Here is a 115343-nt window from a genome sequence, read left to right as displayed (position 1 = left end):
TGGACGGAAGACGTCAAGAAGTTCCTGCACTACAACGCCAACAAGGCGCTGATGAACCTGGGCTTCGAGGCGCTGTTCCCCAGCTCCATGACCAATGTGAACCCGGCCATCCTCGCCGCGCTGTCGCCCAGCGCCGACGAGAACCACGACTTCTTCTCGGGTTCGGGCTCGTCCTATGTGATCGGCAAGGCCGTCAACACCGAAGACGAAGACTGGGCCTTCTGACAGGCCCCGGGGCCCTGCGGGCCTCGGAGCCCCGAGGCGATCTCAGACGCCCGGCGCGGCTGCCGCCTGCCGGGGCTGCGGATCCCAGCCCCCGCCCAGAGCCCGGACCAGCGCCACCGTGGCCTGGTACTGCGCGGACCGGACCTGCAGGGCCTGCCGCCGGTTGCGCAGTTCGCTGCGCTGGGCATCCAGCAAATCCAGCTGACTCACATAACCGTTGCGGTAGCGCAGGTCGCTGAGCTGCGTGGCCCGCCGGGCCGAGGCCACGGCGCGCGACTGGGTCCGGGCCTGCGCCTCGAGCAGGTGCAGCGACGACAGCTGATCCTCGACTTCCGCGATCGCCCCCAGCACCTGCCCGCGATAGCCGGCCAGGGCCTCGTCGAGCTGAGCGGCAGCCTGCCGCACGCCGGCCTCCCGGCGGCCGCCATCGAAGATCGGCAAGGACAGCAGCGCACCGATCCCCCAGGAACGCATCGACCACTGCAGCAGATCGCCGATGTCGGGCGACGCATAACCGCCGCTGGCCGTGAGCATGATGCGCGGGAACCAGGCGGCCTGGGCCACCCCCACGCGGGCCTGTGCCGCCAGCACGGCGGCCTGCGCGGCCGAAACGTCGGCACGCCGCGCCAGCACGCTGGCCGGCAATCCGGGCGGCACCACCGGCAGCCGGGTGTCCCAGTCCTGCTCGGCCAGCGCAAAACCCGAAGCCGCTTCGCCGACCAGCACGGCCAGGGCATGTTCGTACTGGGCCCGCTGGCGGTCGAGCGCCAGCGCATCGGATTCGGTGGCGGCCAGCTCGGTCTGGGCCCGGGCCACATCCAGCTCGGCCAGGTCGCCCGCTTGCTGGCGGCGCTCGGTCAGGCGCAGGGTGTCGCGGTAGATCTCGACCGACTCCCGCACCAGCTGCCGCTCGGCATCGAGTGCGCGCAAGGCCAGATAGGTCTGTGCCGTGTTGGCCTGCGCCAGCAGCCGGACGCTCTCGAGCAGGGCGGCACGGTTCTGCGCGTCCAGCGACGCGGCATCCCGCGCACGGGCCAGCCGCCCGAACAGATCGACTTCATACGACAGCTCGGCGCCCGCCTTCAGCACGGTCGCCGGCTGGCTGCTGCCGGTGCTCTCCAGGCCGGCCTCGCGTCCGGCACCGGTATTGATGCCGACTTGGGGCAGGCGATCGGCCTGTGCGCTGCGCAGCAGTGCACGAGCCTGCGCCAGCCGGGCCGCGGCCTGCTGGACACTGCTGTTGGCGGTGCCGGCGCGTTCGACCAGCGCGTCGAGCCGGGTGTCGCCGAACGCACGCCACCATTCGCCGCGGGGCTGCGCCTCGGCAGGCGCGGTGGCGACCCAGCGGCCGGCATCCTCGGGCGCCAGGGATTGCCGGGCCTGTTCCTTGAACTGCGCCGGCAGGGTGTCGAGTGCGGCAGGAACGTCGGACGGCGCCGTGGCGCATCCGGCCAGGACCAGGGCCGCCATCAAGGGCATCAGCGGCCACGCCAGCTTGCGCCAGGCGGACCGGCTGGACTCGGGAGCAAAACGATAGGCAGGCATGGTGTCTTTTCCGGATTCAAACATGTGGGTTCAAGGGAGCGGCCGGCACAGGCAGAGCGACGGCGCCGGGGCCGTGCGCGGCGGGTGCCTGCGGAGCGGCATCGTCTTCGTCGAACGGCGCCGGGCCGTGCTGGCGCAGCGGCCGGTTGCCCGCCAGCCGGCGCAGCAGCACGTAGAAGACCGGCGTGAGGAACAGGCCGAAGGCCGTCACGCCCAGCATGCCCGCGAACACGGCGACGCCCATGGCGCTGCGCATTTCCGCGCCGGCCCCGGTGGCCAGCACCAGGGGCAGCACCCCCATCACGAAGGCCAGCGACGTCATCAGGATGGGGCGCAGGCGCAGCCGGCAGGCCTCGATCGCGGCCTGCAGCGGCGTGCGGCCGGCAAATTCGAGCTCCCGCGCGAACTCGACGATCAGGATCGCGTTCTTGGCCGACAGGCCGACCAGCACCACCAGTCCGATCTGCGTGAACACATTGCTGTCGCCCCCATCCAGCCAGACCCCGGCCATGGCCGCCATGACGCCCATGGGCACGATCAGGATGATGGCCAGCGGCAGCGTCAGGCTTTCGTACAGCGCCGCCAGCACCAGGAACACCAGCAGGATGGCCAGCGGGAACACGATGAGCGCCGAATTGCCGGCCAGGATTTCCTGGTAGGTGAGCTCGGTCCATTCGAAGGACACCCCGGCCGGCAGCGTTTCGGCGGCGACGCGTTCGATGGCTTCGCGGGCCTGGCCGCTGGAATAGCCCGCAGCCGGACCGCCGTTGATGTCGGCCGACAGGAAGCCGTTGTAGCGCATCGCCCGCTCGGGCCCGAAACTGGGCTCGACCCTCATCAGCGCCGACAGCGGGATCATCTCGCCCGATGCCGAGCGGACCTTGAGCTGGCCGATGTCCTCGGCCCGCGCGCGGTACGGTGCATCGGCCTGGACCCTGACGCTGTAGGTGCGGCCAAAACGGTTGAAGTCATTGGCGTAGAGGCTGCCGAGATAGATCTGCAGCGTGTCGAAGATGTCGGCCACGGGCACGCCCAACTGCCGCGCCTTGGTGCGGTCGATGTCGGCATAGAGCTGCGGCACGTTGACCTGCCAGCTCGTGAACAGGCCGGTGAGCTCGGGGGCCTGGCGGGCCTTCGCCATGAAGGCCGCCACCGCGGCGTCCATCTGTTCGTAGCCCACCGAGGCGCGGTCCTCGAGCTGCAGCTTGAAGCCGCCCGTGGTGCCCAGGCCCTCGACCGGCGGCGGCGGGAACATCACCACGAAGGCATCCTGGATGCCTGCGAACGCCGCGTTGAGCTGTCCGGCCACGGCCTGTCCGCTCTGGTCGGCCTCGCGACGCTGGTCGAAGGGCTTGAGCATGGCGAACACGATGCCGGAGTTCGAGCTGTTGGTGAACCCGTTGATCGACAGTCCCGGGAAAGCCAGCGTGCCTTCGACGTTGGGGTTCTGCTTCATGATGTCGCCCATGCGCTGGATCACGCGGTCGGTGCGGTCGAGCGTGGCGCCGTCGGGCAGCTGTGCAAAACCGATCAGGTACTGCTTGTCTTGTGCGGGCACAAAGCCGCTGGGCACCGACTTGAACAGTCCCACCGTCAGCACGATCAGCCCCGCATACATCGCCAGCATGAGCACCTTGCGCGAAATGGCGCGGCCCACACCCCTGCCGTACGCGTCCCCGGCACGCGAAAAACCGCGGTTGAAACGCGAGAAGAACCAGCCGAAGGCGCGGTCCATGCCCCGGGTCAGCGCATCCTTGGGGGCATCGTGCCCGCGCAGCAGCAGCGCCGCCAGTGCTGGCGACAGGGTCAGGGAGTTGATGGCCGAGATCACGGTCGAGATCGCGATGGTCACCGCGAACTGGCGATAGAACTGGCCCGTCAGCCCGCTGATGAAGGCCAGCGGCACGAACACGGCCACCAGCACCAGCGCGATGGCAATGATGGGACCGGACACTTCACGCATGGCCCGGTAGGTGGCCGCACGCGGCGTCAGGCCGGCTTCGATGTTGCGTTCGACGTTCTCCACCACCACGATCGCATCGTCGACCACGATGCCGATGGCCAGCACCAGGCCGAAAAGGCTCAGGGCATTGATCGAGAAACCCAGCATGTGCAGCACGGCGAAGGTGCCGACGACAGAGACCGGCACGGCCAGCAGCGGGATGATGGAGGCCCGCCAGGTCTGCAGGAACAGGATGACCACCAGCACCACCAGCGCCACGGCCTCGAGCAGCGTGTGCACCACCGAATCGATGGATGCGCGCACGAACTGGGTCGGGTCGTAGGCGATGCGGTACTCCAGGCCCTCGGGCATGTTGTGCGCCAGCTCGGCCATGGTCTGGCGAACCTGGTCGCTGATCTCGAGCGAGTTGGAGCCCGGCGACTGGAACACGCCGATGCCCACCGCCTGCTGGTTGTCCAGCAGCGAACGCAGCGAATAGTCCGCCGCGCCCAGTTCGAGACGCGCCACGTCGCGCAGGCGCACGACCTGCGTCGAGCCGCCTTCGGCCCCCTTGACGATGATGTCGCCGAAATCCTCTTCGTTCTGCAGGCGCCCCTGTGCGTTCACCGACAGTTGCAGATCCACGCCCGGCAGGCCGGGCGAGGCGCCGACCACACCGGCCGCGGCCTGGATGTTCTGGCTGCGGATGGCCGCCACCACGTCCGAGGCCGAGAGGCCGCGCTGAGCGACCTTCTGCGGGTCGAGCCACACCCGCATGGCGTATTCGCCGCCACCCCAGATCTGTACCTGCCCGACGCCGCCGATGCGGGCCAGCCTGTCCTTCACATTGAGCACGCCGTAGTTGCGCAGGTAGTCCATGTCGTAGCGCCCGTTGGGCGACACGAGGTGAACCACCATGGTGATGTTGGGCGAACTCTTGACCGTGGTCAGGCCCAGCCGGCGCACCTCTTCGGGCAGGCGCGGCTCGGCCTGCGCCACCCGGTTCTGCACGAGCTGCTGCGCCTTGTCGGGGTCGGTTCCCAGGCGGAACGTGACGGTGAGCGTCATCACCCCGTCGGTGGTGGCCTGGCTGCCCATGTAGAGCATGCCCTCGACCCCGTTGATCTGTTCTTCCAGGGGCGTGGCCACCGTCTCGGCGATCACCTTGGGATTGGCGCCGGGATACTGCGCACGCACCACCACCGACGGCGGAGCCACCTCCGGGTACTCGGAAATCGGCAACACCCGCAGAGCCAGCAGCCCCGAGATCAGGATCAGCAGCGACAGCACGCCCGCAAAAATGGGCCTGTCGATGAAAAATCGGGAAATGTTCATGACCGGGCTCCAGCGACCTGGGCCTTCTTCAATGCTTCTGGAACGGGGGCCACACGGACACCCGGACGGATATGCTGCAGGCCGTTGACCACGACGCGCTCACCGGCTGCGAGCCCCTGCGTCACGACCCGCATGCCGTCCACGGGCGCACCCAGCGTGACTTCGCGGTAGACGGCCTTGTCGTCGGCATCGACGACCATGACGTAACGGCGGCTCTGATCCGTACCCACCGCCTTCTCGTCGATCAGCACGGCCTGCGTGGCCGTGGGCTGTCCCATGCGCAGACGCACGAACTGCCCGGGCATCAACGATCCGTCGGCATTGCCGAACACCGCCCGCAGCCTGACGGTGCCGCTGCTGGCGTTGACCTGGTTGTCGATCAGTTGCAGACGGCCGGCCAGCGGCGTGCCGTCCATCGCCGCCGTTCCCATGCGCACCGGGATCAGATCCAGCCGCCCGGCCGCACCGCGTTCGTCGGGCAAGGCCGCCAGGGCCTGCGCCACGGCACCCTCCTCGGCATCGAAACTGGCGTAGATCGGGTCGACCGAGACCAGCGTGGTCAGCACAGGCGCGCCCGGGCCTGCGGCGACCAGGTTGCCCACGGTGACTTCGACCCGTCCGACACGGCCGGCGACCGGTGCACGAACCTGGGTGTAATCGAGGCTGAGACGCGCCGAGCGGCTGGCCGCCTGAGCCGCGCGCAAGGTCGCCTCGGCCTCGAGCTGGGCGTTCTGGCGCTCGTCGAACTCCCGCTGCGCGATCGCATGGTCGTCGAGCAGACGGCGGGCCCGGCTGGCTTCGCTGCGGCTGTAGGCGACCCGCGCCTGCGCGGCCACCACCTGGGCCTCGGCACGGTCGAGCTCGGCCGCGTAGGGCGCGGGGTCGATGGTGATGAGCAGGTCGCCCTTCTTCACCAGGGCCCCTTCCCGGAAATGCAGCGACTGCACGGCGCCCGCGACACGCGAGCGCACGTCCACACGCTCCACGGCCTCGACCCGGCCGGAATAGTCCTGCCACGGCGTGATCTGCCGCGATTCGACTTCGGCCACCGTGACCGGCACGGCCGCCGGTTCGGCCGCCACGCTGGCCTGGGCGGCGGAGACGGGCGCGCCTTCGCCGCCCAGCAGACCCCAGGCCAGCGCGGTCACGGCCACCAGCGTGGCTGTCACGGTGGCTGCAGGCCAGAGCCGCCTGCGGCGGTTTTCTCGGTTCGATGTTTGGGACATGGTTCTTCCTTCCTCTTGCCTAGGGCACATGGATCTAAAAAAATGGGCAATGCAGCGGCCGGACCGGCCCCTCGGGGCCAGAACGACGTTGTCTTCAAACGAGGGTTAAATCAGGACCGGACTGGCGTCTTGTCGGTGGGCGCCTCATGCGGCGTATCGGCCGTTCCCAGGAAGTTGCGGAAATGCAGTTGCATCACTTCGCAACCGGCCTGTTCGGGGCTGGCCGGTTCATAGAGCGCCGCAGGCCAACACTCCGCCGGACACAGCTCGGCGGACTGCACGCAGATCCCGGCCTGCGCCAGCCGGCAGGCATAGGCCAGCCCTTCGTCGTGCATCGGATCGCCCCGGCTGACCAGCACCAGTGTCGGCGGCAAGCCGGCAAGCCGCAGCGACGCGCCCGGCACGGCATACGGATGGGTGGTGTCGCCGGGCGAGCGCAGATAGGTGCTCCAGCCCTCCGCCCAGCGGCAGGTGGTGGCATCGCGCACGACCTGCCTCAGCGACGAGGTGCCCGAGCACGGATCGAGCATGGGCGACAGCAGGATCTGGCCGGCGAGGGGCGGATGGGAGCGGTCGCGTGCCATCAGGGCCACGCCGGCAGCCACGTTGCCGCCCGCCTCTTCTCCGGCCAGGTACAGGCGGGCGGCCTTGCCGGCCAGCTTGACGCGATGCCGCCAGGCCCATTCCAGCGCCACATAGCCGGCGTCCACGGCGTCCGGGAAGGGGTGGGCATCGCCCACGGGATAGGCCAGGGACAGCACGACGGCATTGCTGCGGGCCAGCTCGCGGGCCACGAGCGCTCCGTTCTCGAGGCCGCCGCCGGTGAAGTTTCCGCCATGGAAATGCAGCACCAGCGGCCCGCCGGCAGCAACCCTGCGGCCATAGAGGCGCGCGGCCAGCGGCGCATGGCCGGGCCATTCGAGGGTCAGATCGCTTTCGCGATCGTCGGCGGGGGAACGTTGAGCGGTAGTCATGGCATGGAGGTCATCGAGCGTCGGCAGACAGTAAAAGAGAAAAAGACAAAAGCAGACGATGCAAATACTATCCCCTGTGGCGTTTCGGAAAAATGGCCCTGCCGCTCATACACCGTTTCCAACAGACCAACAATCGGCCCGGCCGCCCGTGTGAGAATCCGCCGCGAAAGGAAATCTCTCCCTATGGATGCACTCCAGGCCATGCGCGTGTTCGTTCGTGTCGTCGAAGCGGGCAGCTTCACGCGCGCGGCCGATTCGCTCGGCCTGCCCAAAGGCACTGTCACCAAGCTGATCCAGGCCCTGGAGGCCCGGCTGCGCACCCGGCTGCTCAATCGCACCACGCGGCGCGTGACCGTCACACCCGACGGTGCGGCCTACTACGAGCGCAGCGCCCGCCTCATCAACGAATTCGACGAGATGGAGGCCAGCATCACCAATGCGCAGGCCTCGCCCCGCGGACGTCTGCGGGTGGATGTCGGATCGTCCATCGCCCGCCTGCTCATCATTCCCGCGCTGGACGATTTCTACGCGCGTTATCCGGACATCCAGCTCGAGCTCGGCGTCAGCGACCAGATGGTCGACCTGGTCGCCGACAACGTCGATTGCGTGATCCGCGGCGGCGAACTGACCGACCAGTCCCTGGTCGCGCGCCGCATCGGCAACCTGCCTTTCGTGACCGTTGCCGCGCCCGCCTACCTCGAGCGCCACGGCACACCGGCCACGCCCGCCGACATCGAGACGGACGGCCATCGCCTGATCCAGTATTTCTCGAGCCGCACGCGCCACCTGTACCCCATCGAGTTCCGCCGCGACGGCCAGGTGGAGGACATCAGCGGCAACGCGCGCACGCTGGCCGTCAACGAAAGCAATGCGCTGCATGCCGCATTGCGCGCGGGCCTCGGCATTGCCCAGTGCGCGGCCTTCCTGGTCGACGGGCAGCTCAAGAGCGGCGAACTCGTCCGCATCCTGCCCGAGTGGCACTGCGAGCCGCTGCCCATGCATGTGGTGTATCCGCCCAACCGCCATCTCAGCGCCAAGGTGCGCGTGTTCGTCGACTGGGCGGTCGAGCTGTTCGCGGCCCATCCCCAATTGCAGTTGCCCGCGCAACGATGAACACAGGCCGGCACGCCCGGCGTGTAGGCCATCGGCGATCCACTGTTCTATTTTTGGAAACGATCTGTTGAGCGCAGCGGCCTTTATCGGCCGGATGATGAGGTCTACAGTTGAGCCCATCGATGAGATGAACTGAAAAAACAAGCACTCATCGAACCCCGGGCCACTTGGATCCGGGGCGTGCAAGCATCGTCATCAACCAAAGGAACACATCATGAACCGCACTCTCGCCGCTTTCGTTTTCGCTGCCGCCAGCCTGGGCGCCACCGCCAGCTTTGCAGAGAACCTGAACAACCCCGCTTTCCCCGCCGACACCGCACAAGGCACCCAAGTCAGCCGCGCCGAAGTGCAGGCCGATCTGGCCCAGGCTCGTGCAGACGGCTCGCTGCTGTCTGCCGGCGACAACACCGCCTACCCCGTGATTCAAGCCCGTTCGACCCTGAGCCGCGAACAAGTCCAGGCCGAAGCCCGCAGCACCAGCCGCGCCAGCTACGCCAGCCTGAGCACCCATCGCGAAATGCCCCTGTAAGGCAGACACGGCCGGGCATCCGGCTGCATGAAGAAAAAGAGAACACCCAAAGGAACAGCCCCCGGGGACCGCAAGGTCTCCGGGGGCTTTTTTTCGATGTGCCGCCGCGCTTCAGCGTGAAACCGCGTCCTGCGGCTGGGCGGCGGCGGGCAACGCCGCTTGAGCGGCCTCGCGTGCCATGGCACGGCGGGCATAGCGTTGAGCCAAGACCGAACACACCATCAGCTGCATCTGGTGGAACAGCATGATGGGCAGCAGGATCGCGCCCACCGCACTGGCTGCAAACAGCACATTGGCCATGGGCACACCGCTGGCCAGGCTTTTCTTGGAACCGCAGAACATCATGGTGATGCGGTCTTCCTCGCTGAACCCCAGACGCCGTGCCGACCAGGCGGTCAAGCCCAGCGCAAGCGCCAGCAGCACCGCGCAGATCACCAGCAGACCGCCCAGTTCGGTCCACGACACGTGGTGCCACAGGCCTTCGATCACGGCCGCGCTGAAGGCCGTGTAGACCACCAGCAGGATGGAGCCCTGGTCCACGACCTTGAGCAGTTTGGCGCGCTGCTTGACCCAGCCGCCGATCCACGGGCGCAGCAGATGGCCGCTCACGAACGGCACGAACAACTGCAGCAGGATGCGGCCGATGGCTTCGAGTCCGCCCGCAGCGACGGCAGAGCCCTGCGTGGCCACCAGCAGGCCCACCAGCATGGGGGTGATGAAGATGCCCAGCAGGGTCGAGGCCGAGGCGCTGCAGACGGCTGCGGGAATATTGCCGCGGGCGATCGACACCATGGCGATGGAGGACTGCACGGTCGACGGCAGCACGCACAGGTACAGCACCCCCACATACAGCGCGGGACCGACGAGCGGGCCGAGCAGCGGGCGCAACGCCAATCCCAGCAGCGGAAACAGCACAAAGGTGCTGGCCAGCACCATCAGGTGCAGCCGCCAGTGCAGCGCACCGGCCACAATGGATTCACGCGACAGGCGCGCGCCGTGCAGGAAGAACAGCGCGGCCACCGCCAGCGTGGTGATGCCCTTGAAGAGCGTGGCGCCCTGGCCGTAGGCGGGCACCAGGCTGGCCAGAATGACGGTGCACACCAGCATCAGCGTGAAGTTGTCGGGCAGGAAACGAGGTCGGGACATGATGAAAAGGCCTTCTTGGGCCGGTTATTCCGGGAAAGGTGCCGATTACACTGCAGAGCGATTCAAAAGAGAAATGTATTTATCTGATGAATTCATCAGGATCGATCATGAGTTCAACCGCCAACATCACCTTGCGTCAGCTGCGTGTCTTCCTGGCCGTGGCGGAACTGCGCAATTTCAGCCGGGCCGGCGACCGCATGGGCCTGACCCAGCCGGCCGTCAGCCGCATCATCCACGAGCTCGAGAGCCAGGTCGGGCTGGCCCTGGTCAACCGCACCACGCGGCTGGTCGAACTCACGCAGGCCGGACGCAGCCTGGCGGCCAAGCTCGAACGCCCGATCGACGACCTGGAACTGGCCCTCGGCGATATCCAGGACCTGACCGGCCAGCGGCGCGGCACGGTCCGCGTGGGCAGCAGTCCGACGCTGTCGGCCCAGCTCATGCCGGCCTGCATCGCCGAAAGCGCGCGCCGCTGGCCCGACCTGCGCCTGCAGTTGCTCGACCGCGTGCAACAGGACGTACTGGCCAGCGTGCGGGCCGGCGAGGTCGACTTCGCTGCCGTCATCGAACCGCAGGACACCCAGGATCTGGACACCGAAGTCATCCAGCACGATCCTTTCGTGCTGGTCTGCCGCGCCGACCATCCGCTGGCGCGCCACCGGTCGCTGAACTGGCAGCGGCTCGACGGACAGCCGCTGGTGCTGCTCGACCACGCGTCCGGCAGCCGGCGCCTGATCGACCAGTCGCTGGCCCAGCAGGGCATCGCCGCCGAGGTGGTGCAGGAACTCGGCCACGTGACGACGGCCTTCCGCATGGTCGAGGCCGGCCTGGGGGTGAGCGTGTTGCCCGGCCTGGTCGCCCCCGACCTCGGCTCGTCCCAGACTCTCGTGGTGCGCCCGTTGCTGCCGCGCGTGGAACGCCGGATCATGCTCGTGCGGCGGCGTCACCGGGCGCTCAGCCCCATGGCGGCCGACATCTGGCAACTCGTCGCCGGCCTGGCCGCACGCTCCCAGGCTCCGTCGCAGCGCCAGCCGTCGCCGCCCTGACCGTCCGCGCGCCCCTGCGGCGGTCCTGCGCGCACCGCAGCCCTGAGGCGCAGGGTCAGATCTCGACCTTGCCGCCGAGCTCCACCACGGCATTGCTCGGCAGGTGCAGATAGTCGGCCGCGCCGCCCGCGTTGTGGTGCAGTTGCGCAAACAGCTTCTCGCGCCAGGGAGCCATGCCGCTGCCCAGCGTCGGGATGACGATGTCGCGCGACAGGAAATAACTGGTCGTCATCGGATCGATCTGGCAGCCGCGCAGCTTGGCGTTGGCCAGCGCACGCGGCAGGTCGACGTCGTTCTTGAACCCGTAGTTCACGATCACCTGCCAGCAATGGCGGCCCAGCGGTTCGATCTGGATCCGGCCTTCGAGCGGAATCCAGGGCACTTCGTGCTGGCGCAGGGTGACGAACAGGTTCTCCTCGTGCAGCACCTTGTTGTGCTTGAGGTTGTGCAGCAGGGCATTGGGCACGATGCCGGGCGTGGCCGTCAGAAACACGGCCGTGCCCTCGACCCGGGCAGGCGGACTGATGAAGACCGCATCGAGGAAGCTGCGCAGGTCGATGGCGTCGGCGCGCTGCGCCTCGGTCACCAGCCGGCGGCCCTCTTTCCAGGTCTGCATGAGGATGAAGACGGCGCCGCCGATGAACAGGGGGAACCAGCCGCCGTCGCCCAGCTTGAGCAGGTTGGAGGCAAAGAACAGCACATCGACCACCAGGAAAAAGCCGGTGGCGGCCAGGCACAGCACCAGCGGGTACTTCCAGGCGTAGCGAATGACGAAAAAGGTCAGGATGGTGGTGATGAGCATGTCCAGCGTGACCGCGATGCCGTAGGCCGCGGCCAGGCTGCTGGAGTTCCTGAACAGCAGCACCGCCAGCACGATGGCCACGAACAGCCCCCAGTTGACGAAGGGAATGTAGATCTGCCCGGCCGCCCGCACGCTGGTGTGCTGCACGGTGATGCGCGGCAGGTAGCCCAGTTGGATGACCTGCCGCGTGACGCTGAAGGCCCCCGTGATGAGGGCCTGCGAGGCGATGACGGTGGCAGCCGTGGCCAGCAGCACCAGCGGAATCACGGCCCATTCGGGCGCCATCATGTAGAAGGGGTTCTTCACCGCCTCGGGCGTCTCGAGCAGCAGCGCGCCCTGCCCGAAGTAGTTGAGCGTGAGCGCGGGCATGGCCACCAGGTACCAGGCCAGGCGGATCGGCCGGCGCCCGAAGTGCCCGAGGTCGGCGTACAGGGCCTCGGCACCGGTCACGCACAGCACCATGGCGCCCAGCAGCACAAAGGCGGTCACCGGATTGTCGATTGCAAAACCCGCCGCATAGGTCGGGCTGATGGCCTTGAGGATTTCGGGGTGCCCGACGATCTGCCACACGCCCAGCGCGGCGATCGCCACGAACCAGGTCAGCGTGATGGGGCCGAAAAACTTGCCGATGCCTGCGGTCCCGCGCTTCTGCACGGCAAACAGCAGGAACAGCACCACCAGCGTGACCGGCAGCACGAAGGGATGCAGCGCCGGCGAGATCACTTCCAGCCCCTCGACGGCCGAGAGCACCGAGACCGCCGGCGTGATGACGCCGTCGCCATAGAACAGCGAGGTGCCGAAGATGCCCACCACCAGCAGCACGCTGCGCAGCCGGGGCTTGTCGGCCACCGCCTGCGACGCCAGCGCCAGCATGGCCACCAGCCCGCCCTCGCCCGCGTTGTCGGCGCGCAGCACCAGCAGCACGTACTTGAACGAAACGATGATGGTCAGCGTCCAGAAGAACATCGACAGGATGCCGTAGACGTTGTCGATGGTGAAGGGCACGTGTCCGTGCCCGAAGACCTCCTTGACGGCATACAGCACGCTGGTGCCGATGTCGCCATAGACAACGCCGATGGCGCCGAGCACGAGTGCGGGGAGTGGGGTTTTGCTGTCTGACACGCGGGCGGCCGGAAACCGCCTCGGCGAGTTCCGGTGTTTTGACCTGGGAGCGCCATTTTGCGCCCCGCCGTCTGCCGGGCGCGTGTCGCTCTCTCGCCCCCTGTTGCAAGGCCGCGACGCCCGCGACGCGCATAATGGGACGTTTGCGCGTCCCGGCGCTGGCGGATTCCCGCCGCAGTTCCCCGGGCCGCCCACCAGGTCCCCGCCATGAAGAAGACGTTCCTGCTCCACGCCGAAGGCAAAAATCCCGACCGCGTGTTCGAAGCCGTCAAGCACGACATCCGCAAATACATCCAGCGCGAACGCAACAAGGCCCTGCCCAAGGGTGCGGACTATTGGGACTTCGACTGCCGCTTCGGCGCCGACGAAGCCCATGCCGAAGCCATCCATCTCTCGGCCATCACCGAATGCGTGAACGCGGCCCGGGCCGAGGGCCGCCAGCAGTTCTACCTCGAGATCCTGGCCCGTCCGGCCAACCGGCAGCCCCGCGCCGAAACCGGCCCTGCCGATGCGGACGAGGCCGACAGCGCACCGGATTGATTCATGCGGCCGGCACGGCGCCGGCCTTTGCTACACTCGCAGCCACTATGTTCGTTCATCGCATTGCTCAAAAAGGTCGCGCCGACCGGGGAGCCTGGCCCTGGCGCCAGCCATGCAATGCGCATTTCTGATTGACGCGGCGTCCGCCCGCGTCCACCGCCGGTAACCCGCCGCGGCCGCCCTCCGGCGCGGCAACGGCAGGACCCCCAACTTCCCGACCGATAGAAATGACCCGAGCGCCCCTGCCCGGCGCTCCCGAGCACAGGAGGCTCGCTGCGTGATGACCGAACTCGAATTCAAAAGCCTGGCCCAGCAAGGCTACAACCGCATTCCCCTCATGGTCGAGGCCTTCGCGGATCTGGAAACCCCCTTGTCGCTCTACCTGAAGCTGGCGCACGCCAAGGACAGCGGCGCCTACAGCTTCCTGCTGGAGTCGGTGGTCGGCGGCGAGCGCTTTGGCCGCTACAGCTTCATCGGCCTGCCGGCCCGCACGCATCTGCGCGCCAGCGGCTTCGGCGATCAGGCCCGCACCGAGGTCGTGACCGACGGCCAGGTCACCGAGACCGACCACGGCAACCCGCTGGACTTCATCGCGGCGTACCAGAAACGCTTCAAGGTCGCGCTGCGCCCGGGTCTGCCGCGCTTCTGCGGCGGGCTGGCCGGCTACTTCGGTTACGACACCGTGCGCTACATCGAGCGCAAGCTCGAGAAATCGTGCCCGCCCGACACGCTGGGCTGCCCGGACATCATGCTGCTGCAATGCGAGGAACTGGCGGTCATCGACAACCTCTCGGGCAAGCTCTACCTGATCGTCTATGCCGATCCGGCCCAGCCCGAAGCCTACGCCACGGCCAAGCGCCGCCTGCGCGAGCTGCGCGAGCAGCTCAAGTACTCGGTCTCGGCGCCGATCATCCGGCCCACGGCCCCGCATGCCGTCGAGCGCGAGTTCGCCAAGGCCGACTACATCGCGGCCGTGGAGCGGGCCAAGGAACTCATCGCCGCGGGCGACTTCATGCAGGTGCAGGTGGGCCAGCGGCTCAGGAAACGCTACACGGAGTCGCCGCTGTCGCTGTACCGCGCGCTGCGTTCGCTGAACCCCAGTCCCTACATGTATTACTACAACCTGGGCGATTTCCATGTGGTGGGGGCCTCGCCCGAAATCCTGGTGCGCCAGGAATCCACCATCTTCAACGGCGAAGAAGCCCAGAAGATCACCATCCGCCCGCTGGCCGGCACGCGCCCGCGCGGCAACACCCCCGAGGCCGACAAGGCCGCCGAACGCGAACTCGTGGCCGACCCGAAGGAACGGGCCGAACACGTCATGCTGATCGACCTGGCACGCAACGACATCGGGCGCATCGCGCAGACCGGCAGCGTCGAGGTCACCGAGGCCTTCGCGGTCGAGCGCTACAGCCATGTGATGCACATCGTCAGCAATGTCGAGGGCAAGCTCAACGAGGGCATGTCGGCCATCGACGTGCTGAAGGCGACCTTCCCGGCCGGCACACTGACCGGCGCGCCCAAGGTCCATGCGATGGAGCTCATCGACCAGCTCGAGCCCAGCAAACGGGGCCTGTATGGCGGCGCCTGCGGCTACATCAGCTATGCCGGCGACATGGACGTGGCCATCGCCATCCGGACCGGCATCATCAAGGACGACACGCTGTACGTGCAGGCCGCGGCCGGCGTGGTGGCCGACTCCGTGCCCGAACTCGAATGGAAAGAAACCGAAGCCAAGGCACGCGCCATGCTGCGCGCGGCCGAACTGGTCGAGGAAGGTCTGCAATAAGACCCGGAGCGGATCGCCGCAAGCGGCCGGCCGGGCGGGCCGCTGTTACCTGCCGTCACATGCCGGGGTCGTGCAAAGCCCCTAAACTGCGGGGCATGTCATGCCCTGCCGGACTGGCCTGCAGCGAGCCCTTCTTTCCACGTCTTTTCACTTTTCGCTCGAGCCATCCATGAAAAAAACCGCCGTATACGCCCTCAGCGCCGTTGCCCTGGCCGCCGTGGCCTATGGCAGCGCCACCTGGTGGGCCGGCAAACGGACCGAGACCCTCTACGCCGAACAGATCGCCCTGCTGCAGCAGCGCTACCCGGGCATCACGGTGCTCGACCATCAGTACGAGCGGGGCTTCTGGCACTCCACCAGCACGGTCACCCTGCAGTACGGACGCCCGGACAGCACGGTCGACGAGAACCAGTCGCCTGAGACGACCGAGGAACAGACCGCCGCGCCGGACAGCAACGGCAGCGACAACCCGCAGGCCGACCAGGAAGGCGAGGAAGAAGAACAGACGGCCGACGAACAGAGCGACGAGGACGACGATGCCGACTCCGCCGAGGCTGCGGCGCCGCTGTTCCTGACCTTCGTGCTCAGCGACCGCATCACCCACGGCCCCCTCACCAGCCTGCGCTCGGTCGGTGCGGCCAGCGTCGACTCCACGCTCACGCTCGATGCGCGGTCCACCCCCGAGATCGCCGCGACACTGGCCGGCCAGACCCTGGCCACGGCCACCACCGACGTCGATTTCTCGGGCGACTTCAGCAGCCGCTTCGAAGGGCCCTCCCTGCAGTGGGCGACACCGGGCGGCGACACCATGAACTGGCAGGGCTTCCAGGGCTCGCTGACGAGTGCCGGGCAGGCGCAGACCCTCAACTACGAGCTGACCGCACCGGGCCTGCAGCTCGACAACCCGGACGACGGCATGCACCTGGGCTTCAGCGGCCTGAGCCTGCGCGGCATCGACAAGTCCATGAACGCCCTGTGGGCGCTGTCCGGTCGCGACGAAGGCCAGATCGGCCAGCTCAGCGTACGCGCCGACGAGACCGCCGACGACGGACAGCCTTTTGCGCTGGCGCTGCAGAACGTGCAGTTCCAGCAGACCAACAAGATGTCGGGCGACCTGCTCGACGGCATGCTGCAGGTGACTGGCTCGGGCCAGGCCGGCGAGCTGCCCATCAACCGTTTCGAGGTCCGGACCTCGCTGACGCGGCTGCACGCACCGACCTATCTGCGCATGGCCGAAAAGATCGCCGGCCTGAGCAGCGACGACACGGAAGGGGCTGCCGCCATCATGCGCAACAACCTCTCGGCCCTGCTGGCCTACAACCCCGAGTACGCGCTCGACACGCTGACGGTCGAGATCGACGGCCAGCAAGGCGAACTGTCGTACAAGCTCGGCATGCCCGGCATCACGCCCCAGGAGCAGGACGTGCCCCTGTCGCTGCTCGCCATGAGCCGGCTGCGGCTCGACGCCACCGCCAGCGTGCCGACGAGCTGGGTCGAGTGGATGGCACGCGAATCGGCGCTGGACGACGGCGGCACGCTCACGCCGGCCGGCGCCCGGGCCCTGATCGAGGAACTGGTGCGGCAAGGCCTGGCCGTGCGCGACGGCGAACGCCTGCGCAGCACGGTGCTCTTCGACAAGGGCCGGCTCGAGGTCAATGGCAAGCCGCTCAAGGGCGGACTGGGCGCGCTTGGCAATCTCTGACGCCGAAGCGGGTCTCCCGGCCCGCCGGTTAAGCCGGGCCTAAGGGGATTGGCGCCACAATGGCGCCGAGGGTTCACTGGCATGCACCGTGCTTCATGGTGCCTGGGCCGCAAGGTGCAGCACCGTGCAGCGGCACGCCGGCGCCCTCCCCCATGACTGAACCGGGATGATCGAATGGATTGGAATACCGAACTGGGCCGCAGCGCGCTCTGGCTGCTGCAGGCCTATGTGATTGTCTGCGTGGGCGCTGCGGCGCTGGGCGCCCTGGCCGTGCGTTACACCCGCTGGGGCCGGCAGTTCTGGCGGCTCGGCGGCGCCTACCTCGACCCGCGCCGCAACGGCTGGAAGCCCCTGGGCGCGGTGGCGCTGCTGTTGTTCTTTGCGCTGTTCGCGGTTCGGCTGTCGGTGCTTTTTTCGTTCTGGTACAACGGTTTCTACAGCGCACTGCAGGCGCTCGACCAGCCGGCCTTCTGGTCCTACATCGCCCTCTTCGGCGTCTTGGCCACCATTCACGTCGGCAGCGTGCTGCTCAATGCCTACATCGGCCAATCGTTCGACATCCGCTGGCGCGTGTGGCTCAACCAGCGCCTGACGCAGGATTGGCTCGACGGCGAGGCCTACTACCGCGAGCAGTTCCTGGGCGAGCCCATCGACAACCCCGACCAGCGCATCGAACGCGACATCGCGGCCTATGTGACGGCTTCGCGCGCCCTGTCGATCGGGGCCGTCAGCGCGGTGGTGTCCCTGGTGGCCTTCACGGGCATCCTCTGGGCGCTGTCGGGGCCGATGACGGTGGCCGGCGTCGAGGTGCCGCGCGCCATGGTCTTCCTGGTGTATGTCTACGTGATCGTCGCCACCTTCTTTGCGTTCCGCATCGGCCGCCCGCTGATCCGGCTGAACTTCCTGGCCGAGAAACTCAGCGCCAACTTCCGTTATGCGCTGGTGCGGCTGCGCGAGTACGCCGAGAACATCGCGTTCTACCGGGGCGGCACGGTCGAGCGGCAGGCGCTGTCCGGCCGCTTCGGCGCGGTCATCTCCAACGCCTGGGCGCTGCTGTTCCGGGGCCTGAAGTTCGATGGCTACAACCTGGGCGTGAGCCAGGTGGCGGTGGTGTTCCCGTTCATCCTGCAGGCGCCGCGATTCTTCAGCGGGGCCATCAAGCTCGGCGACGTGATGCAGACGTCGCAGGCCTTTGGCCAGGTGCAGGATGCCCTGTCGTTCTTCCGCACCTCGTACGACGCATTTGCCCAGTACCGCGCGGTGCTCGACCGCCTGACGGGTTTCATGGAGGCCAACCGCGATGCCCGCGCGCTGCCGGCGATCGAGGCCGCGCCCGCCGACAGCGGCCTGCACATTCGGGCACTCGACGCCCGCAAGCCCGACGGCCAGCCGCTGGTCAGCGGGCTGGCGCTCGACGTGGAACCCGGCCAGGCGCTGCTGATCAAGGGCCCGTCGGGCAGCGGCAAGACGACGCTGCTGCGCGCGCTTGCCGGCCTGTGGCCGCATGTCCAGGGCCAGGTCGAACGGCCGGCCGGGGCGGACACGCTGTTCCTGTCCCAGCGCCCCTACCTGCCGTTGGGCGATCTGCGGACGGCGCTGGCCTATCCGTCGGAAACCGGCGCGGCCGACGACGACCGCATCCAGGCCGTGCTGCAGCAGGTGCAGCTGGGCCATCTGGCCGGCCAACTGGACGTGAGCACCGATTGGTCTCGCATCCTGTCCATCGGCGAACAGCAGCGCCTGGCGTTTGCACGCGTGCTGTTCAACCGCCCCCGGCTGGTCTTCCTCGACGAGGCCACCTCGGCCACCGACGAGGGGCTGGAGCACATGCTCTACACGCTGCTGCGCACCGAGCTGCCGCAGGCCACCATCGTCAGCATCGGCCATCGCAGTACGCTGGACGCCTTCCACACCCACCAGCTGTGGCTGGCGGGCGGCGGCGCCTGGCGCACCGGCCCGATGGCCGCCCTGCCGGACGCTTCGCGCTAGTGCCGGGGCCTCAGTAGGTTCCGGGGTAGGCGCCGCCGTCGAGCAGGATGTTCTGGCCGGTCATGTAGGCCGCCTGGCGGCTGCACAGGAAAGCGCAGACCTGGCCGAATTCGGCGGGGTCTCCCAGCCGGCCCACGGGAATGGTCTTGCCGACGATCTTGCGGGCCTCGTCGGTGCTGACGTTGTGCTGCTGGGCGGTCTTGCTCAGCGTGGTGGCCAGCCGGTCGGTGTCGAAGCGGCCCGGCAGCAGGTTGTTGATGGTCACGCCCTTGGCGGCGATCTCGGGGTTGCGCGCCACGCCGGCGACAAAACCCGTGAGGCCGCTGCGTGCGCCGTTGGACAGGCCCAGGATGTCGATCGGCGCCTTGACCGAGCTCGACGTGATGTTGACGATGCGGCCGAACCCGCGCGCCAGCATGCCGTCGATGGTGGCCTGGATCAACGCCACCGGCGTGAGCATGTTGGCGTCGAGCGCCTTGATCCAGGCTTCGCGATCCCAGTCGCGGAAATTGCCGGGAGGCGGTCCGCCTGCGTTGGTGACCACGATGTCGAAATCACGGCCCGGACCTTCGGCGTGCGAGAAGACCGCTTCGCGGCCGGCCTCGGTGGTGATGTCGGCAGCCACGGCCAAGGCCTTGACGCCGTACTGGCTGCTCAGCCGGGCCGCGGCCTCCTCGAGTGCCTGCGCGCCGCGCGCCACCATCACCACATGGACCCCTTCGGCAGCCAGCGCCGTGGCGCAGCCCAGGCCCAGCCCCTTGCTGGCACCGCCGACCAATGCCCATTTGCCTTTCAAACCCAAATCCATCGCGATCTCCTTTTCTGATTGATTGACTGACTGTTGACTGATTGATCGAGTGACTGCCGCCGCGCGGCCCACTCACGACTTGCGCCGCGTGACGATGTAGACACCGCCCATGACCAGCGCGGTGCCGGCCACGATCCATGCATTGAAGGGCTCGCCGAGCAGCCAGATGCCCATGAGGATGGTGGACATCGGACCGATCATGCCGACCTGCGCGGCCAGCCCCGGCCCGATGCGTTCGATGGCCATCATGACCAGCAGCACCGGAATGACGGTGCAGGCCGTGGCATTGAGCACGGACAGCCCGATCACCTCGGGGGCCACCACGGCCGCCGACAGCGGCTGCGTCACCACGAACTGCAGGATACAGAATACACAGGCTGCACTGCTGGCCAGCCCCGCCAGGCGCAGCGAGCCCAGCCGCTTGACCAGCTCGCCGCTGTAGACCAGGTAGACCGCATAGCTCACCGCGCTGCCCAGAACCAGCCCTGCGCCGATGGCGGTGCCCCAGCCGTCGAAGCGCATCTCGTGGCCGAAGACCAGCAGCACGCCCGCGTAGCTCACGCCCATGGCCACCCACTGCGCCGGCTGCGGCCGCTTCCTGTACATCAGCATGCCGAGCAGCAGCACCAGCGTGGGGTTGAGATAGAGGATGAGCCGCTCCAGGCTGGCACTGATGTAGTGCAGCCCCGCGAAGTCGAGATAACTCGCCAGGTAATAGCCCGTGAAACCCAGCCAGGCCACGCCCAGCCAGTCGCGCAGCCCCAGGCCGGGTTTGCCACGGCCCGCCCACCAGCCCATCAACAGGAAAACCGGCAGTGCAAACAGCATGCGGTACATCAGCAGGGTGACCGGATCCACGCCGTAGCGATACGCCAGCTTGACGATGATGGCCTTGCCGCTGAAAGCAATGGAGCCCAGCAGGGCCATGGCGATGCCTGCGGCCATCGAGCCGGACGGCACGGCGGACGAAGACGCAGAGGAGGGGGAGGAGGAAGAGGAAGAGGAAGAGGTGCTCATATCGATCGGCACGGCCATCGGGTGCGCGAAGGCCGGAGTGTGGCACGGTTGGCCGGCGTTCGCCTGCAGCATGCGACAAGCCTGAGCACGTGGCTGGCGATGCCGGCCCCGGCCGGGCCGCGACACGATATGCCGTCCTGCACCCTTACCGTCACGCAAGCCTGCCACAATGGACGAGCCGCACCGGCAACATGTCGCGCCGCAGAACCCGGCACGCATGCAACCCAACTACGCAAGATACATGAGCTCCATCCATTTCATCGGCGGCGAAAAAGGCGGCGTCGGCAAATCCCTGTTCGCGCGCGTCCTGGCCCAGTACCTCATCGACCATGAGTTGCCGCTGGCAGCCTTCGACAGCGACCAGTCGCACGGCTCGCTGCTGCGCTACTACGCGGACTACACCCAACCCATCGTGCCCGCCAAGACCGACGGCCTGGACCGCGCCGTCGAGGCCGCTGCCGAGGACGGCCAGCTCAGCGTGCTGATCGACCTCGCCGCCCAGACCCACGGCTCGCTGCAGGCCTGGCTGCAGAGCGCGGACGTGCCCGGCCTGGCCGCCGAGCTGCAGATCGGTCTGACCTACTGGCACGTGATGGATGCCGGCCACGACTCGGTGAGCCTGCTGTCCCGGCTGATCGACGAGCTGGATCCGCGCGTGCGCCTGGTTCTGGTGCTCAACGAGATCCGCGGCGACCAGTTCGAGCAACTGCAGAGCAGCGGCGTGAAGGCCCGCGCCGAGGAACGCGGCGCGCTGGCACTGGCCATGCCCCGGCTGCCGGACAACACCGTGCAGCGCATCGACAGCCATGGCGCCAGCTTCTGGGCCGCCATCAATCCGCAAGACCCGAACGGTTCCGCACTGGGGCTGATCGAACGCCAGCGCGTGAAGGTCTGGCTGCAGCGCCTCTACGCGGAAATCGCCCGCGTGGGCGTGGTGGGCTGAGCCCGCTCCTCAGCTCACGCTGATCTCGGCCCGTCCCACGCCGGGAAAATCGGCCACCACACGGGCGCCCGGCTGCACGAACTCCGAGCCGGTGCACGAACCCGTGGTGACCCACTGGCCGGCCTTGAGGCCGCCCAGGCTGCGCGCGCCCACGTTGGCCAGCCACACCAGCAGACGGAAGGGATGGCCGGCCGAGTTGCCGCCGGCCTCGTGCGCCACGGCCACGCGACCGTTGACGCTGATGCTCACGGGCTGCTCGAGCGGTGCGACCTGGCGGAAATCCTGCCGGCCCGAGCCGATGATCAGCGCGCCATGGTTGGCCTGATCGGCCAGGCGGCTGAGCGCATCCTGCTGGCCCCATTGGGCGTAGCGGGTGTCGCAGACCTCGATGGCGACCCGCACCGATCCGACCGCGTCCAGCACTTCCGCTTCGCTGTAGGGCTGCTCGCGCGGCGGCAGATCGGCCACGATCTCGTAAGCCAGTTCGGCCTCCACGCCGATGACATGGAAAGCCGCCGCATTGAGGGCCACGAACTCGCCGACATGCACCGAATCGGCGGTCAGGGCGCTGCGCGCGGGCTCGGCTTCGGGCGACGCTGCGCCCACTTTCCAGCCGGCGACCACACCGCGCGACTGCACCACGATGTCCTGGACGGCATAGGCCTGGGCTTCATCGGACGGACGCAGGAACTCGGGCAGATCGAGTGGCCGCTGCGCCGGCGCAAGCCGTGCCGAGGTCAGCACGGCCGCAGCGCTTTCGGCGTCGTAAGGAGAAAAAGACATGGCATCCTCAATGGGGGGCTGGAAGGCATCGCATGGCGCACGCGAGGCATGCACCGAACCGGGCACATTATGGCGACATGCCACGCACGCGGTCATTCACGTGGGCGATTTCACAGCGCAACGCTGATATATGCATATGGCATGTGGTTATGAATTTTTCGGGACAATGGGATCGCTTGGGGGCTGGCGCACAAATTGCCTGCTCCGATTGCATCTTCTCGCTCTCCCGGGTTCTCCACCATGCTACGCACCGCCTTGCGCTCCTTCTCCATCGCCGCTGCCGCCTGCACGGCGCTCGCCGCGCCCCTGCACGCCCAGGACACCGACTACCCGCACCAGCCCATCATGCTGATCATGGGCTTTCCTGCAGGCTCCGGCGTGGATGTGGTGGCACGTGCCATCCAGGAACCGCTGGCGCAGAAGCTGGGCCAGCCGATCATCATCGACTACAAGTCGGGCGCGGCCGGCAACATCGCCAGCGAGTACGTGGCACGGGCCAGGCCGGACGGCTATACCCTGGTCTTCGGCACGGCCGCCACGCACGGCAGCAATGCCGCGCTCTATAAAAAGCTGCCGTTCGACGTCGAGACCGACTTCGTGCCCGTCGCCCCGGTGCTCGATGTCTCCAACGTGCTCACCATCAATCCCGACGTGATCGACGTGCGCACGCTCAAGGAATTCGTCGACACGGTGCGGGCCAATCCGGGCAAGTACAACTTCGCGTCCACCGGCAACGGGGCCGGCACCCACATGGCGTTTGCCGAGTTCAATTCGCGCCTGGGCCTGGACATGATCCATGTGCCCTACAAGGGCGGCCCCGAGGCCATCCTGTCGGTGACGCGCGGCGAGACCTGCTGCATCATGAACCAGGTCCAGACCGTGCTGCCGCACTACAAGGCGGGCAAGGTGCGCCTGCTGGGCGTGACCACGGCCAAGCCGGTGGCCGCCATCTCCGAGGTGCCGACCATCGCCTCCAGCGGCATCAAGGGCACGGAGAAGTTCGACAGCTCGATCTGGTTCGGCATCTTTGCGCCCAAGGGCACGCCGGCGCCCGTCGTCGCCAAGCTCAACACGGCCGTTCGCCAGGTGCTGGAACAGCCCGATGTGCGCGAACGTTTCGAAAGCCAGGGCAACACGATTCGCATCGAGAGCCCCGCGGCGTTCCGCCAGACGGTACACAATGACCGCCTGAAATGGGCCAAGGTGGCCAAGGACGCCAACATCAGCATCGACTGACGGCGCCGCCCGGCGCGCCTTTGTCCCGACGGCCCTGCATGCGGGGCCGTTTGCTTTTGGCGGCAGGCCCGGCCTGCTCCGATGTCCCCCGACGAGACCGATCTGTCCATGAACTCCCCTTCCCCCATCGGCCTGGCCGCGCACGACGTGCGGGTGGCCGACGACCTGCTCAGCCTGGGCTGGCCGGCCAAGCCCTGGATGCCCGCGACGACACACGACGGCCAGACCGTGCACGACGTGATCGTCGTCGGGGCCGGCCAGGCCGGACTGGCCTTGGCTTTCGGGCTGGCGCAGCAAGGCATCGCGGCCTTGCTGCTCGACCGCGCGCCCGCGGGTTTCGAGGGTCCCTGGGCCACCACCGCCCGCATGGAGACGCTGCGCTCGCCCAAGGAACTGACGGGGCCGGCGATGGGGGTGCCTGCCTTGACTTTCCGCGCTTGGTTCATCGCGCAGCACGGCCAGGCCGCGTGGGACGACCTGGGCAAGATCCCGCGCCTGCAGTGGATGGACTATCTGCGCTGGCTGCGCCGCGTCACGCACGCCCAGGTGCGCAACGGCTGCGAGGTGACGGACGTGCAGCCGCAGGGCGAGGCCCGCGTGGCCCTGCAGGTGTCGCAACGGCAGCCCGACGGCAGCCAGGTGCAGGCGCAATTTCTGGCACGGCGCGTGGTGCTGGCCACCGGGCGCGACGGCCTGGGCGGCCCCAGCGTGCCCGCGTTCGTGCGGGATGTGCCCCGCACGCGCTGGGCGCACTCATCGGACGCCATGGACTACGCCTCGCTGCGCGGCCGGCGCGTGGCCGTCGTCGGCGCAGGCAGTTCGGCCATGGACTGTGCCGCCACGGCGCTCGAGCACGGTGCGACCAGCGTCGACCTGCTCATCCGCCGGGCGGACATTCCGCGCATCAACAAATCCAAGGCCTCGGGCGTGCCCGGACTGACACAGGGCCACTACGACCTGCCCGACGCATGGAAATGGCGCATCCGGCATTACATCAATGCGCAGCAGGTGCCGCCGCCGCAGGGCAGCACGCTGCGTGTGGCACGCCACCCCAACGCCTATTTCAACCAGAACTGCGCCGTGACATCGGTGCAAGAGTCCGCCGGTGCCGAGGGTGGCGCCTCGCAGCTCGAGATCCACACCACGCAGGGGGTGTTCGAGGCGGATTTTCTGGTGGTCTCGACCGGCTTCCAGATGGACTGGGCGCAGAAACCGGAGTACGCCACGATCGCACCGCACGTACGCCTGTGGCGCGCACGCCGGCCGGCCGATGCGGACGAGGCCGATGCGGAGCTCGACGGTTCGCCCGACCTGGGACCGGCCTTCGAGTTCCAGCAGAACACGCCCGGCACCTGCCCGGGCCTGGGCCGCATCCACTGTTTCTGTTATCCGGCCACGCTGTCGTTCGGCTCGATTGCCGGCGACATCCCGTCGATCAGCGACGGCGCCCGCCGGCTGGCCGGCGCGCTCGCCAGCCTGTTCTACCGCGAAGACATCGAGGTGCACTGGGCACGGCTGCAGGCGTATGCCGATCCCGAACTCACGGGCCAGGAGTGGACGCCCGCCGACAGCAGCCTGCGCGTGCGGCGCTGAACGGCGCCGAGTGCATCGAGGCGCGGCACCGCCACCGATCGCGGCTGCCGTACCCGCCCTGGCTGCAGCGGCGATCCGCCTGCGGTAAGCTACCGGACCGCATTCGCCTGGCGAACCGCACCGCATTTTTCCGTGTATTGCCCATGACTTCCCTGCCCTTGTCTCGCGCCGAAGCCGGTGCCGATGTGATCAACGAACTGGCCGCGCTGACGGCCGGCAGCCACGGCTGGACCGTGCGCCAGCGGCGCGAGAAGGTGGCGACCGCGACACAGGCCTGCCACGCCCTGATCTTTGCCGAATCGGCCGAGGCCGGACCCGAGGGCCTGAGCCTGGCCGAACGCCTGTGGGCCGCGCAGCAGACGGCCGAGGCCTCGGGCCTGCCGGCCACGGCGGCCTACTACGCCGCAGCCCTGCAAGCACAGGCCGGCGCCGCACCGGCGTCCACGCCGCGGCTGCAGGCCATCGCCCGTTTTGCATCGACCATCGCCCGCGACCCGCTGGCAGCCGACCGGCAGGCCCTGCTGGCGCTGCAGGACGACGGCCTGACGCCGGCCGACATCGTGCTGCTGGCGCAGTTGATCGGCTACGTGGCCTATCAGTTGCGTGTGGCAGCCGGGGTCGCCGCGCTGGACGCGCTGGGCCCAGCGCCCGCCGCCGCAGAGCCGGCCGACGGCGCGGCGGATGCGGCGCCCTTCGTTCATCCCGCCAACCTGCCGCCGCCCGGCCAGGCCTTGCGCATCAACGGCTACACCAGCGAAACGCTGGGCTGGCGCGCCTGGCTGCCGGTGGTCGATCCGGCCACGGCCACGCCGCTCCAGCAAGCCGTGCTGGATGCCAGCCACCCCAAGGCCCGGACCTCGGACTTCTACCTGCTGCTGGTGCACCAGCCACGGGTGCTCGAGGAACGCTCGGCGGCGTTCAACGCCATCATGTACGCACCCGGCGGCCTGGCGCGTGCCGAACGCGAACTGGCCACGGCGGCCGTCTCGCGTGTCAACGGCTGCGTGTACTGCCTGTCGGTGCACGCCCAGCGTTTCGAGCAACTGGCCAAGCGCAACGACGTCATCGCGCAGTTGTTCCAGGATCCCGAGACGGCCGGCACCTCGGCGCGCGAGCGGGCCATCGTGCAGTTCGCACTGGCCCTGACGCGGCAGCCGGGCACGCTGTCGGCCGCATCGCTGCTGCCCTTGCGCCAGGCCGGCCTGTCCGACCTGGAAGTTCTGGATGTCATCCACGCCAGTGCCCTGTTCGCATGGGCCAACCGGCTGATGCTCAACCTGGGCGAAGCGGTGCTGCCGGACTGACGCAGCGGAAGCCGGACCGGTCGAAAGAACGAATCCGCCGAGCCGGACCGCGCAGGTCCGGCCGGCCAGGACCGCAAGGTCCCCAACAGACAGGTGTGATCATGGGTGCAGGAGTCTTGTGCGGTTTGCTGGCCGGTGCGTTCTGGGGACTGGTGTTCCTGACCCCCCGGCTGCTGCCGGCGTTCACGCCCTGGGAGCTGTCGATCGGGCGTTATGTCTGCTACGGCGTGATCGCCCTGATGTTTCTGGCCCCCGCGCTGCGCCGGACGCTCGCGCGCGTGGACCGGCACGATCTCGCGGCCATGGTCCGGCAGTCGCTGGCGGGCAACATCGTCTATTACATCCTGCTGGCCTACGGGGTGCAGTTGGCAGGCATCGCCCCCACGTCGCTCATCATCGGGCTGCTGCCCCTGCTGGTCACGCTGATGGGGCGCGCCGACCATGGTGCCATTCCGCTCAAGAGCCTGGCCTGGCCGCTGGCCACGGTGGCGGCGGGCATCGCCTGCATCAACATCGATCTGTTCACGCACAGCGCCTCGGGTGCGTCGGGCCGCTCGCTGATGCAGAACGTGGCGGGCGTGGTCTGTGCGGTGCTGGCGCTGCTGTCGTGGTCCTGGTACACGCTGGACAACACCCGTTACCTGCAGCGCAACGCCAAGTTCACCGGCGGTCAGTGGTCGGCGCTGTACGGACTGACCAGCGGCGCCATCGCGCTGGTCATGGGCCTGGTGGGCCTGCTGCTGTTCGCGCCCCAGATCACCGGTGCGGCCGCCCAGGCCACCGGCCGCGACTGGACACTGTTCTGGCTGGTCAATGCCGCGCTGGCCCTGGGTGCATCGATGATCGGCAATCAGCTCTGGAACATCGCCAGCCGCCGCGTGCCGGTCACGCTGTCGGGCCAGCTCATCATCTTCGAGACGCTGTTTGCCCTGCTCTACGGTTTTGTGTACGGGCAGCAATGGCCCCGTCCGCTGGAACTGGCGGCCATCGTGCTGCTGGTCGCGGGCGTGGCCTGGGCCGTGCGCAAACATGCCGAGGTGCGCCCGGCCGAACCCGCCGCCAAGGCGCTCGACGGCGCCCATGGCTGAACCGGGCCGCGCCCGATCGCTAGCCCTTGAGCCGGCCGCTGTCGACCAGCGCCTGCAGGCGCACGATGTCGAGCAGCAGCAGGGCCTTGCCGTCCTTGGCGGCCAGGCCCTGCCGCTGCAGCCATGAGAGCTCGCGCGTGACCTGTTCGCGGTTGGTGCCGATGTAGTTGGCCAGCACCTGGTGGCGCGGCGAGGGCTCCAGCCTGGCCTGGTTGGCCTGCACGCCCACGCGGTGGGCCATGCGCAGCAGGGCCGCGTGCAGCCGACCGCGCACCGTCAGCGTGCTGAGCTCGACGATGCGCTGGCTGAAACGCCGCACCGCATGGGCCATGTTCTGCAGCAGCGCCATGGCGAAAGCCGGATCCTCGCGCAGCATGGCGAGGAAGGATTCGGTCTCGAGTTGCGCCACCAGACTGGGCTGCATGGTCACGGCCTCGACCGATTCGTCGTAGTCCGGGCCCAGCAGGATGGCGACGGCGCCGAAGCAGTCTCCCGGCCCCATGACCTGGAACGCGACCTCGCGCCCGCTTTCTTCGTAGGTGGTGATGAGCACCCGCCCCGTGGCCACCACACAGAAGCCCGCGGTGTACGAGGCCGGAATGGTGTAGCCCGCCTCGTAGGCGTGCCAGGTGCAGGCCTGCGCCAGGGCCTGCAGGCGCTCGGCCGACAGGTCCTGGAACAGCGTCACGCTGCGCAGGGTCTGCAGCGACACGGGCGGACGGGCGAGCCGCCCGGGTGCTTCGCCCGCTTCGGGAGACGCACGCAGCGGCTCGAGTATCGGGCTGTCTCCAGCGGTTGTAGTGGTCATCGGGCGAACGGGGTACCTGGCAAACAGCCAAAGCCGAACATTAACCCGAAAACACGGACCGCACCGTCGCCGGCGGCCCAGGCGGCAGGCCGCCTTTGCGTCAATCGCCCCGGATGCCGCGCTCCTTGATGAGCTTGCCGAAACGAACGGTGTCTTCCCGGGCCTTGTCGCCGAAGGCCTGCGCGCTCATCGGTGCGGGCGCGCCGCCCAGGGCCTCCATGCGTTTCCGGAAGTCGGGGCTGGAGACGATGCGTGTGATCTCGTCGTGCAACCGGTCGACGATGGCGGAGGGTGTGCCCGTCGGCGCATAGACGCCGAAGTAGGTGTCGGCGTCGAAGCCCTTGAGGCCGGCTTCGTCGAGCGTGGGAACATCCTTGAATTCGGCCGAGCGCTGCTGGCTGCCGACGGCCAGCAGTCGCAATCCACCCGACCGCACATGCGGCAGGCCGACACCGGAGTCGAACAGGTAATCGATCTGGCCGCCCAGCAGATCCTGCAAGGCGGGCGCGGCGCCGCGATACGGCACGTGGGTGGACGTCACGCCCGCCGCGGTGTTGAACATCTCGCCGGCCAGGTGGGGCGAGCTGCCGTTGCCCGGCGAGCCGTACGACAGCTTGCCCGGATGGGCGCGGGCATAGGCCATGAACTCGGCCGCCGTGCGCGCCGGAAAATCGGGCTTGACCACCAGGTAGACCAGAATCCGCGAGGCCGAGGCCACCGGCACCAGATCCTTGGCGGGATCGAAGGACATGTTGGCGTAGATGGCCGGGTTGATGGAGACCATGCCGCCCGAGCTCAGCAGCAGGGTGTAGCCGTCGGGCTGAGCCCGTGCCACCGCTTCGCCGCCCACGTTGCCGCCGGCGCCCGAGCGGTTCTCCACGATCACCGGCTGGCCCAGGGCCTGCTGCAGCGGGGTGTTGAGGGCACGCGCGATCTGGTCGGCGGCCCCGCCGGGGGCGAAGTTGACCACCAGGCGGATGGGTTTGTCGGGGTAGGCCGGGCCGGCCTTCTGCGCCGAGGCCGTCTGCGGCAGGAGCGCCAGCGTCGCGGCGGTGCATGTCACGGCGGCGAGCAGCAGCCGGCGGCGCCCGTTCCGCAAGCCTGCGGCGGGAAATCTGAGTGGCATGTCGTCTTGTCTCCAGCGGTTTGTCTTTGTGATCGGCCCGAGCCACAGGCCGGGTTGCAGTATCGAGCCGCATACACTATTCACCAATAAAATCGGCTTGATAAGCACTATTGCCCCTGCGCATGTTGCCAGGACCGGCCTCGACACACACCATGCACATCAACGACATCGATCTCAACCTGCTGCGGCTGTTCGACGCCATCTATCGCGCGCGCAGCGTGAGCCGGGCGGCCGATCTGCTGGGTCTGTCTCAGCCGGCGGCCAGTCAGGGCCTGGCGCGGCTGCGCCTGCTGCTGGGCGACGCGCTGTTCGTGCGCAGCGCCGGACGCATGGCCCCCACGCCCCGCGCCGACCGGCTGGCGCACGCGGTGCAATCGGCGATTGCCACGCTGGAGTCGGCGCTCAACGAAAACACCCGCTTCGATCCGGCCACGGTGCGCATGGACCTGCGGCTGCATCTCAGCGACATCGGGGAGGCGCGGTTCCTGCCCCAGCTCATGCGTGCGCTGCGCCAGGAGACACCGGGCGTGCGCGTGCACAGCCGTGCGCTGCCGCACGAAGAAATCGCCCTGGCCCTGGACAGCGGCACGCTGGATTTCGCCATCGGTTTCCTGCCCTCGGTGCACGACACCCAGCGCCATGCGCTGCTCGACGACCGCTACATCGTGCTGGTGCGCCGCGACCACCCTCTGGTGGTGCCGCTGGCCGGGCCGCGCGACCGGCCCGTGGCAGGCACCGCGGCGTTCCAGGCCGATCTGGACGCTCTGGAATACGTGGCCGTGCGCACCCACTCCGACACCATCCGCATCCTGCAGCTGCTGCGCCTGGAAGACCGCGTCCGCCTGACGGCCTCGCATTTCATGGCCCTGCCACCCATCGTGCGCACCACCGACCTGGCGGTGATCATGCCGCTGGACATCGCGCAGGGCTTCGCCGCCTCGGGCGACTATGCGCTGGTGCAGCCGCAGATGCCGCTGCAGGATTTCACCGTCTCGCTGCACTGGAGCCGCCGCTTCGAACGCGATCCGGCCCTGCACTGGATGCGCCAGCGGGTGGTGCGGCTGTTCGACCGCCGGCAGACCGGGGACGGGCCGCCGCAGGCGGATTGAAACGCGGCGGAGGGGGTATTTCCAGAACCATTCCCCACTCCCTAATACGTTTTAGCAGGCACCTACAATGAGCGCCCTGCCTCACCCGCGAGGCCAGAACTCCATTACCCGCTCCTCATGCAGACATCTCAACGACAACTTTCTGCGCTCGCCCGAATCTGGCTGGTCCTCCTGGGACTGTTGATTCTGGCCGGTGGCGCTTTCTTTGCCATCAACGGCTACACCCTCGCCACGCTCGGCGGCAGTGCCTACTTTGTGGTCTGCGGCCTGGTGCTCGCGGCCGCGGGCATCCAGATCATCCGCCAGCGCCCGAGCGGCGCCGTGCTCTATGCCCTGGCCGTTGCCGGTACCGTCATCTGGTCCCTTGCCGAGGTCGGCCTGGACTTCTGGCCGCTGGTCTCCCGCGCCCTGCTGCTGGTGGGCGTGGCGGTGCTGGTCGCGCTCTCGTTCCCGCTGCTGCGCCGCGCGCAGAAGCAGCCGGTCTCCCGGACCCGGGCCAACGCGGTCGCCGGCGTGCTCGCGCTGGCCTGCCTGGCCACGGTGGGCGGCATGTTCGTGCCGCACGCCCCGGTGCCTGCCGTGGGCGACAGCGTGGCCCTGAAACCGGTCGCGCCGGATCAGGAACAGCGCAACTGGGCGCACTACGGCAACACGTCGGGCGGCACCCGTTTTGCCGCGCTCGACCAGATCACGCGCAACAACGTCAAGGATCTGGCCGTGGCCTGGACCTACCGCACCGGCGACACACCGGTCAGCCCCGGCGGCGGCGGTGCTGAAGACCAGCTCACGCCTTTGCAGATCGGCGAGCGGGTGTTCGTGTGCACACCGCACAACAACGTGATCGCACTCGACGCATCCACCGGCAAGGAGCTCTGGAAGACCGAGATCAATGCCAAGCAGAAAAAATGGATGCGTTGCCGTGGCCTGGCGTATTTCGACGCCACCCAGCCCCTGGAGCAGCCCACCGTGGCCGGCGCCTCGCCCATCCCGGCAGTCGCCGTCGCCCCGGGCGCGGCCTGCCAGCGCCGTATCCTTATGAACAGCGTCGCCCCCGAACTGGTGGCGCTGGATGCAGACACCGGCGAGTTCTGTGCCGACTTCGGGGTCAATGGCCGCGTCGACCTGCGCGCGGGCCTGGGCAAGGGCGCCGACAAGGGCGAGGTCTATCCGACCTCGGCCCCGACGCTGGCCGGCACCACCGTCGTCATCGGCGGCCGCGTGGCCGACAACGTCAGCACCGACATGCCCGGCGGCGTGGTGCGCGGTTTCGACGTGATCACCGGCCAACTGCGCTGGGCCTTCGATCCGGGCAACCCTGACGACACGCAAGCCCCTGCGGCAGGCCAGACCTATGTGCGTTCGACGCCCAATGTCTGGGCCCCGATGTCCTACGACCCGCAATCCAACACCGTGTTCATGCCCGTGGGCAGCGCTGCGGTCGACCTGTGGGGCGTCAAGCACACCGCGCTGGACCGCAAGTACGGCGCATCCATGCTGGCGGTCGATGCCACCACCGGCCGCGAGAAATGGGTCTACCAGACCGTTCACGACGACCTGTGGGATTTCGACGTGCCGATGCAGCCGACCTTCGTCGACTTCCCCGTCGCCGAAGGCAAGACCGTGCCCGCGCTGGTGTTCGGCACCAAGGCCGGCCAGATCTTTGTGCTCGACCGCCAGACCGGCCAGCCTCTGACCCCGGTCGAGGAACGCCCGGTGCCGGCCGGCAACATCGAAGGCGAGACGTATTCGCCCACCCAGCCGTTCTCGGTCGGCATGCCGGCCATCGGCGCCGACGACCTCAAGGAATCGGACATGTGGGGCGCGACGCCGTTCGACCAACTGCTGTGCCGCATCCACTTCAAGTCCAAGCGCTACACCGGCCTGTTCACGCCCCCGGGCACCGATGCATCGCTCAACCTGCCCGGCTCGCTGGGCGGCATGAACTGGGGCGGCCTGTCGCTGGATCCGGTCAACCAGTTGCTGTTCATCAACGACATGCGGGTCGGACTGGAAGTCCAGCTGATCAAGGCCGACCCGGCCGATGCCGGCGCCAAGAGCGACGGCAACGAGGCTGCCGCGATCACGCGCCCGGTGCCGCTGGACGGCACGCCGTACGCGATCAACGCCAAGGTGCGCTTCATGTCGCCGCTGGAGATTCCGTGCCAGAAGCCGCCGTTCGGCACGCTGACCGCCGTCGACCTGAAGACCCGGAAGATCGCCTGGCAGGTGCCGGTCGGCACCGTCCAGGACACCGGCCCGTTCGGCGTCAAGATGGGCCTGCCGATCCCGGTGGGCATGCCCACCATCGGCGGCACGATGGCCACCCAGGGCGGCCTGGTGTTCATCGCGGCCAGCCAGGATTACTACCTGCGTGCCTACGATGCCGGCACCGGCCGTGAAGTCTGGAAGGGCCGCCTGCCCGTCGGCAGCCAGGGCACGCCGATCAGCTACAAGTCCACGCAGACCGGCAAGCAGTATGTCCTGGTCTCGGCCGGCGGCGCCCGCAATTCGCCGGACCGCGGCGACTACGTCGTCGCCTACGCGCTGCCCTGATCGTCAGCCAGCCCAGGCCCCCGCCGGGCCTGCGACCTCGAAGCCCGATGCAGCCGCATCGGGCTTTTTTTACGCCGGGTGGGGGGGGGTGTGCGGGGACCGGAAACGACGACGGCCGCACAGGGGCGGCCGTCTCGATGCGTCATCGCCGTCGGGGCCGTCCGGCCCCGGGCAGGGTCAGACGTTGATCACACGTTTAAACGTTGATCGGTCGGCAAAGGCCCGTGAATGCTAGGTTTCGCGGAGAAATCGGGCCACGGCCTTTGCGGGAATCGCTGGAAGTACCCCCAGTTGTATCCCCATAGGGGTATCGGGATGATAGATCAGTCTGGAAGCTGGTGCCAGGACTATGCGTGCAGAATAAAACGACTATGGCGCAGACAGGATTGTTGGCTGACTGCCGAGAGTACGCGGTGAGACACAGGGGAACGGGCCAATGTGGCCCAGACCTTGGAGAACTCTCATGGCAGACCATCACACCCGCCACAACCCGCTGGGGCAAAACGCCCTGTTAATCACACCGACCTCAAGCATGCTCGATGCTCGACTCACGCCGCTGGAGCGCAATGGATGGCAGGTGCTGCTCATGCTGCGCCCTGCCGAGGGCATCAGCCCGCTGGCGAATCTGGGGCAGTTGCGCCGCAATCTCACCACCACTACACCGTTGGAGCAGGGGGCCGGGTGCGAGACGGCCCGGCGTGTCGTCGTCGTGCTTCGGCTGACTGGATGGATGGGTCGGCTTGATATGGCCGCAGTATTGCGGCCCTCCAAGGAACCTTTGCACGGTTCCCCTTGAAATGTGCTTTCCTTGATCAGCATCGGCGTGTCAATTGCATCACAGTAAGCAAGCTGGCCTAATTCAGCCCATTCGAACAAGCGCACGCGCAAGCGGTAGTTCCTAGAGTGGACGGATCTAGGTAATGCCGTGGAGCGACCAATTTGCACTGTTGGTGCACTACCAGCCCGAAGGCGGTCGGTACGGCCAGCATCCCTTTGCACCCGAGACCATACTGTGTATCTATTTTCTCCAACAGTGGTTCCGCTTGTCGGACTCGCCAATAGAAGAACCACTGCACGACGTGCCGCTGTTTCGCGATTTCGAGGGCTTGAGCAGTTGCGAAGACGCGGTACCCAGCAAGACGAGTATCCTACGCTTTCACCACCGGCTTAAAACGAACAAGCTCCCCCGGCCAAATTCTGGCCGTGGTCAATGACCTGCTCAGCAGCATAGGCGCTGCTACTGAAAGCCGGCACCGTGTAGACGCCACGCTCATTGCTGCGCCAAGCTCGGCGAGGAATAAACGATGGAACACGTGACCCAGAGATGACCAGAGCAAGAAGGGTCAGCGGTATGAGAGCGGTATGAAGGCCCCTATCGGTGTTGACGCCGACTCGTGCGTGGTACATCCGGTGCCGGAGAACGTCGGGTAACCTCGCTGACGTGGTGGAGGCCAACAGCCTGCTGCACGGCCAGCAGACAGATGCCTTTGGCGATGCGGGCTATCAGAGAGTCCACAGGCACCCTGATGCCAAAGACAGCGTACAGTGGCACGTGGCCATGAAGCCGTCGACACGGAGGAACTGGGAAAGGAGCACCGCCGTATAGGCGGCGGGCGGTGCATCAGTTGGAGAAGGCTCAGGCAAGCATTAGGGCCACGGTGGAACACCTATTTCCGGCGATCAAAAGCCCGTTCCACCACACCAAAGTGCGCTACCGGGGGCTGCAGAAAAATACCGAGCAATTCAAAGACGTTGTTTACGCTGAACGATTTGTCGATGGTGCGCCACCGGCTGCTGCCGGCGGCATAGATGCGTCTGCGACGCGCCTAATGACTGGGCACGATGTCGCTGGACGCCTCTGGGTAGGGCAATTGTGCGTGCATGACTTCAAGTGAGTGCCTTTGCGATGATGGTGCCCTGCACGCATACGTCAAACCGATTCGTGCAGACCCTCCCTAACCGCACTCATTTCTGCCTAATCTTCAGCTTGACCCGTAGCCGAGCCTGCCTCACTTCGATGAACCTCCATAGTTGAACACAAATGTCGCGCTCCAAACACTGGTGTATTTTTAGTGAAACGATCTGCCTCCGTCGACGGCCAATGCCGAGCCAGTAATGTAAGAGGACTCGTCACTCGTCAAGAAAAGAATGGCATTTGCTACCTCTTCGGGGTCTGCAAGCCTCTTGAGTGCGTAATTACCTACGTTGGCTCGAAATCCTTCGGCCATCGGCGTATCGACCATGCCCGGGCAGACGGTATTGGCTCGGATCTTGGGTGCGACTTCCGCTGCCAAGGCACGCGTGAAGCTGATCACCCCCCCTTTAGACGCAGCGTATGCCGTCAAGCCTGGCGTATTGGATAGTAAACCAGCGGCCGATGAAATATTGACGATCGTGCCCTTCTTTTCGCTGGCCATCCATTTGAGGCAACTCCGCGTAACGGCGTACGTTCCAAAAAGGTTGACCTCTACGACACGCCGCCACGCTGAAATGGAAAGATCATGGATCTGCCCGGTTGACATAATGCCGGCAGCATTGACGACGCCGTCAATTCCACCCATCGAAGCCGCAGCCTCATCGATGATGCGTTCGATGTTGACATCGTCTGTCACGTCGACCTCAAAGCGATAGACGTTGGGTAAAGAGGCGAGGGAGGAGGTATCCGGATGACTCCTGTCCAGCAAGGCGAGAGATGCACCAGCTTGCGCAAATAAATGGGCGGTCATCCTCCCGATACCGGACGATGCCCCGGTTACGACAATCTTGCGCCCTCGAAGTCGGTCGGCTGATTTGGAAAATTCCGATTCGATGTTCATTGTGAACCCTATTTAAGCGGTGGAACAGTACGGTAGTAATTTATCTGTCAGCGCGGTTGAGCGCCATTCATCGTGGTTTACGAGGTCACACTGATTTTGTTATCCGCAATGACCTTTTTCCACTTGGCTGCTTGGGTGACCATGAAATTTTGAAGTTCGGCACCCTTGATGAGATCGGTTTGATACGCTTGCGGATCCATGAGATTGTGAAAGGCCGAGGTGTTCACGGCGGTTTCAATCGAGTCGGCGAGCTTGCTGACGATGGCTGGGGGCGTACGCGCCGGCGCCACAAAGCCGTGCCAAAGCATCGAGTTAATGGAGGGATAACCCAGTTCCGCCATCGTTGGGACATCAGGCATGTTGACGGCACGCGTACTCGAGGTGACGGCAATGACCTTGATCTTCTTGTCCGGTCTGAGGGCAGCAGCCTCCGAGGCCGAGGCAAAGATCATGTCCGCAAACCCGCCTGCCAAAGCCTGAAGAGCTTCGGGATTGTTCTTGTATGCGACGTCGAGTCCATCGCCTTTGATGGTGTTAAGGAACATGATCGCAGTCAGATGGGCCACGGTACCCACACCTGCATTGGCGAAAACCACTCCTTTGCTGGATCGCGCCTTGGCAATCAGCTCATCGAGGGTGTTGATATTGGATTCAGCCGAGACCGTCAGCGCCAATGGATAGCCGCCAATTCCGATGATCGGTGCGAAGTCCTTCAAGCCATATCGAAGATTCTCCCTGAGAGCGGTTTGTGCAATACCCGCACTCGTCAGGCAAAGAACGTTATACCCGTCAGGGGGCGACATTGCGAGCGTGGCGCCTGCAATCGTGGTGGAACCACCGCCTTTGTTCTCTACCACGATGGGTTGGCCCAGAGTGCTGCCCACGCTTTGAGCAATGGTCCGACTCAACAAGTCATCCGTCCCGCCCGGAGGATTGCCGACGAGAAATTTGATCGGTCGGCGCGGATACGTTTCCTCCGCATGGGCCCATGGAATGAGCGAACTCGCCAGCACGGTTGCCGAGGTATTGCTGATGAATTTTCTACGTGAAATCATGTCTTGTCTCCTGTCGTCATTATTGATGTCATTCAGCTGTAGCCGCTATCTCTGCACAAATGGGTTGATGGGGGCGGACGAATCCGTGGCGATCATCACACTCTTTGTTTCAAGGTAATCGTGGATGGCTTCAATCCCACTCTCGCGCCCAAGTCCTGACTGTTTCATACCGCCGACTGGAACGAGGAAGCTGTAAGCTCGATAGGTATTGACCCAGACCATTCCCGCTTTGATTGACTTTGAAAGGCGAATCGCACGACCGATGTCACGAGTCCAGATCCCCGCAGCGAGGCCATAGACCACGTCGTTGCCCAGGCGAATGGCTTCTTCTTCCGTGTCGAAGCCCATGATCGAGAGGACGGGCCCAAATACTTCTTCCTGGGCGATGCGCATGTCCGGTGTCACGTCGGTGAAGATCGTCGGCTTCACGAACTGGCCGCATCCCAGGTCATCGCCTGTCGCGGCTTCGCCACCCAGCACGCACCGCGCGCCCTCGCTCTTGGCCAAAGCGATGTAGCGGAGCACTTTGTCGAACTGGGGCCTGGTGGCAATCGGGCCGATATTGGTTTCGGCCTGTTTCGGATCGCCGAGCTTGAGCGCTTTTGCCAGGTCGATCAGGCGCTGCGTGAAAGACTCTCTGATGGTGTTCTGCACGAGCAGTCGGGACCCGGCTGTGCACATCTGGCCCGCTGCTCCAAAGATGCCGGACACGGCGCCGATGATCGCGCTGTCGAGGTCCGCATCTTCGAACACGATGTTGGGAGACTTGCCGCCCAATTCCATCGAAACACGCTTGACCGTTTTGGCCGCTGCGGCGTACACCTTCGCTCCCGTGGTGTCCGAGCCTGTGAACGTGACTTTCGCGACATCGGAGTGCTCGACCAGGGGCGTACCCACTTCATGACCGAACCCCGTGACCACGTTGATTACGCCTGGCGGCAGGCCCGCCTCGCGGGTCAGGGCAGCGAACTCGAGAGAGCTGACAGAGGCGAACTCGGAAGGCTTGAGTACCACCGTGCATCCTGCCGCCAGTGCGGGAGCGCATTTCAGCGCAAAGAACATCAGGGGCGAGTTCCATGCCGTTAGCGCGACCACGACGCCCACGGGCTCTCGGTACGTGAGCGCGAGCATGTCGGCCTTGTCGATCGGGGGAATCGTTCCTTCGACCTTGTCGGCCAGACCGGCGAAGTAGTACCAATGCTCCGGCAGGTACTTCAGTTGGCCCTGCATTTCGGCGAGGAGCTTCCCGTTGTCGCGGGACTCCAATTCGGCAAGCCGCTGTGCAACCGCAGGCTCACTCAAAAGGTCGCCAATCCGGCGAAGAATCTTTCCCCGAGCCGTCGCGGACAAGGTGGCCCACTCCCCCGAGTGCAGTGCATTCTTTGCCGCAGCCACCGCGCGGTTGGCATCAGTGGCGCAACCTTTGGGGATCTTGGCCCAGACCTTGCCGTCGAAGGGATCGCTGGTCTCGATCCACTCTTGGCTGGCGGGTTCGGTCCATTGCCCATTGATCCAATGTGCGTAATTCTTCATTGCTGTTTCCATGTCATCTGCCTTGTCTGGTTCGTTTTACCCATGGCCTCATTCGGCTCAACTGCTGTGCGTCAATCCGCCATCGCAAGCGATCGTCTGGCCGGTGATGAACGAAGACGCACGCGTGCTGAGGAAGAGCACGAGTCCTACCAGATCGCTGGCAACTTGTGTCCTCGGGATGCATTGCTGGGTCAACTGCTGTTGACGCCTCTCAAGCGAGGGGTTGACCGCTCGGTCTACTTCCGTGGCCACACCACCGGGCCTCACGCAGTTGACCGTGATGCCCTGCGGCCCCAACTCGCGGGCGAGCGATGCCGTCATGCCGATCAGCGCGGATTTGGAGCTGACGTAGTGGAGATAGTTGGCGACGCCCAGGCGCACGGCGTCTGAGGAGATGTTGACGATGCGTCCCCATCCTTGCGTGCGCATCTGCTGCGCGACGGCGCAGACGCTGTTGTAGACGCCAGTCACGTTGACTTGCATGACCTGGTCCCACTCCGGCAGTGGAATTTGATCGAAGGGGCGTTTTTCCAGCGAGGCAAAGATGCCTGCGTTGTTAATCAGCACCTCGATCCGCCCAAAGCGCTCAACCACGGCGCCGACCATGGCGTCGACCGAGCGTCTGTCGCCGATGTCCAATGCCACCGCCATCGACTGGCCACCGGCCGCCTGGATCTCGGACGCCACCTTTTCCGCTGCCGCGAGATTGAGGTCTGCGACGATCGAGATCGCCCCCGCTGCGGAGAATTGTCGGGCTAGTTCACGCCCTATTCCTTGGCCGCCGCCGGTGACGATGACGACGCGCTCCACGACGCTGAAGTCTCGGGCCGCTTGCGGCACACCAGAATCTTCCTGGACTTTTACAAATGCTGTGTTGTTCATAGGTCTTCGATGCGTTGATTGGTGATTCGGCATTGAAAATGCCTGCCGTCGACTTTTGGTTGTAACGGGGGCGTGAATTGGGAGCGCTGCAGATCAATAAAAAATAGATTGGTTTTCCGAGATAAACAGCGTGCGACCTGGTCAATCGAACGCGCGATTGGGCCGGAGAATTATTGAGATAATCCGTTTTCCTTCAGCGGCTTTGCGTCAGGTATTGGGCGCAAACTATCGCGAACATTCCAATCCCGATCGGGATAGCTATAAATGACGGTTGATTCTAGGCAGAAAAACTGAAAGATCACACACTCCGGAGCACGGAAGCCAATTGCATATAACTTCAGGCTATATCATGTGGTAAACCCTTGGGAAATATTAAATGCAATTCCAATCAGAATGAAGCGGCAACGACGGTCGCCCGACTGATGTGCGAATGGCTATTGTTCGTTGCAAACATAACGCTTTGGAGACAACCATGAAATTCCACGCACACATTGCTCGTCACGTCGCAACTGCCTTAGTTGTCATGGCTAACGTTGCCCCGGCGGCGGCGACTCAGAACTGCCCCGGCGGTGCGGTGAAGCTGGTCATCGCCAACCCGCCGGGTGGAACCACGGATTTGCTGGCGCGCATCCTCGCTGACAAGTCCCGGGCTGTCCTGGGCCAGTCGGTCATGATCGAGAACAAGCCCGGCGCGACGACAACGCTCGGGGCAAACTACGTCGCCAAATCGCGCCCGGACGGTTGCACCGTCCTGACGCTCACCGCTGCGGGCGTGGTGGCCTCTGTCTACCGGGACAAGCTCCCGTACAACCTCAACACCGATTTCGTTCCCGTCTCGAGCGTTGGGTCATTTCCGATGGTCATCGCGGTATCGACCGGATCGAACCTGCGAAACTTCCAGGATGTTGTGGCCGCGATCAAATCGAAAGATGGCATCGTCTACGGCTCGGGCGGCCCTGGCAGCCTCGGTCACTTGTCGACCGTGCGTCTCATTGGCGATCTGGGTGGTCGCGGCAATCACATTCCATACAAGGGCAATAGCGAAGCCATGCATGCACTGATGGCCGACCATGTCCAGCTCTTCTTCCCGTCAGCCGCCGAGGCGCTGCCATTGGCCACGGATGGAAAGATCAGACTGATCGCCGTGACCGCAGCCGAGCGTCTCAGTGCGCTCCCGGATATCCCGACCACGAAGGAGCTCGGCTACCCCGAGTTCAACCCACGCCTGTGGTATGGGTTCGTGGTGCCCACCGGTACCCCCGAAGCCGACGTGACCCGGCTGCGCGAGGCATTCATGGCCGCCGCAAACGACCCGACCGTGAAAGAGCGCTTCGCTTCGTTGGGCTTTGCGTCCGAGGTGGGGGGTGGCCAGGCACTGGCGGACCACATCAAGCGAGAAGCTGCGCGGTGGTCGAAGATCATTGACGACAACAATCTGAGGGCTGCCCAATGAACCATCGCTTCTTTCGACAACAATAGACAAATCACTGGGTTACTCGCGCATGGACCCCCATAAGCTTCTACATTTGGCCGCGATTATCGAGCACGGCAGTCTTGCGAAAGCGGGCAAGGCGTTGGGCATCTCGCAGCCGTCGTTGACGAAATCGATGAATCGGCTGGAGCGGGAGCTTGGGATTACGCTTTTGGAGCGCAAGCCGACGGGTGCCGAGCCGACCTCGGCGGGTGAGCTCGTCTACACGCACGCCAGGTTGATCCGTGACGAGATGCAGACGGCAGCGGCGCGCCTGCAGGGGCGTGAAAGCCAAAGCGACGTTGTCACCCTGGGCGTGCTGCCGAGTCTTGCCAGCCACATCGTTCCTGTGGCCATTGCGCAGTGGAAGCGCCTTTATCCCGAGGTCCAACTGCGGCTGGTCGAGAAGGTTCAAATCGAATTGTTATGGGGTCTGTTGCGTGGCGAGTTCGACTTCGTCATCGGTCAGACCGAGTTCTTCGATGTCGCGCTCGACGGGCTCAAGCAGCGAGTACTTTTTCGCGACCACCTTAACATCTATGCGCGTACCGGGCATGAGCTGTTTTCCCAGCGAGAAGTGACTCTGAGTGACCTTGCTCGGTTTCCATGGGTATGTCCTCTGGTGGGGGGGCGGCAAAGGAACCTCCTGGACAAGTTGATGGCGGACGCAGGAATCCAGTCATTTCCTCGACCGATTGAAGGGGGCTCCGTGGATTTCATGAAGGCACTTCTTGCGAGCAGCGATTACGTCGCCATGCTCCCTGAACACGCAATCACATCGGGCATGAACGACATCGTGCTCAAACCATTGCCGATCGTCATCCCGGCGCTCAAGAGAGATATCGCCGTCATCCTCCACGAGCGGCGGCCGCTTGGCGTGGCCAGCCTCGATCTGGTTGCTCAGATCCAACTCACGGCGATCCAATTGATGGCAGGCACGGCTGCAAATTGAACGTAAGCCCTCAATAAACAATACCCTCGCCCGGTTCATCAGCATTCGCATCGGCATTACGTCGGCTTGGCCTGATCGATGCCGAACCGGGTGCCGAATTGAACGATGCGGCATGGCGCATGCAGATCGACGCTTGCATGCCCACCCGTGCCGACATCACGACAGAAGAACTCTGCGGCGCTCATTGCGAGCGCGATCTGATCGTACGGGAATGTGGTGGCATAAAAGGGCCGCATGATCTGCGGGCCCTTCGCAAGATGGAATTCCTTGCCGTTACTCCGCAACGTTATCGCGGTACAGGCCAGCAGCACGAGCACGTTGCATGGCCAGTTCGATGACCAGGTCCAGCGTCGGAGTCGGGACATCGACCAGCCTGGCCAATTCGAGCGGCACACGCAGCATGGCATCAATCTCCATCGGCCGTCCGGCCTCCAAGTCCTGCAGAATGCTTTGCTTGTGCCCGGACGAGGCCAGCTTGCCGATGCCTTCGTTGCCCGGTTCGCAACCCAGGGCACGAGCGATAGTCGCGGCTTCCTTCGCCATGGCATCGGCGGCCCGCGCGACCGTCGACTTGTCCAGCACGTGTTTCATCGCCGAGGCAGTGAGGATGCCCAATGAACCGCCCACCAAGTTCATCAGTAGCTTGGCCCAGATGGCATCCCGGATCCTGGCGGTCGATTCGAACTCCAGACCGCTGCCATCGAGCAACGTGGCCAGCCGCTCCAGTCGGGGATCGGGGCGGCCATCAGGACGGCCGGCCAGCAAGCGGTTGCGCGGGTTCTCGGCCTTGATCACGCCGGGCGCGACGACGCTGCAGGCGGTATAGGCCACCGCCCCAACGGCGCGCTCGGGCCGAACCTTGTCCCACAGGGCGCCTGTGGGGTCGATGCGCGGTAGACGCGTGTTCGCCAGAGCCCCATCCTGGCCATGGAAATACCACCACGGGATGCCGTTCATGGCGAACAGCGCCAGGCTGTCCGGTCCCAATAGGCCACTGACGCCGTCGGCGATGCTTGGCAGGGCCGGCGCCTTGACCGCCACGATCACGAGATCCTGCGGGCCCAGCGACTGCGGATCATCCGTCGCTACCGGATGGCTGGTTAGCACACCATCGCGCGTTTCCACGCGCAGGCCGTGGCGTTGGATGGCCGCCAAATGCTCGCCGCGGGCGACCACCGAAACTTCAGCGTCGCCATGAATGGCCAACCGAGCGGCGATGTGGCCGCCTACCGCACCGGCACCGTAAATACAGATCTTCATGCTTATCCCCGGGGTATTGTTTGTTTGCTGCTGCAAGACGATCGGTGGCGAATCAGGGAACCCTCGATTCGTCCAGCTCAATCGCTGGTGTTCGTTAGGCGAATTGTTGGCGTTTCTGGGTCGCCGCGGCGCTCAGGAAAGTGATGTCGTTGCCCGTCGAGACGAAGCGCGCGCCTAGCTCGAGGTACCGGCGGATCAAGTCCGCTCGCGCGCCCAGGCCGCCGATGCCCACCGTCTTGCCATGGGCCTTGCAGGCCGCGATAACACGCAAATACGCCTGATGCACGAGCGGGTGATCGACCTGCCCGGTCACACCGAGCATCCCGCTCAGGTCGCTGGCGCCGACCAGGATGATGTCGATGCCATCGACGGCGGCAATGGCTTCCACCGCATCGAGTCCGGCCTGCGATTCGATCATCGCCACGATCAGCGAGGATTCGTCCAGTGCTTGCACGGTCTCGACCGCAGGCAAGGACCGGTAGTGCAACTGCGGCGCGGGGCCGGCCATCGAGCGCTCTCCCCAAGGGGCGTGCTTGACTGCTCGCACGATAGCGTGTGCATCCTCGGCCGATTGCACCGCTGGCACCAGGATGCCATGCGCGCCGGCGTCGAGCACCTTGGCGATGAGGTGAGGATCCGGGCTGGGTACACGAACCAGCGGGGTCACGCCCAGCGCCGCAGCGGCGATGCTGATCTGCCCAGCTGCCTCCAGTGGAAAGCTGCTGTGCTCCAGGTCAATGTAGATCGTGTCGAAGCCGGCGGCGTAGGCGATGCTGGCGATATCAACGGTGCGAACCAAGCGCACCGTCATCGAGTAAACCGGCTCTCCCCGTGCCAGTTTCTCCTTAAGCGTATTGTTCACTGCGACAATCGGTTGGGTCATATTCGGTACTCTGAAATGAGAACGGCGGGTGTCATCCATGAATGACGGGTAAGGTCTCGGCTTCTTCTTGAAAGCCATAGACGGATTTGGTTTCCAGATACTCTTCCAGACCGAAGACGCCCATTGATCGTCCGATCCCGGACTGTTTGTATCCCCCCATGGGGGCCAACGAGTCTGTCGCCGCGCCGTTGAAGCTAATACGCCCCGCACGCAGTTCTTTAGCCACCTCATAACCTTGGGCGCGATTACTGGTAAAGACATATCCACCCAGGCCATAGATCGAGCCGTTGGCAATGGCGATGGCATGGTCTTGATTCTCATAAGGAATCACCGCCAGAACCGGACCGAAGATTTCCTCAGTGGCTATCTTCATCTTTGGATCAACCTCGGCAAACACCGTGGGCTTGACGAAGTACCCACGGGTGAGCCCTTCGGGGCGTCCAACGCCTCCGCAAATCAGTCGAGCGCCTTCGTCGATACCGCCCTGAATGTGGTGCTGAATAGTTTCAAACTGCCTGGCGCTCACCGTGGGCCCCATGGTCGTCGCCGTATCGAGTGGATTGCCGAGACGGAATTGGCTGGCTTCGTCCACGAGGAACGGCAAAATCTGCTCGACTTGACTTGCATGGACCAAGAGCCGGCTCGGCGCATGGCAGGACTGGCCGGTATTGAAGAAGCAGCGCTGGATGTTCCAGCGAGCGGCTTTCTCCAAATCAGCATCCGGCAGCACGAGGTTGGCCGACTTGCCGCCCAACTCCAGGCTTACCCGCTTGACCGTCGCGGCCGCAGTCGCACCGACTACACGGCCCGCTCCGGTGGAACCGGTAAAGGACACCATATCCACTCCGGGATGGCTGGACATTGCTTGACCCACCTCGCGTCCGGAACCATTGACGAGGTTGAATACCCCTTTGGGAACGCCGGCCTCGTCCAGCACCTCAGTCAGCAAAAGGGAACTGAGCGGGGAGTTTTCACTGGGTTTGGCGACCATCGTACAACCGGCAGCCAATCCGTAGATCAGCTTGATGACTTTGGTCTGAATGGGCCAGTTCCAAGGTGATATCAATGCGCACACGCCTATGGGTTCGCGCCGAACAATCGCGTGACCCAGACGGGAAACGAACCGGTAGCTGCGCAGCAAATCGCGCGCGACTTGCATATGCTGAATCGGGCCGTAGACCTGAGCCCGACTGGCCCTCGGAATGCCTGCCTCACGAGCGATGACTTCAGAAAATTTATCAACGCGTTTTTCATAAGACGAGATGATGCGATCGATCAGCCTGATTCGCTCTTCGATCGTGCTATTGGAGAAATCGGCAAAAGCAGCCCGCGCAGCGGCTACTGCCTTATCGACATCAGCAGCTCCACCCATTGCTACGCTGGCAATGGCTTCTTCTGTGGTCGGGTCAATGACATCAATGTAACGAGGTTCGACTGGCGCGGTCCAAGCGCCATCGATGAACAGATGGGGATACAGCTTCATTGAACTTGCGCCCTTTGCGAAACAAGTGGGGGGGGAGGCGACCTAATCGTTGCCGCGGATGACCGTTGGGTTCCTTCATCGGTTGCGCCACGAAATGTTGGAAGCAATGGCTTGAAGACCTGGCATAGGCCTGCGGATTCTTCAATATTGATGACTTCCCAAATCGAGCGGTATGAACACAATCATAAGGCAACAAAAAGGCCACAGGGTCTGGTTGTTTCTACACCCTATAACCACAGCGAATAGGATGGTAAAAACCCTGACTCGTCCATCGTGGCATATCCATGAACCTCAAATGAAAATATCAGCACATGCTTGAATTGTATTTTTGAGGCGTGTCTGGCAATCCCGCCGGCAGGGATCGGGCCGTATAGGCTGACATGCCCCAAGCGGTTGGCGCACCGATGTGCGTCAAGGCCATGAGTGCCAAATCAACTTCTAGAGAGGTCAGGATCATGCGAATAGGTAAATCATCCGATACCGAGAGTGAACTTGTCGGTAGCATGCGCGAAGGAAAGCTTGCGCAAAAACACTTGTTGTTCGGTGAAGACGGGTCGGTGAATAACTACGATCTGAACATGGGGTTGGCAGGCTCGGGGGGGTGGCGTACGCCTCGGCATCGGCATAACTTCGACCAGATTCGTTATGTGGCAAAGGGGCGCCTTCCATATACCGAAGACAAAGCACTGGAAGAAGGGTGGGTTGGATATTTTCCAGAAAGTATCCATTACGGCCCTCAAGATCGGGCTGAGGGGCTTCAGACCGTGGTATTGCAGTGTGGCGGGGCCAGCGGATTCGGCTATCTGAGCGTGGCTCAGCGCGAGGCCGTCAACCAAATCCTCAGCGATCGCGGTGAGTTCAAGAAGGGCTTGTTCACCTACACCGATGAGCACGGCGTGACGCACACCCAAGACGGCTCGCAGGCGATCTTCGAACATGCGACTGGCCGGAAGCTCGAATTCGCACAGCCTCGGTATTCCGAGGTCATCGCCATGGATCCGGCCGCTTATGAATGGGTGCCAATGGACGAGAAAGGCACATGGGTCAAATGGCTGGGCAGCTTCACTGAACGCAATCTACGGATTGGCTTCATTCGCCTAGACGGCAATGCGGTCTACCGTGCCGGCCAGCATTCCTCCATCGAAATTCTTTTTCAGACGAAAGGCAAGATTCAAATCGGGCCCGATATTCATGGCCCCGAGACTGCCTACGAGTTTCTACCCAAGGAAGGGCCCATCGAACTGCGTGCGGTGGAACCGAGTGAGTTTTTCAGCGTGGTGCTGCATACGTTCTGACGGCCTGTTGCCGACTTCATGAGCGGTCGCGTCATTAAGCTCCACCTGTCAGGGGTTTCGATGGCTTTCACCCACCGACCCAGCCTCGTCCTATCGGATTCCAATCGTGTGGACACACTGCCAGATCGTGGGCAGTGATTACTCTCAATCAGGATGTTAAAAACATGTCCAATTTCCCCGGTCGGCCCACCTTGAATAATCCGGATCTTCTTCAAAGCCGCAATTTTGTGAATGGTCAATGGATCACCGCCGCTAGCGGAAAAGTGATTGAAGTTCACAATCCCGCCACGGGCGAGTTGGTCGCCACTGTGCCCTCCCTGAGCCAGGACGAAACGCGTAGGGCCATCGACGCCGCCGGCCGCGCCTGGCCCGCTTGGCGAGCCCTGACGGCTCAGGCGCGCAGTCGAATTGTCGGTCGCATAGGCGAGTTGATGCGTGAAAACAGGGAGGACTTGGCAGCGATCATGACCGCCGAGCAAGGTAAACCGCTGGTCGAAGCACAAGCTGAAATCGATTACGCCGCAGGTTTTTTTACATGGTTTGCCGGTGAAGCCGAGCGGGCCTATGGACAGGTTCTGCAACCGAGCGTCGCGGGTCGGCGCATCCTGGTCACCAAAGAGCCCATCGGTGTGTTTGCGGCGATCACGCCTTGGAACTTTCCCGCGGCGATGATTACCCGAAAGGCGGCACCCGGTTGGGCAGCTGGATGCACGGGTGTGATCCGGCCGGCAAGCCAGACACCTTTGTCGGCACTGGCGATTGCCGTGCTGGCCAAACAAGCGGGCATGCCAGACGGCGTATGCAACGTGGTCACCGGTTCCGCTGAAGTGGTTGGCCGAGAACTTACCGACAATCCTATCGTCCGCAAGCTGTCCTTCACAGGATCCACGGAGGTGGGCCGCGTTCTTTTGGAGCGCTGCGCGAAAACGATCAAAAAGACGTCGATGGAACTGGGCGGCAATGCACCCTTCATCGTCTTTGACGACGCGGATCTGGATGCCGCAGTCAAAGGCGTCATGGCCTCAAAGTTTCGCAACACCGGGCAGACCTGTGTCTGCGCTAACCGAATCCTTGTCCAGGATAGCGTCTACGAAGCATTCTCCGAAAAGCTCAAAACCGCTGTTGAAGCCCTAGTGGTCGGCAACGGAACTCACACGGGCGTCACGCAAGGCCCGCTCATCAATCAGGCCTCCGTCAACAAGGTCGAACAGCATATCGGAGACACATTGGCCAAAGGAGGGCGCATCGTGACTGGGGGCAAACGGCACAGCTTGGGCGGGAACTTCTTCCAACCGACAATCCTGGCCGATGTTCCACGCCATGCCCAGATTTTCAGCGAAGAAACTTTTGGCCCCGTGGCGCCCTTGTTTCGGTTCAACACCGAACAGGAAGCCATCGACATGGCCAACGATACCCCTTTTGGTCTGGCGAGCTATTTCTACTCGCGCGACTTGGGTCGCGTGTTTCGTGTCGCTGAAGCCCTCGAGTACGGCATCATCGGGATCAACGAAGGGCTTATTTCCGCACCCGAGGTACCCTTCGGTGGCATGAAGGAAAGCGGGCTTGGGCGCGAGGGCGGCCCGAACGGAATAGACGAGTACCTCGAGGTCAAGTACATGGCCATAGGGGGTCTAACGTCATCGCATGGCAAGCTTCATTGAGTAGAAAATGATTCACGGTGATTATGTGTATTAACGGGGGTGCGGGAGAAATCTTGGATGAGTCTATGTAGCACGGCCACGGCTCCGCCGGTTTTTGCCCTCTGGATTTCAAACGCGGTGTCTGGATTGAATGATGATGGCGCATGCTGATCGAAGCTCGCGTGCCCACCTTTGCCGACATCACCGTAGAAGAACTGGCCGCGCTCATTGCCAAGCGCGATGCGTTGGTAGGTGCTCTGGGTGTGGCTAACGCCGAGCGCGATCTGGCCGCCGAGCGGCTGTACGCCTTCCAGCGCTAGCTGTTCGCCGCCAAGAATCACACCCGTGTGGCAACACCATCGCAAGAAGCGGGGTCCCAAGCCGCTGAACGATGCATTGCCCAGACCACGCCCGCCGCCAGGCCAGCCACGAACCGGGAAGCGGCGGTCAGCCCGTACGAGGTCGACAATGCTGTGACCGCATTGGCCATGGCAAAGCTCAGTACCAGGCCGAGGTAGAGTGGCTTGCGAGGCAACGCACGGGTCAGCGCGACCATGTGAATCGCCGCCAGCGCCGAGGCGAGTGCATAGGCCGAGACCAGTTGGCCGATGCCGGATGGCGACTGCCCCAGACTGCGCGCCATGTCCGGCAGCAGCGCTGCAGGCAGGGTCTCGGTGAGGATGGTCAGGAATGCCGTCGTCGATAGCGCCAGCAAGCCGAGTAACGGAAACGTCGTTTTCGCTGTCTGATGGGCCATGTTTACCGTTCCGATAGCGCATCGGCAGGGCCTCTGGTGCCTGGCTGGGCGCTCTTCAATTCATTCTTCGTCGAACCAATCGTCATGGCGATGATTCGCCAGCGGGATGACGCTGGAGCCAGACGGCGACGGGCACTGCGCACAGCGAGAGAATGGCGGCGATCAGGAAGATCGCCCCTAGACCAAGCAGATTGGCGATCAAGCCCAGAAGAGGCGCGAGGACTCCCAGCGCGATATCGATAAAAGCCGTGTAGACGCCCATGGCCAGTCCCCGCGACCGCGCCGGCGCCCGCGCGACCGCCTCAATGCCAAGTCCTGGATACACCAGGGCATACCCGAACCCGGCCAGTGCCGCACCGGCAAAGCCAAGCCAAGCGAAAGGCGCGATCCAGATCAGCCCCAATCCAGCGCCATGGATGACGATGAAGATCGAAGCGGTGCGCGCGCCACCAAGCCGGTCCGGCAGCGATCCAAAGCACACGCGCGCCAACATCAGTGCGGCCGCGAACGCGGTAAAGGAAAGCCAGGCCGGCTGCCAGCCACGCTGAGCGAACAGAAGCACTGCGAATGCCGTCACGATGCCGTAGCCGACACTGGAGAACGCCATCGCACCGCCGGGCACCCACACTGCACGCAAGACCCGCCTGATGTCAGCTTCGGCTCGGCGCACCGGTTTGATTGCTTGCATCGGAGCGATCAGCGGCAGGACGAGCAGCGCTCCCCCACAGGTTAGAACGCCGATGGACGCAAAGCCAAAGGAGGCAAACAGATAGCTGCCCAGTGGTGCACCTACTGCCATCGCGACAAACATGGCGGTCCCGATCCAGGCGAGCATCTTCCCGACGCTTCCAGTGCCGGAAAGCGCCAGACACCAACTCTGCGCACCGATCATGACGAAACTCTCTGCCCCACCCAGCAGCACCCGCCCCAGGATCAGGATTGCGATCGCAGCGCCGACGTCGTGCGTGAAGTACATGGAGACCACATAAAGCAGCCCAGCCAGGGATGCCATGATCAGTCCGACAGTGACGGCGAACTTTGGTCCCCTCTCGTCCGAGATTTTGCCGGACCACAGCCGGCAAAGCAGTGCGGCCGCGAACTGGGCGCCGGAGACCAGACCGACGGCAAACGTGCTCAGACCCAGACCATCATGGATGTGCAGCGGCAAGGCAGGAAGCGCGGCGCCAGTGACGAGAAAAACCGAGAAAACGCAGCACGTCAGGCTTAGCAGGCTGCGTTGCGAAGACGACCGGGGCACGCGAGTCAACGGCATGGACCACCCCCGACAACCCGTCTAACGAGCCTGGCGTTACCATCCATGAAAGCCACAGAGGTCTTCGGCGCAACGCTCATTTTCTTGGAGCTAGAAGTTCGACCTGTGGTCGCTCCGCTCGCCCAACGAACCCCTCGCCATGCGCGCGGCTTAACGCCACGTGGTACGTGACGCACCATGACTTCAAACTGCACTCGCTGGATTGACGACGCCTGTCGTGAAAACAACTGGGTCATCGCTTCCTGGGGCTAGAAGGCGCAGTCCACCGCAGCGCCTCAAGGACAAGTGAGAACGCATGCGAGGGTTGCTTGCGGCTCGGGTAATACAGGTAATAGCCGGGAAATGGCGGACACCAATCCTCCAGCACGCGCACCAGTTGTCCATTCTCCAGGTGAGGCGCGAACTCCTCCTCCGGCAGCGACGCGATACCAACCCCCGCCACTGCCGCATCCACCATGCTGGGCGAGGTGTTGAAGACGAGTTGGCCATCCACCCGCACACTCAATGCCTGACCACGACGCTCGAAGTCCCAGGTGTAGAGGCCGCCCGCTGTCTGCATGCGCATGTTGATGCAGTTGTGCTTGAGCAAGTCGCGCGGCGTCTTGGGAATCGGGTGCATCTTGAAGTACGCGGGCGATGCCGCGATCGCCATGCGCAACGGCGGCCCGATCGGAACTGCGATCATGTCCTTGTCGATGGTGTCGCCCATACGCACGCCCGCATCAAAGCGATCGGCCACGATGTCCCGGAACCCGTAATTGATGTCGAACTCCATCTTGATGTCGGGGTATTCGAGCATCAAGGGCGTGAGCTTGGACAGCACCGTGGTCCGAAGGATGTGCTCGCCGCAGGTGATGCGCACCGTGCCGGCAGGCTTGTCCCGCATCTCGGTTAGCTCATCGAGTTCGGCGTCGATCTCGTCGAATCGGTTTCCGATCGCATTGAGCAGACGCTCGCCGGCCACCGTGGGTGACACGCTACGCGTGGTGCGCGTGAGCAGTCGGATCTCCAGCCGTGTCTCCAAACCGCTGATGGCTTGGCTGAGGGCCGATTGCGTGACGCCCAGCAGCGAGGCGGCGCGCGTGAAGCTGCCTTCCCGTGCCACCGTCACGAAGTACAGAAGATCATTGAGGTTGCGCTTGACCATGGGAAGAAGTTTCCCACGGCGAATTGATTAGCGCAACTAATATGCCTTTTAAGTCTCCATTAGCTAGTCAAGTTGACCTCCAAGCATCAATATCCAATGTGTGAAAAAGTCAATACCGACACCTCCAGGCTGACCAAGCCGCCACCCCGGCGGGCCTTGTGGCCTAACCCGATCAACGCGGAGAAATGAATCATGGCAAATGTCGACTCGAAACCCGCTCAGGGAGATGCAGCCGTATCACGCGGCCGTCGGCGCACGATCCTCGGCGTGGCAGCGCTGGCCATGCTTGTGCCGGCCCTGCCGGCGTTCGCGCACCACGGGTGGCCCGGCTTCGACACCGACCGCCTCATCTATGTGGCGGGAACGGTTTCCTCGGAGGGTGTCTGGGGCAATCCGCACTCACTCTTCGACATCACCGTGGACAGCAACCTGCCTGCCCGCACGCCCACGCTGACGATTCCGAAGGAGTTGCAAGATCCCGAGGACAGTACCCGGGTCAATGCCGCCCCCTCCTACAAGGGCTCCCGCAAGGAGCTGAAGATCATCATCGCCCCGCCGGCCTGGTCGGGCCGGTGGGGCCTGGACCGCCCGCTGAAGGTCGGGGAACGCGTCCAGGCGGTCGGCTACATCAATCGGACAGACGACGGCTTGTTTAGGCCGGTTGTGTTCTGGTACGGGCCTGACGCCGTGCCCGTGAACCAGGTGCTCGGCAACACGCTCCCGGTACGGGCACCGATACCGAAATAAGGCGGCTGCGCTGGATGCGGGAGGGTGCTGCCCTCCCCGCACCAATCGCCCACGACGAAACGGAATGGCTCATGCCTGAATTGCTCAACTCGTTGCTGAAGCTGTTGCAGGACTCCGCGCTCGGCGAGGCGGTGCGCAACGCCGAATACCTCTATCCCGTGCTGGAGGCCAGTCACATCCTCGGGATCGCGCTCCTGGTCGGCCCGGCTTTCACCTTCGACCTGAGATTGCTGGGATTCGGCCACCGCGTCGTGCCCGTCACCGCCGCCGCGCGCCATCTGCTGCCCGTCTCCCACATCGGCTTTGCCATCGCCATCGTCACGGGCATTGCACTGCTCAGCTCGCAGGCGACCGTGGTCGCCGGCACCGGTGCTGCGCCGTGGAAGTTCGGTTTGCTGATTGTCGCTTGCCTCAACGTGCTGGTGTTCCACGGCGGTATCTACCGCCGCGTCAATGAATGGGCAACAGCTGCTGCAACACCGATAGCCGCGCGCGCAGGAGCGGGCGTATCACTGATCGCATGGACGGGGGTGATCTTCGCCGGCAGGCTTTTGGCCTACACCTGACCCAGATCTTTCGAGCTCAGGGTCGTCCCCAAGCGGCTATCTGCTGGATGACTATGAAGGCGACTTCACGGTCATTCATTAGCTACGCTTCTATGCCCTAGAAGTTTTGATTAGCTAGTCAAATTGACTTTCCGACGTCAATATTCAGGGCATGAAAAAGTCAATGCCGATGCTCTGGAGATAGCTGAAACGACTGAATGTCACGGTGCTGACCCATGGGGGACGGTTAGCTTGCGGCGCGCTAGCCAAGCCCCCTGGCTGATTCGCCCGTCCCCACACAGGAGGTGCACATGAATATTCGCCTAACGGTCAATGATCAAGTGGCAACTGCCACGCTATACGACAACGCTACCGCGCAAGGCTTTGCTGCGTTGCTGCCGTTGTCGTTGACGCTGGTCAATTACGCGCGCATCGAGCGCATCGCCGATCTGCCGTCCAAGCTGCCCCGGAGCGGCGACGAGAGCGCAGTTCCCGTGAAAGCCGGCGATTTGGCTTACTACGCCCCGTGGGGCAACTTGGCGATATTCGTGCAGGACGGGCCCGGCAACTACACCGGTGATTTGATGCGTCTTGGTGCAGTGAATACGGGACTGCCTGCATTGCAGCGGCCTGGACCGCTGCCAGTCAGGATCGAGCGGGATCTCGGCTGATCAACTCACAACCCGCCCCTGGCACCCAATAGCCCTCGGGTATGAAGAGAGTTGGTTGTGTGCACGCAGAACATCACCCCAATCGCTAAGGGTGACGAAACAGTTCGCAATCGATTCTCGTCCCGATGGCGCGCCTAGGGAGTTCACAAACCAATAGACAGAAGATAAAGAAAACGTACATGGCAGAACAGATAGCCGCAGTTCCTCGCGGAGCGACCCACACCCATCAGGCAGGCACCGAGCAACCCACTCATTGGAGTGGCGTGTTCGCGATGTCGCTATGTGTGTTCGCGCTGATCGCCTCGGAGTTCATGCCGGTCAGCCTGTTGACCCCGATTGCAGCCGACCTGCGCATCACCGAGGGAATGGCTGGGCAAGGTATCGCGATCTCCGGCGCCTTTGCGGTCCTGACCAGCCTGTCGATTTCATGGCTGGCCGCCGGCATGAACCGCAAGACGCTGCTGCTGGCGCTGACGGCGCTGATGGCCGTCTCCGGTGCCGTGGTGGCGCTGGCGCCGAACTTCCCGGTCTACATGGTCGGCCGCGCGCTCATCGGCGTGGTCATCGGTGGGTTCTGGTCCATGGCAGCAGCCACGGCCATGCGCCTGGTGCCCGTCGATCAAGTGCCTCGCGCCCTGGCCATCTTCAATGGCGGCAATGCGCTGGCGACGGTCATCGCGGCGCCCCTGGGCAGTTACCTGGGCTCCATTGTGGGATGGCGCGGGGCGTTCTTCTGTCTGCTGCCGATCGCGGCGATCGCGTTGATCTGGCAGTGGAGCAGCCTGCCCACGATGCGGCCCACCAAGCGGTCGTCCGGCTCAGCCAACGTGTTCAAGGTGCTGGCGAGCCGCCCGGTGGCCCTGGGTATGGCCGCTTGCGGCGCGTTCTTCATGGGACAGTTCGCCCTGTTCACCTATTTGCGGCCGTTCCTTGAAACCGTAACGCGTGTGGATGTGTCGACGCTGTCGCTGACCCTGCTGGTGATTGGCGTGGCTGGCTTCATCGGCACCGCGTTGATCGGCGCCGTTCTCAAGCGCAGCCTGTACGGCACGCTGATCGTCATCCCCGTTTTCATGGCGGTGATCGCGCTGACGCTGATCCCGTCCGGCACCTCGGTCACTGCCGTGGTCGTGCTGCTGGGCCTGTGGGGTCTGATGGCGACCTCGGCCCCTGTGGGCTGGTGGAGCTGGATTGCCGAAGCGATGCCGCACAACGCGGAGGCTGGCGGCGGCCTGATGGTGGCGGTGATCCAGTTGGCCATCGCCTTGGGCTCGACAGTCGGCGGCTTGTTGTTCGATTCGATGGGCTATCAGAGCACCTTCATGGCGAGTGCTGCTGTGCTGCTGGGCGCGGCAGCGCTCGCTTTCCTCACCTCGCGTTCACAAGGACGGCAGACGGCCTGAGCCGGGCCGACGACGGGAGATCACCACAACCATGCATATCAGCATCCCTCGCCACCGCTGGCATACCGCCATCGAAGCGCGCCCTCCCGCACCCGGCCAGCGTGCCCTGCGCGCGCTGGGCTTGCTGTGCGGATTGATCGCGCTCGGAGCGTGCGAAGCCGCCCAGCCGAGCGCATCGGCTGTACCTGCCGCTTTACCTGCCGCCACGTCAACCAGCGCCTCGGCGGCAACTGTCCAACCGGAGGAGTCCCGCATGTGGATGACCGTCGGCGAACGCCGCTTCGCCATCACCCTGGCCGATACCGAAGCGGCCCGCGCCTTCGCCGCCATGCTGCCGCTCACGATCGACATGCCCGATCTCAACAGCAACGAGAAGCACGCGAAGCTGCCGAAGGCCTTGCCGACGAACACCATTCGGCCCGGCACGATCCGCAATGGCGATCTCATGCTCTACGGCTCGCAGACCCTGGTCGTCTTCTACCTGACGTTCGATTCGATCTACTCGTACACGCGCCTTGGCCAAGTGGACGACCCCGCTGCCCTGCCGAAAGTACTTGGAAGCGGCACTGCGCGGATCACGTTTTCCAGGGACTGACTCGACCATGAAGAAAGTGCTTCTGATCGGCGCCAATGGCAGTACGTCGAAAGAGATCATTCCTCGTCTGCTCGAGCAGGACGACGTGAAGCTGACCTTGTTCCTGCGCCGCGCCAGCCGCATGCAGGACATGCAAAGCGATCGCGTCGATGTCCTCGAAGGCGACGCCAACCGCCTCGCGGAGCTGACGCACGCGATCCGTGGACAGGAGATCGTCATCAGCACCCTGGGCGGCATGGACCTGGACGCCAAGACCGCGAACATCGCCCGGGCCATGAAAGATGTCGGTGCGCCCCACCTCGTCGTCATCAGTGCCGGTGGCATCTATGACGAGCTGCCTGAGGCCTTCAACGCCTGGGACAAGGGCATGGTCGGCCAATACCGCCCCATCAACCTGAAGGCGGCCGAAATCGCCGAGCAGTCGGGCCTCGCCTACACCATCCTGCGCCCGGTGTGGCTGACCAGCAAGCCCACCGAGGCATTCCAGTTGACCCGCAAGGGCGAGACCTACAAGGGCACGGAAACCTCTCGCGCGAGCATTGGCCGCTTCATGGCCGACCTCGTGAAGGACCCGCAGCGCTACGCAAACCAGAACCTGGGCATCAGCCAGCCCGACACCGACGGCGACAGGCCGGCAGCGTACCGCTGACCGTCATCCGTAAGAGAGAACAGAACCGACCTGCGACCCCATTCACCCTTCATGCAAAGGAAAACATCATGAACGAAGCCATTCTGGAAATCCCGAACATCAAGCGGCGCACGGCCCTCAAGGGCATGGTGCAAGGCTCGATCCTTGCAGGCGTCGCGGCAGCGGTCGGCGGCCAGGCGGCACTGGCACAGACGCCACCTGCCACGACTGAAGTGGGCGGCCTGCGGCTGACGCAGGAGTGGGACAAGGTATTTCCCAAGAGCGAGAAGGTCGATCACCAGAAGGTCACCTTCAAGAACCGCTACGGCCTCACCCTCGCGGCCGATTTGTACCTGCCGAAGAACCGGGCGAACCAGCGGCTGGCGGCGCTCGTCGTCGGCGGTCCGTTCGGCGCGGTGAAGGAGCAGTCCTCGGGCCTGTATGCCCAGATCATGGCCGAGCGCGGCTTCGCCGCGCTGGCCTTCGACGGCTCCTACACCGGGGAGAGCGGCGGCGAGCCGCGCAACGTCGCCTCGCCAGACATCAACACCGAGGACTTCATGGCGGCGGTGGACTTCATCGGCCTGCAGGCCTACGTCGATCGCGAGCGCATCGGCGTCATCGGCATCTGCGGTTGGGGTGGCTTCGCACTGAATGCGGTGGCGGCCGACAAGCGCGTCAAGGCCGTCGTCGCCAGCACCATGTACGACATGACCCGCGTCATGTCCAAGGGTTACAACGACGTGGTGACCCCCGAGCAGCGCACGCAGACGCTGGAGCAGCTGAGCCGGCAGCGTTGGGAAGACGCGGCGAACGGCAAGCCGGCCTACCAGCCGGCCTACAACACCCCGCCGAAGGGCGGCGAGCCGCAGTTCATGGTCGATTACTACAACTATTACGGCACGCCGCGCGGCTACCACCCGCGGGCAGTCAATTCCGGCAATGCCTGGACGATCACCAACAACTTCTCGTTCATGGACTTCCCGCTCCTGACCTACATCAAGGAGATTTCGCCGCGTCCGGTCCTGTTCGTCCATGGCGAGAAAGCCCATTCGCTCTATTTCGCCCAGACCGCCTACGCGGCTGCTGCCGAGCCGAAAGAACTGGTGATCGTCCCGGGTGCCAGCCACGTCGACCTGTACGACCAAGTGGACAAGATTCCATTCGACAAGATCACCGACTTCTTCGGCAAGCACCTCAAGGGCTGAACCACTCAAGGAATCTCTCATGACCATCAAAGCCTATGGCGCCTATGCCGGCGACAAGCCCCTCGAACCCCTGGAGATCACCCGCCGAGCGGTGGGTGCGCACGACATGCAGATCGACATCGCCTACTGCGGCGTGTGCCACTCGGATCTGCATCAGGTGCGTGCTGAATGGGCCGGCACGCAGTTCCCGTGCGTACCCGGCCACGAGATCGTCGGCCGCGTGGCCGCAGTCGGCGAGCACGTGAGCGGGTTCAAGGCCGGCGACCTGGTCGGCATCGGCTGCATCGTCGACAGCTGCAAGCACTGCGCCGAGTGCGACGAAGGGCTGGAGAACTACTGCGACGGCATGGTCGGCACGTACAACTTCCCGACGCCGGATGCGCCGGGCTGGACCCTGGGCGGCTACTCGCAGCAGATCGTCGTGCACGAACGCTACGTGCTGCGCATCCGCCATTCCGAGGAACAGCTCGCCGCCGTGGCGCCGCTGCTGTGCGCCGGCATCACGACCTACTCGCCGCTGCGCCACTGGAACGCGGGACCGGGCAAGAAGGTCGGCATCGTCGGCATCGGCGGCCTGGGCCACATGGGCATCAAGCTCGCGCATGCCATGGGCGCGCACGTGGTCGCCTTCACCACCTCCGAGTCCAAGCGCGAGGCGGCCAAGGCCCTGGGCGCCGACGAAGTGGTGGTTTCGCGCAACGCCGAAGAACTAGCTGCGCACGCCAAGAGCTTCGATCTGATCGTCAACACCGTGGCCGCGCCGCACGACCTCGACCCGTTCCTGGCCCTGCTCAAGCGCGACGGCACCCTGACGCTGGTCGGCGCGCCGGCCTCGCCGCATCCCTCGCCCGAAGTGTTCAACCTGATCTTCAAGCGCCGCGCGATCGCCGGCTCGATGATCGGCGGCATCCCCGAGACCCAGGAGATGCTCGACTTCTGCGCCAAGCACGGCATCGTCTCGGACATCGAGATGATCCGCGCCGACCAGATCAACGACGCCTACGAGCGCCTGCTTAAGGGCGACGTGAAGTACCGCTTCGTGATCGACAACGCATCGCTTGCCGCCTGACCGCCTGGCAACCCACAAGGAAACAACAACATGATCAAAGACAAAGTCGTCATCATCACCGGCGCATCCGCCGGCATCGGCGAGGCAACCGCCAAGCTCCTCGCCAGCCAAGGAGCCAAGGTCGTGCTCGGTGCGCGCCGTGAAGACAACCTCAAGCGCATCGCGGACGAGATCCAGCAAAGCGGCGGCCAGGCGATCTACCAGGTCCTGGACGTCACCAAGCAGGAAGACAACGACGCGATCGTCAAGCTGGCCAAGGACACCTTCGGCAGCGTGGACGTCATTTTCCTGAACGCCGGGCTGATGCCGAATGCGCCGCTGTCCGCGCTCAAGACCGCCGAGTGGCACCAGATGGTCGACGTCAACATCAAGGGCGTGCTCAACGGCGTGGCCGCGGTGCTGCCGTCGTTCGTCGCGCAGAAGTCCGGCCACGTGATCGCCGTGTCTTCGGTCGCCGGGCTCAAGGCCTATCCGGGCGGTGCCGTCTATGGCGGCACCAAGTGGTTCGTGCGTGACTTCATGGAAGTCCTGCGCATGGAGTCCGCCATGGAAGGCACCAACATCCGCACCGCGACGCTGTACCCAGCCGCCATCAACACCGAGCTGCTGACGACGTTCAGCGACAAGGAATCGCTCGACCAGATGAAGGGCATCTACGACAAGTACGGCATTTCCCCGGATCGGATCGCCGACGTCGTGGCCTTCGCCATCGATCTGCCCGAGGACACGACGGTCAATGAGTTCACGGTCGGCCCTGCCAATCAACCTTGGTAAGGGCCATTCCATGACGCCAGCATCTTTGCGCGAGGCGGGTCGCCATCACGGCGGCCGCTCCGGCGCCACGGTACGAGCGGCACTGGTCGCGACCTGCCTGGTCGTGGGAATGGGCATAGGCTTCGTACCGGCGGCGTCGGCTCAGCAAAGCAGCGCCGCCGGGCTGGCCTACGACGCGCAGACGCGCAGCGCGGTGCCGATCCCGGCATCCGAGCGCGCTTTGCAGACGGCCGTGGCCGAGTCCTGGTTCAAGGTGTCCAACGAGGGCTTGATCCTCGAAGGGGCGATCTTCGACCGCAGCGGCAATCTGCTGTTCTGCGACGTGAGCGGACGCCGCGTGCTGCGCCTGACGCCGGACCGGCAGTTGTCCACCGTCGTCACGCTGGACGCGCTGTCGCCGGGCGGCCTGGCCTTCCACCCGGATGGGCGCCTGTTCGTCGCGGCCCTGGACATTCCGAACGGCCGCGGCGCGATCTACGCGGTAAACCCGGACGGCTCAGGCCTGCAGGCGATCGTGCCGCCCGTGGCCGGGTACATGCCCAATGACCTCGTGTTCGATGCCCGCGGCGGCTTCTACTTCACCGACTTCAAGGGCAATGCGACCGAGCCCAGGGGCGGTGTGTACTACGCCGAGCCGGACCTGATCACGATCAAGCCGGTGCTGCCGCACCTGGCGATGGCCAACGGCCTGGCGCTCAGCGCCGATGGCAAGACGCTTTGGGCCACCGAGTTCGGCCGCAACCTGCTGCACCGCATCGAGCTGGCCGACGCGACCACCATCGCGCCGATCGGCTCGGCCATCGCCTACCACTTCACCGGGCCGGCGCCGGACTCGATGCGGGCCGACGCGGACGGCAACGTGTACGTGGCGATCTACGGGCAGGGCCGCGTGCTGGCCTTCAACCGCAACGGCATCCCCATCGGCCAGGTGCTGCTGCCCGGACGCGATGGCGGCCACAACCTGGCCTCCACCAGCCTGGCCATCGATCCCCGCCGCAACGACCTCTACGCGGTCGCCAGCGACATGGACAAGGGCCAAGGCGCGACGGTGTTCCACACCAAGGCGTTCAGCAAGGGGCTGCCGCCGGCTTCATCCCAATGATCTACAACGCCGCGCCGCGGCCGGCCACGTGGCCACTGCGGCGTCTGGCGGCCTGAACGGAGGACACACCCATGGACCGTCGAACCTTTCTCACCGCCAGCGCCGGGCTGGCTTCGACGCTGGCCGCGGGTTCGGTGCTGACCGCCTCGACGTCCTGGGCGCAGACACCACCGAGTTCCCGAAAGGAGTCCCCCATGCCCAACGCACAACGAGGCCAAAACCCAGGCGATCGCACAGACGGTCGCACAGGCGGCAAGGCCCGCGTCTTTGTCACCGGCTCGGCCGACGGGCTCGGCCATGCCACGGCCAAGACGCTGCTGGTCCAAGGCCACGACGTCGTGGTGCACGTGCGCTCCCAGGCCCGGCTGTCGGCGGTGAAGGAACTGGTGGACCAGGGGGCCGTCGCCACCATCGGCGACCTGTCGGACCTCGCGCAAATCCGCGATCTCGCCCGCCAGGTCAACGCCATCGGCCCGATGGATGCCGTCGTCCACAACGCCGGCATCCTGTCCGGTTCGCAGGTCCTGGTCGTCAACGTCGTCGCACCGTACCTGCTCACGGCCCTGATCCAGCGCCCCAAGCGCCTGATCTACCTGAGCAGCAGCATGCACCGGGGCGGACGCGCGAGCCTCACCGGCATGGACTGGACCGGCAACACGGCCACCGGCAGCTACTCCGACAGCAAGCTGTTCGTCACCACGCTGGCCGCGGCCGTGGCGCGTCGCTGGCCCGAGTCCTTCAGCAACGCCGTCCATCCGGGCTGGGTGCCGACCAAGATGGGCGGCCCGGGCGCGCCCGACGACCTGCGGCTGGGGCATGTGACCCAGGAATGGCTTGCCACCAGCAGCGACGCCGAGGCACTGACCAGCGGCGGCTACTGGCACCACCAGCGGCGCGAACAGCCCCATGCCGCCGTCAACGACACCCGGTTCCAGGATCTGCTGCTGGCCGAACTCGCGCGTGCCACCGGCACGGCGCTGGCGTGATGACATGAGGAAGTTCCGGAGATTCCTCATGGCATTGGTCGGCATCGCCATTCTCGGCGTGGCGGGCGTCTTCGCCTATCTGCAGCAGCCGGTGTTCGGCGAGTTGCCCAGCGGCGAGCGACTGGAGCGCATGACCCTTTCGCCCAATTACGTCGGCGGCGCATTTCTCAACCAGATCGACACGCCCATGAAGACCACGGACCAGTCCGAAGTGTCGATGTGGATGGGAACCCTCTTCGGCGAGGAGGGCCAGACCCGGCCGCCGGGCACCGTGCCCACCGTCAAGACCGACCTCAAGGCGCTCGACCCCGCGCAGGACCTGGTGGTCTGGCTGGGCCATTCCTCCTATTTCGTGCAACTGGGCGGCCAGCGCATCCTGATCGATCCGGTCTTCAGCGCCAATGCAGCGCCGATTCCCGGGGCGAACGAGGCGTTCGAGGGCACCAACCTCTATACCGCCGACGACGTGCCCGAGATCGACGCGCTGCTGATCAGCCACGATCACTACGACCATCTGGACTACCCGACCGTGCGGGCGCTGCAGCCCAAGGTCCGGCAGGTGATCGTGGGACTGGGCGTCGGGGCGCATTTCGAGCGCTGGGGCTACGACATGCGCCGCGTGCGCGAGGCTGACTGGAACGAGGTCGTCGCGCTCACGCCGCAGGTGCAGGTCCACGTCACCCCCGCCCGGCACTACTCCGGGCGCACCTTCACCCGCGACCAATCGCTGTGGGTGGGTTTTGCGCTGGTGTCGCCCGAGCGGCGCCTCTTCGTCAGCGGCGATTCGGGCTACGGGCCGCATTTCGCCCAGATCGGCCAGCGCCTCGGCCCGTTCGACTGGGTGGCGCTGGACGCCGGCCAGTACGACCCGCGCTGGGCGAACGTCCACATGAATCCGGAGCAGGCCGCACAGGCGGCCGACGACCTGCGCATCCACGCGCTGATGCAGGCGCACGTGGGCCGCTTCACCATCGCGCCCCACGACTGGGATGACCCGTTCAAGCGCATCGTCGCCGCCAGCCGTGGACATGCCTATGCGCTGTGGACGCCGGAGATCGGACAGCCGGTGCACCTGGACGGCCGCGCGCAGTCGTTCACGGCGTGGTGGGAAGGCGGCGCCATGACCAAGCAGCCCCGGCTTGCGGCTGAGGCGAAGGAGCAATGACCTAGTGTACCCGTCCCCCGTCCCCTCCCGTTGGCAGCGCCTGGCCGGCGTGCGCCCCGAAGAAGCGCCCGCCATGCTGCGGTCGATGCTGTATGTGATCGCGCTGTTCCTGGCGTACTACGTGCTGCGCCCGATCCGCGACGAACTGGGCGTGGCCGGTGGCGTGCAAAACCTGCCGTGGCTGTTCACCGGCACGCTGCTGGCGATGCTGGTGGCGAGCCCCTTGTTCGCACTGGCGGTGCGCCACCTGCCGCGGCGGCAGTTCATCGCCTTGGCCTACCGCTTCTTCGCGGCGAATCTTGTGCTGTTCGCCTTGCTGCTGCACTTCGCCGGACCCGATGCGCAGGTTTGGATCGGGCGTGCCTTCTTCATCTGGGTCTCGGTGTTCAACCTGTTCGTCGTCTCGGTGTTCTGGTCCTTCATGGTGGACCTCTTCGACAGCGAGCAGGGCAAGCGGCTGTTCGGGCTGCTCGCCGCGGGCGCCACGACGGGCGGCATCATCGGCTCGGCCATCACCTCCGGCCTGATCGCGCACCTCGACCGCTCCTGGCTGATGGCGATCGCCATCGTATTCCTGGAGGTGGCGGTGCTGGCATCGCGCCGACTGTCCCTGCTTGCGCCATCGTTCGAGCACCGGCCACGCCGCGACAACCCGGACCAGCCCCTGGGCGGCGGCATCTTCGCGGGCATGGTCCACACGCTGCGCTCGCCTTACCTGGGCGGCCTGGCGCTGTTCATCCTGCTGTACTCGGTCACCTCGACCTTCCTGTATTTCCAGCAGGCCAGCATCGCCCAGGCCTCGTTCCCCGACCGGTCGGCGCGCACCGCGTTCTTCGCCAACATCGACCTGATCGTCAATGCGATCACATTGGTGTTCCAGCTCTTCGTCACCGGCCGGATGATCGCCACCGTGGGCATCGTGGCGACCCTGTGCGTCCTGCCGCTGGTCAGCCTGGCGGGCTTCGCGGCCCTGGCCGCCAGCCCGAGCGTCGCCGTCATCGTGGGCGCGCAGGTGGCCCGCCGCGTCGCGAACTTCGCACTGGCCCGGCCCGCCCGCGAAATCCTGTTCACCTCCAGCGCTCGCGAGGACCGCTACAAGGCCAAGAACTTCATCGACACGGTGGTGTACCGCGGCGGCGACCAGCTCGCCAGTTGGGGCTACGCCGGCCTGATGGGCGTGGGCCTGACCCTCGCGCAGATTCCGATGATCGCGGTGCCGCTGTCGGCCCTCTGGCTGGGCCTGAGCGTCTGGCTGGGGCGTACCCACCAGGCGCAAGAACAGCAAGAACAGCAGCCGGACGGCCCCATCACTCTCTCCCCCGATTGAGGACACCACTATGAAACCCTCCCGCCGCTCCGTCCTGAAAGCCCTCGGCGTCCTGGCCGCCGTGCCCTGGCTCCTCCCGGCGAACCGTGCCTTCGCGGCCGCGCCCATGCGCATCGGCGTCATCGGCGCCGGCTGGCTGGGCGGCACCGTGGGACGCCTGTGGGTCAAGGCCGGGCATGAGGTGATGTTCTCCTCGCGCAACCCCGACAAGCTGGAAGCCATGGCCCGCGAGCTGGGGCCGCGCGCTTCTGTCGGCACGCCCATGGCCGCGGCCGAGTTCGGCACCGTGCTGCTGCTGGCCGTGCCCTTCGAGGCGCTGCCCCAGGTCGGGCGCGATCTGCGCAGCGCCTACCGCGGCAAGGTCGTCCTGGACTCCACCAACCCCTGGGGGGCGAACAGCGCCGACGTGTACCGCGAGGCGCGCGAGCTGGGCGTCGCGCAGACCGTCGTGAAGTACATGCCTGGCGCGCGTCTGGTGCGCGCGTTCAGTGCGGTCGATGCGACCGTGGTGAAGACCTCCGGCTCCCGTGCCGGCGGGCGCATCGGCATGCCCATCGCCAGCGACGACGTCGAGGCCATGCGGGTCGCTGCCGCGCTGGTGCGCGATGCCGGGTGCGATCCGGTCGTCGTCGGCAATCTGGCCGCATCCGCGTCGTTCCAGCCGGGCGGGCCGGGTTTCCGCGCCCACCTCACAGCGCCGGAACTGCGCCGCCGCCTCGGCCTGCCGTCCGCCAACTGAGCACCGCATGGCCATCGAACGAATCGGGCGAACCCCAATCCATCCTCGACAACCTACCTCCGATCCACGAATGGAGACCTGACACCATGAAGCTGCGCATGCTCGGCCTTGCCTCCACTTTCTCACTCGCCCTGTTCGTGGGTGCTGCCGCCTCGACGCCCACCAACGCGCAGACCAGTGCGCCCGCGGCCCGTGGCCTGCCTTTCGAGGTCAAGGCGGTCGGCACGTTCGAGAGCCCCTGGGCCATGGCCTTCCTGCCCGACGGCAACATGCTGGTGACGCAAAAGCAGGGTGCGATGATCCTGTTCGACCCCAGAACGGGTGCCAAGCGCACGCTGTCCGGCACACCCGCCGTCAGCAGCAGGGGCCAGGGCGCGCTCATGGACATCGTCCCCGCTCCCGATTTCGCGGCCAGCAAGCGGGTCTATTTCAGCTACTCCGAGGCGGGTTCCGGTGCCGGCAGCCGGGTCGCGCTCGCCACCGCGACAGTGGATCAGGCGGGCGGTGCGCTCAAGGAGACGAAGGTCATCTTCCGCGCCCAGGATGCCTCCACCGGCGGGCATTATTCAGGCCGCATCGCCTTCTCGCCGGACGGCAAATATCTCTTCTTCACCAGCGGCGACCGTCAACTGCTCGATCCGGCGCAGGACCCCAAGTCAACGCTCGGCAAGGTGCTGCGCCTGAACCTCGACGGCACGCCGGCCGCCGGCAATCCGCTCGCGGCCAAGGGCTTCCATGCCGCCGTCTGGTCCTACGGCCACCGCAATCTGCTGGGCGTCACCTTCGACAAGGAGGGGCGCCTGTGGGAGATGGAGATGGGTCCGCGCCATGGCGACGAGATCAATCTAATCAAGCCCTCCCTCAACTATGGCTGGCCCAGGGCATCGAACGGCGACCACTACGACGGCCGGGACATCCCCGACCATGTGCCCGGTGATGGCTTCGAGGCGCCAAAGGTGTTCTGGAACCCGGCCATCTCCCCGGCTGGCCTCGCTTACTACGACGCGGACCTGTTCCCGCAGTGGAGGAATTCCCTGTTCATCACCGGCCTCTCGGGCCGGTCGCTGGATCGCATCGCCCTCGACGGCGAGAACGCGACCCAGGCAGACCATTGGGACATGGGCGAACGCATCCGCGCCGTGCGCACCGGGCCGGATGGCGCGCTATGGCTGCTGGAGGATGGTACGAGCGGCCGGATGCTGAGGTTGACGCCGAAGGGTTAGTACAGAGCAACCTGCGTATCGGCAGGCATGACCCAAGAGAGAGAGAGTTCGATCCCCCTATGAGCCTGACCTTCGTCTTCTTCCGTTCCCTCGTGCTGACCCTCGTGGTCGGCCTGTTCCTGCTGGCCAGTGGCAAGGCCGCGCGCAGGCCGAGGGCCCAGGCGGCCTTCTGGACGACGGCCGCGCTCGTCCACCTGGTCTGGTGGTTCCTGCCCGATCTGGAGGGCGTCTGGAGCCAGGCCGGCCGCTGGCTGGTCACCATCTGGGTCGGTGCACTGGTGACGGCGGTGCTTTTGATCGTGCCTTTCGCGCTGTTCCTGGCCGGGCGCTGGCTGCTCGGGCGGCGTGCGGCTGCGGGGACGCAGGCGCGTGGCCCACGGGTGCAACTCGTGTACGTCGGGCTGTTGCTGGCGACCGGCATCGCCGTGAGCTTCGGCACCGTCGGCGGCCCCGTGGTGCGCGAGGAAGTGGTCCAGGTGAGCGGTCTGCCCGAGGGCCTGGACGGCCTGCGCATCGCCAACATCGGCGATGTCCATGTCGGCCCCTTCATCAAGCCCGCCGACCTCGCCGCCGCCGTGGATCTCGTCAATGCCCGCAAGGTGGACCTGCTGGCGATCACCGGCGACCTGATCGACGACCTCGACCAGCTCGAACCGACGCTGGACGCCCTGGAGCGCAGCGAGGCGTTGCCCGTGCTCTCCATCCTCGGCAACCACGACAAGTACCCCAACGAGGCGGCCGTCGTCGCCGCCCTCAAGCGCCGCAATCCGCGCATCCAAGTGCTGATCAACAGCAGCATCCAGGTGCATCCGCGCGGCGTGCCGTTGCGCGTGGCCGGCGTGGACTATCCGCTGGCCGCGGACGGGCGCCACATGCTGCCGCGCGATGAGCAGGACGCCGCGATGCGCCGGTTCGCCCAGCTTGCTTTCGCGCAGACCACGCCGGGCGAGCCCCTGGTCGTGCTTTCGCACCACCCCGAGTTCTTTCCCATTGCCGCCAGGCAGGGGGCGATGCTCACGCTGTCCAGCCACACGCATGGGGGCCAGGTTCGCCTGTTCGGGCGGCCGGTGATCGTCGCTTACGACTACATGCACGGCATCTACCGCGAAGGGAACGCCTACCTCGACGTGAACTCGGGATTGGGGCACTGGCTGCCGCTGCGCATCGGCGTGCCGCGCGAGATTTCCATCGTGACGCTGCGGCGCGGCTGAAGTAATTTCCAAAACAGAGCATCCATCGCCTCCTGGGAGAAAACCTATGAACTCACCCGACACTGCGAAGCGCTCCCCAGGGGGCGCGAACGTCGAAAGCTCACCCGCCGATGCGCCTCGCTCCTGGCCGCGGCGCATCGTCGCACTGATCCTGCTTGCGTTCGGCCTGGCGCTTGCGGTTGGCGGCGCAATCCTGGCCGTCAACGGCGGTTCGCTCTACTACCTGATCACCGGCTTGGCCTACATCGTCAGCGCCGTGCTGCTCTGGCGGGGTGATGCGCGCGGCGTGTGGCTCTACGGCGCGATGCTCGTCTGGACCGTGGCCTGGGGCCTCTGGGAAGTCGGTTTCTCGGGCTGGCAGCTCGCGCCCCGGTTGATCGCCCCGTTCGTCCTCGCCGCCTTGCTCCTGCTGCCGTCCGTCAGGCGGTTGCCGGCGCCGTGGCGGATACGTGGCGGGGCCACCTTCGCTGGAGGCCTGGTCGCTGCGGTGGTCGTGGGCAGCGTCGCCCATAGCTTGGGCGAAGACACCGAGATTCCCTCGCTGCGGCGCGGTGTCCAGGCGCAGGCACCGGGACCGCTGCCACAACCGCTGGCGACGATCGAGCGCGAGGACTGGCAGGCCTATGGCAACGACCAGGGTGGTACACGCTTCAGCCCGCTCGACCAGATCAACACGTCCAATGTCTCCGGCCTGACGAAGGTCTGGGAGGCCGAGATGACGGCGACCGTGCCCGGCGAGATGAACGCGCTGCAGGTGACGCCCATCATGGTCGGTGGCACGCTGTACGCCTGCGACGGCAACAACGGCGTACACGCCTTCGACGCCGAGACCGGCGAGGTGCGCTGGCGGCGCAACGTCTCCGATGGCCAGGAGCCATCCGGCAAGCCCTGCCGCGGCGTGGCCTACTACAAGGTACCGGATGCGCCGGAGGGCAGCATGTGCGCCGAGCGCATCTTTGCGCCCAGCCACAACCCGACCCTGGCAGCCATCGATGCGCGCACGGGCGAACTTTGCCCGGGCTTCGGCAACAAGGGCCTCGTGGATCTCCAGCAGGGCATCGAACCCTATCCCCACGGCCTGTTCTACGTCAGTTCGGCACCGCAAGTCATCCGCGGCAAGGTGGTGGTCGGCGGCGGCATCCCGGACGGCCAGTACTGGGGCGGTCCCTCGGGCGTCATGCGGGCTTTCGATGCCGTGACCGGCGAGTTGACCTGGGCGTTCGACGCCGGCGTGCCAGACCGGATCGGCGCGCCCCCGCAGGGGCAGGTCTATACGCCGTCGCTGCCGAACAGTTGGGCGCCGATCAGCGCCGACGAGCAGCTCGGTCTGGTCTACATGCCGATGGGTGGGGCCACGCCCGATGCGTATGGCGGTCAGCGCCGGCCGTTCGATGACGACATCGGCAGCGCCGTCGTTGCGCTGGATGCCGAGACGGGGCGGATGCGCTGGCGCTTCCAGACCACCCACCACGACATCTGGGACTACGACGTCGCCTCGCAGCCCACGCTGGCCGATCTGCCCACGCCGCAGGGCGTGCGCCCGGCGCTGATCCAGCCGACCAAGCGCGGTGAAATCTTCGTGCTCGACCGCGAGACCGGGGAGCCGATCAAGACCGTGCGTGATCTTCCGGTGCCGCAGGGCGGCATCGCCGAGGGCGAACGGCTGGCCCCCACCCAGCCTGAATCCAGCGACCTGCCGGCCTTCCGCGAGCCCGAGCTGCGCGAAAAGGACATGTGGGGAATGACGCCGCTGGACCAGTTGATCTGCCGCATCGAGTTCAAGCGCTCGCGCTACGAGGGCATGTTCACCCCGGTCACGCTGAACAAGACCATCGTGATCGCGCCCGGCTCCATGGGCGGCGTCAACTGGAACGGCATCTCCCTCGACGCCGACCGCGGCATCATGGTCGTCAACTGGACGCAGGTGCCCGACCGGCTCGAACTGATCACGCGCGCGGAAACCACGCGCCGCAACTTCCAGATCGCTCCGGGCCTGGACGCCGGCGGCCAGACCGACCAGCCGATGCTCAACACGCCCTATGGCGCCTACCGGACGCAGTTCCTCTCGCCGCTGGGCAGTCCTTGCACGGCGCCGCCATGGGGGCTGATCGCGGGCGTTGACCTGGTGAGCGGCAAGACGATCTGGTCCAAACCCTTCGGCACCGGACGCGACATCGGCCCGCTCAATCTGGGGGTGAAGACGATGCTCCCCATCACCATCGGCACGCCCACTGCGGGTGGTGCGGTCACTACACGCGGCGGGCTGGTGTTCATCGGCGGTGCGGCCGAACACTCCTTCCGTGCGCTCGACACCGCGACCGGCAAGGAACTGTGGAGCAGCCGCCTGGCAACAAGTGCCAACGCGACGCCGATGACCTACCGCAGCCCGGTCAGCGGCCGGCAGTTCGTGGTGGTCGCCGAAGGCGGTCGGCCCGCCTACGGCACCAAGCCGGGAACGAAGTTGGTGGCGTTTGCGCTCCTATCTTCAGGGAAGCAATGAGAGCGGCGCGAAGCCGACATCACTTGGGTAAACCAGCAATCGAAGGAAGCGGCAGAGCCTGACCCAACAGGGGATTGGCCTCTGCCTTACGTTGTCGTCAGCGGAGAAGTGCTGTTTTTAAGGAGACCTTATTAATGAGAAAAAAATTGGTACCAATATTGGCCGTTTTGAGTGGACTCATAGGCTTGGTGCTGTTAACCGTGGGAGGCTATCTCGCGATTCTCGGTGGCTCGCCATACTACGTCCTTACCGGCCTGGCGCTGGCTGTCTTTTCGGTGCTTTTGTGGATGAGGCACCGTGGATCTATCGTGTTGTTTACCCTCATCATCATCACAACAGTGCTGTGGTCATGTTGGGAGAACGGCTTGTACTTCTGGGGCCTGATTCCTCGGTTGAGCTGGGCCCTGCTGCTTGGCATTCTGGTTGCAGTCGTCACGCCGGCACTTATGGAAGGCAGGTTCAGGAAAGCATCCGCATCAGTCGCCGTCGTTTTCCTCGTACTCTGCGCCTCGGGTTTCGCAGCGATGTTTTCCCCACACTTCCTAGTTGCAAATGCGGTGCCCGAGCGTGACCTCACGCCTTCCTCGCCTACCTCGCCGAATGGATGGTTGGCGTATGGCAACAGCCCATATGGCACACGCTTTGCCAATGCCACACAGATCACGCCGGCAAACGTGAAGGATTTGGAGGTCGCCTGGAGTTTTCATACGGGCGATATTGTCAAGGATGGCGCCGAGGACCAGAACATCCCGCTGTTCGTGGACGATACGGTCTACACATGCACGCCTTACAGCAAAATCATTGCGCTGGATGCAGAGACCGGACAGGAAAAGTGGCGGTATGACCCGGTACTTTTCGAAGGCAAAGGCAAGAGCTGGCGCTATCGTTGCCGCAGCCTCGCCTACTACCAGCCAGCAGAGCAAGACGCCACGTTGAAGTCCGGCGTCATGCCCGCTGCCGCAGTCTCCATGACTCTGTCAGCAAACACCACCAAGGAAACCGATGCCGTCCAATGCCACGCGCGCATCGTCTTCGCGACGGTGGATGCGCGGCTCATCGAACTCGACCCAAGAACCGGCAAACGCTGCCAGGGCTTTGGCACCGACGGCGAAGTCAGTCTTAAGACCGGCATGGGCGATCTCGGACCACATCCCAGCTACATCCCCACAGCAGGGGTGATCGTTTCGCGCAACCGCATCATCGTCACCGGAGCTGTCCGCGACGGTTTGAGCACGGACCAGCCTTCGGGCGTCGTGCGCGCCTATGACGTAATCACGGGCGAGTTGGTCTGGGCTTGGGACAGCGGCAACCCGAGCATAACCAAGCTGCCCCCACCCGGCGAAACCTATACGCGCGGGAGCCCCAACGTATGGGCGGTTGCATCGACTGACCCTGAACTAGGGTTAGTCTATCTACCAGTCGGCAATGCCACACCCGACTATTGGGGCGCGTATCGATCGAAGGAAGAAGAGACCTATGCCTCATCAATCGTTGCACTGGATGTGGAAACCGGCAAGGTCCGCTGGCACTTCCAAACCGTCCACCACGACCTCTGGGACTATGACGTTCCGGCGCAACCGGTGCTCTACGACCTGCCGACCGAAAAAGGCACCATTCCCGCAGTAATTCAGTTGACCAAGAGCGGCCAAGTCTACGTACTTGATCGGCGTACCGGGACACCCATCTCCGAAGTCGAGGAGGTGCCGGTTCCGACTACAGGCGGCGTCGAATCCGACTGGCTGTCGCCGACCCAGCCACTATCGGTAGGCATGCCATCGGTCGCCGATGATCTGCTATCGGAAAGCCGGATGTGGGGCGCGACAGTTTTCGATCAGATGCTTTGCCGCATCGAATTCAGAAAAGCCCGCTACCAAGGTATGTTCACCCCACCAGGCACAGATCCGACCCTGCAGTATCCGGGCGACACCGGCGGCTTCAACTGGGGAACGGCCGCGATCGACGAGCGAACCGGGATGCTGTACGCAGCCGAAATGCGTTTGCCGATGTGGGTTCAGCTCATCCGTCGCGAGAACGTCGAAGAAGTCGCCAAGCAGATCAAACCCGGCGAGCGGCTCGGCCGCCAACTGGGAACGCCGTACGCCGTGCGCCAGAGCCTGATGATGTCGCCGCTGGGAATTCCCTGCATCGAACCGCCGTTTGGAATGATCTCCGCCATCGACTTGGTCGATCGAAAGATGGTTTGGCGCCGTCCCATGGGAACCATAAGGGACACACAACTGCCGATGGGTTTCGGCTTGCCGCTTCCAATTGAGATCGGCATGCCGCCCTCCGGCGGACCGCTGTCTACGGTTACGGGCCTGGTGTTCTACGCGGGAACGCAGGATTTCTACCTGCGTGCGCTGGACGCCCGCACCGGCAAGGAGCTCTGGAAAGGCCGGATGCCAGTAGGGTCCAATTCCACGCCGATGTCCTATGTCTCGCAAAGCGGCCGGCAGTTCGTCCTCGTCACCGCAGGCGGTGCAGCGCGCTCCGCAGACAACCGCGGCGACCTGATCGTGGCCTACGCGCTCCCTTCGCAAAGCCGATAGAACGCCCATGAATACTCAGGCCGTGTTCGCCATGACGTTGACCAGTGAGATGCCCGCTCCATGCGTGAACTTGCTGCGTAGCCAGTCTACTTGTTTCACTCGCTGGAAAGCTCCGGCATGGGTAGGGCTACCCGGCAACCCAGCGAGGTTGATATGAGCAAACTACCCGTGAAGCGCATCGCTGCAATAGCTCTGGTCATGCTCACGGTACTTGGCCTGAGCGCCTGCGCCTACCTCCACAAGCCGCTGGGACAGTTGCCGGAAGGTGAGCGACTCAGCGCCGTGCAAGCCTCGTCCCAGTACCGCGATGGCGCCTTCCGCAACGAGGTGCCGTCCCCGCCGCGCCCCAATGGCCTGGCCTTCGCATGGCGGGTGATCCAGGGCCAGTTCGCAACCAAGGACCGGCCGAGGCCCCCGGCACCGCTGCCGGCCATCAAGACCGACCTCGCAGCCCTGCCGCGCAACCAGGATGTCGTGGTCTGGCTCGGCCACTCGTCGTACTTCGTGCAGGTGGGCGGCAGGCGCCTGCTGGTCGATCCGGTGTTCAGCGACTACGCGGCGCCGTTGCCGTGGATGGTGAAGGCTTTCGAAGGCACGAACATCTACCGCGTGGAGGACATCCCGGAAGTCGATGCCGTGCTGATCTCTCACGACCACTACGACCACCTTGACTACTCCAGCATGAAAGGCCTGCTGTCCAAAACCCGTGTTGTGATCGCCGGGCTGGGCAACGGCGCGCATCTGGCGCACTGGGGCTATCCGCCTGAGAAGATCCGCGAGATGGACTGGAACCAGACGGTGGAGCTTGCGCCCGACCTGAAAATCCACGTGCTACCGGCCCAGCACTACTCAGGCCGCTTCATGGACCGGAATCAATCGTTGTGGGCCAGCTACGCCGTCGAGACGCCGCAGCGGCGTTTGTACTTCAGCGGAGACACCGGCTTCGGCCCGCACTTCGAGAACATCGCCAAGCGTTTCGACAGCTTCGACCTGGTTGCACTGGACGCCGGCTAGTACAACGAGCGCTGGGCCGACATCCATATGAATCCGGAAGAGGCCTCGCGCGCTGCCGAGATCCTGCGTGCGAACGCGCTGCTGACGGCGCATGCTGGCCGCTTCACCCTGGCGCGCCATGCCTGGGACGAGCCTTTCGTGCGCGCTGCGGCAGCGAGCATCGGTAAGTCCTACCGCCTGCTCACGCCGCGCATCGGAGAGGTGATCCGCGTGGGCGACGAGGAGCAGCAGTTCCAGACTTGGTGGACGAGCATTGAATAGGCGCTTACCTTTTCAGAACGGAACTCACTGCCTGAGCGATTCCACTCAGAATCTATAGGCCGCACCAAGGCCCACACCCCAGTTGCGCCCCGGCGCAGGCTCGAAGTAGCGGGCGTTGCCCTCGTTGACGATCACCGAGCCGGCGTAGCGCCGGTCCGCCAGGTTGTCCACGCGCGCGAAGGCATTGAACTCCCATCGATCCCATTGCTGCACGTAGCCCGCGTACAGCGACGTCACGGCGTAGCCGGGTGCGCTGGCCGTGTTCCGGTCATTGGCCTGGATGCGGCTGAGCGCGCACAGTTCGACGCCAGCGCGCCAGCCCTGTGGCGGCACCCAGCCGAAGCTGGCGAACAGCGCTCGAACGAGCCGAGCCAGCGCACATCCATCCCACCATAGTCGCGGTTCAGGTCGATCACGCCGCCGGCATGCAGCGGGTTCTGCTGCGCTAAAGGCATCCGTCCCTCGCGGATGAAGGATCAGTCTGGATGCCGGTGACAGCACGGCAGGATAAAACGGTTGTGAGGCAGACCACATTGTTGGCTGACGCATGGAGCGGTACGCGGTGAGATGCAGGGGAACGGGCCACTGTGGCCCAGACCTTGGAGAACTCTCATGGCAGACCACCACACCCGCCACAACCCGCTGGGGCAAGATGCCCTGTTCACCACGCCGGTCTCGCTCATGCTAGATGCCCGCCTCACGCCGCTGGAGCGCAATGGTTGGCAGGTTCTGCGCATGCTGCGCTCTGCGGAGGGCATCAGCCCGCTGGCGAATCTGGGACAGTTGCGCCGCTATCTCACCTCCACCCCGCTGGGGCAGAGGGCCGGGTACGAGACGGCCCGGCGCGTTCTCGTTGTGCTTCGGCTGACGGGCTGGATCAGCCTGGTAGGCCAGCACCGCGATCCTCTGACCGGCCATGTACTCAGCGAGCTGTATCAGGTTCACGAAAGCGCCCTCGACTTCCAACAGGCTTGCACGCTCGATGCCAGCCTGCCCGCGCTTCTGCAATCTTCCATCGGCCACGAAAACAACCAGGTGGATCGGGTGGCCGTCCACATCCAGGCAACGCTGGCGCAAGTGTCTGAAGCCGCGTCCATTGCGACCCACGGTCAGTTCCGCAATGACGATGATTTGCCCCCTACCCCGCCTTCGCAGGCGAGCGAGACAGCCTCCCCACCGCCATCGTCTGGCGATTCAGCTGGCAGCACGCTTGTTCCGCAACAGAACGGACACGCTCGCCACATGACGGCTGAGCAGGGCAGTACGTATAAGACGTATATGTATAAAAAAAAAGAACGTACGTACCGCGCGCGCGAAGGCGACGGCGATTCGGCATCGCAGTCGGTGAGCTTGCCGCCCTGCCTGAGCAATGCCCAGGCAGATCAGCAAAAGGACGTGCAGGCAGCCTTGCGGCGGCTTCCGCCACAGCACCGCCAGGAAGTACTCGACGAGTTGCAAGCGCGCAGCCAGAGCGGCACCGTACGCAATGTCGTAGCCTACTTCTTCGCCTTGGTGAAGCGCGTATTTGCGGGTGAGTTCCGCTTGTGGGCAGGACGCAAGGAGACTTCTGCCGCCCCACGGGCTGCAGAGAATCGGCCTGCTGGTGCGCCACGCACCGAAGACCACCCAGTACCGACTGCGCAACCGGCATCGCGTGAAACCGCCCTGGCGCACATCGCCCATATCCGCAAGATGCTGAACGCCTCGACGAACGCTGGGGACATTGCAGCGCAGGCAATGCAGACCAGGGGATGGCAGCCGCATCCTGCGTAGTAAATGCTGCCGCGAAATGGGCCGTCACTGCCAGCCGCAGTGACGGCCCCGCACACGCCAGCAACAATGCGGGCGAATGCCGAATCCTATTGCGTGCGGCAGACATGATGATGGCCGCCCTACACTGACCGGGCAGTTGCCAAGACCGATGGGCTTCGTACATCGGCACCCCAACAGCGCAGGTTCCCGCAAGCGCTGGCCCGTCAGGGCGGAACCACCCCAGGTATGCCCAGGCTCCGATCGCATACCGGCCCTACCCAGGGCGGAGCCTTCTTCGTCTGTTTGAACTCATCCCTACCGCGCCGTCTGGCGCACTGTCCTTTGCGGCAATTGTCTGTGCGCAATGCACAGGGTTCCCGCTGCATTTCTCATCCCACTCACTTCGTAGGAGGACTCGTCCACGTTCGCATCACTTTCGTTTTGTAGTACCTCCGTCCGGGCTTCCAGCAGGGAGCAAGACGGACGCCTCATTCGAGGCTCTGGTGTCTCCTGAACACCATGCCCTTGCCCTCACGGGATCTCGCCTTGGCGAGTTGGCACCAACACTAACCATTGAGTTTCAGGACAACGCAGTACAGCGCTTTGCTTGGAGGCCGAAAGATGGACGACTTGACCTACACCCTGCGGCAGCTTTGCCAGCGCAACCGTGACGGCAGCTACAACACACAGGCCGACCGGATGCGTTCTCTCGCGCTGGCCGCGCGGCAACTTCGCGAGGCCGGTTTCCGGCAGATGAAGGCGTCGTCACTCAAGGGCAAGCACGTCCAGTCGTTGCTGGAGCGCTGGCAAGGCGAAGGTTTGTCGTCAGGAACCATCAAGAATCGACTCTCTCACCTGCGCTGGTGGGCCGAGAAGATCGGCAAGGCCGGCATCCTGCCCTCGGACAACACACAGCTTGGTGTGCCCGAGCGTCGCTATGTGACCAATATCAGCAAGGCTCGCGAACCGGATGACAGGCTGGCCAGGATCACCGATCCCCACGTCCGTGTAAGTCTACGCTTGCAGGCCGAGTTCGGTCTGCGGCGGGAAGAATCCATCAAATTCCAGCCCCGTCACGCTGACGGTGGCGACCATATCGCCATCAAGGGTTCATGGGCCAAGGGCGGACGCGACCGGACAGTGCCGATCACGACGCCGGAGCAGCGTGCGGTGCTGGACGAAGCTCATCGGCTGGCAGGGTCGGGCTCGCTGATCCCGGCGCACAAGACCTACATCCAGCAGCGGCACGTTTACGACGGCCAGTGCAAGGCGGCGGGGTTGAGCAACATGCACGGACTGCGGCATCGGTATGCGCAGATGCGGTATGAGATGCTGATGGGGTGGAAGGCGCCTGTAGTCGGGGGAACTCATTATTCGGCCATGTCTGCTGAACAACGCCTACAAGACCACCAGGTCCGACTACATATCAGTCTTGAACTAGGGCATGGGCGAGTCGGTGTAGTCTCGATTTATCTTGGCCGGTAGCAATATTCAAACCGTCTGTCCCAGCGGCAGCGCATTCAGTTCCCCACGAGCATCCCGCCAGGCAGGATAGTGTTGGGTCAGCAACGATATGAACCGCTCGCTGTGCGTCGGCTCGATCAGATGGATCATTTCATGCACTATCACATATTCAAGCAAGTCACGAGGCTTCTTGGCCAGTTCCGTGTTGAGCCGAATGTGGGCCTGGCGATGATTGCAACTACCCCATTTGGTTTTCATCCGTTGCAGGAAGTAGCCATTGACCTTCACGCCGATACGTGGTTCCCAGTATTCGATCAGGGGGGAAATGGCCTGGTGTAGCAAACCGCGTTGCCAGCGTTGATAGATGGCTTCGCGCTTGGCTGCATTGGTGCCGGGACGCACATGCAGGGTGATGCGACGGTGGTCCATCTTCACCGTAGGTGGGGCATCGCGCTCCAGCACCGTGAGCAAATAACGGCGTCCCCAGACGTAATGGCTTTCTCTGGTGACGAACTGACGAGGAGTTTCGCGGGACTGTGCCTGCAATTGCGCCTGTTGCTGGCGAATCCAACGCAGCTTGGAAACAGCATAGGCACGCGCGACTTCCAGCCGCGTGCCTATCGGGGCCACCAGCGTCACCGCACCCTCGGGCGGATGCACGGAAAGATGGACATTCTTCACGGTCTTGAACGTGATGGCGATGTCCAGTTCCCCCAGATGTATGTGCGTCTGCACCATTAGTAGCCCGGCTGATTTCTCAGCAAGTCGAATAGTTTGAGCGTGGCCTCGCGGTTGCGTCCGGTCAACGCGTGCAGGAAATTCTGCACGATGCGCTCCTTGGCTTCGTCGCCACGCCATCCTGCCGGGGCTTCGTCACGCATCACACGATCGATCTTCAGCGCCAGCAAGGCCAACGGGTCTCCGTATTCGGCCTGTGGCTCTTTGACTACACCATTCGTATCGGGCAGCACATCGCCGGAAATGATGTCAGGCAGATTGCGATAAATCACCAGCACACCCGCATTGCCGCGCAACATGGCAGGTTCATCGATGTCGTGTTGTTTCGCGCGGTGCTTCTTCAGTATGTCTTCTGCCTTGCTAAGAAATGATTCGTAGGCCTCCGTGCCTTCACGGCTTTGCTGGATCAGGTCATCGAGCAGCTTGGACATCTGCTCATAAAAGCGTGGATCAGTCAGGCGGTCGCGAATGATGGTCTTGCGGACGTTGTTGATGATGGTTTCCGCAATGGCGTTCTTTGACAGCTTGCCCTTCTCGTTGAGCTTCTTGGCGATGGCATTGTGGATGCCGGTCTCGATAATCAGCTCGGTCAGCGACAGTTCGGCCAACTCGCCCAACGCCTGCGCTGGCTCGGCCTGGATATAGGTGTTGATGAGGTGACGCATGTCGGCCTCATAGGGCTTGATGTCCAGCTCTTCGCCGCTGTAATGCTTGATGGCCGAACGCACTTCGGCATAGAACTCGGTTTCCCGCCGCAAGGTGTCAGCTTCGCTGTCTGAGTAACCCGCCTCGGTCAGGCTCTGAGCGATGTCCGCGAAGGCACGCAGATAGGTCGCCACCGCCTTGTAGAAGGCAATACGCAGCGCCTCGCTTTCCAGCAGCGCCTCCGGATTCCCGGCATGACCGCAGAAATAGTGGATGAACTGCTCAAGATCTCGCGGCTGCGGAACCGGCTCGCACAGGTAATGCAGCGTTTCACGGGCTTCGTCCAGTTGCTTGCGGCCTTCCTCCAGCCAGTTCTTCAGGTGGACGTTGTTTTCGCCGCCGTTGCCCGTGTCGATGTCCAGTTCGTCGGAGCTGTACACCGCAATGGCCTGTTGCACATCACCGAACAGCTCCTTGTAATCGACGATATGGCCATAGTCCTTGTCGTCACCGTCAAGCCGGTTGGTACGGCAGATGGCCTGGAACAGGTTATGGTCGTGCAGTTCGTTGTCCAGGTAGATGTAGGAGCAGTTGGGTGCATCGAAACCGGTGAGCAGCTTGCTGACCACGATCAGCAGCTTCATGCTGGCAGGCTCTTCGATGAAGCGTCGCTTGGTTTCGTCTTCGTACTGTTTGGTAGTCTGGCCGGCGCGCAGCACATGCTGCTTGTAGGTGTCGTATTTGTAGCGTTCGTCACTACCGGCCGATTCTTTCGAGATGGCAACCGGGTTGGGTTCGTACGAGGTGATGATGCCCACATGGGGGCCGAAATGCGTGTTCTGAAACAACCGGAAGTAATGGCAGGCATCATAGATCGAAGCCGCCACCAGGATCGCCGTGCCACGATTATTGTCCAGGCGAGGCTTGAGGCTGAAATCCTCGATGATGTTGGCGACGATGCGATCTTTGCGCTCCTTGGCGCTCATCAGCTCTTCCATCGTGGCCCAGCGCTTGCGCAGGATGGATTTCTGGAAGTTGTTTAGTCCGCGCGTTTTCTTCTCGAACCAGGCATCGATGGCCTTGCGTGAAGTCAGTCGCTGCGGCACATCACGGGCCTCATATTTCAAATCCAGCACCACCTTGTCGGCCACCGCTTCGTGGAACTTGTAGGTGTGGATATACGTGCCGAACACTTCGCGGGTGGTTTGCCGATCCTTACGCAACAGCGGCGTGCCGGTGAAGCCGATGAAGATGGCGTCGGCCAGCCAGCGCTTCATCTGCTTGTTCATGTTACCGCCCTGGGTGCGGTGGCACTCATCCACGAACACGTAGAAATGCCCATGGATGGGCGGTGGCTCGCCCTTAAGATCGGCCGCATCGAATTTGTGGATCAGCGCGCACAACAAGCGCGGTGTGGTGGCACTGAGTTTTTGCACGAAGTCTGCGCGTGAAGTGATGCGCGGGGGAGCCGATCCCTCACCTATCACCTCGGCATTCCGCATCACGCCTTCAATCTGCTTGTCCAGCTCGTCGCGGTCGGTCACCACCAGCACCCGCGCCTGCGGATCATGCTCCAGCAGCCACTTGGCCAGCAGTACCATCAGGATGCTCTTGCCGCTGCCCTGGGTGTGCCAGATCACGCCGCCCTCACGTTTGGCGATGCGTTCCTGCGCGGCCTTGATGCCTTGGTACTGGTGCTGCCGGGGCACCTTCTTGAAACCCGCATCGAAGATCACGAAATTGCGGATCAAATCCTGCAACCGCGCCTTCTCGCACATCTGGGCCAACGGGCGATCCAGCAGCGCGCCCGCTGTTGCCATGGCTGACGGTTGTTCATCCTTCCACTGCACGAAGAACTGTTCCGGTGTGCCAGTGGTGCCGTAACGCAAACCTTGTGCATCGCTGCCCGCCAGCAGCAACTGCACGGTGCTGAAGAAGCTCTGATTGAAGGTTTCCTCCTGACTGCTGCATAACTGGCGAATACCATCGCCCACATCGACCGAGCTGCGCTTGAGTTCGATCATCGCCACCGCCAGGCCATTGATGTACAAAACGATGTCCGGCCGGCGGGTGCTTCCGCCCCGTAGCGTCACTTCCTCAGCCAACGCGAAGTGATTGAGCTCGGGCTGCGCCCAGTCGATCAACTGCACTGTCTCATGCGATTGGCCCGCCGCGATCTGCACCGGCACGCCGTAGCGCAGCAACTGGTAGGTACGCAGGTTGGCCTGGTAGGGCGTGATGCCGGTAACATCAACCGCGACTTCCAGCTTCTGCAAGGCGGCGCTGATGTGAGCGGGCGAGTACCCGCGAGCGGCCAAATTGGCGCGCAGCAACTCGGTTTCGATGGCGCGGTTGTGGTCGCGCTTGCTCCAGTTGCCCAGGTGTTCGTAGGCCAGGCCGCCATCGGCCAGTGGGGTAGTGAACAGCCGCGCTACGCGGTTCTGTGATGTGCGCTCGGAGCGCGGCATGGGTTGGGTCATCGCATCATTCCTCGGCGCCATCATCCGTGGGCTTGCCCAGCTCCCGCTCGATCTGTTCGATCGTCGGCAGGCTGGTTTGCAGCTCTTGCGGCAGGGATTCCACCAACTTGTATTCGGCAATGCCCATCGGTTGCGACTTGTCGCCCAGGGCGTACTCGGCCACCACCTTGTTCTTGCTCTTGCACAGCAGCAGGCCAATGCTCGGGTTGTCCTGCGCGTGCTTCACCTGCCGATCCACCGCCGTCAGGTAAAAGCCCAGTTGTCCCAGATGCTCGGGCTTGAACTTGCCCGCCTTCAGTTCGATCACCACGTAGCTGCGCAGCTTGAGGTGATAGAACAACAGGTCGATGAAGAACTCCTCGCCGCCCACGTCCAGCAACACCTGCCGCCCGACGAAAGCAAAGCCCGCACCCAGCTCCAGCAGGAAATCGGTGACGTGCTGCACCAGCGCATTTTCGATCTCGCGTTCCTGTGCTTCCTCGCCCAGGCCGAGGAAATCGAAGCGGTACGGATCTTTCAGCGACTCGATGGCCAGATCGGGCTGCGATGCAGGCAGGCGCTGATCGAAATTGGTGACGGCTTTGCCCGTGCGCTCCAGCAAGCGGGTTTCGATGTGGATGTTCAACACATTCCGCGACCAGCCATGCTCGATGGCCGCGCGGGCATAAGCCAGGCGCTCCGTTGGCGTTTTCAGGCGATCCAGCAATACCAAGTTGTGCCCCCACGGCAATTGTGCAGCAGCCTGTTGCACAATTTCGGCGTCTGGCCAGGCCTCGGCAAACGCCCGCATGTTTTGGGGAAAGCCGCCAATGGCAAAGAGGTTCTCCTTGCCTTGCAAGCGGTACTTCCACCGCCAGAGCTTGCCACCGGTAGGCTTGACCAGCAGGAACAGGCCCCCGCCGTCTGAAAGTTTCCAGTCTCGATCAGTCGATTTGGCCGACCTGACCTTGAGGTCGGTGAGTAAATTCTCGGGCATCGTTGGACTCCACTGCGGGGAGATGTACCCCCACGGTTGAACACGAGTACCCCCAACGCTACCCCCGAATTTTTCAGACCTCGATGAACAATAGGAACGCTCAGCAGACCGTATTGTTTACGCAACCCATTGATTTTAAATGGGCCAACCTGTCCACCAAGCGCTACTGAGCGCCACCGAGATCCAGCAAAAATCGTCAGACGTTGAACAGGAAGTTCATCACGTCGCCGTCCTTGACCACGTATTCCTTGCCTTCCGAGCGCATCTTGCCGGCATCCTTGGCGCCCTGCTCGCCCTTGTGCGCGACGTAGTCGTCGAAAGCGATGGTCTGCGCGCGGATGTAGCCGCGTTCGAAATCGCCGTGGATGACGCCGGCGGCCTGCGGGCCGGTGTCGCCGATGTGGATGGTCCAGGCGCGGACTTCCTTCACGCCGGCGGTGAAGTAGGTCTGCAGGCCCAGCAGCTTGAAGGCGGCGCGGATCAGACGGTTCAGGCCCGGCTCGTCCTGGCCGATCTCGGCGAGGAACATCTTCTTGTCTTCGTCGTCCATCTCGGCCAGTTCGGCTTCGATCTTGGCGCAGATGGCCACGACGGGCGCGTTCTGCGCATCGGCATAGGCCTGCAGGCGATCGAGCAGCGGGTTGTTCTCGAAACCGTCTTCGGCCACATTGGCCACGAACATGGCGGGCTTGGCCGTGATGAGCGAGAACTGCTTGACCAGCGGACGCTCTTCCTTGGTGAACGCGAGCGCGCGCACCGGGATGTTCTCGTTGAGCGCGGCCTGGCAGCGCTCGAGCAGGCCGACCAGCTTGATGGCGTCCTTGTCGCCCGAACGGGCGGTCTTGGTGTGGCGGTGCAATGCCTTCTCGACCGTGTTCAGGTCGGCGAGACACAGTTCGGTCTGGATCACCTCGATGTCGGAGATGGGATCGACCTTGCCGGCGACGTGGATCACGTTCGGATCTTCGAAGCAGCGCACCACGTTGACGGTGGCATCGGTTTCGCGGATGTGGGCCAGGAACTGGTTGCCCAGACCCTCGCCCTTGCTGGCGCCTGCCACCAGACCGGCGATGTCGACGAATTCGACGATGGCCGGCACCACACGCTCGGGCTTGACGATGTCGCTGAGCGCATCCAGGCGCGGATCCGGCACCTCGACCACGCCCACGTTGGGCTCGATGGTGCAGAAGGGGTAGTTTTCGGCCGCGATGCCGGCTTTGGTCAGGGCGTTGAAAAGGGTGGACTTGCCGACGTTGGGCAGGCCCACGATGCCGCATTGGAGGCTCATGGTGTTCTTTCGGTGGACGGCGTGCCCTGCCGTGCGGCGGGTTCGCCCGTATCGGGGAATGCACGCCCGGCCGGCTGCGCTGCGCGGCAAAGGGATGCGAAGCCCAGGATTTTAAGCGCCCCGCCCAGCGTTTACCATGGCAGCCCCTCTTTCGGCCCGCCCAAGGAACGACCATGCCTCTTTACGACCACGCCGGCAAGCTGCTGCTGCGCCTGACGATAGGCCTGCTGATGCTGCCGCACGGCCTGGCCAAGCTCTTCAACGATTTCCCGAGTCTGACCGGTCCGTCGGCCATCAAGATGATGCTGGTCGTCAAGGGCCTGCCCACCTGGCTGGTCTACGGCGTGTACGCGACCGAGATCGCGGCCCCGGTGCTGCTGGTGCTGGGCCTGTTCACGCGCTCGGCCGCACTGGTGGTGGCGCTGGGCATGCTCGTGGCCGTCTACCTGGCCCGCCTGGGGGCGATCGACGAACTGTCGTCGGCAGGCACCTGGGGCGTGCAGACCGAGGCGCTGTTCCTGTTCGGTGCACTGGCGATCGCGCTGATGGGGCCGGGACGGTACGCCGTCCGGCCGGGCTGACTCAGAAGTCCAGGCCGACACCGACGCGGGCGCCCCGCTTCAGCAGATGTTCGATGCCGCCCGTGACGATGGCGTTCATGCCCACGGTCACGGCGCCTTCCATGCGGCTGTCGGCGCGGTAGCCGGCCAGCGTGGCGTTGGGCTCCGAGCCGAATTCGCCCGTGGCCGGATCCACGTTGGGGATCTCGCAGCGGGTGCAGGGCTTGACCAGGCGCAGTTGGGCCTGTCCATCGGCGGTGGCAATGGTCAGTTCGCGCCAGTAGTCCTCGGCGTGCGGATCGATCGCCTCGCCGCCGGGCAGCGCCTCGATCACGACGTTGGGACGAAAACGCCGCCAGTCCACCGGGGCGTGTCCGCCGTCGGCCAGCCGCCGGTTCAGGTCGGTCAGGGCGGCATCGGTGCACACCAGCACCGCATACCCATCGCCGAACTGCACATAGCCGGCATCGTCCCCCGTCCACTTGGGGCTGGACACCCGCGGCTGCTCCGGGTCGAAACGCACCAGGCGCACCGTCTGGCCCAGGAAGTCGCTGAACCACTGGGCCGCCAGCCGGCCCATGTCGTAAGCCTGCACCTCGTCCTTCCACACCCGCACCCGCACCGGCTCCTCGGCCCTGTCGAGCGAGAGGTGCAGCGCCAGCATGCCGGGGGCACGCACGACCAGGTCGTCGCGCCGCAACTGGGGATGGATCAGCGCCATGCGCGGCGCCGTGCGCTGGGTCACGAAACGCCCCTGCTCGTCGACCACCATCCAGGCGCGGTCGAACTCCAGGCCGGTCTCGATCAGCAAGGCCTGCTCGACCTGGATGCCGGCGCAGGATTTGATGGGGTAGAGCCAGAGTTCGCGGATGCGGGCCTGCAGATCGCCGGGAAGATCGCCGGACAGGTCGGCCGCCGGTTCTGCAGCGGAAGAGGAGGAAGGCTGGGTCATGGCATCGGGAAAGGAGGGGCGCGGAGCGGGGCACACCGCTGGAGAACGGTAGGCGGATGGCCCGATTGTGCCGTGTGCACCGACGCCCTGCGCACACGGCGGCGGCTCAGGTCCTACAATTTGGCGATGGTCCATTCCCCCGTCCGTCCGTCGCCCCGCAGCGGCGCACCGTCCTCGCCCGCGTTCGACATCTGTATCCGCGGCGGTGGCATCGTCGGCCACACGCTGGCCCTGCTGCTGGCGCGCGACCGCCTGCGCATCGCGCTCTACACGCCGAAGGCGCCCCCGGGCGCGGCCCCCCGTCCCGAAGATGTGCGGGCCTACGCCCTCAACGGCGCCTCGCGCGAGCTGCTGCAGTCCCTGCGGGTCTGGCCCGACGAGGCGCAGGCCACGCCCGTCCGGCGCATGGAGGTCTTCGGCGACGAAGGCGGTCTGGTGCAGTTCGATGCCGAGGCCCAGAACCTGGATGCGCTCAACTGGATCGTGGACGTGCCCGCGCTCGAACAGCGACTGGCGCAGGCCGTGCAGTACCAGGCCCATGTCGAGCTTGTCGACGAGCCCGTGCCCGCCGCGCTGACCCTGGTCTGCGAGGGCCGCGAAAGCGCGACCCGCGCCGAGTTCGGCGTGCGATACAGCGCGGCGGCCTATGGCCAGCGCGGTATCGCGGCACGTTTCAAGACCGAATTGCCCCATCGCATGGTGGCTCGCCAGTGGCTCTCGCCCCAGGACCGCCAGGGCGAAGTGCTGGCCTTGCTGCCCTTGGGCGGCCCGGCCGGCCAGGAGGTGGCCCTGGTGTGGTCGGCCGCCGATGCACATGCCCAGGAACTGCAGGCCCTGCCCGACGACGAATTTGCCGCCCGCGTGATGCAGGCCTGCGGCCACGCGCTGGGCACGCTCACGCTGTCGAGTGCCCGCGCCCAATGGCCGCTGCAGATGGCGCTGGCCGACCGCTGGGTCGGCCCCGGTTTTGCGCTGGCCGGCGACGCCGCCCACACGGTGCACCCGCTGGCCGGCCAGGGGCTCAACCTGGGTCTGGGCGACGCGGCCACGCTCGCCGCCATCATCCACGCACGCGCGCCGCACCGCGCCCTGGGCGACCTGCAACTGCTGCGCCGCTACGAACGGGCGCGCAAGCTGGACACCCATGCCATGCGCGCAGCCACCGACGGCCTGTTCCAACTGTTCGCACAGACCCCCGCGCCCGTGCGCAGCCTGCGCAACTGGGGCATGCAGCTCTTCAACCACAGTGGTCCGCTCAAGCAGTGGGTCACCCGCCGCGCCGTCGGCCTTTGAAAGGGTGTCGACACAGACACCGCGCCCCGCATCGATCCATCCGGCCCCGGACGGCCGCGACGCCGGCCCGCCGGAGACACCGCCGCAGGCCAGCCGACACCCCATCCGTCTACCCGCACACCCAGGAACCCTTGTCATGACGCGATCCCCGCTGTTTTTCCGACTGATCTCCCGGCTGGCCACGGCCGCCCTGCTGGCCTGCGCCGCACTGCCCGCCCTGGCTCAGGAGGCCGCCATCCGCAAGGCCTTGCCCGATCGCCTGCCCAGCCTGCCGGCCATCGACGAAGTGCGGACCACCCCGTGGTCGGGCCTGTACGAAGTGCGCATGGGCAGCGACGTGCTCTACACCGACGCCGGCGGCAACTTCCTCATCCAGGGCGAGCTGCTCGACCTCAAGACCAAGGCCAACCTCACCCAGCAGCGCATCGCCGAACTCAGCGCGGTCGATGTCTCCAAGCTGCCGCTCGACGACGCCTTCGTCACCAAGCGCGGCAAGGGCGAGCGCAAGCTGGTGGTGTTCGCCGACCCCAACTGCGGTTACTGCAAACGCTTCGAGTCCGAACTCGCCAAGGTCGACAACGTGACCGTGCACACCTTCCTGTACCCCATCCTGGGCCAGGACTCGGTCGAGAAATCCCGGAACATCTGGTGCGCCAAGTCGCCCAGCCAGGTCTGGGACGACTGGATGCTGCGCGGCAAGTCCATTCCCAGCGCCAGTTGCAGCGGCGACCGCGAGGCCGCGCTCAAGCGCAACGTCGCGTTCGGCCAGAAACACAAGATCGAGGGCACGCCCACGCTGCTGTTCGTCGACGGCCAGCGGGTACCGGGGGCCATCAGTGCCGCCCAGATCGAAAGCCTGCTGGTCGCCAGCAGCAAGAAGTAAACCGCCGACGCCATGCCGGGCCCCGCAGGCCCGGTTCTTTTTTGTGCCGCCATGACCTCTTCCTCCAAGACCTCCGCCCTGCACTACCGGATCGAAGCCGCCGACCTGCAGGCCCACCTCTACGGCGTGACCTTCACCATCGCCGAACCCGAGGCCGGCCAGATCGTGGCCCTGCCCGTCTGGATTCCCGGCAGCTATCTGGTGCGTGAATTCGCCAAGCATCTGCAGAAGCTGCGCGCCAGCCAGGGCCGCCGCAAGCCCGCCGTACGCCAGCTGGACAAGCACCGTTGGCAGATCGACTGCACGCCGGGCGTGCCGCTGGTCCTGCACTACGAGGTGTATGCCCACGACGACTCGGTGCGCACGGCCTGGCTGGACACGCGCCGCGCCTTCTTCAACCCGACCAGCCTGTGCCTGCAGGCCGAAGGCCAGCAGGATCGGCCGCACGATCTCGAGGTGGAGGGATTCGACGGCATCGCCGGTGCCCGCCTCTACACGGCCCTGAAACCCTTGCGTGTGGCGCGCAAGACCGGCTTCGGCCTGTACCGTGCCGCCGACTACGACGAACTGGCCGACTCGCCCGTCGAGATCGGCGACTGCTGGGTCGGCGAATTCGAGGCGCACGGCGTGCCGCATCGCTTCGTCGTCGCCGGCGCACCGCCCACCTTCGACGGCGCGCGCCTGATCGAGGACAGCCGACGCATCTGCGAAGAAGCCATCGCCTTCTGGCACCCGGCCGCGCCCAAGGCCCGCGGCACACGCGGCTCACGCGATGCCGGCCAGCGCCGCACGCCGCACGACCGTTACGTGTTCATGCTCAATGCAACCGGCGAGGGTTACGGCGGCCTGGAGCATCGCCACAGCACGGCGCTGATCTGCACCCGGCGCGACCTGCCGCTGCTCGGCCAGCAGAACGGCACGCAGGCCCAGGGCGATGGCTACATCACGCTGCTGGGGCTGATCTGCCACGAGTACTTCCACACCTGGAACGTGAAGCGCCTGCGGCCTGCCGAACTGGCGCGTTACGACTACGCGGCCGAGAACTACACCGAGCTGCTCTGGTTCTTCGAGGGTTTCACCAGCTATTACGACGACCTGCTGCTGCGCCGCGCCGGCCTGATCGACGATGCGGCCTACCTCAAGCTGCTCTCCAAGACCATCAACCAGGTGCGCCAGACGCCGGGCCGCCAGGTCCAGAGCGTGGCCCAGTCGAGTTTCGATGCCTGGGTGAAGTACTACCGGCAAGATGCCAACAGCCCCAACGCCACGGTCAGCTACTACACCAAGGGCGCCACCGTGGCGCTCGCGCTCGACCTCACGCTGCGCCAGCACGGTACGGGCAACGGCACGCTCGACCACGTCATGCGGCTGCTGTGGCAAAGCAGCGAGGGCGGCCCCATCGCCGAATCCGATGTGCGCCAGGCGCTGGCCCAGGTGGCCGGCCAGAGCCTGAATGCCGAACTCGACGCCTGGGTCCATGGCACCCGCGAACTGCCGCTGCAGGAGCTGCTCGCGGCCCATGGCATCGACGTCAAGCTCGACCCGGCCACGCTGGCGCAGCGCCTGGGCCTGCGCGCCAGCGAGGGCGATGCGGCGCAGCGCAGCAGCGTGAAGATCAACACCGTGCTGCGCGGCAGCGCCGGCGAGGCGGCCGGTCTGGCCCCCGGCGACGAAGTGCTGGCGGCCAACGGCTGGCGCCTGCACAAGCTCGACGACCTGCTGCTCTACCGGCAGCCCAAGGCCACCCGCATCAGCCGTGCGGCCCCGGCCGGCACATCCGGCAAGGTGCGTTATGCCGCGACCGAACTGCTCGTCTCGCGCGACCAGCGTCTGCTGACGCTGCACCTGGAATGGCCCGAGGTCGACACCCAGAGCATCGTCTGGCGTCTGGCCGTGTCGGACGCCACGCGGGCCCAGGCCTGGCTGGAAACCGCACAGGCCGGCTGACGCCAAGGCCTCAAGGCGTCTGTGCGAGGCCGGTGACCGTCCATCCGCCGCCCAACGCCACCACCAGCCGCACCCGGGCCTCGAGCTGCTGCCCCAGCGTGCTCAGGGCATCGCGCTGGCTCGAGAACGTGAGGTTCTGCGCGGTGCTGAGTTCCAGGTAGGTGACCAGGCCTTCGCGGTAGCGGTTGCCCACCACACGTTCGTTCTCCTGCGCCAGCGCCACCAGGCGGGCCTGCTGTTCGGCACGCGCCGCCAGCCACTGCTGCGCGGCCAGGGCATTGTCGACCTCCTGCCAGGCCGTCAGCACGGTCTGCCGGTAGGTGGCGACCTGCTCGTCGTAGCTGGCCTGCGCCTCCTGGCTCACGGCCGCCCGCCGCCCGCCGTCGAACAGCGTCGCGGCCCAGGCCGGGCCCAGCGACCAGATGCGATAGGGCGCATCGAACAGCCGCGCCCATTGGCTCGCACTGGCACCGTAGCTGGCGTTCAGGCTGAGCTCGGGCAGCCAGGCGCTGCGGGCCACGCCGATGGCGGCGTTCGCCGAGGCGACCTGCCGCTCGGCGGCAACCACGTCGGGCCGCCGCACCAGCAGGGCCGATGGCAGTTCGGCGGGAATCCGGGGCAGCGTCAGGTCGGGGTAGGCCGCCGCGACGCGGGCCCGGTCCGAGCCGGCCTCCTTGGGCGGGGTTTCGGCCAGAGCGGCCGACGGCTGCAACTGCCATCCGCCCGGCGCACGGCCCAGGAGCACCGCCATCGCGTTCTCCAGCTCGGCACGGGTCTGCGCCAGCTCATAGACCTCGACCCTGAGCGATTCGAGCTGGGTCTGCGACTGGATCACGTCGGCCCGAGCCACCAGCCCCGCCTCGTACTGGTTGCGCGTGAGCTGCAGCGCCCGCGCATAGGCAGCCAGGGTCTGGTCGAGCAACACCTGCTGCTGGTCGTTGATGCGCAACTGGAAATAACTCTGCGCCAGCAAGGCCTGCACGCTCAGACGCGCAGCGGCGAGGTCGGCCGCACTGGCCTGCAGACTCGCATCGTCGGCCTCGACCTGCCGGCGGACACGGCCCCACAGATCCAGCGTCCAGCTCAGTTGCACACCCGTCTCGTAGCCATTGCCGACACGCTCGCTCTCGCCGCTGCTGCCGGCCCGGCTGCTGGCGCTGCGGGTCGCGCCCAGGCTGGCGCCCAAGGTCGGCGCGCCCTGGGCCCGCGCGCCACGCAGCCGCGCCCAGGCCTGGCGGTAACGCGCCTCGGCCTGAGCCACGGTCTGGTTGGCCACGGCGCTTTCATCCAGCAGCGCACCCAGCAGGCGGTCATCGAAGGGCTGCCACCATGCGTTGCCCGCCGCGCCCGGCACGGCCTCGGCTCCGGCGGCGATCGGGTTCCCGGTTTCATTGCCGTCCGGCGCCACACGGGCCCGCGCGGCGGCCACCGTCTGCCAGCCCGCCTCATGGCGATAACGTTCGGGGGCCTCGATGGCGGGCCGCTGGTAGTCCGGCCCCACGGCACAGCCGGCCAGCGTCAGCGTCAGCAGCCCCAGGCTGCAGGACAAGGCGGCCATGTGGCGGCGCAACGGAGGCTTGCAGAAATAAGTCGTCATGTACACGTCACGATGAAAGCGGACCCGTCGGGGCCCGGCCCGGCCGGGGAGCGGGCGAAAGAGGCGTGGACGGCGTGCCGCTCCTGCCCGGCAGGTGGGCCCTGAGCCGCTCCAGGCCGAGGTAGACCACCGGGGTGGTGTAGAGCGTGATGAACTGGCTCACGGCCAGGCCGCCCATGATGGCCAGGCCCAGCGGCCGCCGCAGTTCACCGCCCTCGCCCATGCCCAGCACCAGCGGCAGCGCACCCAGCAGACCGGCCAGGTTGGTCATCAGAATGGGCCGCAGGCGCAGGGCCGCCGCCCGGTGGATGGCCTGGTCGGCCGCCAATCCCAGACGCCGCTGCGCATCGAGTGCGAAGTCGATCATCAGGATGGCGTTTTTCATGACCACGCCGATCAGCAGGAACAGGCCCAGCAGGGCCATCAGGCTGAACTCCGTGCCCGTGATCCACAACGCCAGCAAGGCCCCGATGCCGGCCGGCGGCAGGGTCGAGAGAATGGTCAGCGGATGCAGTGCGCTTTCGTAGAGCACGCCCAGCAGCAGGTAGACCGCCAGCAGCACGCCCAGGATCAGCAGCGGCTGGGCGCGGATGGTGCTGGCCTCGGCGCCCTCCTGCCCCGACGGCGCCCGGTGCACGCCCGAGGGCAGCATGATGCGCGCCAGCATGTCGTCGATGGCGCGGCTGGCCTGCGCCTGCGTCACGCCCGGAGCCAGGTTGTAGCCGACGTCCATCGCGGCGAACAGGTTGAAGTGGCTCACGCGGTCGTCGGCCAGTCCGTAGCCCCACGAGGCGAAGGTCGACAGCGGCACCCGCTGGCCGCCGGCCGTCAGCACCTGCACCTGCGCCAGGCTCTGCGGCTGGCTGGTGTAGCGCGGATCGACCTCCATCACCACGTGGTACTGGTTGAGCCGGTCGTACAGCGTCGCCACCTGCCGTTGCGCATACGAGTTGCTCAGCACCTCGGCGATCATGGCCATGTCCACGCCCAGGCGTGCCGCGGCCTCGCGGTCGATGTTCAGCACGACCTGCTGCGCCCCGCCATCGCTGAGCGGCGACACGTCGGCCAGTTCGGGCATCTCGGCCATGGCCAGAGCCGCCTTGCGGGCCCAGGTGCGCAGCAGGCTCAGGTCGTCCGAGCGCAGGATCAGTTCGTGGTCCACGTTGCCGAACGACATGCCGCCGATCTGGATGTCCTGCTCGATCATCGGGCTCAGGATGGCCCCGGGAACCGCCGGCGCCAGCGTGCGCAGCCGGTTGATCACGGCCTGGGTCGGCTCGCCGCGCTCGGCCAGCGGCTTGAGGCTGACCATCAGCGAGCTGTTGCTGATGCCGCCCGCGCCGCCGCTCGTGCCGGCCACGTGGGCCACGGCCGGGTCGCGCACCAGCAGGCGCCGGTAGGCCTCGATCTTCGGCTGCATCACCTGGAACGAAAATCCGTCGTCGCCCCGCACAAAGGCATGCACGATGCCGGTGTCCTGGCGCGGCAGCAAGGTCTTGGGCAATGCCATGTACAGGTAGACGTTGAGCGCGATCACGCCGCCCAGCACCAGCAAGGCCAGCCAGCCGTGACGCAGCGTCCAGGCCAGGCTGCGGCCGTACAGGCGCTGCACATCCGAGAACATGGCGGCCGCGATCCGTGACACCCGCGCCGCCCGGCCCGGCTGTGCCGCATCGGTCCGCCGGAGCGTTCGCCCTCGCAAGCCGTAGGCGCACAGCACGGGCGTGAGCGTGAGCGACACCAGCAGCGAGATCATCACCGCCGCCGACAGCGTGATGGAAAACTCGCGGAACAGCCGCTGCACCACGCCGCCCATGAAGAGGATGGACACGAACACCATCACCAGCGCCAGGTTCATGGCCAGCAGCGTGAAGCCGACTTCGCCGGCGCCGCGCAGGGCCGCGCGCAGCGGGCTCAGACCCCGTTCGATGTGGCGCTCGACGTTCTCCAGCACCACGATGGCATCGTCGACCACCAGCCCGGCCGCCACGATCAGGGCCATCAGCGACAGGTTGTTGAGCGAGAAACCCCACGCATACATGACCGTGAACGTGCCCACCAGAGAGACCGGCAGCGCCACCGTGGGGATCAGCGCCGTGCGCAGGCGCCCCAGAAAAGCGGCCACCACCAGCACCACCAGCACGATCGACAGGCCGAGCGTGAGATAGGCTTCGTGCAGCGTGGCCCGGATGCCCTGCGTCCGTTCGAGCACGATGTCGAGCCGGGCGTCGGCCGGCATCAGCGTGCGCAGGTAAGGAAGCTGGGCGCGGATCGCATCGACCGTCTGCACGATGTTGGCGCCCGGCTGGCGCTGGACCTGCAGGATCACGGCATCGCGGTCGTTGTGGAAACCGCTGCTGTAGCGGTTTTCGGTACTGTCGCCGACGGCGGCCACATCGGCCAGGCGCACCGGCCGCCCGTCCTGCCAGCGCACCACCAGAGGCCGGTAATCGGCGGCCCGGCGCGACGGCTCTTCCAGCGCCACCTGCCAGCGCCGGCCGTCCTGCTCGACGACACCCAGCGGACGCAGCGGCGAAGTGGCGGCGATCGCGGCACTCACCTCGTCGAGCGCGACGCCCTGATGGGCCAGCGCCGCCGGATCGACCTGCACCCGCACCGCCGGCAACGAGGCCCCGCCGATCGACACGCGGGCCACACCGGGCACCTGCGCGATCTTCTGCGAGAGCACGCTGGCGGCGGCGTCGTACAGCACGCTGGGCGACAGGCGCGGCGAAGACAGCGCCAGCACCAGGATGGGCCGCTGCCCGGCCTGGATCTTGGTGAAAGTGGGGCTGCGCGGCATGCCTGCCGGCAGTTGCGAGCGCACCGCGTTGAGCGCGGCCTGCACGTCGCGCGCCGCCTCATGGATATCGTGGCCGAGCTCGAACTCGATGTCGACCTCGGCCGACCCCTGGTTGCTGCTCGAGTAGATCGCCGTGACCCCGGCGATGCTGCCGAAGGCACGCTCCAGCGGCGCGGCCACCGTGCCCGAGATGCTTTCGGGGCTGGCGCCCGGCAGGCTGGCAGAGACCTCGATGACGGGGTAATCGACCTGCGGCAGCGACGCCACCGGCAGGTGGCGCCAGGCCGCGGCACCCAGCAGCACCAGGCCCAGCGCCAGCAGGCAGCAACCCACCGGCCGGCGGATGCACAGACGGGGCAGATTCATGCGTCCGTCATCCGTTGCGCGCCCGTTGCGGCCGCGGGCCCCCGTGCGCCGAGCCGATGGCCCAGACGATCGAACAGCAGGTAGACCACCGGCGTGGTGAACACCGTGAGCACCTGGCTCAGCAGCAGACCGCCCACCATCACGATGCCCAGCGGCTGCCGCAGTTCGGCACCCGAACCCGACGCCAGCATCAGCGGAACGGCGCCGAACAGCGCCGCCAGCGTGGTCATGAGAATCGGCCGGAAACGCTGCAGCGCCGCACGCCGGATGGCGTCGAAAGGCGCCAGCCCGTCCTGGCGCTGCGCCTGCAGCGCGAAATCGACCATCATGATGCCGTTCTTCTTGACCAGGCCGATCAGCAGCACGATGCCGATGACGGCGATCAGATCCAGCGGCCGGCCGGCGATCCACAGCGCCAGCAAGGCCCCCACCGCCGCCGACGGCAGGGTCGAAAGAATCGTGACCGGGTGAATCGCGCTTTCGTACAGCACGCCCAGCACGATGTACATGGTCACCACGGCGGCCAGGATCAGCCACAGCGTGCTGGAGAGCGAACCCCGGAAGGCCTCGGCCGCCCCCTGGAAACGCATCTCGACGGCAGCCGGCAGGGCCAGCGCATCACGCTCCTGCTCGATGGCCTCCACCGCCTGGCCCAGCGACCAACCCGAGGCCAGGTTGAACGAGACCGTGGCCGCCGGGAACTGTCCCTGCTGGGTGAGTTGCAGCGCGGCGGGCCGCTGCGACACGGTCGCCACGCTGGCCAGCGGCACCGCGCGCCCGGCGGCCGTGTTGACGTACACCTTGTCGAGGCTGTCCAGCCCCTGCAATTGCCGGGGGTCGGCCTCGAGCACCACACGATACTGGCTGGCCTGCGTGAACAGCGTGGCCACCTGGCGCTGGGCAAACGCGTTCTGCAGCGCCGTCGCCACATCCGCCACGCTCAGGCCCAGCCGCGCCGCGGCATCGCGATCGACCTGCACGAAGGCCTGCTCGGCCTGGTGCTGCAGATCGCTCGCCACATCGACCAGTTCGCCACGCGTGCTCAGGCGCTCGACCAGCCGCGGCACCCACTGCTGCAGTTGCTGCGCATCCGGCGTGGTCAGCGTGAACTGGTATTGGGTGGGCGAGACGCGGTCCTCGATCGCCAGCTCCTGCACCGGCTGGAACCAGGCGGTGATGCCCTGGACACGCGCCGCGCGCACCCGCAGCCCCTGCAGGATCTCCTCGGCGCCGGCAACGCGCTCGCCATGCCCGCGCAGATTGATCAGCATGCGGCCCATGCTCAGCGCGCTGTTGCTGCCGTCGACGCCGATGAAGGACGACAGGCTGGCGACGTCCGGCTCCTCGAGCAGCGCGGCCGCGAGCGCCTGCTGCCGCTGCGCCACCACCGTGAATGCGCTGCCCGGCGGCAACTCGGTCACCACCTGGATCACGCCGCTGTCTTGCACCGGGAAAAAGCCCTTGGGCACCAGCCACCACAGGGCGGCCGTCAAGGCGATCGTGGCCGCCAGGGCCGCGAGAGCCCAGGACTGGCGAGCCAGTACCCAATCGAGCATGACGGCGTATCGCCGGATCACCCGTCCCAGCACGCCGCCGTTGCCGTCGTGCGCGGCCGGCGGCTCGCGCAGCAGCCGCGCGCACATCATGGGCGTGAGCGTGAGCGAGACCACCAGCGAAATGCCGATGGCCACCGCCAGCGTCACCGCGAACTCGTGGAACAGCCGGCCCACCACATCGCCCATGAACAGCAGCGGGATCAACACGGCGACCAGCGACACCGTCAGAGACACCAGCGTGAAACCGATCTCGCGCGCGCCCCGCAGCGCCGCCGCCAGCGGCGGCAGACCCGCCTCGCGATGGCGTGCGATGTTCTCCAGCATCACGATGGCATCGTCCACCACGAAGCCGGTGGCGATCGTCAGCGCCATCAGGCTGAGGTTGTTGATGGAAAAACCCAGCAGGTACATCACGCCGAACGTGCCCACCAGCGACAGCGGCACCGCCACCGAGGGGATGAAGGTCGCAGCGGCACGCCTCAGGAACAGGAAGGTCACCAGCACCACCAGCCCCACGGCCAGCACCATCTCCTTCTGCACATCGCGCACCGACGCCCGGATACTGTGCGTGCGGTCGGTCAGCAAGGTCACCTGGACGGCCGCCGGCAGCGTCGCCGTGAGCTGCGGCAGCAGCGCCTGCACGCGGTCGGCCACAGCGATCACATTGGCGCCGGGCTGACGCTGGATGTTGACCAGCACGGCCGGCTGGCGGTCGGCCCAGGCGGCCATGAAACGGTCTTCGGCCGCGCGCTCGACCTCGGCCACGTCGCCCAGCCGCACCGGTGCGCCGCTCCCGTTGAGGGCCGACGGCGTGCCGCTGCTCGCGGTGCCCGGAAGGCCCGTCCCGCTCGCAGCCGTCGTGGCCTGGGCCGCGCCGCCGCGCCAGGCCAGCACCAGGTCTCGGTAGTCCGAAGGCGAAAGCAACTGGTCGTTGGCGTCCAGCAGCGTCGTGCGGTAAGGCCCGTCGAAACTGCCCTTGGCCTGATTCGCATTGGCCGCCACCAGCGCCCGGCGCACGGCCTCCATGTCCAGGTCGTGCGCAGCCAGCGCCGCCGGGTTCACGCGAACCCTCAGTGCCGGCCGCTGCCCGCCGGCCAGGCTGACCATGCCGACCCCTGGGATCTGCGCCAGCTTCTGCGCCACGCGGGTCTGGATCAGCTCGTGCACCTCGTGCAGCGGCAGCGTGTCCGACGTCACCGCCAGCGTCAGGATGGGAGCATCGGCCGGATTCACCTTGCGATAGATGGGCGGCGCCGGCAAGTCGTCCGGCAGCAAACTGCCGGCGACCTGCAACGCCGACTGGACATCCTGCTCCACCACCGCCGCATTGGCCTCCAGCGTGAACTGCAGCGTCACCACGGACGCCCCGCCCGAGCTCGTCGACGACATCTGCCGCAGCGCCGGAATCTGGCCCAGCTGGCGCTCCAGCGGCGCCGTCACGGTCCGCGCCATCACGTCCGGACTCGCCCCCGGCTGGAAGGTGTAAACCTGGATGATCGGATACTCGACCTGCGGCAATGCCGCCACCGGCATCAGGCGCCAGGCCATCAGCCCGGCCACCAGCATGGCCAGCATCAGCAGCGTGGTGGCGACCGGCCGCAGGATGAAGATGCGCGAGACATTCATGGCGATGCCGGCTTGGCCTGCGCGTCCTGCAGTTGCCGCACCGTGCGCGGCGGCTGGCCGTCGGGCACCACCACCACATCCGCGCCTTCACGCAGCCGGTCCAGGCCCTCCAGCACCACCCGCTCGCCGGGCGCCAGGCCGGACGTCACGGCGACCTGCTCGCCGTCCCGTGTGCCCAGTGCCACCTCGCGCACCCGCGCCTTGCCCTCCTCGACCACGTACACATACGTGCCCCGGCTGCCGTACTGCACGGCATCGGCCGGAATCGCGCGGGCATCCTGCGCCGTGCGCACCAGCAGCCGCACATTCACGAACTGATTCGGAAACAGCGCCTCGTCGCGGTTGTCGAACTGCGCTTTCATGCGCAGCGTGCCCGTCGCGGTGTCGATCTGGTTGTCCAGCGTCACCAGCCGGCCCAGCGCCAGGCGTTGCGATTCGGTCCGGTCCCAGGCCTCCACCGCCAGCGAGCCGCCCGTGCGTGCCGCATCGCGCCATGCCAGCCGCACGTCGTTGAGCTGCTGCTCGGGCACCGCGAAGAGCGCGGTGATGGGCTGGGTCTGCGTGATCGTCACCAGTCCGTCGCTGTCCGACGCCGTCACCAGATTGCCCGCATCCACCCGCCGCAGGCCCAGCCGCCCCGCAGCCGGCGCCTCGATGCGCGTGAACGACAGCTGCAGCGCCGCATCGTCCACCTGTGCCTGTGCGGCCTGCACGCTGCCGCCCAGTTGGGCCACCAGCGCTTCCTGGCTGTCGAGCTGCTGCCGCGCAATCGAATCCTGCTCGAACAGTGCCCGGAAACGCGCCAGATCCCGCTGGGCATTCGCCAGTTGCGCCTGGTTCTGCCGAAGCGCACCGGTGGCCTGCGCCAATTGCACACGGAAGGGGCGGGCATCGATTTCCGCCAGCAACTGGCCCTGCTTCACCTCCTGCCCTTCCGTGAACAGCACCCGGGCCAGCAGACCGTCCACACGGCTGCGCACCGTGACCACCTGCAGCGGCGTGACCGTGCCGATCGAGCGCACCCTCTGCGCCAGCGCCTGCTGCCCGACCGGCACCACGCGCACGGGCACCGGTCCGGTCCAGGGATTGGGACCGCTCGCCGTCACCGGCGCCGGCTTCAGCCACATCGCCCAGGCGGCCCAGGCCGCAAGCCCCAGCACCACGGCCACCGCCAGCCACCGCCAGGCGCGGCGTGTCGAAATCCCGCCGTCGACGCGCGGCTGCCCTGTTCCATCCACCATGTCCGCCCCGTTTCCGTTTCGTGTTCTGTCTGCCGGCAGGCACGCACGGCCTGCCTTGGGCTATCCAACTTTGGATAACGTCGGGTCGCACTGTAGCCGCCGCCCCGACACCGCCCTCAAGCCACACCCACACCGCGTGGGGTCTTCCGGGCAGCCGGCGTCGCCGCCTGGCTGGTGATCTGCACAAACACCGGCGCATCGCCGAGGCTCAGCCCGCGTTCCCGCAACACCTCGGCCAGTCGCTCGCGCAAGGCCGGGTCGCTGAACAGAAACGTCCGCCCGGTGCTGCGGCAGGCCAGGTGAACCGCCTGCCCCTGGGACTCCGGGCGCCAGATCATGTAGAGCGAGCGGCCGTCCTGGTCGAACTCGCGCACGAGCACCTGGTTCTGCTCCAGTTCCTTGAGAATCCGGTAGACGGTGCCCAGCGAGGCCCGCCTGTCCTGCGTGCTCAGCGCCTGATAGATCGCCTCGGCATCCATCGGCAACTGCGACGGCTGATCCAGCAGCGCCAGCAAGGCCAGGCGGGCACGCGTCGGCCGCAGCTTGGCCTGCGTCAACCGCACGAACAGAGCGGCCTGCTCGCCGCCGGCCGCGGCCAGGGCCACCTGTGGAGAAGAAGAAGCCGTCATGCCTTACTCCACCACGAACGACAAGGTGGCCGAGTGGCGCACATCCTCGTACTTCTTGCCCTCGACCGTCGCCGAGCCATTGACCCGCGCCGTCACTTCCAGCACATACAGGCCCTTGAAGGGCGTGGCCAGGCTCACGGTGCCGTCCTGCGCCGGCTTGAGCACCCTGCGCCAGCCTTCCGAGGTCTGCACCATCACCTGCGACGCCGACACCGCGCTGCCCTTCCACATCAGCTTGAAGGTGTTGCCGCCCGGCGCCAGCGGCACCAGTTCGAGGTCGTTCACGGCCCGGGTGTCCTGGCGTCCCAGCCGCGCCTGGTAGTAGACCAGCGCGCCTTCGGGCAGCACCCGCCGCCCGCTCAGGCGAACGTCGGCAGCCGCATCCGCGCCCTCCGCCGGCCCCGCCACGCTCACCGCCTCGCCCTCGAGCCGTGCCACGGCCTCGCGGCCGCCGACCCGGGCCTTCAGCTCCGACAGGCTCGCCGCCGTCTCGACCGGCCCCTCGAGCTCGCCCAGGCGCGCCACAGCCCCGCCCCCCGAAGCCGCCGGCGCCAGCCAGACATACTCCACGGCCCACACCGGCGCCAGCGGCGCCATCAGGACAAGCCCGGTACAGACCACACGGGCCCAACGCCGCGGACGGCCTTCGAATCGGGGTTTCATCGCTTTCTCCTTCAAACCAACTGAAGGCCGCCTGCAGTACGACGTACTGCACCCCTGCATCGTGCGTGCAGGCTGCTCCCGCCAGGGATCGCTCCACGGCAGACGGACGGCTGGCCTTCATCCATGCGAAATCCCCAAGCCGGCGCCAGACACCGGTACCCAACCGGCGAACGCGTGTCCTGAGGAATTTTCAAGGGGTCGACAGCAGAGCCATGCGAATGCAGGGCCGGCCTTATTGATCCCTCTCAACATGTAAGTCGTTTGAGACGGTCAAAAGGGATATCCCAGAGGTGGGATTTTTTGAAACAAATTGAAACAGAGGGACTGCCGCAGCCCCTGCCCCCGGCTCAGAAGGCCATGGGAATCGTCACCGGGCCGTCGTTGATCAGCGCGACCTGCATGTCGGCCGCAAACCGCCCGGTCTGCACCACGGGGTGCGCGAGGCGCGCACGAGCCACCAGATGGTCATAGAGGCGCCGGCCCTCGGCCGGCGCAGCCGCGCCGGTGAAACTCGGGCGATTGCCACCCGTCACATCGGCCGCCAGGGTGAACTGGCTCACCAGCAGCAGCCCGCCGGCCACATCCTGCACACTGCGGTTCATCTTGCCCGACTCGTCGCCGAAGATGCGCAGCTTCAGCAGCTTGGCCAGCAGCCGGTCGGCATTCGCCTCGGCATCGCCCTGCTCGGCACAGACCAGTACCAGCAGACCCGGTCCGATCTCGCCGATCACCTCGCCGTCGACCGTGACGCTGGCGCGGCGCACCCGCTGCACCACGGCCTTCACGACGAGGCTCCCGGCATGGCCTGCCTGCGCATCAGCCGAGCGTGACCCGTGCGAACTTGCGTTTGCCGACCTGCAGCACATACGTGCCGGCCGCCAGCTTCAGGCCCTTGTCGCTGATCACCGAGGAGTCGACCCGCACGCCGCCGCCGTCGATCAGGCGATTGGCCTCCGAGGCCGACGAGGCCAGGCCTGCCTGCTTGAGCAGTTGCCCGATCCCCAGGGGCGCACCCGAAACCGCCACTTCGGCGATCTCGTCGGGCACGCCGCCCTTGCTGCGGTTGATGAAATCCTGCTCGGCCGCCTCGGCCGCCGCAGCGCCATGGAATCGTGTGGTGATTTCCTTGGCCAGAGCCACCTTGGCATCCTTGGGATTGCGCCCGCCGGCCACTTCGGCCTTGAGCGCTTCGATGGCGGCCAGCGATTGGAAACTCAGCAGCGTGTACCAGCGCCACATCAGCGCATCCGAAATCGACAGCACCTTGGCGTACATGGTGTTGGCCGGCTCGGTGATGCCGATGTAGTTGTTCTTGCTCTTGGACATCTTGTCCACGCCGTCCAGCCCTTCGAGCAACGGCATCGTGAGCACGCACTGCGGCTCCTGGCCATACTCCTGCTGCAGATGGCGGCCCATCAGCAGATTGAACTTCTGGTCGGTGCCACCCAGTTCCAGGTCGCTGCGCAGCGCCACCGAGTCGTAGCCCTGCAGCAGCGGGTAGAGGAACTCGTGCAGGCTGATCGACACGCCGCCCTTGAAGCGCTTGTCGAAATCGTCGCGCTCCATCATGCGCGCCACCGTGTACTTGGCCGACAACTGGATCAGCCCGCGCGTACCCAGCGGATCGCACCATTCGCTGTTGTAGCGCACCTCGGTCTTCGACGGATCGAGCACCAGGCTGGCCTGCTTGTAATAGGTCTCGGCATTGACCTTGATCTGCTCGGGCGTGAGCGGCGGCCGGGTGCTGTTGCGGCCCGACGGATCGCCGATCAGGGTGGTGAAGTCGCCGATCAGGAAAATCACCTGATGCCCGAGGTCCTGCAACTGGCGCATCTTGTTGAGCACCACCGTGTGCCCGATGTGGATGTCCGGCGCCGTGGGATCCAGGCCCAGCTTGATGCGCAGGGGCACGCCCGTTGCCTCGGAACGGGCCAGTTTCCTGAGCCAGTCCTCCTGGGGAATCAACTCTTCGCATCCGCGCAGGCTGACGGCCATCGCTTCCTGAACCCGATCGGTCACGGGATAGGCAGGCCCTCCTGCATGGCCCTGGGGGGTCGGTCCTACAGGAATATCGGCGATTTTCTCTTGACTCATTGCGCGGTTCGGGTTGAAAAAAAATCAGTGCTGGTTATACTTTAGCGGCAGTTGCGCGCCTGAACCTCTCATTTTAGGGCTTATTGGTTTCGACCTCCCTGGACAGGCATTTGTTGTTTCGTTAGCCCGGCGGCCCCTGTGCCGCTCCTCATCCAGGATCATCGCCTTGACACCGGCCCGCTCGAACCTTGCCAGCTTCACTGCAGCGTTCACCCGATACATTCACCAGCATCCCAAAAGTCTCTCGGCCACATTGGCCGTTTGCATGCTGACCAGCGGGGCCACCGCCTTCGCCGTCGCCACGCTCGGCCCGGATGCCTCCGACCTGCCCGTGCACCAGGTGCTCGAGACGGTCACCCCGCAGGTCACCGAACTCTCCCCCCTGTCGGCCGCCGACGTCCTGCCCTTCACGCTCTACCGCTCCGAAACCGTGCGCAACGGCGATTCGGTCGACAGCCTGCTGACCCGTCTGGGCGTGGCCGACACTGCCGCCGCCGCCTTCCTGCGCCGCGACGCCACCGTGCGCCAGCAGATCCTGGGCCGCACCGGCCGCACCATCCAGGCCGAGACCGACGATCGCAACGCCCTGAGCAAGCTCACCGTGCGCTGGGTCGACGACGACAGCGGCAATTTCAAGCGCCTGGTCGTCACGCCCGAGGCCCAGCCGGCCGGCAGCGTCGGCACCCGCGTGTTCACCAGCCGCATCGAGTCCGCACCGCTGGTGGCCACCGAACGCATCGGCGGCGGCATCATCACCAGTTCGCTGTTCGCGTCCATGGATGCCGCCAACCTGCCCGACCGGCTGACCACCGAATTCGCCGAAATCTTCAGCAACAAGATCGACTTCCACAACGATCTGCGCAAGGGCGACCGCTTCTCCATCGTCTACGAAGCCCTCGAAGCCGATGGCGAGCCCATGAGCACGGGCCGCATCCTGTCGGCCGAGTTCGTCAACAAGGGCGTCGCCCACAATGCCATGTGGTTCCAGGCCGATGCCAGCCAGAAAGGCGCCTACTACGCCTTCAACGGCGACAGCCTGCAAAGCAGCTACCTGAGCTCGCCCCTGCAGTTCTCGCGGGTCACCAGCGGCTTCTCGCGCCGTTTCCACCCCATCCAGAAACAATGGAAAGCCCACACGGGCGTCGACTTCGGTGCCCCCACCGGCACCCCCGTGCGCACCGTCGGCGACGGCGTGGTCGATTTCGCCGGCCGCCAGACCGGCTACGGCAACGTCATCTTCATCAAGCACAACGCGACCCAGACCACGGTCTATGCCCACCTGAGCAAGATCAACGTCAGCAAGGGCCAGAAGGTCGCACAGGGCCAGAACATCGGCCTGGTCGGTGCGACGGGCTGGGCCACCGGTCCGCACCTGCATTTCGAACTGCGGGTCAGCGGCCAGTTCAAGGATCCGCTCAACATCGCCCAGTACAGCGAAGGCCGCAAGCTCCCCGCCAGCCAACGGGCCGGCTTCGAGCGCCAGGTCGCCCTCTCGCGCATCAACCTGAACGCCGCGGCCACCATCCAGCAGGCCAGCGCGCAATAAGCCGCGTGGCAGCCCCTGCCGTCTTTCACCCGTCCGGCGTCGTCCGCCCATGGCCATGCTGATCATCGGACTCATGTCCGGCACCTCGCTCGACGGCGTCGATGCCGTGCTCGCCCGCTGCACGCCTGCCGGCGGCAGCGGCCCGGCCGTCCATCCGCATGATCCCGCAGCCTCGGCGACCGCTCCGGGCACCGATTCCGCACCCGCGCACGCCATCCAGACCCTGGCCCACGCCAGCCTGCCGCTGCCCACCGGCCTGCACGACGAACTGCTGGCCCTCAACCGTCCCGGCGGCCACGACGAGCTGCACCGTGCGGCACTGGCCGCCAACGCCTTGGCCCGCCTCTATGCAGAGGCCTGCCACAGCCTGCTGGCGCAGACCGGACTGACTGCCGCCCGGATCCACGCCATCGGCGCCCACGGCCAGACCGTGCGGCACCGCCCCGGCGCCCAGGCCGGCAGCCTGGCCGACCCCACCGGCTACACCCTGCAGCTCAACAACCCGGCCCTGCTGGCCGAACTCACGGGCATTGCCGTGGTCGCCGATTTCCGTTCGCGCGACATCGCGGCGGGCGGTCAGGGCGCCCCGCTCGTGCCGGCCTTCCACCAGCAGGTCTTTGGCCTGCCGGGTACCGACACGGCCGTGCTCAACCTCGGCGGCATCGCCAACCTCACCCTGCTGCCCGCCGACGGCGAGCCGGTACTCGGCTTCGACACCGGCCCGGCCAACGCCCTGATGGACGCCTGGACCCAACGCCACACCGGCCGGCCCTACGACGCCGGCGGCCAGTGGGCGGCCAGCGGACAGGTGCACGCAGGATTGCTGCAGGCGCTCGCCGCCGAACCCTTCTTTCGCCAGCCACCGCCCAAAAGCACGGGACGCGACCTGTTCCACGACGCCTGGCTCCAGCCGCACCTGTCCGCTTTCCAGGGACTGGCACCCGCCGACGTCCAGGCCACGCTGCTCGAACTCACCGCTTACACCGCCACCCAGGCCCTGGCACGGCATCTGCCGGCCTGCCGGCGCCTGCTGGTCTGCGGCGGCGGCGCCCTCAACACCCAGCTCATGCTGCGGCTCGACGCCCAGCTCGAGGCCGCAGGCGTAGCCGCCCGAGTCCAGAGCACCGCCGACTGCGGCCTGCCGCCGACCCAGGTCGAAGCCGCAGCCTTTGCCTGGCTGGCAGCCTGCACCCTGGCCGGCCTGCCCGGCAACCTGCCTTCGGCAACCGGCGCCGCTGGCCCCCGGATACTCGGCGCCCTCTACCCGGCTTGACCGACCCGGACCGGCCCGGCCCACCGGCCGAGGCCTGAGGCCTGCCCCAAAACACAAAAACGCCCGTCGCGGCCTGCGCATCGGGCGTTTTTACATCGGGCGGGGACCGGAGCGCCATCGTGCGCCCGGGACCCGGGTCGATCAGGTCGAGAAGCTGGAACCGCAGCCGCAGGTCGACGTCGCGTTCGGGTTCTTGATGACGAACTGGGCACCTTCGAGGTCTTCCTTGTAGTCGATCTCGGCGCCGACCAGGTACTGGTAGCTCATCGCATCGATCAGCAGAGACACGCCGTTCTTGCTCAGCGTGGTGTCGTCCTCGTTGACGATCTCGTCAAACGTGAATCCATACTGGAAACCCGAGCAACCGCCCCCCTGCACAAACACCCGCAGCTTGAGATCGGGATTGCCCTCTTCGGCGATCAGGTCGGCGACCTTGGCCGCAGCGCTGTCGGTGAAGACAAAAGGCAAGGGCATCTCGTCGGTCGACGAGACGGTGGAATCAACGATTTGTTCGGCTACAGCGCTCATGGGGGTTCTCCAATCGGTCTGGGATGGATGTGTCGGGTGGGGCATCGCGGCCCGGTTCACCGCGGCCCGATACGGTGTCGGGGGACTGCTGATATACGAATGGTACTGCAAGGCCCGTTCTGGCGCAGAACAGGGGGCCAGAAGCCCTATTGCACCCCTTGCAGTGATCTGCACCTGTCTTTTGTACGCCACCGGCAAACCGTAGCTGAGGCCGGAAACGCAAACGACAAGACCGCCCGAAGGCGGTCTTGTCGTTGTCCCGTGCATCGCGCCACCCGAAGGCGTGCGATGCAGGGAGAGGCCGATCAGCGCTTGCTGAACTGCTTGCGACGACGGGCGCCGCGCAGGCCGACCTTCTTACGCTCGACTTCGCGAGCGTCGCGGGTCACGTAACCGGCTTGCGACAGGCCCGGCTTGAGGGCTGCGTCGTAGTCGATCAGGGCACGGGTGATGCCGTGGCGCACAGCGCCGGCTTGACCCGATTCGCCACCGCCGTGCACGTTGACTTGCACGTCGAAAGCTTCGACGTTGCCGGTCAGCACGAGGGGCTGCCTGGCGATCATGATCGAGGTTTCACGGCCGAAATATTCGCCGATGTCTTTCCCGTTGATCGTGATCTTGCCAGTGCCTTTTTTCAGGAACACGCGGGCGACGCTCGATTTGCGACGGCCGGTGCCATTGTTCCATTCACCAATCATCTCAAGTACTCCTTAGATGTCCAGCACTTTGGGCTGTTGAGCGGTGTGGGGGTGCTCAGCACCGCCGTACACCTTGAGCTTCTTGATCATGGCGTAGCCCAGGGGACCCTTGGGCAGCATGCCCTTGACGGCCTTTTCCAAGGCGCGGCCGGGATGCTTGGCTTGCATGTCGCGGAAGTTGGTCGCGTAGATACCGCCGGGAAAACCCGAGTGACGGTAGTACACCTTGTCCAGGGACTTGGTGCCGGTCACTTTGATCTTGGCAGCGTTGATGATGACGATGTAGTCACCGGTATCGACGTGAGGCGTATAAATGGCTTTGTGTTTGCCGCGCAGACGGAGGGCAACTTCGCTGGCTACCCGTCCGAGCACCTTGTCGGTGGCGTCAATCACAAACCACTCGTGCTGCACGTCAGCGGGTTTTGCGCTGAAAGTGGTCATGAGTTTCTCTTTCGAAAATAAAGGTTTGGCGGGCTCTTTTCCACGGTCGGTGCTCCTCTGAAGGGAGCCTCTTAGGTGGTGTTGCATCAGCCCGCGCACCCCCGGCACCCCCGAAGGGAAGCCTGAAATACCCGGTCTGAGCCTTTGCCGCGGAGCCCAGTCGTCGCTGCAAAGCCTGCCATTATAAGAAAAATCCCCCGGAAGTCCGCTTGCACCAGACTTCCGGGGGCCAATGAGCCCAAATGTGTCCGCCAGACGCGACACCAGGGCTCCAGGCGACACCGCCTGCCAGACAAACCGTTTCTGCTTCTCTCGTCTCCTCGCGATCCTTTACCCGATCGATCGGCGGGCGCTCAGAACCGCCAGCCCAAACCGACGCCCACGAGCACGGGATCGGCCTTGAAGCTGCCGATCTTTTCGCCCGCCAGCTTGACGTCGGTCTTGATATAGACCTTCTTGACGTCGACGTTGAAGTACAGGTTCTTGCCGATCGGCACATCCACGCCCGCTTGCAGGGCACCGCCCAGGCTGTCGTTGTCCATCGACACGCCGGCCGGCAATTCGCGGTCGCTGAAGCGGGTGTAGTTCACGCCGGCCCCCACGTAGGGCTTGATGCCGTAGGGCAGGCCCGTCACGTGGTACTGCAGCGTCAGGACCGGCGGCAGATGCTTGAAGCTGCCGATCTGCGTGCCGTTGGCATACAGCTTCTGCTTCTGCGGCACCGTCAGGATCAGCTCGGCCGCCCAGTTGGGCGTGAAGAAGTAACTGAAGTCGACCTCGGGCAGCCACTTGTCGTTCATGCTCAGCCCCAGGTCGGGGGTGGTGCTGCCCTTGTTGGCGCTGTCGAGGTGCACCGCACGCACGCGGACCAGCCAGTTGCCGTCTGCCTGTTCGGAGGATGCGGATTGTGCCCAGGTGGACGAAGCCCCCAGGCCCAGGGTCAAGGCCATGGCCAGCGCGGTGGCCAGGCGTTTCGTGTTGGATGCTTGAATCATGCTGGTTTCCATCGGATCACATCGACGGGTTCGATCCCGTGACCTGATTAAGCGCCCCGACGGCCCGGGCGCCTTTGCGCCAGATCAAACAAACAGCCCCGTCCCCGCCCCTGTTCCAGGGCGGATTTGAGCCAGATCAAACAACACCTCGCCTGAAATCTTGCATACGGCATGCCCGGAAGGTCGGCCCTGCGGGTACCATCGCGCCATGTTCAGTTATCGCCACGCCTTCCATGCCGGCAACCATGCGGATGTGCTCAAGCACACCACGCTGGTCGCCATGTTGCAGCATCTCACACAAAAAGACGCCGCCCTCACCGTCGTCGACACCCACGCGGGCGCGGGCCTCTACCGGCTCGACGGCGACACCGCCGAAGCCAGCGGCGAAGCCGAGCAAGGGGTGTTCGAACTGCTGCGCCGCATGGAGCACCTCGAGGGAGCGCTGGCGCCCGCGCTCGAAGCCTATGTCGAGCTCGTCGCCACCTTCAATCCCTCGGGCGTGCTCAAGGCCTATCCCGGCTCGCCCTTCATCACCCAGCACCTGTTGCGCGAGCACGACCGCCTCAAGCTCTTCGAACTGCACCCCGGCGATGCACGCAGCCTGCGCCTCAACACCGAACAGCTGCAGGCCGGACGCCAGATCCAGCTCTTCATGGAAGACGGCTTCGAGGGTTCACGCAAATACCTGCCGCCCCCCAGCCGCCGCGGCCTGGTGCTGGTCGATCCCAGCTATGAACTCAAGAGCGACTACGGCCGCGTCGTCGCCTACGTCGACGAAATGCTGGGACGCTTTGCCACCGGCACCTTTGCCATCTGGTACCCCATCATTCCGCGCCCCGAATCGCACGACCTGCCGCGCAAGCTCAAGAACCTGGCCCTGCGCGCCGGCAAATCGTGGCTCAACGCCTCGCTGGCCATCAAGTCCGGCAGGCCCGAGCCCGGCAAACGCTCGGGCCTGACCGAAAGCGGCATGTTTGTCGTCAACCCGCCGTTCAAGCTCAAGGCCGCCCTGCAGCAGGCCCTGCCGCAGATGGTCACCCTCATGGGCCGCGACAAGCTGGCCGCCTTTGCCCTGCAGTCCGGCGGCGAACAGCGCCCCAAGGCCGGCACCGCTCACGACGACTGAGCGCCGGCCCGCCAAAACGAAAAAGCCTGCTTTCGCAGGCTTTTTTCATGGTCCGGCAGCAGGCGTTCAGGCCTTGACCGGCCCCAGCCCCAGGCGTTCGCACAGGCTCAGCATGGTGGCGCTCTGGTTCATCGTGTAGAAATGCAGCGACGGCACGCCGCCCGCCCGCAGGCGTTCGCACAGATCGGCCACCACGTCCAGCCCGAACGCCCGGATGCTGGCCACGTCGTCGCCGTAACTCTGCAGCCGCAGGCGGATCCAGCGCGGAATCTCGGCGCCGCAGGCATCCGAGAAACGCATCAGCTGGCTCGAACTGGCGATGGGCATGATGCCCGGCACCAGCGGCACATCCAATCCCAGTCGGCGTGCATCGTCGACCAGCCGGAAATAGGCGTCGGCGTTGTAGAAGTACTGCGTGATGGCACTGTCGGCACCGGCCTTCACCTTGGCGGCCAGCGCCTGCAGGTCGTGCTCGGGACTGCGCGCCTGCGGATGTGTTTCCGGATAACACGCGACTTCGATATGGAAGTCGTCGCCCGTGGTTTCGCGGATGAACGCCACCAGATCGCTGGCGTACTGGAACTCGCCACCGGTGCCATAGCCGCTGGGCAGGTCGCCGCGCAACGCCACCAGCCGGCTCACGCCCATGCGCTTGAGCTGGCCCAGTTGTTCGGCCACCGAGGCCCGCGTCGCACCGATGCAAGAGAAGTGGCTGGCCGCATCCACGCCTTCGGCAAGGATCTGCGACACGGTATCGAAAGTCCCCTGCTGCGTCGATCCGCCCGCACCGTAGGTCACCGAGCAGAATTCGGGCCCGAGCCCGTACAGCTGCTGGCGCACCAGGCGCAGCTTGTCGGCGCCCTCGGCGGTCTTGGGCGGGAAAAACTCCAGGCTGATGGGCAGAGTGGTCATGCTGTCTTTCCTCGTCGGGCCGGACACCATGCCGGCCTTGCGGTTGCTCGTGTTGCGTTGTGGATCGGTCGGTTCGCCGGCTCCGGGGCCGGCGACGGGCACTCGGGCAGCCTCAGGCCGCGGCGCGCCTTGCATGTACAAAAAACTCCCGGTTGCCGTCGCCACCGGCAATGGGCGAATCCAGCCACGCCACGACAGCCAGCCCCGCTTCCGCGCAGGCTCGCCGCAGGCGCAGCTCGACATCGGCATAACGCGCCGGGTCTTTCACCAGCCCGCCCTTGCCGATGTCCTCGGGCTGCAGTTCGAACTGGGGCTTGACCAGCATCAGCAGGTCGCCCTGCGCCGCCAGCAGCGGCGCCAGCGCGGGCAGAACCAGCGTGAGCGAGATGAAGGACAGATCGCCGGTGATCAGGTCGAACGACACGGCCCCCGCCGGCGCCAGCTGAGCGGCTTCGAGCTGCCGCGCATTGAGCCGCTCCAGCGCCACCACCCGGGCGTCGGTGCGCAGGCGCTCGTGCAGTTGGCCGTGACCCACGTCCACCCCCACGACACGCTCCGCCCCCTGCTGCAGCAGGCAATCGGTGAAGCCGCCGGTCGACTGCCCCACGTCGAGACAGATCCGTCCCTGCACGCCGAGCCCCGTGGCCGCCAAAGCGCCCTCGAGCTTGAGCCCGCCACGCGACACATAACGTGCCTCGGCGTCGTCGGCCAGCTCGAGCTCGGCCTGCTCGGGCAGCTCGTCGCCGTTCTTGCGAACCGCACGCCAGGGCTGCCCGGGCGCAAGCCGCCAGCGCAGCCCGCCGGCGATCAGCCGCGTGGCCTGCGACCGCGAGGCGGCCAGGCCGCGCTCGACCAGCAGTTGATCCGCTCGCATGCCGGCCGTGCTCAATAGCGGTAGGTATCGGGCTTGTAGGGGCCCTCTTTGCTCACGCCGATATAGGCGGCCTGCTCGTCCGACAGCACCGTCAGTTGTGCACCCAGCTTGGAAAGCTGCAGGCGCGCGACGTGTTCGTCGAGGATCTTGGGCAGCACATACACCTTGCCGGCCTGGTAGGCCGTGGGCTTGGTGTAGAGCTCGATCTGCGCCAGCGTCTGGTTGGCGAACGACGACGACATCACATAGCTGGGGTGGCCCGTGGCGCAGCCCAGGTTCACCAGGCGGCCCTTGGCCAGCAGCGTGATGCGTTTGCCGTCCGGGAAGATGATGTGGTCGACCTGGGGCTTGATCTCTTCCCACTCGTACTGTTCGAGCGAGGCCACGTCGATCTCGTTGTCGAAGTGACCGATGTTGCAGACGATGGCTTCGTTCTTCATCGCCACCATGTGTTCGTGGCGGATCACATCCTTGTTGCCCGTGGTCGTCACGAAGATGTCGGCCTTGTCGGCGGCGTATTCCAGGGTCACGACACGGTAGCCTTCCATCGCGGCCTGCAGGGCGTTGATGGGGTCGATCTCGGTCACCCAGACCTGCGCGCGCAGCGCCGACAGCGCCTGCGCACAGCCCTTGCCCACGTCGCCGTAACCGGCCACCAGAGCCACCTTGCCGGCGATCATCACATCGGTCGCGCGCTTGATGCCGTCGACCAGCGACTCGCGGCAGCCGTACAGGTTGTCGAACTTGCTCTTGGTCACCGAGTCGTTGACATTGATGGCACGGAACAGCAGCGTGCCCTTGGCCGACATTTCATTGAGGCGGTGCACGCCGGTGGTCGTTTCTTCGGTCACGCCGATGATCTGAGCGCCCTTGCGGCTGTACCAGGTGCCGTCTTCGGCCAGCTTGGCCTTGATCGCGGCAAACAGCACACGCTCTTCCTCGCTGGCCGGGTTGGCCAGCAGCGACGGGTCGGTCTCGGCACGGCGGCCCAGGTGCATCAGCAACGTGGCATCGCCGCCGTCGTCGAGGATCATGTTCGGGCCTTCGCCTTCGCTGCCCTTGGGGCCGAAGTCGAAAATGCGGTGGGTGTAGTCCCAGTAGTCGACCAGGCTCTCGCCCTTGACGGCGAACACCGGGGTGCCCCGGCCGTCTTCGGCACCGTTGGCCACGATGGCGGCAGCCGCATGGTCCTGGGTCGAAAAGATGTTACACGAGGCCCAGCGCACCGTGGCGCCCAGTGCCTGCAGCGTCTCGATCAGCACTGCCGTCTGGATGGTCATGTGCAGGCTGCCGGTGATACGGGCGCCCTTGAGCGGCTGGCTGGCGGCGTATTCGTCGCGAATCGCCATCAGGCCGGGCATCTCGGTCTCTGCGATCCGGATTTCCTTGCGGCCCCAGGCGGCCAGGGACAGGTCGGTCACGACATGGTCGACGGCCACAGTGGATTTCAAGCTAGCGTTCATGGTTTTTTCCTTCTCGGATATCAAAAAACCACGTTCTGGGGAATCAGTCTCACCGCACAGAAGCGTGGGCGAGCGTCGTTGCGATGAATACCGAGCCTCGCACCCGCAAAAAAGGGATGCTGCAACGCTCCTCGGCAGGCCGCATTCTAGCCCAGCTCCACCCTCTCCTCCACTGCACCGCGCCGCAGCGGGCGCAGGCCGGTAAAATCATGCGATCCGCGGGGCCCGAGCCCCGCTTTTCCTTGCGCAGGCCTGTCCCAGGCCCTGCCGGCCTGCGTGACGCCGCCCCCCAAGACGGCATCCACGCACGTGTCCGGCAGCCCGGGCGCAAGCCCAGCCTCGTTTGCGTCTACTCCAACGTGTCCACATTCACCTCCGAAATCCGGCGCCGCCGCACCTTCGCCATCATTTCCCACCCTGACGCGGGCAAGACCACGCTCACGGAAAAGCTGCTGCTGTTCTCGGGCGCGATCCACATCGCCGGTTCGGTCAAGGCCCGCAAGGCCACCCGCCACGCCACCAGCGACTGGATGGAAATCGAAAAGCAGCGCGGCATCTCGGTGGCCAGCTCGGTCATGCAGATGCTCTACCGCGAGCACGTGATCAACCTGCTCGACACCCCCGGCCACAAGGACTTCTCGGAAGACACCTACCGCGTGCTGACCGCCGTCGATTCGGCTCTCATGGTGATCGACGCCGCCAACGGCGTGGAGCCGCAGACCAAGCGCCTGATCGAGGTGTGCCGCCAGCGCGACACGCCCATCATGACCTTCGTCAACAAGCTCGACCGTGAAGGCCGCGATCCGCTCGAACTGCTCGACGAGGTCGAACAGGCACTCGGCATCCCCTGCGTGCCCATGACCTGGCCCGTGGGCCAGGGCAAGGCCTTCGGCGGCATCATCGATCTGCGCCAGCAGCACATGCGCATCTTCAAGGCCGGCGCCGACAAGCGCTCCGAAGACGACGCCGACGAAATCGTGCCCCTGAGCGACCGCGCCACGCTGCTGGCACGCTTCGGCCACGACTTCGAACTGGCGGAACAGAACATCGAACTGCTGCAGGGCGCCGCCCCGACCTTCGACTCCGAGGCCTTTTTTGCGGCCCACCAGACCCCGGTGTTCTTCGGCTCCGGCGTGAACAACTTCGGCGTGCAGGAAATCCTGGATGCCCTGGTCGACCTCGCACCTCAGCCGCACGCCCGCAACAGCACCCGCAAGGACGGCAGCCTGGTGGAAATCGCCCCCGATTCCGACGGCTTCTCGGGTGTGGTGTTCAAGGTGCAAGCCAACATGGATCCCTCGCACCGCGACCGCATCGCCTTCGTGCGCGTGTGCTCGGGCCGCTACGAATCCGGCATGCGCCTGAAGGTTCAGCGCAGTGCCAAGGAACTGCGCCCCACCAGCGTGGTGACCTTCATGAGCCAACGCCGCGAAGCGGTCGAAGAGGCCTATGCCGGCGACATCATCGGCTTCACCACCCACGGCGGCGTGCAGTTGGGCGACACCATCACGGCAGGACTGCCCAACCAGAATGAACTGCAATACACCGGCCTGCCCTTCTTCGCACCCGAGCTGTTCCAGGTCGTCGAACTGGCCAATCCCATGAAAAGCAAGCAGTTGCAAGCCGGATTGGTACAGTTGGGAGAAGAAGGCGCCATTCAGGTGTTCCGCCCGATTGCCGGCGGATCCATGCTGCTCGGCGCCGTGGGCCAGCTGCAGTTCGAAGTCGTTCAGCACCGCTTGAAGGCCGAATATGGCGTGGAATGCCGGCTGATGGGCTCGAATTTTGTCGGTGCACGCTGGATCACGGCGCAAACACCCGAAGAGCTGCGGAAGTTCACCGACCGCAATGCCGTCAAGCTGGCCTACGACAGCGCCGACACGCTGGCCTACCTGCTGACCTCGCCCTACGACCTGCGCCTGACGCAGGAACGCCATCCGGAAATCACCTTCCATGCCCTGCGCGAACACGCCGGGCTGGCTTTGCAGCAGTCATGAGCCACGGCAGGCCTCCCGCCAACCGCCTGCGCCCGCTCGATGCGTGGCCGCTGGCGGCGCGTGCGGGGCTGGTCGGCGTGCTCACCGACATCGACGACACGCTGACCACCGAGGGGCAGGTCCCCGCCTCCACCCTGGCGGCCATGGGCGCGCTGCGCCAGGCCGGCCTCGCGGTCATCGCCATCACCGGCCGGCCCGTCGGCTGGTCGCTGCCCTTTGCCTCGACCTGGCCGATCGATGCCATCGTGGCCGAAAACGGGGCCGTCGCCCTGTTGCCGGCGCATACCCGGCTGCCCCACCATCCGGACGGCGTCGCCGCAATCGACGCGCCATCGCCCTGCGTCGACCCCACGCAGCGACCGGACTCGCCGGACGCCCATCGACCCCGCAGCGATCGCGGTGAGCCCCCAGCAGTCCGCCGCCTCTATCAGCAGGATGCCGACGTCCGCGGACGCAACTTCGCACGACTCCAGCAGATCGTCTCCGCCATCGAGCATGCCGTCCCCGGCGCCCATCGGGCCAGCGACAGCGGCGGACGCGAAACCGACATCGCCATCGACCACAGCGAACACCGCCACCTCGACGCCCGGCACATCGATCAAGTCGTCCACCTGATGCGTGCAGCCGGCCTGCATGCGAGCGTCAGCTCCATCCACATCAACGGCTGGTTCGGCGAACACGACAAGCGCCAGGGCGCACAGTGGATCGTCCAGAGCCTGCTCGACCGCGATCTCGCCGCCGAACGGGAACGATGGGCCTATATCGGCGACTCCACCAACGATCAACGCATGTTCGACTGGATGCCCCACAGCCTGGGGGTCGCCAACGTCCGGCGTTTTGTGCCCCAGCTCGATCACTTTCCCGCCTACATCACACCCGGTGAGCGAGGCGCGGGTTTCGAGGAAATGGCCCAAGCCATTCTCACCAGCCGGGACTGAAGCGCCACAGGCAAGCGGGGGCCGAAACGCCCCGGCTGTGGCTTAGCGCGAGGGCGCCGGCATCGCCAGAAAGCGCAGCACACTGTCCACGACACCCGGAGCCAAGGGCCGTTGCGCATCGCCGTAGGTCGCGAGGTTCTCGTGGACATCGTCGCTCGATACCTGCTTCAAGACGTGGTTGGTATCGACCAGCCGCACCAGCACGGCCTGCGGGGCCGAGCGGGCCGAGCGGGCCGAGCGGGCCAGCATCTCCGCATCGCCCATCGGCACCTGCAGATCGCGTGTGCCTTGCAGGACAAGAACCGGCCGATCCACCCCGGCCATGTACTGCACCGGATCGAGTGTCAATGTGGCGATCAGGAACCCCTGCAGGCGCGGATGGAACAAGGGCCGCAGCGCCGGGTTCATTGCGCGGACATCCACACGCCGACCGGCCTCCAGCTCGGCGATTGCGGCTTCGGCCTGTTCCAAGATAGGGGCATTTGCCGGATTGGCCTGCAGTTGGGCCCGCAACAACTGCCCCATCGGACGGCCCGGCGTCGCCACCAGCATCAGTCCACAGATCGATGCCTCTTCCCCGGTACCCCGCTGAGCCGCGACCAACGCGGCCAGACCGCCCTCGCTGTGCCCCAGCACCCAGACACACGCGGCCCCCGTCTGTTCACGCAGGACATTGACCCAACTGTGGATATCCTGCGCGTAATCGGCCATCGTCACGTCATTCGCATCGATCACGGCCTGCGAACTGCCGTGCAGGCCTCTTTTGTCGATGCGGGCAACCGTCACTCCTTGCGCGGCAAGATCCTGCGCAAGCAGCCGATAAGTCGATGCACGAACACCCAGGGGACTGTTGCCGTCACGGTCCGTCGGACCGGAGCCCGGCACGATCAGCACCACGGGCGCCCGAGAGCCTGCAGAATCCAAGGAAAAAAGACCGCTCGCTGTATCGCCGGAAGCCGAACGGGCCGCACGGCCCGCGACCGGAGCCACCAGCGTACCCCGCAACGGCCCTCGTGGCCCGGGCGCCTCCACATCGGTGGCGACAGAGGCCGTTGCCGTTGCCGTTGCCGTTGCCGTTGCCGTTGCGGTTGCGGTTGCGGTTGCGGGCAAGATCATGGCGAGCGCCAAACCCGTTGCGGCGGTCGACAGGGTGCACTGCCGGGTCAGCTTGCAGAGACCCAGGCTCGCCCTCCCCACCGTCGAACAACCGCATATCGTTTTCAACACGCGTGCCACGAAGAGACGCTGTCCTGCTGCCGGGGCGATTGCAGCGTGGCGGTAAGCTGGCATTGCTTTTCGTTTTCCCAAAGCAAAACGCCCAACCTTTTGAGGGGTTGGGCGGTTTGGTTATAAGAGCCTGACGATGACCTACTTTCACACGGGAACCCGCACTATCATCGGCGCGGAGGTGTTTCACTGTCCTGTTCGGGATGGGAAGGAGT

At 65.5% G+C, this 115343-nt stretch carries 95 protein-coding genes, 2 pseudogenes and 1 riboswitch (1 of these 98 running past the window's edge); of the genes and pseudogenes, 53 read left to right on the top strand and 44 right to left on the bottom strand.

The annotated features are described in order from the left end of the window. On the top strand, nt 1-225 hold the final stretch of the coding sequence (nrdF, locus tag EC845_RS18530) for a class 1b ribonucleoside-diphosphate reductase subunit beta (RefSeq protein WP_123299630.1). It extends 765 nt beyond the left edge of the window; the window shows 225 of its 990 coding nt (coding positions 766-990); its start codon lies beyond the left edge, outside the window; its stop codon occupies nt 223-225. A 42-nt stretch (nt 226-267) separates the two neighbouring features. On the opposite strand, the gene EC845_RS18525 is transcribed toward nrdF, so the two are convergent. The 4 genes from EC845_RS18525 to EC845_RS18510 form a co-directional block, all read right to left on the bottom strand. Next, nucleotides 268-1770 (bottom strand): efflux transporter outer membrane subunit, encoded by a 1503-nt coding sequence (locus EC845_RS18525; RefSeq protein WP_123299629.1) that lies wholly within the window; start codon nt 1768-1770, stop codon nt 268-270. Between the two features lie 16 nt (nt 1771-1786). Beyond that, on the bottom strand, nt 1787-5047 hold the full coding sequence (locus tag EC845_RS18520; RefSeq protein WP_123299628.1) for an efflux RND transporter permease subunit: 3261 nt from the start codon (nt 5045-5047) through the stop codon (nt 1787-1789). Further along, nucleotides 5044-6273, bottom strand: coding sequence for an efflux RND transporter periplasmic adaptor subunit (locus EC845_RS18515; RefSeq protein WP_123299627.1), 1230 nt, complete (start codon nt 6271-6273; stop codon nt 5044-5046). Before EC845_RS18515 ends, EC845_RS18520 begins: the two co-directional genes overlap by 4 nt. 110 nt (nt 6274-6383) lie before the next feature. Further along, nucleotides 6384-7247 carry an alpha/beta hydrolase gene (locus tag EC845_RS18510; protein ID WP_123299626.1) on the bottom strand — a complete coding sequence of 288 codons (864 nt, stop codon included), beginning with the start codon at nt 7245-7247 and terminating at the stop codon, nt 6384-6386. 183 nt (nt 7248-7430) lie between these two features. On the opposite strand from EC845_RS18510, the gene EC845_RS18505 reads away from it, so the two are divergent. Together EC845_RS18505 and EC845_RS18500 are read left to right on the top strand one after the other, a co-directional pair. After that, nucleotides 7431-8360, top strand: a complete 930-nt coding sequence (locus tag EC845_RS18505; protein WP_123299625.1) for a LysR family transcriptional regulator — start codon at nt 7431-7433, stop codon at nt 8358-8360. Nucleotides 8361-8574: 214 nt separating this feature from the next. Further along, a complete protein-coding gene (locus tag EC845_RS18500; RefSeq protein ID WP_123299624.1) occupies nt 8575-8889 on the top strand; it encodes a DUF4148 domain-containing protein in 315 nt (104 codons plus the stop codon). Between the two features lie 111 nt (nt 8890-9000). On the opposite strand, the gene EC845_RS18495 is transcribed toward EC845_RS18500, so the two are convergent. Next, nucleotides 9001-10035 (bottom strand): bile acid:sodium symporter family protein, encoded by a 1035-nt coding sequence (locus EC845_RS18495; protein WP_123299623.1) that lies wholly within the window; start codon nt 10033-10035, stop codon nt 9001-9003. Between the two features lie 107 nt (nt 10036-10142). Between EC845_RS18495 and EC845_RS18490 the strand changes: the two genes are divergently transcribed. Next, a complete protein-coding gene (locus EC845_RS18490; protein WP_123299622.1) occupies nt 10143-11081 on the top strand; it encodes a LysR family transcriptional regulator in 939 nt (312 codons plus the stop codon). Nucleotides 11082-11136: 55 nt separating this feature from the next. Here the strand turns inward: EC845_RS18490 and EC845_RS18485 are convergent, their stop codons facing one another. Continuing rightward, nucleotides 11137-13005 carry a potassium transporter Kup gene (locus EC845_RS18485; protein ID WP_123299621.1) on the bottom strand — a complete coding sequence of 623 codons (1869 nt, stop codon included), beginning with the start codon at nt 13003-13005 and terminating at the stop codon, nt 11137-11139. A 207-nt stretch (nt 13006-13212) separates the two neighbouring features. Here EC845_RS18485 and EC845_RS18480 point away from each other — a divergent pair, with 207 nt between their 5' ends. From EC845_RS18480 to EC845_RS18465, 4 genes are all read left to right on the top strand, one after another. Beyond that, nucleotides 13213-13545, top strand: a complete 333-nt coding sequence (locus tag EC845_RS18480; RefSeq protein WP_123299620.1) for a DUF6172 family protein — start codon at nt 13213-13215, stop codon at nt 13543-13545. Between the two features lie 277 nt (nt 13546-13822). Next, entirely contained in the window at nt 13823-15334 is a 1512-nt protein-coding gene (gene trpE, locus EC845_RS18475; RefSeq protein ID WP_123299619.1) for an anthranilate synthase component I, read from the top strand. Nucleotides 15335-15503: 169 nt separating this feature from the next. Beyond that, nucleotides 15504-17036, top strand: a complete 1533-nt coding sequence (locus tag EC845_RS18470) for a YdgA family protein (RefSeq protein WP_158615730.1) — start codon at nt 15504-15506, stop codon at nt 17034-17036. Between the two features lie 174 nt (nt 17037-17210). Beyond that, entirely contained in the window at nt 17211-19025 is a 1815-nt protein-coding gene (locus tag EC845_RS18465) for an ABC transporter ATP-binding protein/permease (protein WP_123299617.1), read from the top strand. A 10-nt stretch (nt 19026-19035) separates the two neighbouring features. On the opposite strand, the gene EC845_RS18460 is transcribed toward EC845_RS18465, so the two are convergent. Together EC845_RS18460 and EC845_RS18455 are read right to left on the bottom strand one after the other, a co-directional pair. Further along, nucleotides 19036-19833: an SDR family oxidoreductase gene (locus EC845_RS18460; RefSeq protein WP_123299616.1), complete on the bottom strand. Its 798-nt coding sequence runs from the start codon at nt 19831-19833 to the stop codon at nt 19036-19038. A gap of 72 nt (nt 19834-19905) precedes the next feature. Next, nucleotides 19906-20850 carry a DMT family transporter gene (locus EC845_RS18455; protein WP_123299837.1) on the bottom strand — a complete coding sequence of 315 codons (945 nt, stop codon included), beginning with the start codon at nt 20848-20850 and terminating at the stop codon, nt 19906-19908. Nucleotides 20851-21091: 241 nt separating this feature from the next. Here EC845_RS18455 and EC845_RS18450 point away from each other — a divergent pair, with 241 nt between their 5' ends. After that, complete coding sequence (locus tag EC845_RS18450) at nt 21092-21793, top strand: mobilization protein (protein WP_123299836.1); 702 nt, start codon at nt 21092-21094, stop codon at nt 21791-21793. A 9-nt stretch (nt 21794-21802) separates the two neighbouring features. Here the strand turns inward: EC845_RS18450 and EC845_RS18445 are convergent, their stop codons facing one another. Continuing rightward, on the bottom strand, nt 21803-22576 hold the full coding sequence (locus EC845_RS18445; protein ID WP_123299835.1) for a 2-keto-4-pentenoate hydratase: 774 nt from the start codon (nt 22574-22576) through the stop codon (nt 21803-21805). 240 nt (nt 22577-22816) lie between these two features. On the opposite strand from EC845_RS18445, the gene EC845_RS18440 reads away from it, so the two are divergent. From EC845_RS18440 to EC845_RS18425, 4 genes are all read left to right on the top strand, one after another. Further along, a complete protein-coding gene (locus tag EC845_RS18440) occupies nt 22817-23812 on the top strand; it encodes a tripartite tricarboxylate transporter substrate binding protein (RefSeq protein WP_123299615.1) in 996 nt (331 codons plus the stop codon). Between the two features lie 108 nt (nt 23813-23920). Further along, nucleotides 23921-25405: a SidA/IucD/PvdA family monooxygenase gene (locus EC845_RS18435; RefSeq protein WP_233598168.1), complete on the top strand. Its 1485-nt coding sequence runs from the start codon at nt 23921-23923 to the stop codon at nt 25403-25405. Between the two features lie 143 nt (nt 25406-25548). After that, nucleotides 25549-26709 (top strand): peroxidase-related enzyme, encoded by a 1161-nt coding sequence (locus EC845_RS18430; RefSeq protein ID WP_123299834.1) that lies wholly within the window; start codon nt 25549-25551, stop codon nt 26707-26709. 101 nt (nt 26710-26810) lie between these two features. Further along, on the top strand, nt 26811-27797 hold the full coding sequence (locus EC845_RS18425) for a DMT family transporter (RefSeq protein WP_123299613.1): 987 nt from the start codon (nt 26811-26813) through the stop codon (nt 27795-27797). A 19-nt stretch (nt 27798-27816) separates the two neighbouring features. On the opposite strand, the gene EC845_RS18420 is transcribed toward EC845_RS18425, so the two are convergent. Together EC845_RS18420 and EC845_RS18415 are read right to left on the bottom strand one after the other, a co-directional pair. Then, nucleotides 27817-28605: a Crp/Fnr family transcriptional regulator gene (locus tag EC845_RS18420; protein ID WP_123299612.1), complete on the bottom strand. Its 789-nt coding sequence runs from the start codon at nt 28603-28605 to the stop codon at nt 27817-27819. 100 nt (nt 28606-28705) lie between these two features. Next, nucleotides 28706-29731 (bottom strand): tripartite tricarboxylate transporter substrate binding protein, encoded by a 1026-nt coding sequence (locus tag EC845_RS18415; RefSeq protein ID WP_123299611.1) that lies wholly within the window; start codon nt 29729-29731, stop codon nt 28706-28708. A gap of 152 nt (nt 29732-29883) precedes the next feature. Between EC845_RS18415 and EC845_RS18410 the strand changes: the two genes are divergently transcribed. The 4 genes and pseudogenes from EC845_RS18410 to EC845_RS18395 form a co-directional block, all read left to right on the top strand. Continuing rightward, nucleotides 29884-30840 (top strand): LysR family transcriptional regulator, encoded by a 957-nt coding sequence (locus tag EC845_RS18410; RefSeq protein WP_123299610.1) that lies wholly within the window; start codon nt 29884-29886, stop codon nt 30838-30840. Nucleotides 30841-30957: 117 nt separating this feature from the next. Beyond that, nucleotides 30958-33393: a membrane-bound PQQ-dependent dehydrogenase, glucose/quinate/shikimate family gene (locus tag EC845_RS18405; protein ID WP_123299609.1), complete on the top strand. Its 2436-nt coding sequence runs from the start codon at nt 30958-30960 to the stop codon at nt 33391-33393. Between the two features lie 463 nt (nt 33394-33856). Beyond that, nucleotides 33857-34189: a hypothetical protein gene (locus EC845_RS18400; RefSeq protein WP_233598167.1), complete on the top strand. Its 333-nt coding sequence runs from the start codon at nt 33857-33859 to the stop codon at nt 34187-34189. Nucleotides 34190-34255: 66 nt separating this feature from the next. Continuing rightward, a pseudogene (locus EC845_RS18395) lies at nt 34256-35202 on the top strand (IS5 family transposase); the annotation flags it as partial. 260 nt (nt 35203-35462) lie between these two features. Here EC845_RS18395 and EC845_RS18390 read toward each other — a convergent pair. The 4 genes from EC845_RS18390 to EC845_RS18375 all read right to left on the bottom strand — a co-directional run bounded on the left by EC845_RS18390 (nt 35463) and on the right by EC845_RS18375 (nt 39679). Beyond that, entirely contained in the window at nt 35463-36209 is a 747-nt protein-coding gene (locus tag EC845_RS18390) for an SDR family NAD(P)-dependent oxidoreductase (RefSeq protein ID WP_123299608.1), read from the bottom strand. A gap of 77 nt (nt 36210-36286) precedes the next feature. Next, nucleotides 36287-37264 carry a tripartite tricarboxylate transporter substrate binding protein gene (locus EC845_RS18385; RefSeq protein ID WP_123299607.1) on the bottom strand — a complete coding sequence of 326 codons (978 nt, stop codon included), beginning with the start codon at nt 37262-37264 and terminating at the stop codon, nt 36287-36289. Between the two features lie 45 nt (nt 37265-37309). After that, nucleotides 37310-38797, bottom strand: coding sequence for an aldehyde dehydrogenase (locus tag EC845_RS18380; protein WP_123299606.1), 1488 nt, complete (start codon nt 38795-38797; stop codon nt 37310-37312). Nucleotides 38798-38854: 57 nt separating this feature from the next. Further along, complete coding sequence (locus EC845_RS18375) at nt 38855-39679, bottom strand: SDR family NAD(P)-dependent oxidoreductase (RefSeq protein WP_123299605.1); 825 nt, start codon at nt 39677-39679, stop codon at nt 38855-38857. Between the two features lie 472 nt (nt 39680-40151). On the opposite strand from EC845_RS18375, the gene EC845_RS18370 reads away from it, so the two are divergent. Next, entirely contained in the window at nt 40152-41132 is a 981-nt protein-coding gene (locus EC845_RS18370) for a tripartite tricarboxylate transporter substrate binding protein (protein WP_158615729.1), read from the top strand. A 73-nt stretch (nt 41133-41205) separates the two neighbouring features. Beyond that, nucleotides 41206-42102: a LysR family transcriptional regulator gene (locus tag EC845_RS18365; protein WP_158615728.1), complete on the top strand. Its 897-nt coding sequence runs from the start codon at nt 41206-41208 to the stop codon at nt 42100-42102. Nucleotides 42103-42158: 56 nt separating this feature from the next. Here EC845_RS18365 and EC845_RS18360 read toward each other — a convergent pair whose 3' ends face one another. The 4 genes from EC845_RS18360 to EC845_RS18345 form a co-directional block, all read right to left on the bottom strand. Continuing rightward, nucleotides 42159-42419, bottom strand: a complete 261-nt coding sequence (locus EC845_RS18360) for a hypothetical protein (protein WP_148077344.1) — start codon at nt 42417-42419, stop codon at nt 42159-42161. After that, nucleotides 42376-43362 carry a ketopantoate reductase family protein gene (locus EC845_RS18355; protein ID WP_123299601.1) on the bottom strand — a complete coding sequence of 329 codons (987 nt, stop codon included), beginning with the start codon at nt 43360-43362 and terminating at the stop codon, nt 42376-42378. The genes EC845_RS18360 and EC845_RS18355 overlap by 44 nt, the downstream gene beginning before the upstream one ends. Nucleotides 43363-43456: 94 nt before the next feature. After that, entirely contained in the window at nt 43457-44284 is an 828-nt protein-coding gene (locus EC845_RS18350) for an HpcH/HpaI aldolase/citrate lyase family protein (RefSeq protein ID WP_199739855.1), read from the bottom strand. Continuing rightward, on the bottom strand, nt 44277-45728 hold the full coding sequence (locus EC845_RS18345; protein WP_123299599.1) for an aldehyde dehydrogenase family protein: 1452 nt from the start codon (nt 45726-45728) through the stop codon (nt 44277-44279). Before EC845_RS18345 ends, EC845_RS18350 begins: the two co-directional genes overlap by 8 nt. Before the next feature lie 380 nt (nt 45729-46108). Here EC845_RS18345 and EC845_RS18340 point away from each other — a divergent pair, with 380 nt between their 5' ends. From EC845_RS18340 to EC845_RS22410, 3 genes are all read left to right on the top strand, one after another. Next, the gene (locus EC845_RS18340; protein ID WP_233598166.1) at nt 46109-47023 is read left to right on the top strand and encodes a hypothetical protein; all 915 of its coding nucleotides are present in this window, start codon (nt 46109-46111) and stop codon (nt 47021-47023) included. 164 nt (nt 47024-47187) lie between these two features. Further along, nucleotides 47188-48684 (top strand): NAD-dependent succinate-semialdehyde dehydrogenase, encoded by a 1497-nt coding sequence (locus tag EC845_RS18335; protein WP_123299597.1) that lies wholly within the window; start codon nt 47188-47190, stop codon nt 48682-48684. Between the two features lie 143 nt (nt 48685-48827). Continuing rightward, complete coding sequence (locus tag EC845_RS22410; protein WP_158615727.1) at nt 48828-48983, top strand: hypothetical protein; 156 nt, start codon at nt 48828-48830, stop codon at nt 48981-48983. A gap of 17 nt (nt 48984-49000) precedes the next feature. On the opposite strand, the gene EC845_RS18330 is transcribed toward EC845_RS22410, so the two are convergent. From EC845_RS18330 to EC845_RS18320, 3 genes are all read right to left on the bottom strand, one after another. Beyond that, a complete protein-coding gene (locus EC845_RS18330; RefSeq protein WP_123299596.1) occupies nt 49001-49420 on the bottom strand; it encodes an MFS transporter in 420 nt (139 codons plus the stop codon). An 82-nt stretch (nt 49421-49502) separates the two neighbouring features. Then, nucleotides 49503-50693 (bottom strand): arabinose transporter, encoded by a 1191-nt coding sequence (locus tag EC845_RS18325; RefSeq protein ID WP_123299595.1) that lies wholly within the window; start codon nt 50691-50693, stop codon nt 49503-49505. Between the two features lie 232 nt (nt 50694-50925). Then, complete coding sequence (locus EC845_RS18320) at nt 50926-51840, bottom strand: LysR family transcriptional regulator (protein ID WP_123299594.1); 915 nt, start codon at nt 51838-51840, stop codon at nt 50926-50928. Nucleotides 51841-52032: 192 nt separating this feature from the next. Here EC845_RS18320 and EC845_RS18315 point away from each other — a divergent pair, with 192 nt between their 5' ends. The 20 genes from EC845_RS18315 (at nt 52033) to EC845_RS22515 (ending at nt 73557) form a co-directional block, all read left to right on the top strand. Further along, nucleotides 52033-52587, top strand: a complete 555-nt coding sequence (locus tag EC845_RS18315) for a DUF6152 family protein (RefSeq protein WP_123299593.1) — start codon at nt 52033-52035, stop codon at nt 52585-52587. 71 nt (nt 52588-52658) lie between these two features. Next, entirely contained in the window at nt 52659-53153 is a 495-nt protein-coding gene (locus tag EC845_RS18310) for a hypothetical protein (RefSeq protein ID WP_123299592.1), read from the top strand. A gap of 290 nt (nt 53154-53443) precedes the next feature. Continuing rightward, on the top strand, nt 53444-53803 hold the full coding sequence (locus EC845_RS18305; RefSeq protein WP_123299591.1) for a cyclophilin-like fold protein: 360 nt from the start codon (nt 53444-53446) through the stop codon (nt 53801-53803). A gap of 272 nt (nt 53804-54075) precedes the next feature. Further along, entirely contained in the window at nt 54076-55206 is a 1131-nt protein-coding gene (locus EC845_RS18300) for an MFS transporter (RefSeq protein WP_199739866.1), read from the top strand. 31 nt (nt 55207-55237) lie between these two features. Further along, nucleotides 55238-55801: a cyclophilin-like fold protein gene (locus EC845_RS22690; RefSeq protein ID WP_233598165.1), complete on the top strand. Its 564-nt coding sequence runs from the start codon at nt 55238-55240 to the stop codon at nt 55799-55801. Nucleotides 55802-55808: 7 nt separating this feature from the next. Beyond that, nucleotides 55809-56450: an NAD(P)H-binding protein gene (locus EC845_RS18290; RefSeq protein ID WP_123299588.1), complete on the top strand. Its 642-nt coding sequence runs from the start codon at nt 55809-55811 to the stop codon at nt 56448-56450. A gap of 68 nt (nt 56451-56518) precedes the next feature. Then, nucleotides 56519-57637, top strand: a complete 1119-nt coding sequence (locus EC845_RS18285; RefSeq protein WP_233598164.1) for an alpha/beta hydrolase — start codon at nt 56519-56521, stop codon at nt 57635-57637. A gap of 19 nt (nt 57638-57656) precedes the next feature. Continuing rightward, nucleotides 57657-58706 carry an NAD(P)-dependent alcohol dehydrogenase gene (locus EC845_RS18280; protein ID WP_123299587.1) on the top strand — a complete coding sequence of 350 codons (1050 nt, stop codon included), beginning with the start codon at nt 57657-57659 and terminating at the stop codon, nt 58704-58706. 30 nt (nt 58707-58736) lie between these two features. Beyond that, nucleotides 58737-59480, top strand: a complete 744-nt coding sequence (locus tag EC845_RS18275; RefSeq protein ID WP_123299586.1) for an SDR family oxidoreductase — start codon at nt 58737-58739, stop codon at nt 59478-59480. Nucleotides 59481-59490: 10 nt separating this feature from the next. Next, a complete protein-coding gene (locus EC845_RS18270; RefSeq protein ID WP_233598163.1) occupies nt 59491-60582 on the top strand; it encodes an SMP-30/gluconolactonase/LRE family protein in 1092 nt (363 codons plus the stop codon). A gap of 71 nt (nt 60583-60653) precedes the next feature. Next, nucleotides 60654-61568 carry an SDR family NAD(P)-dependent oxidoreductase gene (locus tag EC845_RS18260; protein WP_199739853.1) on the top strand — a complete coding sequence of 305 codons (915 nt, stop codon included), beginning with the start codon at nt 60654-60656 and terminating at the stop codon, nt 61566-61568. Nucleotides 61569-61596: 28 nt separating this feature from the next. Next, entirely contained in the window at nt 61597-62733 is a 1137-nt protein-coding gene (locus EC845_RS18255; protein ID WP_233598162.1) for an MBL fold metallo-hydrolase, read from the top strand. 4 nt (nt 62734-62737) lie between these two features. Further along, nucleotides 62738-64060 (top strand): NTP/NDP exchange transporter, encoded by a 1323-nt coding sequence (locus EC845_RS18250; protein WP_123299581.1) that lies wholly within the window; start codon nt 62738-62740, stop codon nt 64058-64060. 10 nt (nt 64061-64070) lie between these two features. Then, the gene (locus EC845_RS18245; RefSeq protein ID WP_123299580.1) at nt 64071-64799 is read left to right on the top strand and encodes an NADPH-dependent F420 reductase; all 729 of its coding nucleotides are present in this window, start codon (nt 64071-64073) and stop codon (nt 64797-64799) included. Nucleotides 64800-64885: 86 nt separating this feature from the next. Next, entirely contained in the window at nt 64886-66022 is a 1137-nt protein-coding gene (locus EC845_RS18240) for a PQQ-dependent sugar dehydrogenase (RefSeq protein WP_123299579.1), read from the top strand. Nucleotides 66023-66081: 59 nt separating this feature from the next. Further along, nucleotides 66082-67233 carry a metallophosphoesterase gene (locus EC845_RS18235; protein ID WP_158615726.1) on the top strand — a complete coding sequence of 384 codons (1152 nt, stop codon included), beginning with the start codon at nt 66082-66084 and terminating at the stop codon, nt 67231-67233. A 46-nt stretch (nt 67234-67279) separates the two neighbouring features. Continuing rightward, complete coding sequence (locus EC845_RS18230; RefSeq protein WP_123299577.1) at nt 67280-69733, top strand: membrane-bound PQQ-dependent dehydrogenase, glucose/quinate/shikimate family; 2454 nt, start codon at nt 67280-67282, stop codon at nt 69731-69733. 134 nt (nt 69734-69867) lie between these two features. Continuing rightward, a complete protein-coding gene (locus tag EC845_RS18225) occupies nt 69868-72282 on the top strand; it encodes a membrane-bound PQQ-dependent dehydrogenase, glucose/quinate/shikimate family (RefSeq protein ID WP_123299576.1) in 2415 nt (804 codons plus the stop codon). 153 nt (nt 72283-72435) lie between these two features. After that, nucleotides 72436-73296 carry an MBL fold metallo-hydrolase gene (locus tag EC845_RS18220; RefSeq protein ID WP_199739851.1) on the top strand — a complete coding sequence of 287 codons (861 nt, stop codon included), beginning with the start codon at nt 72436-72438 and terminating at the stop codon, nt 73294-73296. A 27-nt stretch (nt 73297-73323) separates the two neighbouring features. Next, entirely contained in the window at nt 73324-73557 is a 234-nt protein-coding gene (locus EC845_RS22515; protein WP_199739850.1) for a hypothetical protein, read from the top strand. A gap of 45 nt (nt 73558-73602) precedes the next feature. On the opposite strand, the pseudogene EC845_RS18215 reads toward EC845_RS22515, so the two are convergent. Further along, a pseudogene (locus EC845_RS18215) lies at nt 73603-73917 on the bottom strand (TonB-dependent siderophore receptor); the annotation flags it as partial. 252 nt (nt 73918-74169) lie between these two features. On the opposite strand from EC845_RS18215, the gene EC845_RS18210 reads away from it, so the two are divergent. Then, nucleotides 74170-75330 carry an STY4528 family pathogenicity island replication protein gene (locus EC845_RS18210; protein ID WP_233598161.1) on the top strand — a complete coding sequence of 387 codons (1161 nt, stop codon included), beginning with the start codon at nt 74170-74172 and terminating at the stop codon, nt 75328-75330. A 600-nt stretch (nt 75331-75930) separates the two neighbouring features. Then, a complete protein-coding gene (locus EC845_RS18205; protein ID WP_123299574.1) occupies nt 75931-76794 on the top strand; it encodes a phage integrase N-terminal domain-containing protein in 864 nt (287 codons plus the stop codon). A 6-nt stretch (nt 76795-76800) separates the two neighbouring features. Here EC845_RS18205 and EC845_RS18200 read toward each other — a convergent pair whose 3' ends face one another. From EC845_RS18200 to ychF, 4 genes are all read right to left on the bottom strand, one after another. Then, nucleotides 76801-77511 carry a M48 family metallopeptidase gene (locus EC845_RS18200; protein ID WP_123299573.1) on the bottom strand — a complete coding sequence of 237 codons (711 nt, stop codon included), beginning with the start codon at nt 77509-77511 and terminating at the stop codon, nt 76801-76803. Beyond that, nucleotides 77511-80636 carry a type I restriction endonuclease subunit R gene (locus EC845_RS18195; protein WP_123299572.1) on the bottom strand — a complete coding sequence of 1042 codons (3126 nt, stop codon included), beginning with the start codon at nt 80634-80636 and terminating at the stop codon, nt 77511-77513. Before EC845_RS18195 ends, EC845_RS18200 begins: the two co-directional genes overlap by 1 nt. Nucleotides 80637-80640: 4 nt before the next feature. After that, nucleotides 80641-81612: a YhcG family protein gene (locus tag EC845_RS18190; protein WP_123299571.1), complete on the bottom strand. Its 972-nt coding sequence runs from the start codon at nt 81610-81612 to the stop codon at nt 80641-80643. A gap of 196 nt (nt 81613-81808) precedes the next feature. Next, nucleotides 81809-82900, bottom strand: coding sequence for a redox-regulated ATPase YchF (gene ychF / locus EC845_RS18185; protein ID WP_123299570.1), 1092 nt, complete (start codon nt 82898-82900; stop codon nt 81809-81811). A 173-nt stretch (nt 82901-83073) separates the two neighbouring features. On the opposite strand from ychF, the gene EC845_RS18180 reads away from it, so the two are divergent. Beyond that, on the top strand, nt 83074-83481 hold the full coding sequence (locus tag EC845_RS18180) for a DoxX family protein (protein WP_123299569.1): 408 nt from the start codon (nt 83074-83076) through the stop codon (nt 83479-83481). 1 nt (nt 83482) lies between these two features. Here the strand turns inward: EC845_RS18180 and EC845_RS18175 are convergent, their stop codons facing one another. Then, on the bottom strand, nt 83483-84412 hold the full coding sequence (locus EC845_RS18175) for an MOSC domain-containing protein (protein ID WP_123299568.1): 930 nt from the start codon (nt 84410-84412) through the stop codon (nt 83483-83485). A gap of 126 nt (nt 84413-84538) precedes the next feature. Here EC845_RS18175 and EC845_RS18170 point away from each other — a divergent pair, with 126 nt between their 5' ends. The 3 genes from EC845_RS18170 to EC845_RS18160 all read left to right on the top strand — a co-directional run bounded on the left by EC845_RS18170 (nt 84539) and on the right by EC845_RS18160 (nt 88535). Beyond that, a complete protein-coding gene (locus EC845_RS18170; RefSeq protein ID WP_123299832.1) occupies nt 84539-85705 on the top strand; it encodes an FAD-dependent monooxygenase in 1167 nt (388 codons plus the stop codon). A 136-nt stretch (nt 85706-85841) separates the two neighbouring features. Next, nucleotides 85842-86588 (top strand): DsbC family protein, encoded by a 747-nt coding sequence (locus tag EC845_RS18165; RefSeq protein WP_123299567.1) that lies wholly within the window; start codon nt 85842-85844, stop codon nt 86586-86588. A 51-nt stretch (nt 86589-86639) separates the two neighbouring features. Next, on the top strand, nt 86640-88535 hold the full coding sequence (locus EC845_RS18160; RefSeq protein ID WP_123299566.1) for a M61 family metallopeptidase: 1896 nt from the start codon (nt 86640-86642) through the stop codon (nt 88533-88535). A gap of 10 nt (nt 88536-88545) precedes the next feature. Here EC845_RS18160 and EC845_RS18155 read toward each other — a convergent pair whose 3' ends face one another. The 8 genes from EC845_RS18155 to tyrS all read right to left on the bottom strand — a co-directional run bounded on the left by EC845_RS18155 (nt 88546) and on the right by tyrS (nt 101011). Further along, nucleotides 88546-90132 (bottom strand): efflux transporter outer membrane subunit, encoded by a 1587-nt coding sequence (locus tag EC845_RS18155; protein WP_199739849.1) that lies wholly within the window; start codon nt 90130-90132, stop codon nt 88546-88548. A 7-nt stretch (nt 90133-90139) separates the two neighbouring features. After that, the gene (locus tag EC845_RS18150) at nt 90140-93301 is read right to left on the bottom strand and encodes an efflux RND transporter permease subunit (RefSeq protein WP_123299565.1); all 3162 of its coding nucleotides are present in this window, start codon (nt 93299-93301) and stop codon (nt 90140-90142) included. Continuing rightward, nucleotides 93298-96483 carry an efflux RND transporter permease subunit gene (locus tag EC845_RS18145; protein ID WP_123299564.1) on the bottom strand — a complete coding sequence of 1062 codons (3186 nt, stop codon included), beginning with the start codon at nt 96481-96483 and terminating at the stop codon, nt 93298-93300. Before EC845_RS18145 ends, EC845_RS18150 begins: the two co-directional genes overlap by 4 nt. After that, entirely contained in the window at nt 96480-97724 is a 1245-nt protein-coding gene (locus EC845_RS18140) for an efflux RND transporter periplasmic adaptor subunit (protein WP_199739848.1), read from the bottom strand. Before EC845_RS18140 ends, EC845_RS18145 begins: the two co-directional genes overlap by 4 nt. 116 nt (nt 97725-97840) lie before the next feature. Further along, on the bottom strand, nt 97841-98353 hold the full coding sequence (locus EC845_RS18135; RefSeq protein ID WP_123299563.1) for a Fur family transcriptional regulator: 513 nt from the start codon (nt 98351-98353) through the stop codon (nt 97841-97843). A 3-nt stretch (nt 98354-98356) separates the two neighbouring features. Continuing rightward, a complete protein-coding gene (locus EC845_RS18130; RefSeq protein ID WP_123299562.1) occupies nt 98357-99016 on the bottom strand; it encodes a hypothetical protein in 660 nt (219 codons plus the stop codon). Between the two features lie 347 nt (nt 99017-99363). Then, the gene (dtd, locus tag EC845_RS18125; RefSeq protein ID WP_123299561.1) at nt 99364-99801 is read right to left on the bottom strand and encodes a D-aminoacyl-tRNA deacylase; all 438 of its coding nucleotides are present in this window, start codon (nt 99799-99801) and stop codon (nt 99364-99366) included. 31 nt (nt 99802-99832) lie between these two features. Then, the gene (gene tyrS / locus EC845_RS18120; protein WP_233598181.1) at nt 99833-101011 is read right to left on the bottom strand and encodes a tyrosine--tRNA ligase; all 1179 of its coding nucleotides are present in this window, start codon (nt 101009-101011) and stop codon (nt 99833-99835) included. Between the two features lie 364 nt (nt 101012-101375). Between tyrS and EC845_RS18115 the strand changes: the two genes are divergently transcribed. Further along, nucleotides 101376-102656 (top strand): M23 family metallopeptidase, encoded by a 1281-nt coding sequence (locus EC845_RS18115; RefSeq protein WP_123299559.1) that lies wholly within the window; start codon nt 101376-101378, stop codon nt 102654-102656. Between the two features lie 49 nt (nt 102657-102705). Then, a complete protein-coding gene (locus EC845_RS18110) occupies nt 102706-103929 on the top strand; it encodes an anhydro-N-acetylmuramic acid kinase (protein ID WP_123299558.1) in 1224 nt (407 codons plus the stop codon). 141 nt (nt 103930-104070) lie between these two features. Here the strand turns inward: EC845_RS18110 and erpA are convergent, their stop codons facing one another. The 4 genes from erpA to EC845_RS18090 all read right to left on the bottom strand — a co-directional run bounded on the left by erpA (nt 104071) and on the right by EC845_RS18090 (nt 106591). Next, on the bottom strand, nt 104071-104457 hold the full coding sequence (gene erpA, locus EC845_RS18105; RefSeq protein ID WP_123299557.1) for an iron-sulfur cluster insertion protein ErpA: 387 nt from the start codon (nt 104455-104457) through the stop codon (nt 104071-104073). 305 nt (nt 104458-104762) lie between these two features. Next, nucleotides 104763-105155, bottom strand: a complete 393-nt coding sequence (rpsI, locus tag EC845_RS18100; protein WP_123299556.1) for a 30S ribosomal protein S9 — start codon at nt 105153-105155, stop codon at nt 104763-104765. A gap of 12 nt (nt 105156-105167) precedes the next feature. After that, nucleotides 105168-105596 (bottom strand): 50S ribosomal protein L13, encoded by a 429-nt coding sequence (gene rplM / locus EC845_RS18095; RefSeq protein ID WP_123299555.1) that lies wholly within the window; start codon nt 105594-105596, stop codon nt 105168-105170. A gap of 353 nt (nt 105597-105949) precedes the next feature. Beyond that, complete coding sequence (locus tag EC845_RS18090; protein WP_370451355.1) at nt 105950-106591, bottom strand: OmpW family protein; 642 nt, start codon at nt 106589-106591, stop codon at nt 105950-105952. Between the two features lie 208 nt (nt 106592-106799). On the opposite strand from EC845_RS18090, the gene EC845_RS18085 reads away from it, so the two are divergent. Next, complete coding sequence (locus EC845_RS18085; RefSeq protein ID WP_123299554.1) at nt 106800-107717, top strand: 23S rRNA (adenine(2030)-N(6))-methyltransferase RlmJ; 918 nt, start codon at nt 106800-106802, stop codon at nt 107715-107717. 66 nt (nt 107718-107783) lie between these two features. Here EC845_RS18085 and metF read toward each other — a convergent pair whose 3' ends face one another. The 3 genes from metF to ahcY form a co-directional block, all read right to left on the bottom strand. Then, complete coding sequence (gene metF / locus EC845_RS18080; RefSeq protein WP_123299827.1) at nt 107784-108629, bottom strand: methylenetetrahydrofolate reductase [NAD(P)H]; 846 nt, start codon at nt 108627-108629, stop codon at nt 107784-107786. Nucleotides 108630-108741: 112 nt separating this feature from the next. Next, nucleotides 108742-109503 carry a TlyA family RNA methyltransferase gene (locus tag EC845_RS18075; RefSeq protein WP_123299828.1) on the bottom strand — a complete coding sequence of 254 codons (762 nt, stop codon included), beginning with the start codon at nt 109501-109503 and terminating at the stop codon, nt 108742-108744. Nucleotides 109504-109514: 11 nt separating this feature from the next. Then, nucleotides 109515-110966 carry an adenosylhomocysteinase gene (gene ahcY / locus EC845_RS18070; protein WP_123299553.1) on the bottom strand — a complete coding sequence of 484 codons (1452 nt, stop codon included), beginning with the start codon at nt 110964-110966 and terminating at the stop codon, nt 109515-109517. 63 nt (nt 110967-111029) lie between these two features. Then, a riboswitch (S-adenosyl-L-homocysteine riboswitch) is annotated at nt 111030-111105 on the bottom strand. Between the two features lie 220 nt (nt 111106-111325). Here ahcY and EC845_RS18065 point away from each other — a divergent pair. Both EC845_RS18065 and EC845_RS18060 read left to right on the top strand, forming a co-directional pair. Then, nucleotides 111326-112963: a peptide chain release factor 3 gene (locus tag EC845_RS18065; RefSeq protein WP_204580652.1), complete on the top strand. Its 1638-nt coding sequence runs from the start codon at nt 111326-111328 to the stop codon at nt 112961-112963. After that, the gene (locus EC845_RS18060) at nt 112960-113901 is read left to right on the top strand and encodes an HAD-IIB family hydrolase (RefSeq protein WP_123299551.1); all 942 of its coding nucleotides are present in this window, start codon (nt 112960-112962) and stop codon (nt 113899-113901) included. The genes EC845_RS18065 and EC845_RS18060 overlap by 4 nt, the downstream gene beginning before the upstream one ends. Before the next feature lie 42 nt (nt 113902-113943). Here EC845_RS18060 and EC845_RS18055 read toward each other — a convergent pair whose 3' ends face one another. After that, nucleotides 113944-114825: an alpha/beta hydrolase gene (locus EC845_RS18055; protein ID WP_233598160.1), complete on the bottom strand. Its 882-nt coding sequence runs from the start codon at nt 114823-114825 to the stop codon at nt 113944-113946. Nucleotides 114826-115343 lie beyond the last annotated feature (518 nt).

This window comes from Comamonas sp. BIGb0124 (assembly GCF_003752175.1).
GTDB lineage: Bacteria > Pseudomonadota > Gammaproteobacteria > Burkholderiales > Burkholderiaceae_C > Comamonas_F.
The sequence above is the reverse complement of the archived record's forward strand: the minus strand, read 5'-3'. Positions and strand labels throughout refer to the sequence as shown.

Excerpts from the sequence above, each read along its gene's own strand:
- EC845_RS18335 (WP_123299597.1), top strand. The coding sequence starts at position 47,188 with ATGTCCAATTTCCCCGGTCGGCCCACCTTGAATAATCCGGATCTTCTT.
- EC845_RS18340 (WP_233598166.1), top strand. The coding sequence starts at position 46,109 with ATGCCCCAAGCGGTTGGCGCACCGATGTGCGTCAAGGCCATGAGTGCC.
- metF (WP_123299827.1), bottom strand. The coding sequence starts at position 108,629 with ATGACCACTCTGCCCATCAGCCTGGAGTTTTTCCCGCCCAAGACCGCC.
- EC845_RS18320 (WP_123299594.1), bottom strand. The coding sequence starts at position 51,840 with ATGGTCAAGCGCAACCTCAATGATCTTCTGTACTTCGTGACGGTGGCA.
- EC845_RS18280 (WP_123299587.1), top strand. The coding sequence starts at position 57,657 with ATGACCATCAAAGCCTATGGCGCCTATGCCGGCGACAAGCCCCTCGAA.
- EC845_RS18205 (WP_123299574.1), top strand. The coding sequence starts at position 75,931 with ATGGACGACTTGACCTACACCCTGCGGCAGCTTTGCCAGCGCAACCGT.
- EC845_RS18495 (WP_123299623.1), bottom strand. The coding sequence starts at position 10,035 with ATGTCCCGACCTCGTTTCCTGCCCGACAACTTCACGCTGATGCTGGTG.
- EC845_RS18490 (WP_123299622.1), top strand. The coding sequence starts at position 10,143 with ATGAGTTCAACCGCCAACATCACCTTGCGTCAGCTGCGTGTCTTCCTG.
- EC845_RS18400 (WP_233598167.1), top strand. The coding sequence starts at position 33,857 with ATGGCAGACCATCACACCCGCCACAACCCGCTGGGGCAAAACGCCCTG.
- erpA (WP_123299557.1), bottom strand. The coding sequence starts at position 104,457 with ATGAGCGCTGTAGCCGAACAAATCGTTGATTCCACCGTCTCGTCGACC.
- EC845_RS18225 (WP_123299576.1), top strand. The coding sequence starts at position 69,868 with ATGAGAAAAAAATTGGTACCAATATTGGCCGTTTTGAGTGGACTCATA.
- EC845_RS18145 (WP_123299564.1), bottom strand. The coding sequence starts at position 96,483 with ATGAATGTCTCGCGCATCTTCATCCTGCGGCCGGTCGCCACCACGCTG.
- EC845_RS18390 (WP_123299608.1), bottom strand. The coding sequence starts at position 36,209 with ATGAACATCGAATCGGAATTTTCCAAATCAGCCGACCGACTTCGAGGG.
- EC845_RS22410 (WP_158615727.1), top strand. The coding sequence starts at position 48,828 with ATGCTGATCGAAGCTCGCGTGCCCACCTTTGCCGACATCACCGTAGAA.
- EC845_RS18090 (WP_370451355.1), bottom strand. The coding sequence starts at position 106,591 with ATGATTCAAGCATCCAACACGAAACGCCTGGCCACCGCGCTGGCCATG.
- EC845_RS18405 (WP_123299609.1), top strand. The coding sequence starts at position 30,958 with ATGCAGACATCTCAACGACAACTTTCTGCGCTCGCCCGAATCTGGCTG.
- EC845_RS18305 (WP_123299591.1), top strand. The coding sequence starts at position 53,444 with ATGAATATTCGCCTAACGGTCAATGATCAAGTGGCAACTGCCACGCTA.
- EC845_RS18150 (WP_123299565.1), bottom strand. The coding sequence starts at position 93,301 with ATGAATCTGCCCCGTCTGTGCATCCGCCGGCCGGTGGGTTGCTGCCTG.
- ychF (WP_123299570.1), bottom strand. The coding sequence starts at position 82,900 with ATGAGCCTCCAATGCGGCATCGTGGGCCTGCCCAACGTCGGCAAGTCC.
- EC845_RS18255 (WP_233598162.1), top strand. The coding sequence starts at position 61,597 with ATGGCATTGGTCGGCATCGCCATTCTCGGCGTGGCGGGCGTCTTCGCC.
- EC845_RS18170 (WP_123299832.1), top strand. The coding sequence starts at position 84,539 with ATGGTCCATTCCCCCGTCCGTCCGTCGCCCCGCAGCGGCGCACCGTCC.
- EC845_RS18200 (WP_123299573.1), bottom strand. The coding sequence starts at position 77,511 with ATGGTGCAGACGCACATACATCTGGGGGAACTGGACATCGCCATCACG.
- EC845_RS18240 (WP_123299579.1), top strand. The coding sequence starts at position 64,886 with ATGAAGCTGCGCATGCTCGGCCTTGCCTCCACTTTCTCACTCGCCCTG.
- EC845_RS18450 (WP_123299836.1), top strand. The coding sequence starts at position 21,092 with ATGAGCTCCATCCATTTCATCGGCGGCGAAAAAGGCGGCGTCGGCAAA.
- EC845_RS18375 (WP_123299605.1), bottom strand. The coding sequence starts at position 39,679 with ATGAACAACACAGCATTTGTAAAAGTCCAGGAAGATTCTGGTGTGCCG.
- EC845_RS18140 (WP_199739848.1), bottom strand. The coding sequence starts at position 97,724 with ATGGTGGATGGAACAGGGCAGCCGCGCGTCGACGGCGGGATTTCGACA.
- EC845_RS18260 (WP_199739853.1), top strand. The coding sequence starts at position 60,654 with ATGGACCGTCGAACCTTTCTCACCGCCAGCGCCGGGCTGGCTTCGACG.
- EC845_RS18275 (WP_123299586.1), top strand. The coding sequence starts at position 58,737 with ATGATCAAAGACAAAGTCGTCATCATCACCGGCGCATCCGCCGGCATC.
- EC845_RS18285 (WP_233598164.1), top strand. The coding sequence starts at position 56,519 with ATGAACGAAGCCATTCTGGAAATCCCGAACATCAAGCGGCGCACGGCC.
- EC845_RS18330 (WP_123299596.1), bottom strand. The coding sequence starts at position 49,420 with ATGGCCCATCAGACAGCGAAAACGACGTTTCCGTTACTCGGCTTGCTG.
- EC845_RS18180 (WP_123299569.1), top strand. The coding sequence starts at position 83,074 with ATGCCTCTTTACGACCACGCCGGCAAGCTGCTGCTGCGCCTGACGATA.
- EC845_RS18195 (WP_123299572.1), bottom strand. The coding sequence starts at position 80,636 with ATGACCCAACCCATGCCGCGCTCCGAGCGCACATCACAGAACCGCGTA.
- EC845_RS18230 (WP_123299577.1), top strand. The coding sequence starts at position 67,280 with ATGAACTCACCCGACACTGCGAAGCGCTCCCCAGGGGGCGCGAACGTC.
- EC845_RS18470 (WP_158615730.1), top strand. The coding sequence starts at position 15,504 with ATGAAAAAAACCGCCGTATACGCCCTCAGCGCCGTTGCCCTGGCCGCC.
- EC845_RS18300 (WP_199739866.1), top strand. The coding sequence starts at position 54,076 with ATGTCGCTATGTGTGTTCGCGCTGATCGCCTCGGAGTTCATGCCGGTC.
- EC845_RS18190 (WP_123299571.1), bottom strand. The coding sequence starts at position 81,612 with ATGCCCGAGAATTTACTCACCGACCTCAAGGTCAGGTCGGCCAAATCG.
- EC845_RS22515 (WP_199739850.1), top strand. The coding sequence starts at position 73,324 with ATGAATCCGGAAGAGGCCTCGCGCGCTGCCGAGATCCTGCGTGCGAAC.
- EC845_RS18480 (WP_123299620.1), top strand. The coding sequence starts at position 13,213 with ATGAAGAAGACGTTCCTGCTCCACGCCGAAGGCAAAAATCCCGACCGC.
- EC845_RS18420 (WP_123299612.1), bottom strand. The coding sequence starts at position 28,605 with ATGACCACTACAACCGCTGGAGACAGCCCGATACTCGAGCCGCTGCGT.
- EC845_RS18220 (WP_199739851.1), top strand. The coding sequence starts at position 72,436 with ATGAGCAAACTACCCGTGAAGCGCATCGCTGCAATAGCTCTGGTCATG.
- EC845_RS18520 (WP_123299628.1), bottom strand. The coding sequence starts at position 5,047 with ATGAACATTTCCCGATTTTTCATCGACAGGCCCATTTTTGCGGGCGTG.
- EC845_RS18510 (WP_123299626.1), bottom strand. The coding sequence starts at position 7,247 with ATGACTACCGCTCAACGTTCCCCCGCCGACGATCGCGAAAGCGATCTG.
- EC845_RS18210 (WP_233598161.1), top strand. The coding sequence starts at position 74,170 with ATGGCAGACCACCACACCCGCCACAACCCGCTGGGGCAAGATGCCCTG.
- EC845_RS18235 (WP_158615726.1), top strand. The coding sequence starts at position 66,082 with ATGAGCCTGACCTTCGTCTTCTTCCGTTCCCTCGTGCTGACCCTCGTG.
- EC845_RS18165 (WP_123299567.1), top strand. The coding sequence starts at position 85,842 with ATGACGCGATCCCCGCTGTTTTTCCGACTGATCTCCCGGCTGGCCACG.
- EC845_RS18075 (WP_123299828.1), bottom strand. The coding sequence starts at position 109,503 with ATGCGAGCGGATCAACTGCTGGTCGAGCGCGGCCTGGCCGCCTCGCGG.
- EC845_RS18135 (WP_123299563.1), bottom strand. The coding sequence starts at position 98,353 with ATGACGGCTTCTTCTTCTCCACAGGTGGCCCTGGCCGCGGCCGGCGGC.
- EC845_RS18325 (WP_123299595.1), bottom strand. The coding sequence starts at position 50,693 with ATGCCGTTGACTCGCGTGCCCCGGTCGTCTTCGCAACGCAGCCTGCTA.
- EC845_RS18440 (WP_123299615.1), top strand. The coding sequence starts at position 22,817 with ATGCTACGCACCGCCTTGCGCTCCTTCTCCATCGCCGCTGCCGCCTGC.
- EC845_RS18505 (WP_123299625.1), top strand. The coding sequence starts at position 7,431 with ATGGATGCACTCCAGGCCATGCGCGTGTTCGTTCGTGTCGTCGAAGCG.
- EC845_RS18525 (WP_123299629.1), bottom strand. The coding sequence starts at position 1,770 with ATGCCTGCCTATCGTTTTGCTCCCGAGTCCAGCCGGTCCGCCTGGCGC.
- EC845_RS18345 (WP_123299599.1), bottom strand. The coding sequence starts at position 45,728 with ATGAAGCTGTATCCCCATCTGTTCATCGATGGCGCTTGGACCGCGCCA.
- EC845_RS18455 (WP_123299837.1), bottom strand. The coding sequence starts at position 20,850 with ATGAGCACCTCTTCCTCTTCCTCTTCCTCCTCCCCCTCCTCTGCGTCT.
- EC845_RS18310 (WP_123299592.1), top strand. The coding sequence starts at position 52,659 with ATGCCTGAATTGCTCAACTCGTTGCTGAAGCTGTTGCAGGACTCCGCG.
- EC845_RS18515 (WP_123299627.1), bottom strand. The coding sequence starts at position 6,273 with ATGTCCCAAACATCGAACCGAGAAAACCGCCGCAGGCGGCTCTGGCCT.
- EC845_RS18315 (WP_123299593.1), top strand. The coding sequence starts at position 52,033 with ATGGCAAATGTCGACTCGAAACCCGCTCAGGGAGATGCAGCCGTATCA.
- EC845_RS22690 (WP_233598165.1), top strand. The coding sequence starts at position 55,238 with ATGCATATCAGCATCCCTCGCCACCGCTGGCATACCGCCATCGAAGCG.
- EC845_RS18350 (WP_199739855.1), bottom strand. The coding sequence starts at position 44,284 with ATGGATGACACCCGCCGTTCTCATTTCAGAGTACCGAATATGACCCAA.
- EC845_RS18460 (WP_123299616.1), bottom strand. The coding sequence starts at position 19,833 with ATGGATTTGGGTTTGAAAGGCAAATGGGCATTGGTCGGCGGTGCCAGC.
- EC845_RS18370 (WP_158615729.1), top strand. The coding sequence starts at position 40,152 with ATGAAATTCCACGCACACATTGCTCGTCACGTCGCAACTGCCTTAGTT.
- rpsI (WP_123299556.1), bottom strand. The coding sequence starts at position 105,155 with ATGATTGGTGAATGGAACAATGGCACCGGCCGTCGCAAATCGAGCGTC.
- EC845_RS18155 (WP_199739849.1), bottom strand. The coding sequence starts at position 90,132 with ATGACGACTTATTTCTGCAAGCCTCCGTTGCGCCGCCACATGGCCGCC.
- EC845_RS18410 (WP_123299610.1), top strand. The coding sequence starts at position 29,884 with ATGCACATCAACGACATCGATCTCAACCTGCTGCGGCTGTTCGACGCC.
- EC845_RS18175 (WP_123299568.1), bottom strand. The coding sequence starts at position 84,412 with ATGACCCAGCCTTCCTCCTCTTCCGCTGCAGAACCGGCGGCCGACCTG.
- EC845_RS18385 (WP_123299607.1), bottom strand. The coding sequence starts at position 37,264 with ATGATTTCACGTAGAAAATTCATCAGCAATACCTCGGCAACCGTGCTG.
- EC845_RS18085 (WP_123299554.1), top strand. The coding sequence starts at position 106,800 with ATGTTCAGTTATCGCCACGCCTTCCATGCCGGCAACCATGCGGATGTG.
- tyrS (WP_233598181.1), bottom strand. The coding sequence starts at position 101,011 with ATGGCCGTCAGCCTGCGCGGATGCGAAGAGTTGATTCCCCAGGAGGAC.
- EC845_RS18115 (WP_123299559.1), top strand. The coding sequence starts at position 101,376 with ATGCTGACCAGCGGGGCCACCGCCTTCGCCGTCGCCACGCTCGGCCCG.
- EC845_RS18160 (WP_123299566.1), top strand. The coding sequence starts at position 86,640 with ATGACCTCTTCCTCCAAGACCTCCGCCCTGCACTACCGGATCGAAGCC.
- EC845_RS18270 (WP_233598163.1), top strand. The coding sequence starts at position 59,491 with ATGACGCCAGCATCTTTGCGCGAGGCGGGTCGCCATCACGGCGGCCGC.
- EC845_RS18060 (WP_123299551.1), top strand. The coding sequence starts at position 112,960 with ATGAGCCACGGCAGGCCTCCCGCCAACCGCCTGCGCCCGCTCGATGCG.
- EC845_RS18445 (WP_123299835.1), bottom strand. The coding sequence starts at position 22,576 with ATGTCTTTTTCTCCTTACGACGCCGAAAGCGCTGCGGCCGTGCTGACC.
- ahcY (WP_123299553.1), bottom strand. The coding sequence starts at position 110,966 with ATGAACGCTAGCTTGAAATCCACTGTGGCCGTCGACCATGTCGTGACC.
- EC845_RS18110 (WP_123299558.1), top strand. The coding sequence starts at position 102,706 with ATGGCCATGCTGATCATCGGACTCATGTCCGGCACCTCGCTCGACGGC.
- EC845_RS18290 (WP_123299588.1), top strand. The coding sequence starts at position 55,809 with ATGAAGAAAGTGCTTCTGATCGGCGCCAATGGCAGTACGTCGAAAGAG.
- rplM (WP_123299555.1), bottom strand. The coding sequence starts at position 105,596 with ATGACCACTTTCAGCGCAAAACCCGCTGACGTGCAGCACGAGTGGTTT.
- EC845_RS18500 (WP_123299624.1), top strand. The coding sequence starts at position 8,575 with ATGAACCGCACTCTCGCCGCTTTCGTTTTCGCTGCCGCCAGCCTGGGC.
- EC845_RS18465 (WP_123299617.1), top strand. The coding sequence starts at position 17,211 with ATGGATTGGAATACCGAACTGGGCCGCAGCGCGCTCTGGCTGCTGCAG.
- EC845_RS18415 (WP_123299611.1), bottom strand. The coding sequence starts at position 29,731 with ATGCCACTCAGATTTCCCGCCGCAGGCTTGCGGAACGGGCGCCGCCGG.
- EC845_RS18130 (WP_123299562.1), bottom strand. The coding sequence starts at position 99,016 with ATGAAACCCCGATTCGAAGGCCGTCCGCGGCGTTGGGCCCGTGTGGTC.
- EC845_RS18435 (WP_233598168.1), top strand. The coding sequence starts at position 23,921 with ATGAACTCCCCTTCCCCCATCGGCCTGGCCGCGCACGACGTGCGGGTG.
- EC845_RS18430 (WP_123299834.1), top strand. The coding sequence starts at position 25,549 with ATGACTTCCCTGCCCTTGTCTCGCGCCGAAGCCGGTGCCGATGTGATC.
- EC845_RS18380 (WP_123299606.1), bottom strand. The coding sequence starts at position 38,797 with ATGAAGAATTACGCACATTGGATCAATGGGCAATGGACCGAACCCGCC.
- EC845_RS18425 (WP_123299613.1), top strand. The coding sequence starts at position 26,811 with ATGGGTGCAGGAGTCTTGTGCGGTTTGCTGGCCGGTGCGTTCTGGGGA.
- EC845_RS18245 (WP_123299580.1), top strand. The coding sequence starts at position 64,071 with ATGAAACCCTCCCGCCGCTCCGTCCTGAAAGCCCTCGGCGTCCTGGCC.
- EC845_RS18355 (WP_123299601.1), bottom strand. The coding sequence starts at position 43,362 with ATGAAGATCTGTATTTACGGTGCCGGTGCGGTAGGCGGCCACATCGCC.